The sequence below is a fragment of the Taklimakanibacter deserti genome, from assembly GCA_003574785.1.
In genome coordinates, this window is record QORU01000022.1 from 1 (window position 1) to 99,967 (window position 99,967).

Below are 99,967 nucleotides of genomic sequence, written 5' to 3' on the forward strand. Positions count from 1 at the left end.
TCGCGTCCACTGCGACCGGGATCGCCCGGCTTTCCAGACAGTTCCGGCGCAATGCGCTGCCATTGCGCATCGTTCAACATCAATCGAATCAAGGCCAGTTTTCAGCCTTGAATCAAATTTCCGATGATTTGGGAATCGTCCCAGCTACTATGATTGTAAACAGGCCTTAGTTCATGTCTCTTCTGGTATTTTATATTGTATAAAATATTTCGTAGACAAGAGAGGGTGTTTGCGCTATGGAGGGCAACATCATCGCCCCCTTGTCGGAGAGAATCCCATGAAACCCAGCCGCTGCTCCTGGACCGGCGTCTTCCCGGCCGTCACCACCCAGTTCAAGGATGACAGTAAGGTCACCCTCGATCTCGACGCCACGGCGCGCGTCGTCGAAGGGCTCATTTGCGACGGCGTGTCGGGCCTCATCGTCTGCGGCACGGTGGGCGAAGGCTGCTCCCTCACCCGTGAAGAAAAGCTCGCCGTCTATGAGATGGCGAAATCGGTCGCCAACAAGCGCGTGCCGGTCATTGGCGGGGTCGCTGAATATACGACGCCCTTCGCCATCGACACTGCCCGCGCCGCCGAGCGCATCGGCCTTGACGGCGTCATGGTGATGCCGGCGCTGGTCTATTCGGCAAAACCCTTCGAGACGGTGGCGCATTATCGCAGCGTCGCCCAAGCGGTGAGCCTGCCGCTCATGGTCTACAACAACCCGCCCATCTACAAGATCGACGTGACGCCGAAGATGCTGGCCGATCTCGCCGATGTCGAGAACATCGTCTGCTTCAAGGAATCTTCCGGCGACACGCGCCGCTTCATCGATCTGAAGAACATGACCGGCGACCGCTTCACGCTCTTTGCCGGTCTCGACGATGTCGTGGTCGAAAGCGTCGCGGTGGGTGCGGTGGGCTGGGTCTCGGGCCTCTCCAATGTCTTCCCGCGCGAGGGCGAGACCTTGTTCCGGCTGGCGCGCCAGGGCCGTTTCGCCGAGGCCATGGCGATCTATAGCTGGTTCATGCCGCTGCTTCATCTCGATGCCAGGCCCGACCTCGTCCAATGCATCAAATTGTGCGAGGCGATCGCCGGCCGCGGCTCCGCTCTGACCCGCCCGCCGCGCCTGGCCTTGACGGCAGGCGAGCAGGCCGAGGTCGAAACCATGATGAAGCAGGCGCTCGCCACGCGTCCGCGCCTGCCGGATGTGGGTCTCGCTGCCGCAGCCTGACATCTTGACCGGCTGCGGCCGTCTGGCGCACGCTTATCTTTCTTGTGAATGGACGATGCGTGCGCGGGCGTGACCAACAGAAAATCTCTCGGTTCCTTTGACTATGTGATCGTCGGCGCGGGATCCTCAGGCTGCGTGCTCGCGAATCGCCTGAGCGCCGACCCCAAAACCCGCGTGCTCCTGCTCGAGGCGGGCGGCTCCGACAATTACCACTGGGTCCATATTCCGGTCGGCTATCTCTATTGCATGGGCAATCCGCGCACCGACTGGGGCTATCGCACCCGGGAGGAAGCGGGGTTGAACGGCCGCGCGCTCAGCTATCCGCGCGGCAAAGTGCTGGGCGGATGCTCCTCGATCAACGGCATGATCTACATGAGGGGCCAGTCCCAGGACTATGACCACTGGCGCCAGCTCGGCAATCCGGGCTGGGGCTGGGAAGACGTCCTGCCGCTCTTCCGCAAGTCGGAGGATCACCACCGTCTCGATGGTCCCTTCCACGGCCAGGGCGGTGAATTGCGCGTCGAAAGGCAGCGTCTGTCCTGGCCGATCCTCGATGCCGTGCGCGACGCCGCCCTCGAGCTCGGCGTGCCCAAGATCGATGACTTCAATGCCGGCGACAATGAGGGCTCGTCCTATTTCGAGGTCAATCAGAAGAACGGCTTCCGCTTCAATTCGGTGCGCGCCTTCCTGCGCCCGGTGCGCCACCGGCGCAATCTCAAGGTGCTGACCCGCGCCCATGCCGAGCGCATCAGTTTTTCCGGCCGGCAGGTCACGGGGCTCGACCTCAGGCTCGATGGCATGCCGGCGCATGTCGACGTCGCGCGCGAGCTCATTCTCTCGGCCGGCGCCATCGGCACGCCGCAGCTTTTGCAGCTCTCAGGACTCGGCCCGGCCGGACTCCTCAGAGAGCTGGGGATCGAGGTTCTTCAGGACACGCCGGGTGTCGGCGACAATCTCCAGGACCATTTGCAGATCCGCACCATCTTCAAGATTTCGGGCGCGAGCACGCTGAACGAGCTTCAGGCGACCTGGCGCGGCAAGACCAGGATCGCGCTCGAATATGCGCTCCGCCGCAGAGGTCCGATGTCGATGGCGCCGAGCCAGCTCGGCATCTTCATGCGCTCCGACCCGCGCTTCTCGACCGCCAATATCGAGTTCCACGTGCAGCCGCTCTCCCTCGATCGTTTCGGCGAGCCCTTGCATGATTTTCCGGCGATCACCGTCTCGGTCTGCAATTTGCGGCCCGAATCGCGTGGACACGTGCGGATCACCTCGCCCGATCCCGCCCGGCATCCCGAGATCGCGCCCAATTATCTGGCGACCGAGAACGATCGTGAGGTGGCGGCAGAGTCGATCAAGGCGGCGCGCCGCCTGATGGCGACAAAGCGCCTTGAGGCCTATCGGCCGGTCGAGCTCAAGCCTGGCGCCGAGATCACGGCACCTCAGGACCTTGCACGCGCCGCGGGCGACATCGCGACGACGATCTTCCATCCCGTGGGCACCGCGCGCATGGGCAGCGATCCGCTGGCGGTCGTCGATCCCGAATTGCGCCTGCGCGGCATCGAGCGCTTGCGCGTCGCCGATGCCTCGATCATGCCGACGATCGTTTCCGGCAATACCCATGCCCCGGCGGTGATGATCGGCGAGAAGGCGGCCGAGTTCATCTTGCGCCAGGCACGCGGGTGAAGGCCACCGGTGGTACCTTGATTGAGGAAGAAATTATCATATAATATTATATTATGAGCTTTAGTGGAGGAAGACGATGACGGACCCGCATCGACCCGATTTCGGCCTCGCCGGCAAGACGGTGCTCGTCACCGGGGCTTCGCGCGGCATCGGCCGCGCCATCGCGCAAGGCTGCTGGCGCGCCGGCGCTGATCTGGTGCTCGCTGTCCGCGATACCGCCGATGTCGCCGATATCGTACGCGAGGCACAGGCCGATGGCCGCCGCGCGCTCGCCGTCAGGATGGACATTGGCGATCTCGCCAAGATCCGTTCTGGCGTTGCCGAGGCCCACATGGCCATGGGCCGCATCGACGTGCTCGTCAACAATGTCGGCATCGGCCCCGAAGCCCCGGCCGAGGATGTCACCGAGGCGGATTTCGATATGACCGTCAATGTCAATCTCAAGGGCACATTCTTCATGTCGCAGACGGTGGGGCGGCTGATGATCGGCCAAGGCGGCGGCGGCATCGTGAATATCAGCTCGCAGGCCGGCACCGTCGCCTTGCGGACGGAGTCGGTCTATTGCATGACCAAGGCGGCGATCGATCACCTCACCCGCTGCCTCGCCTTCGAATGGGCGGCACACAAGATCAATGTGAACAGCGTCGCGCCGACCTTCATCTGGACCGACGGCACGCGTCCCTATCTGAGCGAGGCCAGGAACCACGCCGGTGTGCTGCGCCATATACCGCTGGGCCGCATCGGCGAGCCGATCGATGTGGTGGGTGCGGTGATCTTCCTCGCTTCGCCCGCCGCATCGCTGATCACCGGCGCCAATCTCCTGATCGATGGCGGCTGGTCGCTGGGCTAGCGCTGGTCGGGTCTTGGAGGAGGGCGATATTGGCCCTGTGACTACCGCGCCCGTTTCTTGCTCTTCATATGGCTGGTGACGAAGTCGCGCGTCTCGTTGAGGAGTTTCTCCATCGCGCGCCGCGCCGCCTGCGGATCGCGGGCGCGGATGGCGGTGAGGACCTGGCCATGCTGCGGCAGGAACACGACGAAAGACTCGCTCGACGCCTGATGGCTGATATAGAGACCGACCGCGATCAGATTTCCCATCTGGTGGAGAAGGGCGTTCTTGCCCGCCGACAGGATGGCGCGATGGAATCTGAGATCGGCCTCGACCGCGGCGGTACCGGTCTCGCGGGTCTTCGACATTTCGCCGAAGGCCTCGCTCATCTCGGCGATATCGGCCTGGGTGGCGCGGCTCGCCGCGAGGGCCGCCGCTTGCGGCTCGATCATCAGGCGGATCTCGAACAGCTCACTGTAGAATTGCGCCGGCGGCATCACGCTGTAGCGCCAGCTCAGCACTTCCGGATCGAGGAGGTTCCAATGGGTCGGCGGCAGCACCCTGATCCCGGTGCGCGTCTTCGATTCGATGAGGCCGCGCGCCGCCAGCGACTTGACGGCTTCGCGGATCACCGAGCGGCTGGCGCCGAACTCGCGTCCGAGATCGGCTTCGATCGGAAAAGGGTCGTCGGGCTTGAGGTCGCCGCGGATGACGCGCGTACCGAGTTCTTCGACGACATGCGCGAAAAGATTGCGTTTCTGCGCCCGTCCCAGCGCCAGCCTTGGATGTCTAGCCATCTCGATTGCAGTTATGGATATTCCGCCGTCTTGGCAATGACGGAATAATTATATGATAATTATCCCCGAGCAAAGGGCCTGCCGCGGCAGCGCCCCGCCCGGGTCAAATTATATGCTAATATGAATTATTTCCGGGGAATCAGGACTCGAACTTCAAGATTGTGCGTATCTTCTCCCGGCCGCGGGCCAGCCGCGACATGACGGTGCCGATCGGAATGCCGAGCGCCGTGGCGGCCTCCTGATAGGAGAGCTCCTGCAGGGTCACCAGGACGACCACGTCGCGCTGCTCCTTGGGCAGGCAATTGATGGCGCGATAGACCTTGTTCAGATCGGCGACATGTTCCTGGGCTGCCTCGCGCCCTTCAGAGGTGACCGCCATCTGGCTCCTGGCAAAGGTGCTGCGCACCGTCGCCTGCCGGCAATTGCTGACATGGAGATTGTGCATGACCGTGAACAGCCACGGTCTGATATTGGCGTCGTTGTTGAAAAGATGACGGCGGCTCAGCGCGCGCGCCAGGCAGTCCTGCACCAGGTCTTCGGCGAGATGCGCGCATTTGGTGAGACGCAAGGCATATCTCTTGAGCGTTGGCAGTTCGGCGACGATGGTCTCATCGGCATAGCCGCGGGCGGCAGCGGGCATTGCCGGCGCGAAGGGCTGCCTGATCTGAGGCAGGGCATGGGCGCTATTCCAGTTGGTCTCATAGGCGATGTGCATCGCGAAAACCCTTTTCAGGACGGTTGGAGGCAGCACTGGCTCAACGCCGGCTGCCCAATGATCATGTTTTGAAGGAGTCCGGTCTCAGCGCATCGCCGCATTCACCGGAAGTTGCATCAGAGATGTATCTCGTCAGTACATTTGACCTGTCTCGAAAAGACAAGAAGCCGTCTCTCATAGTATGGGGAAGGCGCTGCGAAATTGCTTGAACTCGGCCTTGATTTTTCCTTGAGTTATTCTTGACGTAATTTGGTGAGAAAAAATCGCCCTTTTCATTCTGGGACAAGGACTTCAGCGCATGGCGATCATCATGGCAGCGCTCCCCATGGCGATGGCGCCGCAGCGATTGGCGAAATGCAACGTGCCGATCGTCCGGATGCGATGGCGCGCGGTTTCGGCCAGGATGATGCAGAGAATGTCGATCGCGGCCAGCGTGACGATGAGCGTCACGGTAAGCGCCGACCAGTCGCCGAAAGAAACCTGGCGCAGGTCCACCACAGCCGGCAGCAGCGCCAGATAAAAAACGATGATCTTCGGATTGGTGAAGGTGACGGCGAGCCCGGCAAGGAAGAGTTTTGGACGCGAAGTCGCCGCGAACAGGTTGCTCTCTCCGTCCGCTTTTGCACCGGACCACATTCCATAGGCAAGGAAGATGAGGACCAGGACGCCCGTCCATTTGACGGCGATGAAGGCCCAGCCGAATTGCTGCAGGAAGAGGGAAAGGCCGAGGACGGCGATGGTCAGCCACAGGGCCTCGCCGATCCACAGAGCCAGCGTGAAGGGCAGGACGCTCCAGCCGCCATGGGTGATGACGCGCGCCACCAGCGCCACGGCCGTCGGCCCGGGGCTCAAGGCAAGCGCCAGGATCGCGCCGGCGAATAATCCGAGAGCAGAGAATGTCATGATGCAGTTCCGTTGCGATTGTGCGACTGGCTCAAGTCACTTACGGCGCATCGGCGGCGCTATTCCCGAAAGCTCTCAGGGCCTGGAAGCCGGGATTGTCAGGAGACATTTTTCGATTTGCAGAATCGTCTCGCTATGGCACAGAACCGGAAAACGAAGGGCTTGCGGAATAACAACGGCTCACCGGCCGTCATCTATGCCTATGGAGAGCGATCGGATGACCATGCAGAGAATATTCAAATGCCTTGCCGTCAGCCTTGTTTTTCTGTCCGCCGCCGCCTCTTTCGCCGGCGGCGAGGAGCCGCGCCCGTCGCTGCTCTTCTCCTATGAGGTCCTGAATTTCGACGTCCACAAGATCGATCCGGCGAAGCTCTCTTATGAAAAGCGCGCGGTGCTCACTGAGGCTGCGCTGAAGGACGAGCTTCCCGAGATCGTCGCGGCGCTCAAATTGCCGGCCGACAAGATCGCGACGCTGATGATGCCGGGCGGATACAAGCTCGAGACCAATGCCTCGCTCCAGTCCTCCTTCGAGATCGATGACAAGACGGCGGATGTCTTTGCCGCGGCCCTCGGCTACACCTTCCGGCAATGGAGCGTGCTGGTGACCGACTTCGCACCGCTTGGCCCGGGCGACACCGCCTATGGCGTCATCACTTTCGACCATGCTCTTTCCGGTCCCGAGGCGGACGCCTTCTTCAAGCACGCAGCCGCGATCAACCCCGCCTTGGGCAGCGGCTTCACCGCCTTCGATGAGGAGATGTTCTTCCTCAATGTGACCGATGCTCAGGGCAAGCCCCATAGCGGTGTCGATGACAAGACCTTCCTCGCCGATCTGAGCCGAGCGGCGCAAAGCTACACGGGCAGCAAGGTCCAGATGACCGGGACCGGCCGGGCCGATGCCCGCTTCATCGAGAATGACTGGCAGTCGTCACCTGAGGGAGAGGATTATGCCAAGCGGCTCGGCGAGGCGCTCGCCCAGAAGCTCAAGGGGCTCAGAGCCGGCTATGACGCCAAGCTCAAGGAAGGCGTGGCTAAAAACTAGGCAGGATAGGGCCGAGTTGCGCCGGGACGAGGCCTGATTTCGCTCCAGGCTCACGAAGACTTCACTATTCGAGACGGTTTGGGAAGGGTAGCCCATGCTTGACGCCCGGTTTGAATGCGGCCGGGTTTTGGACTATCAGGGCCTTAGAGCAAAGCCCGTCAAGTTGAAGACTTTGGCGATAAGGATTTGCTCCAGGATATTGATTTGGCGCGAATCCTTTTCGGCGAAGTGATTTCACTTCGCCGGGATGCGCGCTAAGGGCCGGCTTATTCTGGGGGTTGGAGTGATCTATCGGTTTGGTGACTACCAGATAGATACGGACTTGTTTGAGCTCAAGCGCGGCGCCGACGTGATCAAAGTCGAGCCGCAGGTATTCGACCTTCTCGTTTATTTGATCTCGCATCGCAATCGCGTGGTGAGCCAGAGCGAACTTCTGGATTCGATCTGGTCCGGCAAGATTGTCTCGCTCTCGACTGTCGCCAGCCGCATCAACGCGGCCCGCTCGGCGATCGGCGACAGCGGCGCCGCGCAAAAGCTGATCCGCACCATCCAGCGCAAGGGCTTCCGCTTCGTCGGCGATGTCAGCGAGGCGGGCGCCGCATCGGCGAAGCCGCAGTCCGCCGATATGGAGGCTGCCACCGGGCAGCAGATCCGCTTCTGCACCACGGTCGATCAGGTGCGCATCGCCTATGCGCTCGCGGGCGAGGGCCGGCCGATATTGAAGGCGGGAAACTGGCTCAATCATCTCGAATATGACTGGAAGAGTCCGGTCTGGAGCCATCTCCTGAAATGGATGGCATCGGAGCATCAGCTCATCCGCTATGATGCCCGCGGCAATGGACTGTCCGACTGGAGCGTCACCGACATCTCTTTCGACGCCTATTTGCGGGATCTCGAAAGCGTCGCCGATGCATCGGGCGTCGAGCGCTTCGCCCTGTTCGGCATATCGCAAGGAGTGGCCGTGTGCATCGCCTATGCCGCCAAATATCCCGAGCGAGTCAGCCATCTCGTCCTCTATGGCGGCTTCGCCCGCGGCCGGCGCATTCGCGGCACCCTTGACGACATCGAGCAGGCGGAGGCGTTGATCACCCTGATGCGCACCGGCTGGGGCCAGGAGAATCCAGCCTTCCGTCAGGTCTTCACTTCCATGTTCCTGCCCGGCGGCACGCCTGAGCAAATGCAATGGTTCAACGACCTGCAGAAGACGACGACATCGCCCAACAATGCGGTCAGGATGCGCTTCGTCTCCGACACGCTCGATGTCAGCAGTCTCTTGGCTGAGGTGAAGGCGCCGACCTTGGTCCTCCACTGCAAGGACGATGCGGTGCAGCCCTTCTCGGAAGGCATGTTCATTGCCGCCGGCATTCCCGGCGCACGCTTCGTGGCGCTGGAAGGCCGCAATCATCTCATTCTCGAGACCGATCCCGGCTGGCCGAAATTCCGCGACGAAGTCGGTCGCTTCCTGAGCCAAGGCTGAATCTTCCGCTCAAGACAAGCGTGCGCCGACGCGACGGGCCTCCTGCGCGATGAGGTCGAGCACTTCGGCGACGCGATCGGCATGAGTGCGGAAATGCAGGATGCACAGCCGGATCATGAATTTTCCGTCGATCACAGTGCTCGAGAGCAGGGCGCGGCCGTGGCCGTTGATGCAATCGAGGAGCTCACGCGTAGCACCCTCTGCCTCGCGGATCGAATCGGACGAATCGCCCTTCGGGCGGATGCGGAATGCCATGGTGCTGAGCTCGGGACGCCAGGGCACATCCAATAGCGGATCGGCGCTGAGACGCTTGTGCGCATGGGCCGCGAGATCGAGCTTCTCGTCGAGCTGCTGGCTGAAGGCCGCGACGCCATGGAAATGAAGCGGCAGCCAGGCGCGCAAGCCCCGCATCTCGCGCGTGAGCTCAGGTCCGAGCTCGGCGAAGTTCGGCAGATATTCGCCGTCGAATGTCTGGGCGCTGCGCATGTCGTGCAAATAGTCGCCCTCGACCTCATTGGCGGCGGCGAGGCGGCTCGGATCGCGCATGACGAGGGCGCCCGTTCCCATGGGCAGGAACAGGCCCTTGTGCGGATCGAGCGTGATGGAGTGGGCGCGCTCCATCCCTCGCAAGCGCTGGCGTCCTCTTTCGGTCAAGCGGAACATGCCGCCATAAGCGGCATCGACATGGAGCCAGAGATCCTCGGCCGCGGCGATGGCCGCAAGCTCGGGCAAAGGATCGACGGCGCCGGTATTGGTCGTGCCCGCGGTAGCGATGACGAGGAACGGCGTCAAGCCGCGCTGTCGATCTTCGGCGATCGCCTGGGAAAGGGCGTGAAGGTCGATGGCGAGATCAGGCCCATGCGCCACGATCCTGACCGCGCTGGCCGGAAAGCCGGCGAGCCTTGCGGCCTTGGCCACTGAATGATGCGTCTGCGCGCTCATATAGAGCACGCCGTCCTGGAAGCGCTCGCCGAGCCTGTCATGGCGCGCGGCAATGATGGCGGAGAAATTGGCCATCGAGCCGCCGGTCAGCAGCACGCCGCCGGCACCTGGCGGAAGCCCGCAAATGCCGGCCAGCCAGCGCAGAACACTGTCCTCGAGCGCCGTCAGAGCGGGCGATATCAGCGCCATGCCGACAAAGCGGTTGGTCACGCGCGCATAGAAATCGGCGAGCGCCGAGACATAGAGGCCGCCCGGCGGCACATAGGCCATGAAGCCGGGAGATCCGGGTTCAATGGCATGCGTGATGGCCTTGTCCACCTTGTCGAGCAAGGAAGTGAGATCGCCCGGTTGCTCCGGCGGCGGGGCCAGCATCGCCGTGATGAAGCCTTGAGGTGCGGCTTCGACCGGCAGGACCGGGCGATCGGCAATGCCTTCGATGAAGGCCAGCGCGCGATCGAGGAATTCTTGTCCAAGGCGGACCATGTCCGCGCGCTTCGGCTCGAGCGGATAGAAGGAATTGGACTCGTGGATCATACGGATGCGGTGTCCGTCTTGGAACAGAAACAGGGCCACCTTGATGACAGAGCCATCGCCCGAGGTCTTCGCGAGGATCTGGATTTTTCGTCCAGTTTACCTTCATTTCATGCCGGATTGTGGCAGGAGAAGCGGTGATCGGCCGCGGCGCGTTGTTCGGGGGCCTGATCGATGCAAACGGGAAGCCTGAACGCGCAGCGCGGATGGAATTCGCAGCCGGAAGGGCGCTTGATGAGGCTTGGCGTCTCGCCCTCGGCTTCGATGATCTGCGCCGCCGCATCGGGGTCAGGCTTGAGATTGGCGGAAAGCAATGCTCTCGTATAGCGATGCCGCGGGGATTTGAAGATCGCCGCCGTTCGCCCCTCCTCGACGATGCGGCCCAGATACATGACCGCCATGCGCGTCGCGACATGGCGAACGACATTGAGATTGTGGGTGATCATCAGGAAGGCCGTGCCGTATCGCGCCTGCAGGTCATGCATGAGATTGAGGATCTCGCCCTGGATCGAGACATCGAGACCGGCCGTCGGCTCATCGGCGATCACCAGCTTGGGGCGCAGAGCCAGCGCTCGTGCCACGCTGACGCGCCGCGCCTGGCCGCCCGACAATTGATGCGGATAACGCTCGACGAAATGCTGGGGCAGGCCGACATCGGCAAGCAAGCGAGCGATCTTTTCCTCGAGCTCGGCGGTTTCGCCGTGGACCTTGAACGGCTCGGCCAGGATCGAGCGCACTTTGAGCCGGGGGCTCAGCGAGCCCACCGGGTCCTGGAAGATCATGGCGATGTCGCGCCGCACCTGGCGCAGGCGGGATTCGCTCAGCTTCGAGATGGTCTGACCCGCAAAGGTGATCCGGCCACTATGAAGGGGCACGAGCCCGATGATCGAGCGCGCCAGCGTGGTCTTGCCCGAGCCTGATTCACCCACAAGGGCATAAGTCTTCTGGGGTTCGAGCGCGAAGGACACGCCTGACACAGCCTCGATGAAGCCCGGCTCGCCGGAAAGCTGTGCCGCGATCCGGTTCCCGATGGGAAAGCGGATGCTGACGTCGCTTACTTCGAGAAGCGGGCTCATGGATTGACGAGCTCGCGCGCCTTGTAGCAGGCGGCGTCATGGCCGGGACGCACCGTCTCGACCGGCGGCCTTACACGGCAGCGCGCGAAACGGTCAGGGCAGCGCGCCTCGAAGATGCAGCCTTGCGGGAGCCGGACGAGATCCGGCAATTCGCCGCCGATGGTCGGAAGCCTGGGCAGGGGCTCGAGGACGCGGCCCGGATCGCATTCGAGGAGCTTGCGCGTATAGGGGTGGCGCGGGTCGTGGAAGATGTCGCGCACCGGGCCTTGCTCGACCACCTCGCCCGCATACATGATGGCGACGCGTTCGCACAATTCGGCGACGGCTCCCAGGTGATGCGAGATGAACAGCACCGAGCAGCCGATATCGCGCTGCAGCTCCCGGATGAGGCGGATGACCTGGACCTCGAGCGTCGCATCGAGCGCCGTCGTCGGCTCATCGGCGATGAGCAGATCGGGCTCGGTCAGGAGCGCCATGGCGATGCAGATGCGCTGGCGCATGCCGCCCGAGAACTGATGCGGATACTGGTCGAGGCGGCTTCTCGCATCCGGCACGCGCACCTTCTCGAGGAACTCGATGGCGCGCCGCCGCTTCTGCGCCGTATTGCCGGCCCGCCGGTACTGGATGGCGGTCATTTGCGTGCCGATGCTGAGCACGGGATTGAGCGCCGTCATCGGATCCTGGAAGATGGTGGTGATGCGTTCGCCGCGCAGCTGCTGGAGCCGGCCTTGCGGCATGCCGACGATCTCCTCGTCGGCGAAACGGATTTGGCCGGTAGGCTTCTCGGCATTGGCGGGAAGGAGCCCGATGATCGAATTGATGAGCGTCGATTTCCCGCAGCCCGATTCGCCGATGATCCCGACGATCTCACCCTTGCCGACCCCGAGCGAGACATTGCGCAGCGCCCTGAGCGGGCCGCGCCGCGTGCGGAAGGCGACAGAAAGCCCGGAAATATCGAGAAGCTTGCCGCTCATGCTCATCCGTCCTGGCGCAGGCGCGGATCGAGATGATCGCGCAAGGTTTCGCCGAGAAAGGTGAAGCCCAGGGTTGCGATGATGATGGGGAGGCCCCCGGCGATGGCGGGCCAGGAGCTTTCCCGGATGAAGGCATAGCCGTCATTGAGGATCGAGCCCCAAGAGGGTGTCGGCGGCCTGACGCCCAGCCCCAAGAAGCTCATGCCGGCTTCGATGGTGATGACCACGGGGATATCCATGGCGACGATGATGACGAGCGGGCCCACGAGATTGGGCATGATATGGGCGGCGAGGATACGCCAGGACCGGGCGCCGAGACTCTTGGCGGAGAGCACGAATTCCGTCGCCTTGAGCGCCATGGTCTGCGCCCGGACCACACGCGCATAGCTCGGCAGGTTGGCGATCACCACGACGAGCACGACGGCGGAGAGGCTGGGCCCGGTCAGCGTCACCAGCGCCAGTGCGAGCATCACGGTCGGGAACGACCGCAGCGAATCGAAGACCAGCAGCAGGAGCGAATCGAGCCAGCGCGGGCCGTAGCCGGCGATCATGCCGAGCACGAGCCCGCCGATGAAGGAGATGCCGGTGGCGATGAAGGCGACGCCGAGCGCGATACGGGCGCCATGGAGGACGCGGGTGAAGAGGTCGCGGCCGAGATGATCGGTGCCGAGGAGATGGGCGAGGCTCGGATCGAGGAAGCGATCGCGCATCGCGAGCTTGACCGGGCTGTAGCCGGTGAAATCGGCGAAGAGCGCGCCGAGCACGACGAGCGCCACGAGGAAGATGCCGAGCGCGCCCATGGGCTCGCGGATGATGCGCATGAAGGTGCTGTCGCGCCAGCGCGCGCCGGCATGGCCGCTGTCGCTGTCAAAGAGCTGATCTGACACGCGGGTCGAGTCCTGCGGCAACGAGATCGGCGATAAGGGTCGAAAGCACATAGAAGCCGGTGGTGATCATGACGGCGCCCATCACCACCGGGTAGTTGCGGGTAGCGATCGAATCGAAGATCAGCTTGCCGACGCCAGGCCTCGCGAAGACGATCTCGGCGAAGACGGCGCTCGAGATCATGTTGCCGACGCCCATGCCGAGGATGACGACGGTCGGGATGATGGCGATCTTGAGCGCATATTGATAGGTGATCGTCCGCTCGGTAAGGCCGAAGGCGCGGGCCATGCGGATGTGGTTTTCGGAAAGCACTTCGAGCATCGAGGCGCGCACCATGCGGGCGAGATAGCCGACCCAGCCCAGCCCGACCGCGAGCGAAGGCAGGACGAGGTGATAGAGCTGGTCGAGGGGCGCGCCTCGATCGCCCGCCCCTATGGTCGGGAACCAGCCGAGCTTCACCGAGAACAGCAGCAGGCTGTAGACGGCGACGACGAAGGCCGGCAGCGCGATCGAGCTCACCGACAGCACGCCGACGATGCGGTCGGCAAGCGAGCCCCTGGAGACGGCGGCGAAGCAGCCGAGCGGTATGCCGAGCAAGGCCGACCAGCCGATGCTGGCGGCGATGAGGGCGAGCGTATAGGGGAGCTGCTCGAGGACGGTGATCAGAACCGAACGGTTGGTGAGCACATCGGTGCCGAGGTCGCCGGTAAGCACGCGGCCGAAGAAGCGCAGTATCTGGACAATGGCCGGCTGATCGAGACCCATTTGCTGGCGGAAGACCTCGCGCATGGCGGGCGAGGCGAGCGGCCCCAGGAGCACCGCTGCCGGGTCGCCCGGAATGAACTGGATCATGCTGATGAGCAGGATCAGCGAGATGGCGGTGATGACGACGGCAAGTCCAGTGCGCTTCAGGGCGTAAGAGAGCATTCGCTATCCTCGCCCTATACCCTCTCCCCCCACGGGGGAGAGGGAGGGGCCCAATGCGGAGCATTGGGAGGGTGAGGCGGAACTGACAGCGATGCATTTCTGCATTTAGGCAAGTCTCTCTGTCGTTTCCCCCTCACCCTAGCCCTCTCCCCCGCAGGGGGAGAGGGGATTATCGTCACGCACTCGCCTTGAAGGAGTGGAAGATCGGATTGCCATTGGGCATGAGCGAAGGTGCGATCTTCTCGCTGTAGCCGACACCGACCGCGCCATGGGTCAGGAACACATAGGCGCCGCCTTCCTCCATAAGATCCTGCATGCGGATATACATCTCGGCCCGCTTCTTCTCATCGAGCTCGATCTTGGCCTTCTTGTTGAGCTCGCCGAATTCCGGGCTGTTCCAGCGCTCCCAGTTCCACACGCCGATCTGCTCCGGCGTGAACCAGTCGGTGGCGAAGGAGGGATCCGGCTGCATCGAGAAGCGGCTGATGATCAGCTGCAGCTTCTTCCAGGAATCGCCCGATTTCTGGTCGCCGAGGCTCCAGAAGGTACCTGAATCATGCTGCTGGATCGTCGCCGTGATGCCGAGCTCGGCGAGATTGGCCTGCACAGCCTGGGCGGCGCTGACAAATTCGGTGGTGTTCAATACCGAGAGCGTGCATTCGAATTCGCCCACGCCCGCTTTCTTGAGAAGCTCGCGCGCCGCATCGGGATTGTAGCTGTAGAGGGTCTTCTCGCGATGGCCGATGAGGCCAGGTGCTATGATGCCGGTTGCCGGTTCCGCCGCCCCGAAATAGGCGGCCTCGAGCACGCTCGGCACATCCACCGCCTGCTGGATGGCGCGCCTGACCTCGAGCTTGTCGAAGGGCGGCGACTCGACATTCATGCCGAGCCACACATAGGCGAGCGAAGGCTTGACCACGAGCTTGCCGCCTTTGGGCGGCGTCTGGCGGTAGCGCGGGATAGAGCTCTCGGCGATCCAGGTATAATCGAGATCGCCCGCTTCGAGCCCGAGCTCGGCGGTCTTTTCGTCCTCGATCGGAATGACATGGATCTCGTCGAAATAGGGCGCCTCGCCCTTCCAGTCGGGATTGCGCGCCAGAACGACCTTCTGCTTGGGCTGCCATTCTTTCAAGAGGTAGCGCCCGCATTGCGCGGGCGGCTTGGTGTCGAAACGCCCGCCCGCCGCCTCGACCGCCTTGCGCGAGACGATGTTTCCCGAGCCGAAGACGAGACCGACATACCATAGAGGCGGGAAGGGCGCCTTGAGCACGATGGTGCCGGATTTCTCGTCCTTCACCTCGACATGGTCGAGCGCTTCCCAATCGCCCTTGTAAGGCGAATCGATCTTGGGATCGATCATGCGCTCGAAGGAAAATTTGACGTCATCCGCCGTGACCGGCCCATGGCCGTCGCTCCAGGTGAGGCCGTCCACGAGCGTGAATTCGATATGGGTCGGATCGACCTGCTCGAGACGTGAGGCGGCATCCTTCTTCCACTGCCAGGTGTCGCCCGGCGTCATGCTGGCGAGACCGATGAAAATGTTGCGCATGATATCGTCTTCCGGCGCCGCCTTGCGGAAGGCAGGGTCCAGACTCTGGATATCGGAATAGGACCTGACGCGCAGGATCTTGCCGTCCGCCGACAAGGCGGCCTTCTGATAGAAGGCCGGTGAAAGACCCGCCGCTGCCATGGCGGCGAGAATCTGGCGTCGGTTGAGACTGTGCCCACTCATGAACCGCTCCCTGTTTGCTTATGCAAAGGGACAGCATGCGCCAATTGCGGCGAGCTTGGCAACCCGGTCTATAGGTGGTCGCGCGGGATGCGATAGGACCATTCGCGCGAGAAGGGGACTTCATCGCCTTCGCGGGCGATGAGCTTGCCGCTGAGCACGAGCTCTGTGCGTGTGACGCTCATCGCCGTCTGGGCCTCGATCGCGATGTGGAACCCGTCGCGGGCATATTCCTTGCGCCATTTCGTTTCGGCCGTCGCCGACAGCGGGTCTTCCGGATGGATGCGGTAGCGGCGCTCGGCCCTGACGCCATAGGTCCAGTTGAAGGCGTCGACCTGGGTGAGCCCGTCATCCTGCAGGCGATACATCTCGACATCGCCGGACTTGAGATCGCGGGTGATGGTGAAGGCGCTGGCGCCCTGGCGCAGAGATGTCTTGCGCAAGGCCGGCGCATTCTCGGCCGGCTCGAAAGGCCTGAGCGTCGCATCCTCGGGACGCGGCGCCCGCGCCGGCAGATCGAGATGGCTGGCGCCGGTCGCGACGGAGAGCGTCACCGGCTCGGGCGATGGCCAGACGATCGGCCAATAGGACGTTGAGAGGGCGAGGCGCAAGCGGTTGCCGGCGCCGATGCGCTGGCCGCAGTCATTCATGCGGAGCCCGACGCGATAGCGCTTGCCGGGCGCCAAGGCCTTGAGATCGACATGCCCGTCGCGATGGGTGAGGTTGAGAAGGCCGTAAGTGAGCCTGGTGGCCGAGCCATCGGGCAGGACTTCCGACAGCGTGGCGGCAATGAAGGCATTGGGCCGGTCGGCGGCGATGTCGAGATGGAGCACCGGTGCGCCCAGGAGATCGAGAGGCTCATCGAAAGGGGCGCTGTCGAAGACGAGCGAGCCGCCCGCTTCCTCGCGCTGGTCGCCCGGCTCATCGGCCTCGAGTCCATAGGGACACCATTTGCCGGCGGCGAGGCCGATCGTCTGCGGCGATGAGATGGACAGAGCCGTCTCCGTCTTGCCGGGCGCTTCGGCAAGGACGTGATCGCCCAGCGAAAGCCGGAGCGGCCGGGCGCCCTCGATCGGCCAGCTTTCCTCAGCGACCCAGCGCCCGGGCCGCTCCTTGTAATGGGTGCGGGGCGGCACCGGCTCCTGGATCCAGGCCCTGACTGCGGGCTCCTCCATGATGCCGGTCTCCACGCCTTTCAGCCACGTGTCCCACCAGCGCAAGCTCTCCTGCAGGAAGCCGATACGCGGGCCGGGCTCGGCAAAATTGGGATATTTATGCGCCCAGGGGCCGATCAGCGCCTTCTTCGGGCAGCGGAGATGCTCCATCATGCGGAAGATCGCGTTGCTGTAGCCATCCATCCAGCCGCCGACGAGATAGATCGGGCATTCGATCGCGCCATAGTCTTCCGAGATAGAGCCATGCTTGTAGAAGTCGTCGCGGCGTTGCCGGCGATGCCATTCCTCGAGCCAGAAGCCCGACTCCTTGAGGCGGCCGAGCCATAGCTCGCGCCATTTGTCGCCGACGAGCTCGGGGTCGGGCGGCGTCGCATTGATGCTGAACATCGTCGAGCCCCAGGTAAATTTGTCGACGAGAAGGCAGCCGCCCATGAAATGGATGTCGTCGGCATAGCGGTCGTCGGTCGAGCACAGCGAGATGACCGCCTTGAGCTCGGGCGGCCGTCGTGCCGCGATCTGCAAGCCGTTGAAGCCGCCCCAGGAGATGCCGATCATGCCGACGGCGCCGGTCGACCAGGATTGCGCCGCGATCCACTTCAGCACCTCGAGCGCGTCATCCTGCTCCTGCTTGAGATATTCGCCCTTGAGCACGCCTTCCGAATCGCCTGCGCCCCGCATGTCGACGCGGATCGCGGCATAGCCGTGGCCGGCGAAATAGGGATGGTTGAGCGCATCGCGCTCGGTCGTGCCGTCGCGCTTGCGATAGGGCAGATATTCGAGAATGGCGGGCACCGGTTTCTGTTCGGCGTCCTTCGGCAGCCAGATCATCGCCGAGAGCTTCACGCCGTCGATGAGCGGGATCTCGGCATGCTCGATGAGGCGGATGGCGCGGGGAAAATCGGTTCTGGTCTTCATCGCTCGACAATGGCCTCCGCCTCGATCTCGACGGCATAATCGCCGATCAGGCCAGAGGCCTCGAGGAGCGTATTGGCGGGCCTGATGTCGCCGAAGACCCTTCCATGGGCCTTCGACACTTCTTCCCAGTCATTGCGGTCGCGCAAATAGACGCGGGTGCGCACGACGTCCTCCATCTCGGCCCCCAGCGCCTCGATGCTGGCGCGGACCTTGTCGAGAATATAAACGGTCTGGCTCGCGGGGCTACCTGGTGCGATCACTTCACCAGCGCCATGGGTGGCGGTCGTGCCCGACACCAGGATGCGCTCGCCGATGCGCACCGCGCGGCTGTAGCCGGCGAGCGGTTCCCAGATGCTGCCCGTATCGATGCGCCGACGCGCCGGCCGTGCCGGCATGGGTTGCGCCTGATAGACTTTCGGGAAGGCCTTGAGGTGATGGCTGAGGTCGCCGGAGGCGGTGAGGAAAGGCGGCTTTCGGTATTCGTCGCCGCAATCGCCGGGAAGGGGCGTGCTCTGCGCCAGCGCATCCTCGAGGAGGCGATGATCTTGCTGGTCGAGGGCGAAACCGAAGACTTTCAGATTGTCGGCCCGGTGCTCGCGCTCACCAAGCCGCGCCCCGATGATGACGCCGGCGACAGCTTTCTGCTCGAGCACCCACCGCGTCGCGACATTGCCGATCGAGACTCCGTGCCTTTGGGCGACCTTCGCGGCTACGGTGAGGATCGCCTGCAGCACGTCCCAGCCGCCGACCTGATCGACGAAGCGCAGATATTTCATCGTGCTCCAGTCGGCGACGTCGCGGGGCCGCGCCTTGCCCAGCCATTTCTCGGTGAGAAGCCCGCCGGCGAGCGTGCCATAGGCGAGAAGCCTGACGCCGTATTTCACGCAGAAGGCGCTCATGTCGCCTGCGGCGCGCCGGTCGAGCAGCGAGAAGCATACCTGGTTGGTGACGAGCGGGATGCCGTGATCATGGAGCAGGCGCGCATGGCCGGTGTCGAAATTTGTCGTTCCCAGATGGCCGATCAGGCCCTCTTCCTTGAGAAGCGCCAGCTCCTTCATCGCATCGACATAGCCCGGATGCTGGAACATCCACCAATGGAACTGCAACAGATCGATCTTCGCGACGCGCAGGCGCTCGCGCGCCCGATCCACTGCGGCGCGCACGACGTCGCGCGTCATGGGTCCGGGCGTCGGACACCATTTAGTGGCAAGCACCGGCTTCGCCGATTTCACCTCGCCTGAGCGGTGGAGATCATGGAAATGGCCGGCGATGATTTCCGCACTGCCATAGTGATCCGCCATGTCGAAGGTGTCGAAACCCGCTTCGGCATAAGCCTTCATCTCGCGCGCCAGGGGTGCCGGATCGAGCGTGCGTCCATCCTTTTCCATGTCGGCGATCTGCCACAGGCCGGAAAGGAGGCGGCTGATCTCGAGATCGGGAGCGAGCTTGATGCGGTCGGGACGGAGGGTCATATCAATGAATTACCCCCACCCGGCGCTTCGCGCCACCCCAGGCGCGCCGTTATCTTGTTTTCCGTCCAATCAAGGAAACTAGAGCGTCGCGAGCGACGGCTGAAGCCTTCCGCAACTCGCCGCCAGATCGAGGAAGGTGAAGCGGTCGCGGATCTCCCGGCAGCGCAGGAGGGCTTCTTCATAGAAGGGGCGGGGAAGGTGCACCTCTTGCGGCGTGACCGGCGCACCGGCCGCAATGAGCACCTGGCTCAGACGATCGGGCGAGAGCGAAATGGCCGCGATGCGGTCCGCCATTTTTTGCCAGGAGCAGGCGATGCGGTCGTTCACCATCTCGATCCTTTCGCGTTCCAGGCGCTTTCGCGCATAATCGCTCCAGCAGGATTGTCCGAGCGTGACGCCGTAGCGGGCGATGAAATCCGCTTGTGTTTCCGTGTCCGGCTTGAGGATCGGGCGGGCCTCCAGCATCCGCTGCTGCAGGCGCGCCATGGACAGCGTCGTCACGCCGATCTGCTCGCCATGATAGACGAGCGGGCGCGCGGGGTTTCCGAGCATGTCGATATAATGGCTGATCAGATGCTCGCCCTGGCTTGCGGGCGCGCTCGTGCCGTAAATCGCGGTGCCGAAGCCCGAGAGCACAAGGGTGCGGACGAGCCGCTCCATCGCCGCGATATCGCCGGCCATGAGCGCCGCCGATTGATCGAAGAGCGGCGCTTCGTCATCCTTGAGCAGCGCATAGGGAAGCTGCCGGTAAGGCTGGTCGAAAAGGAGATGCGCCAGGAGCCAGTCGGCTTGCGCCGTCGCGCGGCACAGGCTGTCGCCGAGCCCCGATCGGATCAGGCGGCTGGGTGCTGAAGCCAGGATGGCGAGATCGAAGAAGGCGCCGCAGGGCGCCTGGGCGGGAAGGGACTTCTTATGCCCGTGCTCGGTGATCGCGGCATTGACCGACGTGTAGCCGTTCATCGAGGGCGCGGTCGCGAAGACCGCATAGGGTTTTCCGTCGAGCGCGCTGACGAATTTGCACAGATCGTTGATGGTTCCCGAGCCGACCGCGATCAAGGCGCCCGCCATCCTTGTCGCCTTGCGGATCGCCGCGACCGTCTTCTCATCGGCATGGGGTACTTCCGGAAGCACGATGCTCTGGACATGAAAGGCGCCGAAGAGCGCTCGCTCGATCCTCTTGCCGAGGACTTCATAAGTGGTCTTGTCGCTCACAATGGCGATATGGGGATCGAAGCCGAGGCTTCCGACGAGATCGCGCTCCATCCCCTCGAGCGTCGGCGCGATGACGAGCGAACGCGTCGCGACGCCTTGCCGGCCGAGTCCGTCCGGATCTTCATAGGTGCCGTCGAGAAGCTGAGCGATCTTATCGGTTGTCGACATGGGCGTGGGAGGGTTGTGGGACGAGCGATTTGATGGCCGCGAAGAGCTGCCGGTAGCGCTGATAGGATCGATCGAGTGTGGCAGCCGCGCCGGCATCCGGCGTGAGGCAGCGGACGGGGGCTGCCAGATGGGACGCCGCATCTTTGATATTGGCGAAGGTCCCCGCCGCGACACCGGCGAGCATCGCGGCACCGATGATCGAGCTGTCGGAATGCTGCGGCAGAAACACCGGCAGACCTGAGATATCGGCGCGCAGCTGCGCCGAAAGCCTGCTGCGCGAGCCTCCTGCCAGGAACCTGATCGAAGATGGCCGAGCGCCCAGCGTTTTGAGACGCGTGAGGACGTCGCGCATGGCGAAGCCGCAGCCTTCGAGAAGCGATCGGGCGAGATGCGAGGTGCCATGTGCCGGCGTCAGGCCGTAGAAGCAGCCGCGCGCTCCGGCGATCCATTCGGGCGCCATGGCGCCGGTGAGGGCGGGAAGGAAGACCACGCCGTCGGAACCGGAAGGCGCCATCGCGGCGATCGCGTCGAACGCGTCGTAGCTCTCGATGCCGAGCAGGTCTTTGAGCCAGGTGACGGCGCCGCCGGCGAGCCAGCCGGGGTTCTCCACGAAATAGCCGCCGGCCGGATAGGCATGGGTTTCGACCAGGCATTGGGCGTCGATGACAGGCTCGGCGAACAATGCGCCCACCACTTCGCCGGTGCCGAAGGCAACCGAGACCTCTCCGGCTTCGACAAGGCCCGCGCCAAGCGGTGTCGAGAAATCATCGCCTGTCCCGACCGCGACCGGGATGCCGGCAGGCAAGCCGGTGAGAGCAGCACCCTGGGCGTTGAGCTTGCCGGCGCAGTCGCCGGACTGGGCGAGCGACGGCAGCTCGGCGCTCGTCACACCGAAGGCCGAAAGCAATGCCGCATCGTAGTCATGGGCGCGGAGATCATAGAGCATGCTGGTCGAGGCCAGGGCATGATCGATGACTGCAATGCCGGTCAGGCGCTCGACGATATAGGAAACGGGCTGGTGATAGCGTGCCGTCGAGTTCATATTTCCTTGTCGCTTCAGCCAGCGGATCTTGGCGGCGAGATGGCTCGCATCGGCGACGATGCCGGTGACGGCGTGAAGGCGATCCTTGTCGATGTCGGCGAGTTCCGCCTGGGCGCGGCGGTCCATCCAGGTGAGGCACGGGCCGTGGGGCTCGCCTTGGCGGTCGACCGCGATGCAGCCGTCAAGCTGGCCGCAGACGGCAAGGCCGGTGACGTGGCGTGCCGTCGCTCCAGCCGCGGCAAGCGCATCCGTGATGGCGGGTCGCAAGGCTCTTTCCCACAGGAGCGGATCCTGCTCGGCCCGGTCAGGTCCGGGGAAAAGGGGGTGATAGCAGCGGCTCGCGGCGCCCTGCACGGCAAGTCTGAAATCGGTCACCGCGACCTTGAGGCTCTGCGTCCCGATATCGACACCGACCAGCATGCCGCTTTGGGCCTAGCAACAGCTCGGCGCGCGCTTCTCGCTCACCTGGCCATAGCTTTTGAACTTCTGCATGACGCGTTCGATCTCGTCATCGGGGAGGATATGCGGAACGCCCACTTGCAAGGCGCGCCAATATTGCGCGGCGAGGGTTTCGATCTCGACCGCGAGCCATGCCGCCTTCTTGAGAGTGGGTCCGACGCAGACCATGCCGTGATTGGCGAGGAGGCAGGCACGTCGGTTTTCGAGCGCACCGACGATATAGTCGGCGAGCTCCTGCGTGCCCCAGGTGACATAGGGAACGCAAGGCACGCTCGGCCCGCCGGCGGCGGCGATCATGTAATGGACGGCGGGAATCTCGCGGCGCAGGATGGAGAGCGACGTGCAGAACATGGAGTGAAGGTGGATGACGGCGCCCACCTCCGGCTTCTTCGCCATGATGTCGCGATGAAAGCGCCACTCGGTCGAGGGCTTGCGCGGTCCTTGATGCGAGGCATCGACCTTCATGAGGACGATGTCTTTGGGCTTCATCTCGTGATAGGGAACGCCTGAGGGTGTGATCAGGAAGCCGCCATCGACGCGCGCGCTGATGTTTCCCGATGTCCCCTGATTGATGCCCTTGTCATTCATGTAAATGCAGGTCGCGATCATCTCGCGGCGCAGGGCTTCGTCTTGCATGGTGATCTCCCGGTTATTGATTGGCGGCGATCAGCACTTCGACCGCCAGCGGCGAAAGCGCTTCCGCCATCTCCGCATCGGGTTCGCGATCGGTCACCAGGTAATGCGCCCGCTCCAGGCTCTGCACCTGGACCGGCGCATAGCGGCCGAATTTTTGATGGTCGGCGACGACGATGACGGTCTGCGCCGATTGCAGCATGAGATTGTGCAGTTCGGCCTCTTCGCGGCTGAAATCCATGAGCGTGCCGCGCGGCGATATGGCGCCCGCGCCGATGACGGCGAAATCGGCGAAATAATTAGCCAGCATCTGCGTCGAGTCACGGCCGAGGCAGACCTGGTTCTGCGCCTGGATCTCGCCGCCGATAAGATGGACCCGGTTGTTGTTGCGACCGCTGAGCTTGAGGGCGCTGGCGACGCAATTGGTGAAGACGGTGAGACGCTGACGCTGCACCAGTTGATCGGAGACGCTCTGCACCGTGCTGCCTCCGGCGAGCAGGATCGAAGCGCCGTCCGGGATCATGCTTGCCGCGAGATGTCCGATGGCCTGCTTGCCGTCGACATTGGTGGTCTGGCGCACCGCGATGTCGGGTTCCTGCGATTCAAGGGAGACGGCGCCGCCATGCGTCTTGCGCAGCTTGCGCTGCTCGGCGAGGGTGAGAAGATCGCGTCTGATGGTCTCGCGCGAGACATTGAGCCGGCGCTGGATTTCGGTGATCGAGATCGACCGGTGGGTCTTCACCAGCGATAGAATGTGGTTCTGACGCTCCTCCGCAAGCACACTGTTCTCCCATTGCATTGAAAAATTTGACGAATTTTCTGTATGTGCAAAGATGTGGCATTTATAGCATTTTCTTGTATTATCTAGCAATAATGTTGTAATTTGTGCAGACAAAAATAATCACACGCATCAGGAGGGAACGGAAATGTCGACAATGAAGGAGATGTATCGCCGAAAGCTATCGCGGCGCGGCGCGTTGAAAGCAGGTAGCGCGGCCGCCTTGGGCGCCTTGATCCTGGGCCGTCCGGGCCCGTTCATTGGCAATGCCAAGGCTGCGACGCCGACGCTCAGGCTGCTGATGTGGCAGCCTTACGCGATCAAGGAGACGATCGCCGCCTTCGAAGACAAGTTCAAAGCGAAATTCGCGCCGACCTTCTTCGACGGCAATTCGGAAGCCTTCAACAAGCTGAAAGTCGGCGGCACCAAGGATTTCGACATGGTGATGGCCGACGGCTTCTGGCCGCGCCTCTATTTCCGCCAAGGCCTGACCAAGGCGCTCGACTATGGCAAGATCGCCAATATGAGCGGGGTCTTCCCTGATTTCCTGCCCGACAAATTCGTCCTCCTGGCCGATGCCGAGGGCAAGAACAAAGTGGCGGCGCCCAATTGCTGGGGCGGCTATGGCATCACCATCAACAGCTCTGAGATCGCGAAGGAAGACGTGGGCTCGATCGAGCTGCTCCTCAACAGCAAATATGCCGGGCGGTTCTCCACCAACTCTCGCTTCGAGGAGAATATCGCGCTCATGGGCATATTGGCCGCGACGAAGCTCGGCACCAAGGATGGTCCGCGCCCGGACGGCAAGCCGTTCAATCCCTATCAGCTCACTGATGACGAGCTGGCCGAGACCAAGCGTCTGCTGATCGAGCAGAAGAAGCTGCTTTTGACCCGTTATCAGGATTATGACGCGCTGGAGCGCCTCATGCGCGCCAAGTCCGTCTGGGCCGCGCCGGAATTTGCCGAAAGCTATCGCAAGCTGACCGTTCTGCGTCGCGAGGGCAAGGTCGATTTCGATGTCGAGCATGTGCTGAAGCCCAAGGAAGGCGGGCTCGGCTGGGTCGATACCTGGATGGTGAGCGCCGAGGCCGATAGCGAGCGCACCGAGCTCGCCCATGCCTGGATCAATCTCTTCCTCGAGAAGGAGAACTACGTCCGCGTGGTGCGCTCGACCGGCTATGGCGGCGTGGTCGACGTGCGCTCGCTCATGTCGGAAGACGAGATCGCGCTATATTTCCAGAACCGCAGCGCCGAGGCGAGCCAGCTGCACATGTTCGACCAGCCGTCCTCGCCGGAGAAATGGGAACGCATCTGGTCGGATGTTGAAGCGTCCTGAGGCATCAGCGCCGGTCCGCGAGGGTTCGGCGCCCCGGCATGGAGAAGCGATGACGCGTGTGAATGGGCAAACGGCATCGCTGTCGCTTCAGTCCGTCGCTAGGCATTTCGGTCCCGTGAGGGCGGTCGACGGCATCGACCTCGATATCGGCCAGAGCGAGTTTTTCTCGCTTCTGGGGCCGAGCGGATCCGGCAAGACAACGCTGCTCAGGATCATTGCCGGATTGGAACGGCCGACATGGGGGCGGGTGCTGGTGAACGGCCGCGATGTGACGCCGATGCCGCCTTATCGCCGGCGCATCGGCATGGTGTTCCAGAATTTCCTTCTCTTCCCGCATAAGACGGTGGCGGAGAACATCGTCTTTCCCTTGCGCATGCAGGGGATCGAACGGGCCTCGCGCGACGAGAGGTTGCAATGGGCGGTCAAGCTCCTGCGTCTGGAGGGGCTTGCCGCGCGATATCCCCATGAACTGTCGGGCGGCCAGCAGCAGCGCGTGTCCTTGGCGCGCGGCCTGATCGCGAGGCCCGCTCTTCTCCTGCTCGATGAGCCTTTGGCCAATCTCGACCGCGAATTGCGCGCCGAGATGGAAGTCGAGATCCGCCGTTATCAGAAGGAGCTCGATATTCCCTTCGTCTATGTCACCCACAATCAGGAAGAGGCGCTCACCATGAGCGACCGGATCGCCGTCATGCGCAACGGCGTGATCGAGCAGGTGGGCCCGCGTGATGACGTCTATCGCAAGCCCGCGACCGCTTTCGTCGCGGCCTTCGTCGGCCAGTCGAACCAGATCGCCGGCACGGCCGAGACTGTCGCGGGCGAGACGCTTGCCTTGACCTGGCAAAGCGAGACGCTCCACCTGCCGCATCGGGGCGGCATTTCCACAGGCGATAAGGTTCGCTTTTTCATCAAATATGAGGACATCGAGGTCGCGGCGGCGCGTTCCCGTTCCCGCAAAGGCGACGATGGCAAGGATAATGCCGTCGCCGGCCGGTTGCGCGACGTCATCTTCAAGGGTCAGACGGCGAACTACATCGTCAGCATGAAAGATGGCAGCGAGGTCATCGCCAGCGCCTCGTCGCGCGATCGGAAGGTGAAGATCGGCGAAGCCGTCGTCATCCGCTGGCCGGCGACGGCCGGCATGTGCTTCAAGCCATGATGCGCCGCCTGCCGCCATGGCTGCTGCTTGCCGGCCCCGGCATGCTGTTCATTCTGGTGATGCTCCTCCTTCCGCTTCTTGCCGTCTTCGTCTTCAGCTTCTGGCGCACGGAAAGCTACGAGCTCTATGCCGATTGGAATTTGGACAATTACCGCGTGCTGTTCGGAGAGCCCGCTTATCGCACCTTCCTGCTGCGCTCCGTCGTGGGCGCTCTTCTGGCCTCGCTGATCTGCCTCGTCTTCGCCTGGCCGGTCGCCTATTTCATCGCCCGCCATGGCGGACGCTATCGCCTGCTCCTGGTCCTTCTCATCGCCGCCCCGTTCTTCACCGGCCTCATTCTGAGGATCGGCGCGCTGCAAGGCATTCTGGGACCGGGCGGTCTCATCAACATGGCGCTCGGCATGATGGGCTCGGCCCCGATTGCAGCCTTGATGTACACCCAGACCGCCGCGATGATCGGGCATGTCTATCTCTTCGTGCCCTTCATGGTGACGGCCATCTATCTCTCGCTGGTCAACTTCAATTTCGATCTGCTCGAGACGGCTAAGATCAACGGCGCCGGCCCGCTGCGCGCCTTCATCGAGGTGACATGGCCGCTCAACTGGATGGGCACCTCGATCGGCCTGGTGCTCGTCTTCATTCCCTGCCTGGCCTCGGCCGTGACGCCGCGCTTCCTCGGCGGTCCCAATGCCACGTCATTCGGCATGAGCCTCGGCCAGCAATTCGGCGAGACCGGAACCTGGGCGCTCGGCTCCGCGATGGGCGTGGTGCTGTTCGGGGTCTCCCTTCTCGTCATTGCGGTGATGGGGCTTTCGGTCAATGCCAAGCGCAGCGGTTACACTGGCAGGGGGAACGCGTGACGTCGGTCGGCGACAGAGCCCAGGGATTGCGCCGCCTCATCATGAGCATGCTTCTTCTCATGCTTTACATCTTTCTCTATGCCCCGATCCTCTATGTCGTCTATGCGTCCTTCTCCCAGGATATCGTCTGGCCCTTTCCGCCCACCTTCACAACCGATGCTTATGCGGAGTTGTTCGGGAATTCACTCTATTCAGATGCGCTGAGCAACAGCCTGCTGATCGGTGTCGGCAGCGGCCTCGTGTCGACCGTGCTGGCGACGTTGGGCGTCATCGGCGTGTTGCGCTTTCCTTCGCGCTGGCGCGTCCTGGTGCTGATCGCCTTCCTGGCGCCGCTCTTCGTGGCCGAGTTGCTGATCGGCATTTCCTCGCTCGCCTTCAATGCCCGCATTCTGGGCCTGCCCGGCAATCTCGTCTCGGCCATCCTGGCGAATGCAGTGGAAGGCACGGCCTTCGCCTTCCTCATCGTGCTGGCCCAGCTCGTGCGCTACGATTGGCAGATGGATGATGCCGCCATGGTGTTCGGCGCAAGCCCGGCGTGCTGTTTCTGGGAAGTCACCTTGCCGACGATCTGGCCGAGTCTTCTCGGCGCATTCCTCATCAGCTTCATCCTGGCCTTCAACAATCTCGAGATCTCGTTCTACAATCTGGGCGCCATTCCCACCCTTCCTTCTGTCGCCTGGGGTTCGCTGCGCTTTGGCTTGGGCCCGGAACTCTTCGCGCTGGCGGCGCTGACCAACGGGCTCGTCTTCACGGTATTCGCCGTCATGTATGTCCTGATGCGCACCGGCATCGTCAAATTCGGCTATCGCGGCGGCTGACACAGCGGACTTGCTGGCGCTCCCGGTACTCTGTATGGGGATCGAAAGACTTGGCGAGGGGTAATGTTTTCAAAAAGAGCTGTCATTTTCTGCCTGGCAATCTTCCTGAGCCTGCCGGGCGTCGCCCGCGCCGAAGTTGCCCTTGAGGTCAAGGCGGCGATCGCCGGATATTCAGCCCTGTATGGCCTGCCGGAGGAGCTCGTCCATCGCATCGTCAAGCGCGAAAGCAAGTACAATCCCAAGGCCTATCATCGTGGCCATTGGGGGCTCATGCAGATCAGATACGACACCGCGCGCAGCATGGGCTATCGCGGTCCCGCCAAGGGCCTTCTCGATGTCGATGCCAATCTGAAATACGGTGTGAAATACCTGGCCGGTGCCTATCTCGTCGCCGGCGGCAATGCCGAAAGGGCCGCGCGCTACTACCGCAGCGGCTATTATTATGTCGCCAAGCGCAAAGGCCTTCTCGAAGAGGCGGGGTTGAAGCGCAAGCGCTGAGCGACGATCAGGCCGGACCTCGAAAGATCCGGCCCGATCGGGTCAGCGATGCTGGTCGGGAAGCATCAAGGCGCGATCGCTGTCGAAGCTCGCCCGGTAATAGGGCGGCAGATTGAGATCGGCGAGATCGTGACTGCTCAAATTCAGGCTTTCGAGCCGGGGAACCCGGGCACGGCCGGCATTGCCGCGGCCCAGGGAGAACAGCCGGAAAAGACGGGTTGTCAGTGTCATGGCGGGCCTCATTTCTTCCTGTAAGAGCCATCGAATTGATATTGAATATGAGCCCTGTTTTTCATGGTTTCCAACGCGAAATCTGGTATGAGTCATCAAACAGTTTGATGGCTCCCCATGACTGAAGCTCCTCCCTTGCAGGCCGTTAAGGTCTTTGACGCGGTCGCCCGCCACCTGAATTTCACCAAGGCGGCAGACGAGCTCAACATGACCCAGTCGGCGGTCAGCTATCAGGTCAAGCTCTTGGAAGGATTCATCGGCGCGCCCTTGTTCGTGCGCCAGGCGCGCGGTGTCGCTCTGAGCGAGCATGGCGAGAGCGTGGCGCCGCTGGTGCGCCGGGCGCTCAATGATCTGACCCAGGCTTTCCAGTCGGCCAAGGCCGAGACCGCCGATCTCCTGGTGATCTCGACCATGCAGACTTTCGCCTCGAACTGGCTCGCCCCGCGCATCGGTAATTTTCAGATGGCCAATCCCGATATTGCGGTCCGCCTCGACGTCTCCAACCATCTCGTCGATTTCGAGCGCGATCGTGTCGATGCCGCCATCAGATCGGGCAAGGGAGGATGGCCCGGCCTCAAGGATCATTTGCTGGGCGGTGGAAATTTCACCATCGTCTGCAGCCCGGCCTATTATGAGCGCATCGGCAGTCCGAAAACACCAGCCGATCTCAGCGACTGTATTTTCATCGGCCCGCGCGATGAATGGTGGCCGATCTGGTTCGCCGCCGCAGGGTTGAAGCCACCCGCCGCCTTGAGCCGGCCCGGTGTCGATGTCGAGACCCAGCAAATGGCAGCGGTGCTCGCCTTGGCCGGACACGGCTTGGCATTGGTGCATCCAAGTTTCGTCGCCGAGGAGATCAAGACGGGAAAGCTCCTCCAGCCTTTCGCGCTGATGGCCTCGACCGGCTTCAATTATTATCTGGTCTATCCTGAAACCAACCGTCTGCCGCGCAAGACGCAATTATTCAGGGACTGGATCCTGGCCGAGGCCGGGCAGACGATTCTCACTCGTTGACGCGGCGCAGCGCGCCATTGGCGGGCTGACTGTCGGGCGAAGGGGCGCCGCGATGCTCGACTGAAGGAAGGTTCTCCAGTCTCGTCCAGGCGAGGAGCCTTTCCGCGACCGCCTGCTTGAGCTTCGGATCGTAATTCATGAGATTGAAGCTCTCGGCGAACCACAGGCCGTCATTGGCCATGCGGATGATCGAGGCGAAGACCGGATCGAGGCCGTCGGCTTGAATGGCGGCCTGATGCCGCTGGCCCTGCTGGCGCACCGGCTCCACGCGTTCCGGGAAATTGGTGAGCGCTGCGGTGATGGCGCCATTGACCTTGTCGAAGGTCTTGCCGGTGATCGCCTCGCCATGGAAGGTCGCCGTCACATAGGCGCGGATCTTGCGGCCGAGCGGCTCCTTGTCCTCGTGGATGGCATCCGCCCAGGCAGTGTCGAAGCGCGCCACGAAGCGCTCGATCATGGCCGAGGTCAGGGCCTCCTTGCAGTCGAAATGATAGAGGGTGGTGCCCTTGCTCACCCCGGCTTCGGCGGCCAGCGCGTCGAAAGTCAGGGCATTCACGCCATCCCGATCGACGATGATCTCAGCCGCATCGAGAATGAGATCGCGGGTATTCCGCTTGGTCTTGCCTTTCCCCATGGTTCTACTATACCGTCTGGTCAGTACAAATCAAGAGTCTTCGTCCAGGCGGAGTATTCATGGCCTACAAGTCCTCGCCACGCCCCAGTTTTTCAGCCGCGACGCATATTCCCTATGCGGGCGTCACGCGCTTTCTGTGGGGCGACGAGACGGCGGGCTTCGTCGATGACTGGATCTATGCCTCGACCGACAAGATCCATCAGCTCGTCTTCGGCCTTCCGCCTTTTGGCGCCTTCCGCCATTCCCCGGACCGGCCCACGGTGTTCGGCGCCGATGAGGTTCTCTATGTGCTGGAAGGCACTTTGGGCTCCGCCAACCCTGAGACGGGCGAGGTCCATGTCGCGCAAGCGGGCGAAGCGATCTTCTTCCGCAAGAATACCTGGCATCACGGCTTCAGCCTGTCGCTTGAGCCTTTGCGCGTGCTCGAATTTTTTGCGCCGCCGCCCTCGACCGGAACATCGGGGCCTTATGCCCGCACCCGGCCTTATGTCGAGACATCGAAATATCGGCAGAGCGATTTCATCGGGCGCTGGCCGATGGCGAGCGCCGAGCAGCGCCAATCGGCGACGATGCGGGTGATGCGCGATGCCGATCTCCTATGGGAACTGGACGGCAAGGATCAGGGCGTTCTCACCGGCCTCTATGCATCGACCGAGCATCTGACCGTTGGCCGCTGCACGGTTGTGCCGGGGCGGGCATCGTCGCTGCACAGCCATTCGGGTGACGAGGGTCTCTATCTTCTCTCCGGCACGCTCAATGTCCTCGTTCCTGAGCAGGACGGGCAGACCTGGTTCGAGATCCATCCGAAGGACGGCTTCTTCCTGCCCGCCGGGACGAAGCATCAGTATTGGAACATGGGCAAGGATCCGGCAGTCTTCGTCTTCGGTGTCGCGCCGCATTATGGAGCGCCGGCATGAAAAACGCGCACCAGGCGATCGGGATCGACATTGGCGGCAGCAAGACGGCCATCGGTCTCATCGATCTCGACAGGGGCAACGTCCTTCGCGAGGAAGTCTTCGACACGCCGGCGCTTGGCGAAACCGGCGAAGCCTATGTCGCCAGGATGAAAGACGGCGTGGCGCGGCTGCGGGCGGGCACCGATGTGGTGAAGATCGGCATTGGCGTCTGCGAGCTCGTCGACAATTCGGGGCGGATCGTCAGCGCACATCGCGTGAAGGTCAATGAGGCGCAATTATACGCAGCCTTCAGCGACTTCCCGGCCTTGGTGATCGAATCCGACGTCCATGCGGCCGCTCTCGCCGAAGCGCGCTTTGGCGCCGGCCAGGACTTGGCGCAATGGGTCTATGTGAATGCCGGCACCGGCATATCGAGTGTGCTGATGCGCGGCGACGATTGCTATAGCGGCGCCCATGGCTGGGCCATTTGCCTCGGCATGAGCCCGATCGATCTCGCCAATGGTGCAGCGGGAAGCGAGCCGCATGTGATCGAGGATCGCGCCGGAGGTGCCGGTCTCGTGCGCGAGGCGCGCGAGGCGGGGCTCGCGCTCGATAGCGCCGCCGAATTGCTGGCTGCCGCGCAGGAGGGCGACCCCCAAGCGATCGGCGTTCTCGAACGCGGCGGCCATGTCCTCGGCAATGCCATTGCGCTCCTCGTCAACATGCTCGATCCGCAAAGGGTGGTCGTGGGCGGCGGCCTTGCCAGCCTCGATGGTCCTTATTGGCGTGCCCTCGGCGAGGCCGCGCGCCTCAGCATCTGGCATCGCCCGGCCAAGGACGTGCAGATCCTCAAGGCGCGCCTCAAGAGCAAGGCCGGCGTGATCGGTGCCGCCCTCGCCAATGGCCGGTGATCGGTCTACAAGCCTCGTCATAGTCAATTCGAAAACGGAATGAGATGATGAAGGCGCGCGCGCAGTGGCTCGAGGGCAGGACTTTCGTAGGTGAATCGGGCAGCGGCCATGCCGTTGTTATGGATGGCGCGCCCGAGGCGGGCGGCCGCAATCTCGGCATCAGGCCCATGGAAATGCTGCTGGTCGGGCTCGCCGGCTGCACCGCCTTCGATGTCGTGCATATTCTCGAGAAGGGCCGTGAGGCGGTGACCGCCTGCGACGTCGAGGCGACGGCGGAACGCGCCCCGACCGAGCCCAAGATCTTCACCGCCATCCATCTCACCTACAAGGTGAAGGGCCGCAATCTCAAGGAAGCCGCGGTGAAGCGCGCCATCGACCTCTCCGCTGAGAAATACTGCTCGGCCTCGATCATGCTGGCCAAGACGGCGAAGATCACCCATTCCTGGACGGTGGAAGAGGAGGGGTGAGACCCCTCCTCTTTTCGTCCGTGCTTACTTCTTGTCGGTGTCCTCGAAGAAGAACCGGCCCAGCGGATTCTGGTGGAAGTCGGTCACGTTCTTCCGGCAGCCATTGATGAACGGGCTGTAGTAGAGATCGATCCAGTTCACGTCTTCCTTGGCCATGGCCTGAAGCTCGGTATACATCTCCTTGCGCTTCTCGGTGTCGGCCTCGACCCGCGCCTTTTCCACCAGCTCCTTCACCTTGTCGTTCTTGTAGCGGGTCATGTAGTTCAGATTGGAATCATGCCCGAGGACGAAAGTGGTCTTCTGGTCGGGATCGAGGATGTCGTTGGTCCAGTAATTGGTCGCGAGCTCGTAATTGCCGTCGACCAGGGTCTGCCAGATCTGGCTCGCATCCATTTTCTGGATGGTGACGGTGACGCCGGCCTTGGCGAGCTGCTGCTGTAGCAGGATCGCGATCTGCTCGTCGACGACGTCGCCGGCTTGCGCCAGATAGCTGAGGGCGAGACCCTCGGCGCCCGCATCCTTCAGGAGCTGCTTGGCCTTTTCGGGGTCGTAGGGACGCGCGAGATTCTTGTCGTTATGATAGAGGGCGCCCGCCGGGATATAGGAATTGGCGACCTGGCCCAGTCCGAAGGTCACGGTATCGACGATCGCCTTCTTGTCGATGGCGAGATCGAGCGCCTCGCGCACTTCCTTTTTGCCCAAGGCGCCTTTCTCATGGTTGATCAGGAGCGCGTCCTCGCGTGTCGAGGGCGCGACCAGAATGTTGAGATTGGGATCCTTCTTCAGCTCGGCCTCTTTCGAGAATGGAACGAAGATCGAGCAGTCGATCTCGCCCGCCTGGAGCTTCAGCATCCGCGTATTGTCGTCGACCAGCGAGATCCATTCCACCCCGTCGAGCTTGACCTTGTCGGCCTCCCAGTAGTTCGGGTTCTTTTTGAGGATGACGCGATCGCCGCGCCGCCATTCCGCCAGGCTGAAGGCGCCTGACGCCATGGGCTTCTCGGCATAGCCCTCATCGCCCGCCGCCTCCACCGCCTTTTGCGACAGGATCGAGACGCTGGGCATGGCGAGCAGCGACAGGAAGGCGGCGATCGGCTGATCGAGAGTCACGACCAGCGTCTTGTCGTCCTTCGCCTCGGCAGTCTTGATCATCTTGAAGGAATCCTTCAGTACCGAGGCGGGATTGTCGCGCAGCCGCACGATGGAGAACACCGCATCCTGGGCGGTGATGGGCGAGCCGTCCTCGAACTTGGCGTCGCGCAGCTTGAAGGTGTAGGTGAGGCCGTCCTTCGAGGCTTCCCAGCTCTCGGCGAGGCCCGGCTCGAGCTTGCTGCCGGTCTTGTCGACCCGCACCAGCACGTCATACATGCTCGAGATCACCCAGAAGTCGACATTGAGCGCTGTCCGGGTGGGATCGAAATTCGTCGAATCCTCGCGCCGCCCGACGGTCAGCGTGCCGGAAGCCTCGGCGAGGCTTGTCGCGGCGATTGCGCCGGCGAGGACGAGGGCTGAGGCGGTGATCAGTTTTCGTGGCTTCGGCATTTGATCGTCTCCCTTGGTTACTGCGTGGCTTCGTCATAAAGCAGGCAAGCGGCGCGCCGCCCCTCGATGCGCCGGAAGGATGGCGCGCCGCCCGATCGGCATTTGTCCATCACGTTCGGACAGCGCGGATGAAAGGCGCAGCCCACAGGCAGGTTGAGCGGGCTCGGCGGCTCGCCGGTGAGAAGGGCTGCGGCGACAGGCCGGTCGGGATCGATGTCGGGCACCGAGCGTATCAAGGCTTGCGCATAAGGATGTTTTGGGCTGGTGAAGATTTGATGCGTCGGCCCTTCCTCGACGATGCGCCCGAGATACATGACGGCGACCCGGTCACACAGATTGCGGACCACGGCCAGGTCATGGGTGATGAAGATCATCGCCAGGTCGAATCTGCGGCGCAGGTCGATGAGCAGATTGATGATCTGCGCCTGGATCGAGACGTCGAGCGCGGAGAGGCACTCATCGGCGACGATGAGCTTGGGTTCGACCGCAAGCGCGCGGGCGATGCCGGCTCGCTGGCACTGGCCGCCCGAAAGCGTCGCCGGCTTGCGCGCGGCATGTTCCGCGGAGAGGCCGACGAGCGTCAGGAGCTCCTCGACCCGTGCCTTCACGTCCTGGCGTGTGGTCTTGCCGTGGACGAGGAGGACTTCGGCTATGGCCGCCCCGATCGTCATGCGCGGGTTGAAGGCATTGTGCGGATCCTGGAAGATCATCGCGGTCTCGCGCCGCAGTGCGAGCAGGCTGCGCGGCTGGTCCGGGTCGACCGGACGGCCGGCGAAGGCCACGGTGCCGCCGCTCCTATGGGTGAGGCCCAGGATCGAGCGGGCGAGTGTCGTCTTGCCGCAACCGGATTCGCCGACGAGCCCCAGGGTTTGGCCGGGCTCAAGGGAAAGCGTTACGTCCGCGACGGCGGAAACGGATTTTCTCCCGTTCAGGAATCCGCCCGCCGAATACTCGACGCTCAGGCGATCGACGGTGAGGAGCGATGCCGTCATCTACGCCGCCTTCCCGCTCAGAACCGCGTGACACGCCACGATATGGCGGCGGTCGATCGTCACGGCCTCGGGGACGTCGTGGCTGCAGCGCGCCATGGCCTTCTCACAACGGGGATGAAAGCGGCAGCCCGAGGGATAGGACGTGACCGAGGGCGGTTGCCCCGGGATATTGGCGAAACTGCCGCCATTGCCGATGCCGGCGGAAGGCTGGCAGGCGATGAGCTTCCGCGTATAGGGATGGCGCGGCGCCTTCAGCACCTCCCGCTTCGGGCCGCTTTCGCACAAGCGCCCGGCATACATCACCGCCACCCGGTCGCAGGTCTGCGCCACGACGGCGAGATCGTGGGTGATCAGGATCGCGCCAAGGCCGCGCCGGTCGCGCAAATCGAGCAGCAGACGCAGGATCTGCGCCTGGATAGTGACGTCGAGCGCCGTCGTCGGCTCGTCGGCGATCAGGAGATCGGGGTCGCAGGCGAGCGCCAGCGCGATCATGGCGCGCTGGCGCATGCCGCCGGAAAACTCGAAGGGATAGTTGTCGACGCGATTCTGTGGGTCAGGAATGCCGACCTGGCGCAGAAGTTCGACCGCGAGGGAGCGTGCTTCTGGGGCCGTGATCTGCTTGTGGACCTTAAGCGTCTCGCCGATCTGCTTGCCGATGCTCATGATCGGATCGAGATGGCTCGAGGGGTTCTGGAAGATCATGCCGATGCGCCGGCCGCGGATCTTGCGCAGCTCGGCTTCTTGCGCCTTGGCGATGTCGGTGCCGTCGAGGCGGATTTCGCCGCCGGTGATCTTGAGGTTGCTGGTCGGAAAGAGCCGCATCAGCGCCCGGCAGGTCACGGTTTTGCCCGAGCCCGATTCGCCGACCATGCCCAAGATCTCGCCGCGCTCCACCGTGAAGCTGACCGCATCGACGATCGGCTGAGCGATGCCGTGCCGGATGGAGGCGATGCTCAAGTCGCGGACCTCGAGAAGCGGCGCGCTCATTCGCGCACCCCCAGCAACTCGCCGAGACCGTCGGCCGCCATGCTGAAGCCGAAAGCGAGGATGACGAGCGCACAGCCGGGGAAGGTGGTGATCCACCAGGCGGTGGTGATGAAGGCCTGTCCTTCCGCGATCATGATGCCCCATTCGGCGGTCGGCGGCTGGACGCCGAGGCCGAGATAGCTCACCGCCGCACCGCTCAGGATGACGAGCACGATGTCCGACATCGAGAACACGATCGAGGCGACGAGCGCATTGGGCAGGATGTGGCGCAGCATGATGCGGGCATGCGAGAAGCCGAGGCTCTTGGCGGCGGTGACGAAGTCGCTGTGCTTGAGGACGAGCACTTGCGCGCGCACCAGGCGCGCATAGGACACCCAGCCGACAAGGGCGATGGCGATATAGAAGCTGAGGAGGCCGGGTCCTAGATAAGCGATGATCGCCAGCATCAGGACCAGGAAGGGGAAAGCGAGGACGATATCGACGATGCGCATGAAGATCGCATCGGTGAGCCCGCCGAGATAGCCCGATGTCAGGCCGATCGCGGTGCCGATGATGAAGGGGAACAGGACGCCGAAGAAACCGATCTGCAGATCGACGCGGATCGCCCAGATGACGCGCGAAAAGACGTCGCGGCCAAAATTGTCGGTGCCGAAGAGATGAGCGAGACTCGGCGGCTGGAGCGCATTGGGGGTGTCCTGCGCGATCGGATCGAAAGGCGCCACCCAAGGTGCTGCGAGCGCCAGCAAAAGGGCCGCCGCGATGATGGCCATGCCGAGCACCAGAGGCATCGGCAGGTCCATGCGCCGGTTGGCGGTGGTCCAGGCGAGGCTCATAGGCGCACTCTCGGATCGGCGGCGACGGTCAGGAGATCGGCGATGAAGTTGACCGCAACGCTCGCCACCGCGAAGGCCATGGCGACGCCCTGCACGACCATGAAATCGCGCGTGAAAATCCCGCGCACCAGGAGCTGGCCGAGGCCCGGCAGCGAGAACACCGATTCGACCACCACAGTGCCGCCGATCAGCCAGCCGATATTGACGGCGAGCAGGTTGATGGTGGGGACGAGCGAGTTCGGCAGGACGTGGCGAAAGAAGATTACGCTTTCGGGCAGGCTTCGCGCCCGCGCCGCCAGCGCGTGATCGGACGACATTTCCGCCAGGATGCTGGCGCGAAGATTGCGCGTCAGCACGGCCGAAAGGGCGAGAGCGACCGTGACGCAAGGCAGCACCATGTGATGCAGCCGGTCGAGGGCGTCTTCGCCATAGCCTGAGACGGGAAACCAGCCGAGCTTCACGCTGAACACGATGATCAGCATGATGCCGAGCCAGAAAGCGGGAAAGCCCAGGCCCGCCGTCGAGACGAGCCTGATCACATGATCGAAGAGCTTGCCGCGCCTGCCGGCGGCGAAGCTCGCCAGCGGAACGGCGATGAGCACCGCGAGGACGACGCTGCCCAGAACCAGGAACAAGGTCGGCGCCAGGCGCTCGGTGATGAGCTGCAGGACGTCGACCCGGTAGAGGATCGATTTGCCCATCTCGCCCTTGAACAGGTTCTTGATGAAATAGAAATATTGCAGCCACAGCGGCTCATCGAGGCCGAACTGGGCGCGGATGCGGGCGATGGCCTCGGGCGTGGACTTCGTGCCGAGAAGCACGCGCGCCGGATCGCCCGGGATCGAGCGCACCAGCAGGAAGGTGATGATGCTGATGCCGACGAGCACTGGCACCAGCTGCAGCGGCCTTGTGAAGACGAAGCGGAAGCGGTCCATGGCCTCAGCCTCCGGGCATCATCGCCGGGAATCGCAGGGGAAGACACATCGCGCGGACATGTCCTGACAAGTCTTGCCCGTCACTTCGAAATATACCTCCCCACCCGACCGTCGCAAAGAAAGCCGCAACGGTCACTTTTTTCTGACTTATTGCATTGTAATATCTTCTACTTTAATACAATAGCATCACTCCGGGCTCGATCAAGCTTCATGAAGTCAAGGGACGATTGATGGGAACCGGTCCCGTTGCTCCGACGGAAGGCACTGCCCCGGCTCTCTCGACCGCGCCTTCGGAGGCGATCGAAGCGCGGAATTCGCTTTATGTGACGTCGATCGAGAAGGGCATTCGGGTCATGAATGCTTTCATGGGCGAACGCTCGCTGGGCCTTGCCGATGTGGCGCGCAAGACCGGCCTCGATATGAGCGCGGTGCAGCGTTTCGTCTTCACCTGGCAGGCGCTCGGCTATTTGCGCAAGGACGAGCGCACGCGGCGTTATCATTGCTCGCCGAAGATGCTCGACTGGGCGCTGCTCTATCAATATTCCGATCCGCTCATCGTGATCGCCGCACCTGCCCTCCTGGCGATGGTCGAGGAGACGGGGCAGGCGGCAAATCTGGGAAGGCTCATCGACGCGGAGGTGATCTATGTCTCGCGCATCCCGAGCCGCCGCGCCCGCCTGGTCGGACCGGTGATCGGCGACCGCGCGCCCGCCTTCTGCACCGCCTCCGGGCGCGCCATCATGTCGAGGCTCGATCCGGCCGAGGTCGAGGAGATTCTCGACGCGGCGCCGCGCCGGCAGTTGACGCGTCACACCATTGTCGATCGCGACGAGATCCTGGAGCGTGTCGCGCAAGCGCGCAGCGACGGCTTCACCATCGCCGTGGAAGAATGCCTGCTGGGCGAGATCACCGTCGCCGCTCCCATCACCAGCACGCTGGGCAGACCGGTCGCCTCGGTCAATCTGTCGATGCGGACCGGCAATTTCACCGCCGAGCGCGTGCGTGAGGAAATGGCGCCGGTGATCGTCAATACCGCCTCGGTGATTTCCGAAGCCTATGCCCGCTCCGGTCAGTTCTAGCTCCGCAAAGCGAGCCCGGTCTCAGGATCGAAGAAATGCGCGCGATCCATGTCGACGCCCATGGTGAGCGGTGCGCCGCGCTCGGGAAGGAAACGCGGATCGATGCGCGCCGTGATGCGGTTGGATTGCTCGCCCTTGAGGTCGAAGAAGACATAGGCATCGGCGCCGGTCATTTCGGTCATCAGGACCTCGCTGCTGAGGCCCCCCGGTGACGGATTGGGATAGAGGAAAGCCTCCGGCCTGACGCCCAGTATGAGCTCGCGGTCGATCGATTTTGCAAGATAACGGCGCACCGCAGCCTGCGCCGCGGTGAGGGGCAGGACCATGTCGGTGCCGGCGATGACGCAGCCGAGCGCCCCATCCTGGCGCACCGGCCGCGCTTTGAAAAAATTCATCGCCGGCGAGCCGATGAAGCCGGCGACGAACAGATTGACCGGATTCTCATAAAGCTCGCGCGGCGCGGCGCATTGCTGGAGATTGCTTTCGCTTTCCTCGGTGACCGGCTTGAGCACCGCGACGCGATCGCCCATGGTCATCGCCTCGACCTGGTCATGGGTGACATAGAGCGTCGTGACGCCGAGGCTGGCATTGAGCAGCTTCAATTCGGCGCGCATCTGCACGCGCAATTTGGCATCGAGATTGGACAAAGGCTCGTCCATCAGGAAGCATTGCGGATCGCGCACGATGGCCCGGCCCATGGCGACGCGCTGGCGCTGACCGCCCGACAGCGATCCCGGCCTCTTGCGCAAATAGGGCGTGAGATCGAGGGTGCGCGCCGCCTGCTCCACTTTCTGCCTGATGATGTCCTTGGGCACTTTCCTCTGCCCGAGGCCGAAGGCCATGTTCTCGAACACATCCATATGCGGATAGAGCGCGTAGTTCTGGAACACCATGGCGATGTCGCGGTCGCCGGGCCCGAGATCGGTCACATCCTTGCCGCCAATGGCGATGCGTCCCTGAGTCAGCGTCTCGAGGCCGGCGGCGCTGCGCAGGAGCGTGGACTTGCCGCAGCCCGAAGGACCGACAAGCACCAGGAATTCGCCGTCCTTGACCTCGAGATCGACGCGCGACAAAGCGAGCGTCCCGTCGCTGAAGCGCTTGCCGACCGAGGAGAAGCTCAAGGACGCCATCAGCGCGCTCGCTTCGGCAGCTTGACGCTCTGACCGGTCTTTGCCGCCTCTTCGATGGCGGTGAGCACGCGGGTGACCTGAAGCCCGTCCTCGGCATCGGCGAGGACCGGCGCATCGAGCGTCACCGCATCGACGAAGCGCGCGATCGCTTCCATGACGAAGCCGCCGATGCGCCCGCCGGCGGCCGGCGTCACGCCCAGCATGTCGCCGGCACGCAGGCCCGCGCCGGCATATTTCTTGAAGGTGCCGTTCTGCGCCGTGCTGATCTCGACCGAGCCCTTCTCGCCGACAATCTCCATCTTGAAATCGAAGACGAGCGGCAGATCGCGCGGCAGCACCCAGCTGTTCTCGAGCGAAGCGACCGCGCCATTGTCGAATTCGAGAAGAGCCATGTGCACATCCGCCGTGTCGACGCCTTGTCCGGCAAGAAAGCCATGGCGTTTCATGGCCTGGACGCGCACGACTTCGGCATCGAGCGTGAAGCGCAAGGCATCGACGGCGTGGCTGCCGATGAACCACAGGGCGGAAGATTTCGCCGCCCAGCTCAGCATGTCGAAAGGCACGAACAGCGTGTTGGAGAGTCTCGCCGAGGCATGGAGCGGCAGGCCGATCTCGCCGGCGCCGATCGCTTCCTTCATGGCATGGACGGCCGGATTGACCCGGTTGTGGAAGTCGATCATGACCTTGACCTTGCTCCTGGCGGCAAGGGCGGCGATCTTTTCCGCTTCCTCGAGCGTGGTGGCGAGCGGCTTCTCGCTCAAGACATGCTTGCCGGCCGCGAGTGCTGCCATGACGATGTCGGCATGGGCAAAATCGGGCGTCGCCACGGTCACCGCCTCGATTTCTGGATCGGCGATGAGCTCGCGGTAATCCGTATAGGCCTTGGGCGCGCCGAACTGCTCCTGCATCGCCTGTGCCCGTTTCGGATCGAGGTCGCAGACCGCGGCGAGCTCGGCTTGCGGTAGGGCATTGAGCGTCTTGCAATGGAAGGAGCCCCACAATCCGGCACCCACGACGCCGAACTGGGTTTTCGATTTCGATGATTTCGCGGATGTGGTCATGTCAGCCCTTTACTGAACCAAAAGTGAGCCCGCGCACGACATAGCGGTCGAGCGCCAGGAAGATGAGCATGGGTGGGATCATGGCGGCGACCGCGGCCGCGGCGATGAAACCCCAGGTGACGCCGGCGGTGCCGAAATAGCGCAAGGTGCCGACCGGCAAGGTCGCCGTCGCGCGATTGCTCAGGACCAGCGGGAAAGCGGCATTGTTCCAGGAGAAGACGAAGGCGAACATCGAGGTGACGATGAGGCCGGGCAGGATCAGGGGCAGGACGATGCGCCACAGGATGGTGGCGGTCGAGGCGCCATCGACCCGCGCCGCTTCCTCGATCTCGACCGGCACCTCGTCGATGAAGCTGCGCAAGAGCCAGATCGAGAACGGGATGGTCAGCGTCTGCAGGATGAGGATCATCGAGAAATAGCTGCCCTTGAGACCGGCAGCGCTGGCGAGGATCGAATAGGGGATGAGGAAGGCGACGGGTGGCGCCATCAGGAGGCCCAGATACCACATCATCAGATGCTTGCGCCCCTTGACCCGGAAGCGCGACAAAGCATAGGCGGCGGGCAGCGAGAAGGGCAGGTTGAGCAGGACGGCGCCCGCGGCGACCACCAGGCTGTTGAAGAGCTGCGGCAGGTTGTTGCCGGGATCGCCGAAAGTGTAGTTGATCGAGTCCCAGCTCGGCGTGAAGGCGAGGACCGGTGGCATGGCGAAGAACGTGTCGGCCGGGCGGATGGCGAGCAGCACGAACCAGAGGATCGGCCCGATGAAGATCACCAGCAGCAGCAGCATGAAGGCGTAGAGGGCCGCTTTCCTCATTGCTCAGTCCCACTCCTTGAAGGCGAAGAAGACCAGGAGTGCTATGATCGCATTGACGACGATCACCATGAGCCAGGTCATGGCGCTGGCAAGCCCGATATTGAAGTCGACGAGACCGTATTGATAGAGGCTGTAGCCCAGCGTCCGGGTCGAGGCGCCAGGCCCGCCCTTGGTCAGCACCAGGACGAGATCGAAGGTGTTGAAGAGCTGCATGAAGCGCAGCATGATCACGATCATCGCCGTCTTCTTGATGAGCGGGATCTTGATCTTCATCAGCATGGCGATGGGCGAGGCCTTGTCGATGCGCGCTGCCTCGATGATGTCGGGCGGGATCGACAGCAGTCCGGCATAGAGGACGATGGCGAAGAACGGCGTCCATTGCCAGATATCGGCGAAGAGGACGGCCCACAGCGCGGTGGTGCCGGAGCCGAGCAGCCCTTCGGCCGGCAGCGGGATCCCCAAGGAGGTGAGAAGCCACGGGATGAGGCCGCCGCCCGGGTCATACATGTAGCGGAACAGGAAGCCGACCACGATCGGCGCGATGGTCGTCGGCATGATGAGCAGCGCCCGCGTCACATTCATCCCCGGGAGCCGGTTCACCAGGAACAAGGCGATGGCGAGACCGAGGATGAACTCGATCGCCGTGCCGACGATGGTGATGAGGAGCGTGTTGTAGAGGGCGCCGAGGAAGAACGATCCGGACAGCGCCATTTCATAGTTGCCCCAGCCGATGAAGCCCATCGGTGTCGGGCTCATCTGCAGGTTCCAGAAATAGAAGCTGCTCTTCAGCGCGAAGACGAGCGGAAAGGCGATCAGCGCCACCAGCAGGATGATCGACGGGCTGATGAGCAGCCAGGGGACGAAGGCGGGCAGGCGTCGGGTTCTGTGCGGCAATGCGCTGAGCGATGGCATGGCGCTTCTCGAAATGAGAAGGGCGCGCGGACCGGGGGGATCGCGCGCCCTTCGCTCCCTTAAGCGAGCGAGGCCATCAGGGCCTTGGTCGCGTCGAGCGTGTCGTCATAGGATTCCTGCTGATAGGGAATGAGGAAATTGCCCTTGAGGATCGTCTGGAAGAACAGCGAGGTTTCCTTGAGCGCCTGCTCCGGCGTCAGCTCGCCGGACAGCACCTTGTTGAGGTTGAGTCCGTAGATGCCTTCGAGCGTCGTGTAGACCGGGCAGGGCGGACGCACGATCTTGCCGTTGCCTTCCTCGAGATCGGCGAGCTGGCCCGGCAGATGCGGATAGATCTTGATGAGATCGGGGTCCTTGTAGAGCGAGGGCCTGGCGAAATCGGAGAACTGGTAGCCGAACTTGTTGAAGAGGGCCATGTCCTTCTGGGTCTTGGCCGATGTCGCCCATTTGATGAACTGCCAGGCGGCGTCGCGGTTCAAGCTGTTGCCGGCGATGCCGAGGCTGTGCCCGCCGATGCTGACCACTTGCTTCTTGCCGGGCGCCGTCGGCAATCGCGCGATGCCGATCTTCTCGGCGATGACGGAATCCTTGCCCGTCATATAGCCGTCCTTCTTGCACAGATAGGCGTAAGGGGTCCACCAGTAGAAGATGCCGATATCGCCCTTGGCGAAGCGCATGCCGGCATCGAACCAATTGTAGCCGACCGCTTCAGGCGGCGAGTTCTTGTAGAGGGCGAGGAACGTCTTGAGCGCTTCTGCGGTTTCCGGCGTGTCGATGGTCGGCTCGAAATCCCATTTGCCGGTCGGAAAGCTCTTGAACCAATGGGTGCCCATGCTGGCGGCAAGCTGGGTGAACATATGGACGACCGGGGCGGGCTGCTGGCCCGAGACGACGGTACCTGCCATCTTGGCGCCCGAGAATTCCTTGCCGTTCAGTTTCTCGACGATGCCGAGATAGTCGGCCCAGCTCCAGCTGCCGTCGGTCGGAATCTTGACGCCGGCATTCTCGACATAGTCCTTGTAATAGAGAACGGTCTGGCCATAGGTGGCGACCGGCAGCGTGCCGACCTGGCCGCGCCAGGTGTTCATCGAATAGAGCGCTTGCGGCACATAGTCGTTGATGGCGCTGTCCTTGTCCGCCTTGATGAATTCATTGAGCGGCAGGATCCACTTGCTCTCGAGATATTGGCCGAGCCACATCTGGTCGACCGAGATGACATCGGCATCGGGCTCGTTGCTGATGAAGGAGGAGGTGAGGCGCGCCTGCAGCGCTTCGAGCGAAATGGCCTCGATCTGCAATTTGATGCCGCTCGCCTGCTGGAACTGATCGGCGAGCCCCTCGATGGCGTAATAGAAGGGATCACCGGCAAGCAGTACGCGCAGCGTCTTGTCTTGCGCCGAAGCGCGTCTTGGCTTGAGGCTGAGCGCGGTGGTGCCGGCAAGAGCGGCACCGCTTTTGAGCACGCTGCGGCGCGAGATTTTGGGTGTCGTGGCCATGTCATTTCCTCCGTTGTTGTGACGCGATGTCCGGTTCTCTCTTTTTTGCGTAAATAGTTTGTTTGATGCTCACACAAACTTATTGTATCGTCAAGCTATAGGGTGGCCGCCATGGGAGTGGGTGTTCGGGCTTCATGGTGCTAGGCCTCGCCAGGACCCAGTGCGATTCGTCCCAACGCAAGGGCTGGGCGAATCCATCGAAGGAGCAGGATCGACGGCAATGATGTCCGACGGAAGATCCTCGTCGGGGAGCGAAAGAGGCCGACCGGCAGCGGTCAACGAATTGCTGGATGAGTCCGTCAGGCCCCGGAGCCGGGCGCAGGGCCTGATCTCCTCCTCCGCGATCGGCCTCGCCAATCGCGGCCGCGTCCTCCAGGTGTTGTTCGATCTGGGCCCCACCAGCCGAGCCGAGCTGGCTCGCCATGTCGGCGTCAACCGCGCCACCATCACCGGCATCATCCAGCCCCTGATCGACCAAGGCCTTCTTGTCGATGGCGATCCCCTGCCGTCGAAAGGAAGCGGCGGCAAACCGGCCAAGCCCATGTGGTTCGCCAAGGACGCAGCGCCCATCTGCGCGGTGCTGCTGATGCATGACAGTGTGCAGTGCGGCCTGGTTTCCCTCGACGGCACGATCACGGCGGAAGTGAAAGTCGACTTCCCGCCGGATGCCGACATGGTCGAAGCGCTGTCGCGACCGATCTTCAACTCGATCAGCCGGACCTTGTTGCGCGCCCATCGCCCGCCGCTGGGCATCGGCGTGGCGGCGGGCGGCATGATCGACACCGACAGGGGATCGATCGTTGCGGTGAATCTCGCTCCCCTGCTCGCCGGTTTCCCGCTCGGCGCGGAGTTGACGCGCCGTTTCGGCCTGACCACACGCGTCGATCACCATCCGCGCGCCCTGCTGGTTGGCGACCGCTGGTTCGGCATCGGTCGCGGCAAGCGCAATTTCGCCGTCATCTATACGGGCGAGGTGCTGGGCGGGGCCATCTTCCTCGACGGTCATCTCTATCGCGGGCACGCCGGCGCCGGTGGTGAGCTCGGTCACACTTTCGTAGCTGTGGACGGCACGATCTGCCGCTGCGGCCGCCGCGGCTGCTGGGAGACCATCGCCACGCTGGGCTGGCTCCGCCGCGAGGCGGCAAAGGCCGGCCTTCCGGGAGCGCCCGCGTTGGAATCGCGCGGTCTCGTCGCGCTTGCCGAGAGTGGCGTCGAGGGAGCCGCGGAACTCCTTGATCTCTATGCTCGCAACGTCGCGATCGGTATCGCTAATCTGCAACAGACGATGGCGCCGAACTTCATCGTCCTGCATGGCGATGTGGTCGGAGGCGGTTCTCGTCTGCTCGATGCCATAGCTCAGCATGTCCGCGACCTCGTGCCCTGGCGCCCTGGGGGCGATATCGAACTCGTCATGGGAGACCTGGAGGACCGTGCCGCGCTGCGGGGTGCCGCCGGCCTCGTTCTCTCAGAGTTGCTCCACTTCACCTTGTGAGGCTTATGCTGGAGCAAATCCTTATCGCCAAAGTCTGCAACTTTGGCGGGATTTGCTCTAAGCCTCACGAGGGTCAGCCCATATAGACGCCGCCCGTGACATTGATGCCCTGTCCGGTCATGAAGCGCGCGGCATCGGAACACAGGAAGACGGCGAGGCCGGCAATGTCTTCCGGCTCTTCCAGCCGCCCGAGCGGCGTCTGTGCGACATATTCCTTGATCACCTGATCGGGTGTCAGGCCGCGCAGTTTCGCTTCCCAGGCGACCTCGCGCTCCTGCATCGAGGTTCTGACGAAGCCGGGACAGACCGCATTCACGCGGATGCCTTGCGCCGCGACCTCGCGCGCCAGCGCCTGCGTCCAGCCGAGCACGGCGAATTTGCTGGCCGAATAATGTGCGAGCAAGGGTGCGCCGACCTTGGCCGCGAGCGATGCCGTGTTGACGATCACGCCTTTCTTCTTCTCGCGCAGAAAATAGCGGACCGCGGCCTGGTTGGTGAGAAACACGCCCTTGATGTTGACGGCGAAGTTGAAATCCCATTCCTCATCGGTGAGGTCGATGGCGCGGTTCATCGTCGACACGCCGGCATTGGCGATCAATAGATCGTAGCCGCCGAGCGTCCCTTCGATCTGGGCGAAGGTCCTCTCGACATCGGCGCGCTTGCTGACATCGAGCGCGAAGGATTGGGCGTCCTTGCCGAGACTGGAGGCCGCCTGCCTGGCCGCTTCGCCATTGAGATCGGCGATAATGATCCTGACGCCATGAGCGGCAAGCGCGGTAGCGATGGCCTTGCCGATGCCGGTGGCGCCGCCCGTCACGATGGCAGTCTTGCCTTTGAGATCCGTCGCCAGAAGCGTACTCATGAGCCTTCGTTCAGTATTGTGCGAAAACACACATATCGCAACATACAGAAACAGTAAATCACTTTTATTCTGTGAGATTATGTTTGATAAAACGTGGTTCTGTGCTATCTCGTGGACAAGTCGTGTGAATTTGTCCAATTTTGTTCCGTAAGGACCCCATCATATGGCTCTGCCGACGGACACGCTAAACCCTGTTTCTGCCCCGGCACTTCGTGCCGATGGCACACGCCGTCTTCCTCTCGAATTGCGCCAGGCTCACCTATTGGAGCAACTGCGCAAGACCGGCTTCGTGTCAGTCGCCGAAGCCGCATCGGCGCTCGCGGTCTCGGAAATGACCATTCGCCGCGATCTCATCGATCTCGAGGCCGAGGGCCGCTTGGTGCGCACCCATGGCGGAGCCATCGCGCCGGAAAGCTCGAGCCCGCAGGCCTTCGACGACGAGGAGCCGGCCTTCGAGCAGCGTTTGCGGCAGAACAACCCGGCTAAGGAAGCGATCGCGACCGCCGCGGCGAGCCTCGTCAGCCCGCGCCAGACCGTGGCGCTCGATGTCGGCTCGAGCACCTTCGTCCTGGCCTCGCGGCTCATCGCCTTTCCGACCATCAAGGTCTTCACCAACTCCTTGCGCATTGCCACCCTTCTCGGGCGCGAGCGGCGCGATGTCTATTTGCCGGGCGGCGAGGTGCGCGGCAACGAGATGTCGATGTGCGGTCCGACCGCCATCGCCCAGTTCGAGCAATTGTGGTTCGACATCGCCTTCATCGGCGCGGCCGGTCTCACCGAAACCGGCTTCTTCGACTATTCGCTCGAGGACAGCGAGCTGAAGCGCGTCTATTTGCGCCGCTCGAGCCGCAAGGTGCTGCTCTGCGATGCGGCCAAGTTCAATCATCTGTCGCTGGTCCAGGTGGCATCGCTTGAGGCGATCGACATGCTGGTCACCAATGCCGCACCTTCGGGTGCGCTCGCGGAGGCTCTCGCCGCCGCCAATGTCGAGATCCGCATCGCCAAGTCCGCAAGCCTCGCTTCATGAACAGACCAGAGAAAACAGCAGGAGACTGACAGAGATGCCGTTCGATTTCTTCGCCAAGAAGAAGCCCGTCATTGCCATGGCGCATATCGGAGCCTTGCCGGGCACGCCGCTCTATGACGCGGCAGGCGGTGTCGACAAGCTCATCGCCTCCGTCATCAAGGATGTCGAGAAGCTCCAGGATGGCGGCGTCGATGCCATCATGTTCGGCAATGAGAACGACCGCCCCTATGTCTTCAAGGCGCCGCTCGAAGGTATCGCCGCCATGACGGCGGTGGTCCAGGCGCTGAAGCCCAGGCTCAAGGTGCCGTTCGGCGTGAACTATCTCTGGGATCCGAAGGCCAGCGTCGCCATCGGGGCGGTGACCGGCGCCAAGTTCGTGCGCGAGATCTTCACCGGCGTCTTCGCCTCCGACATGGGCATCTGGGAGCCGGATTGCGCCGGCGCAGCCCGCTTGCGCCGCAATCTCGGCTGTGCCGACATGAAGCTCCTGTTCAACATCAATGCCGAATTCGCCCATTCGCTCGACGGGCGACCGATCGAATTGCGCGCCAAGAGCGCGGTCTTCTCCTCGCTCGCCGATGCGATCCTGGTCTCAGGCCCCCTGACCGGCGAGCCCGCCGCGCAGTCCGACCTGCGCAAGGTGAAGGAGACGGTCAAGGACGTGCCGGTCTTCGCCAATACCGGCGTCAATATCGACAATGTCGCCGATGTGCTGTCGGTCGCCGACGGCATCGTCATCGGCACGCATTTCAAGGTCGACGGCAACACCTGGAACGCCGTCGACGGCAGCCGCGTCAAGCGCTTCATGGACAAGGTCGCCACTTTGCGCTGACGCACATCACATGACCTACGTCATCGGCCTCGATATCGGAACCACGTCGACGATCGGCATACTGATCGGCCTGCCGGACCGTATCCTGCATATCGCCACGCGTCCGGTGACGCTGACCGCGCGCCATCCGGGCTGGGCCGAGGAAGATCCCGAGCAATGGTGGTCGAATGCCGCGAGCATCGTGCGCGAGCTGATCGAGGCCGGCGGCATCAAACCGAGCGATATCGGAGCGATCGGTGTCACCGGCATGCTGCCGGCCGTCGTGCTGCTCGATGACAAGGGCCGCTTGCTTAGGCCCAGCATCCAGCAGAGCGATGCGCGCTGCGCCGCGGAAGTCGCCGAATTGCGCAACGCCGTCGACGAAGCTGCCTTCACCGGCAAGACCGGCAATGGCCTCAATCAGCAGCTCGTCACCGCCAAGCTTTTGTGGATCAGGAAGCACGAGCCCGAGATCTTCGCCAAGATTGCGACCGTCTTCGGCTCCTATGACTACATCAACTGGCGGCTGACGGCTAAGCGCGCGGTCGAGCAGAACTGGGCGCTGGAAGCGGGCTTCGTCAATCTTGCCAATCATCGCATCGATGATGATCTGGTCAGCCTGGCGGGAATCCCGCGAACTGCCGTCCCGCGCAAGACCCTCTCGCATGAGCTCCTGGGTCATGTCACGGAAGAAGCGGCGAAGGACCTCGGTCTGCCCGCCGGCATTCCGGTCGTCGCGGGCGCTGCCGATCATATCGCCTCCGCTCTCGCCGCCGGCCTGACGCGGCCCGGCGATGTGCTGCTCAAATTCGGCGGCTCCGTCGATGTGCTGATCGCCACCGACCGTGTCGCGCCCGATCCCCGCATGTATCTCGATTATCATCTGGTGCCCGGCCTCTATGTGCCCAATGGCTGCATGGCGACCGGCGGGTCGGGCCTCAACTGGTTCGTCAATAATTTCGCCGAAGGCGAGCGGCCGAAGGCGGACGCCAAGGGCCTGTCGCTGCACCAATGGCTCGATCATCTGGCGAGCGCCGTTCCGGCGGGCGCGCAAGGTGTCCGCATCCTGCCCTATTTCCTCGGCGAGAAGACGCCGATCCATGATGCTGATGTGCGTGGCGCGATACTGGGTCTCAGCCTGGCGCATGGGCCGGCGCATCTGTGGCGCGCCCTCCTCGAAGCTTACGCCTATGCGATCGCCCATCACATCGAGGTGCTGAACGACATGGGCCATCGCACGGAAACCTATTTCGCCTCCGACGGTGGTTCGAAGAGCACAGTCTGGATGCAGATCGTCGCCGATGTGCTGCAGAAGCCGGTGCAGCGCCTCGCCGGCCATCCGGGCTCATGCCTGGGAGCCGCCTGGACGGCGGCGATGGGCATTGGCGCCGCCAGCGACTGGTCGGCGGTCGACCGTTTCGTCAGCCTGGCGGACCGGCTCGAGCCCAATCCCGCCAATGCCCCGATCTACAAGCAAGGCTATGTCGCCTTCCGTGAGCTCTATCCAATAGTAAAGGGAATATCATGACGATCCGCGCAGTGGCCTGGGATGTCGACGGCACGCTGGTCGATAGCGAGCCTTTGCATCATGAGGCGCTGATCGCCGCCTGCCGCAATTGGAATGTCGATGTCTCCGATATCTCTGACGATGTGTTCCGCGGCGTGCATATGGGCGATGTGTGGCGTGCCCTGGCGCCACGCATGCCGGCCGCCGCCAAGGAGCGCGACTGGATCAAGGCCAATGACGACTTCTATGTCGAGCATCGCCGCTTGCTGAAGCCCATGCCGAAGGCGATCGAGACCGTCACCGCGCTGGCCGCGGCGGGTGTGCGGCAGATCTGCGTCTCCAATGCCGGCCGTATCCTTCTCGATGCCAATATCGACGCGCTGGGCCTCGGCTCGATCATGGATTTCACCTTGAGCCTCGACGATGTGGAGAACGGCAAGCCCCATCCTGAGCCTTATGCGTTGGGCTGCGCGCGCCTCGGCTTGGAGCCTCGGCAAATGGCCGCTGTCGAGGACAGCGAGACCGGGCGCCGCGCGGCGCGTGCCGCGGGCCTCCTGGTCATCGCCTATGATCATTTGGGCGGGCCCATCACCCATGCCGACCATGTGATCCGCGATCTGTCGAAACTGCCCGCCTTGCTTGTGGCGCATCGGCCTGCGACCATGCGGGCTGAAGCGAGTGGAGCGTGACATGTACAAGATCGATGCGGAGCGCGACCGGCAATATATAGAAGAGTTTCGCAAGCAACCGATCGGCGCCCATAGCCCGGGCCTGCAGCGCCTCCTCAACATCATGCGCCACGACCCGACCGGCTATCAGGTCGTGCTCATCTGCCGCAAGCCTTTCGCCGAATGGGTGCTCGGCACCATGCCGCCCAACCGTCTCGATGGACCGATCGCCATCGAAGACAGCCCCGTCTTCTTGAGCCGCGAGGAGGCTGAGTGGGAAGTCTTCCGCCGCCGCTGGCGCCAGCATACGGGCGAAGACATCAACCAGCCGTTCCGCGACTAAGAAACGAGAAGTCCATGCTCAAGATCGTCGGCTATCCGGACCGTTACAGTGTGACGCCAGGGGAGAAGATCGCCTTCAAGATATCGCTCGAAGAGGGCACGCATTTCGATGCCAGGCTGGTGCGCGTCGTCCATGGCGACTGCAATCCGGAAGGCCCCGGGCTCAAATTCCACCACGTCACATCGAACGCCGATGGTCGCCATCAGGGAAAGCCGCAGCGCATCGATGCGGGATCCTATGTCTCGATAGAGGATTTTCCCGCGCTGGCCTCGGGTCCTTTCACCTTCTTTGCGATCGTCTGGCCGACACTTCCGAAGCGCGGCAGCCAGACGCTGCTGGCGCAATGGGATGCGAAGGCCGAAAGTGGCTTCCGCATCGAGATGGTCGACGGCGGCGAGCTCGCGGTCAGCTTCGGCGATGGATCGGGCCGTCTGGCCGAGCTCAAGAGCTGCAAAGCGATGCTGGTGCGCCAGTGGTATCAGATCGCCGTGTCGATCGACCCCGCAACCCGCATGGTGACGCTCGATCAGCGGCCGTTGCAGCCCTATGCCGGGATCGACGATCGCGCCCATGCCTCGGGTAAGCTCGCTTTGGCGCCCAAACCCGTCGATGCGCCTCTGCTGATGGCGGGATGCCCCGAGGCCCAGGGCACCATCGGCCGCCATTTCGACGGCAAGATCGACGGTCCGCTGATCCTCTCCGGCATCCACACCGCCGACCGGCATGACGATTTCCTGCGCGGCATTATCGATCCGGCACTGCTTGCGCATGTCATGGCCAGATGGGACTTGTCGCAAGAGATCCGTTCGACCAAGGTGATCGATGTCGGCCCGTCGCGCCATCACGGCCGGGTCGTGCATTTGCCGGCGCGCGGCATGAAGGGCTGGAACTGGACCGGCGAGGAGCATAGCTGGGTGCGCAAGCCTGAGCAGTACGGCGCCATCCATTTCCATCACGACGACATCTATGACGCAGGCTGGGAGACTTCGGTCGACGTCACGATCCCTGCCGATCTCAAGAGCGGCGCCTATGCGCTCCATGTGAAATGCGGCGAAAATGACCGCGAGGCGACACGCGAGAATTACATCGCTTTCTTCGTCCGTCCGCCGCGCGACCGCAAGCAGCGCCAGGACCGCCCGAAGGTCCTGGTGCTCGCCTCGACCGCTTCCTATCTGGCCTATGCCAATCATGGCGAGCACATCACGGCGCGCGGTGCCGAGCGGCAGATGGGCCGTCTGCTGCAATTCGGCCATACCGACCTCTATATGTACGACCATCCCGAGCTCGGCGGCTCGCTCTATGACGCCCATGCCGACGGCTCGGGCGTATGCTATTCGTCGCGGCTTCGTCCCAATCTCAATTTCTCGCCGCAATATCACTCCTGGCTCGGCGGTCATGGCTCGGCCCTCTATCAATACAATGCCGACACCCATCTCTATGACTGGCTCGAGCATCAAGGCGTCGATTACGATCTCATCACCGATGAAGATCTGCACGATGACGGCTATGAGCTCATACGCGACTATCGCGTCGTCGTGACCGGCACCCATCCCGAATATCACTCGACCCCGATGTGGGATGCGATGAAGACGTGGATCGATCGCGGCGGCCGGCTCATGTATATGGGCGGCAATGGCTGGTATTGGCGCATCGCCTTCCATGACGAATTGCCGGGCGTCATCGAGGTCAGGCGCGCCGAGGACGGCATCCGCACCTGGGCGGCTGATCCCGGCGAATATTATCATTCCTTCACCGGCGAATATGGCGGCCTGTGGCGGCGCATCGGGCGGGCACCCAATGTCATTTGCGGCGTCGGCTTCATCGCCCAGGGCTTCGATGTCTCCTCCTATTACCGCCGCGCGCCCGATGCCGACAATCCGCGCGTCCGTTTCATCTTCAAGGACGTGCCCGACGAGATCATCGGCGATTTCGGACTGATCGGCGGCGGCGCGTCCGGCATCGAGCTCGATTGCCTCACCACCAATCTGGGCTCCCCGCCCAATATGCTGAGGCTCGCGTCATCGGAGAACCACAATTCCATGATGATGCTCGTCAATGAGGAATTCACCGTCGTGCCGCCCAATCTGGGCGGCGACCAGAATGAAAGGGTCAGGGCTGATCTCGCTTTCGGCGAGACGCCGTCGGGCGGCGCTCTGTTCGCGACTTCGTCGATCGCCTGGTGCGGGTCGCTCTCTCACAACAACTATGACAACAATGTCTCGCGCATCACCTGGAACGTCTTGCAGCGCTTTAGCGATCCTAAGCCCTTCTAGAGCGCAGAACGGCGGCGCTCATGCTTGAGCGCGCCAGGGCCGAGCTCGTCCGACAGCTCAGCAGTTTGGGAGTGGCGTCGGGTGACGTGCTCTTGGTGCACACCTCCTTCCGGGCTGTCGGTCCGATCGCCGGTGGCCCCTTGACCTTGATCGCAGCGCTCCGCGAGGTGCTGGGAGCGGGCGGGACCTTGGTCATGCCCTCCTGGTCCGGCAATGACGATGAGCCTTTCGATCCCACGACATCGCCGGCCTCGTCCGATCTCGGCATCACCGCCGACATGTTCTGGCGATTGCCGGGCGTCAGTCGCGGCGATCATCTCCAGGCCTTTGCCGCTGTCGGTCCCTTGGCAGAAGCCATCCTCGCCGATCCCTTGCCGCTGCCACCCCATATTCCCGAAAGCCCGGTCGGGCGCGTGCATGAACAGGACGGCAAGGTGCTGCTGCTCGGCGTCGGACATGACGCCAATACGACCTTGCATCTGGCCGAGCTCATGGCCGGTGTGCCCTATCGTTCGCCCGGCTATTGCACAATCCTCAAGGATGGCCAGCCAATGCGCATCGACTATGGCGAGAACAATCATTGCTGCGTCCGCTTCGCGCTCGCCGACGACTGGTTGCGCGGTGATGGCCTGCAGAGCGAAGGCCATGTCGGCCATGCACAAGCGCGCCTCATGCGCTCACGCGATCTGGTGCGCCTGGCACTCGCCCATCTGACGCGCGATGCCTTGCTGTTCCTCCACCAGCCGGCAGAGGCTTGTGAGGAATGCGACGAGGCGCGCTCGAGCATCACCCGGGCCGGTTGAGCAGAGCGAAAGGCCGGCCCGATTCCTTCGCGGTCGCGACCGGCATGTCGACGCCATAGACATCGAGGATCGCGGCGCGGTCGAGGATGTCGCACGCGGCGCCCTCGCGGAAGATGCGGCCCTCGGCCATCATCACCAGCCGGTCGGCATAGAGAGCGGCGAGATTGATGTCATGCAGGATCATCAGCGCGCCACCACCGCCCTCGACATGACGGCGCACCGCTTCCAGCGTCTGCAGCTGGTGGCGGATGTCGAGATTGGAGACGGGCTCGTCGAGCAAAAGGAAGGCCGATCCGTCGGGCTTGCCGGCCCAGGCCTGGCACAGGATACGGGCGAGTTGCACGCGCTGCTGCTCGCCGCCCGAGAGCTCCTGATAGAGGCGGCCTTCGAAGCCTGAAAGGCCGACGGCGTTGAGCGCTCTCAGCAAGATCTTTGTCCCGCCGCGCGCGGCTTCGAGACCGAGGCGCACGACTTCGAGCACCGTGAAGGGAAAATTGAGGCTCATCGATTGCGACAGCACGGCGCGCGCGCAAGCGAGCTCGCGGGGAGCTATGGCGGAAAGCGGCTTGCCGTCGAAAGTGACGCGGCCCTCATCGGGGACGAGATCGCCGGTCAGCGTCTTGAGCAAGGTCGATTTGCCGGCGCCGTTGGGACCTAAGATGATGACGAGCTCGCCGCGCGCCAGCGTCAGCGTGACGTCGCTGAGGACCGGCCGCTTGCCGAGACGGAGCGAGACACGTTCGGCGGCAAACATCAGAGATCGACCAGATTGCGGTTGCGCAGCAGGATCCACAGGAAGAACGGCGCGCCGAGGAGGGCGGTGACGATGCCGATCGGCAATTCGGCCGGCGCCACGATGGTGCGGCTCACCATGTCGGCGCAGGTGAGCAGCACCGCGCCGAACAGGACCGATGCCGGCAAGAGATAGCGGTGGTCCGGCCCGATGGCGAGGCGCAAGAGATGCGGCACGACGATGCCGATGAAGCCGATCGAGCCCGAAACCGCGACCGCCGTGCCGGTGAGGAGCGCCACGGCGATGATGGCGATGCGCTTCAGGAGTTGCACCGGGATGCCGAGATAGCGGGCTTCCGCCTCGCCCAGCGCCAGCGCGTTGAAGCCGCCGGCGAAGCCGCCCGCCAGCATCAGGCCCAGGGCGATGAAGGGAAGGACGGCGATGATCTTCTGCCAGCTGGCGCCGCCGAGGCTGCCGAGGCTCCAGAAGGTGAGCTCGCGCAGTTGCTGGTCGTTGCTCATGAAGATGAGGATGCCGCTCGCCGCCATCATCAGGGCAGCGATGGCGATGCCGCCCAAGAGCATGGTCGCGACCGATGTGCGCCCGCGCCGCGTGGCGATGAGATAGAGGGTGATGGTGGCGATGAGGCCGCCGAGGAAGGCGCCGATGGGCAGTACGTAAATGATCGCGGCGGCGCCGAGCAGGGCTTCGCCCAATACGATGGCGGCGATGGCGGCGAAGGTAGCGCCCGCCGAGACGCCGATGAGGCCCGGATCGGCAAGCGGATTTCGGAACAGGCCCTGCATCAGGGCGCCCGAGAAGGCGAGCGCCCCGCCGACGAGAATGGCGAGCACGGTGCGCGGCAGCCGGACGCTCCATACGATGGCGAGATCGCGCAGGTCGACGGTCTCAGGCGCGAAGATGGCATCGAGCACGGTCGCGACCGTGAGCGGCACCGGCCCGGTCATGACGGAGACGAGGCTGGTGACGACGAGCAGCAGCGCGAACATGATGAGCGCCAGCCTGGCGCGGGCACTGCGGTCGCCTTCCATCGGCATGGACGGCGCCGCCTCCGTCGAGAGCGTCGTCACAATGCCAGACCGGGATGCAGCGCCTTGGCAAGGGCTCGCGCCGCATGCGGTGTGCGGGGTCCGAAGCCCAGGAGATAGGATCCTTCCATGCGGATGAGGGCCTTGCTCTTCGCCGCCGGTACCTTGGCGAAGGGCTCCATGGCGAAGAGGTCGTCCGCGCCGATGTCGCCCTCGCGATGCATCATCACAACGGCTTCCGGCGCGGCCGCGAGGATGGCCTCGGCGCTCGCCTGTTTGTAGCCGTCGAAACCCTGGACGGCATTGATGCCGCCCGCGAGCGTGATGATCTCCTCGGCCGATGATTTGTGGCCGGCGGCGATGATGCGTCCGCCAACGAGGCTCAGGACGAACAACGCGCGCGGTCGCGCCACGCCATTCAGGGATTTGGCGAGGGATGCGAGCTCAGCCGCGATGGACTGGGTGAGCAGGGCGCCCTTGTCCTTGACATCGAGGATGTCGGCGATGAGCGCGATCTTGCTGGCGATGGCCTCGGCGCCCGGCCGGTAGTCGACCAGCGCCAGCGGGATGCCGCTCTGCTTCAAGGCGGCGATCACTTCCGGCGGACCGGAGCCGGCGCTCGCCAGGATGAGATCGGGCGAGGTCGAGAGCACGCCTTCGGTCGACAGCGCCCGCATATAGCCGACCTTCGGCAGGGCCATCACCTCATTCGGATAGGCGCTCGTGGTGTCGGTGGCGATGACGCGCCGGCCGTCGCCGAGCGCGAAGACGATCTCGGTGACATCGCCGCCGATCGTGAGGATACGGTCGAGCTTGCCGATCGTGACGTGATCGCCCGATGCGTCCTTGATGGCGCGGGCGCGAAGAGCGGAAGGTGCCGTCATCGCCAGGACGGCGCCGGCGCCGGCCGTCAGCAGCCGGCGGCGGGAAAGCTTGAGCATGGCCTTGACCTCACTTGTTGAGGAGGAGTCCGCCCGAGCGGGTGATCCTGAGACGATAGAGCTCGCCTTGATGCTCGATGCGGATCTCGGTCTTGTCGCGGAACAGGTCGCGCGAGGAATAGACGGCTTCGCCTTGGGCTTCCGCGTCATAGGCCGCACCCGTCTTCTGCGGGGCCGGTTCGTTATGGGGGGTAGGATTGATCATGAGACACCACTCCGCAGGGGTTGCGGAACGTGGCGATCAGCTAGTTCCGAGGCTCGTTGCTGTTCGAGAGAATAGTTGACTAATTAAGTCGGATATTGCTATTCGTCAAGCATCATCTGGAGTTAGCTGGCTTTTCCTGGAGAAGGAAATGCGTTATCCCGGATGTGCCAGCACGCAAGCAAGCCCGTCCCCAATGCCCGAGGACGGCGAGCCAGCCAGCCAGAGCGATGACCCACCCCTTATTGCTCACCCATAAGGCTCGAGGAAGAATCGATGACATTCATTGCCATGAACCGCTTCAAGGTGCCGAAGGACTCCGGCGCCGAATTCGAACAAGTGTGGCTCAAGCGCGACAGCCATCTGAACGACATGCAGGGCTTCGTCGAGTTCCATTTGCTGCGCGGGCCGGAGCAGGAGGACCACATTCTTTATTCTTCGCATACGGTGTGGCGCACAAAGGCCGATTTCGAGGCCTGGACGAAATCCGACGCCTTCCGCCAGGCGCATGCGCGCGCCGGCGACAATTCCAACAAGAAACTGTTCCTGGGCCATCCGCAATTCGAAGGCTTCGAGGCGGTCCAGACCTTGACCGCGACGCCGCGCGGAGCCGCGGCATGACGGTTGCGCCGAAGGAGAAGCCGCCGTCGGTCGAGGAGGTGCTCGCCGCAAAATCCGACGGCGTGCTCGAAATGATCGCCGCGCAATGCCGCGTGCCGCTCGCCCGCGTCTTCGATGAGTTGCCCGAGGGCGCGGCGAAGCGCGTGCCGGGCAGCCGCTTCGAGGAACTGTGGCAGGACCTCACCCAATGGGGCGATGTGCTGTTCATCGTGCATACGCGCGACATCGTGCTCGAATGCAAAGGGCCCTTGCCTCCGGGCGCCAGCGCGCAAGGCTATTTCAACATCCACGGGGACAGCCCGATCGGCGGCCATATCAAGGCCGATCGCTGTGCCGCGATCTATTTCATCGACCGCCTGTTCCACGGACGGCGTTCCTGCTCGCTCCAGTTCATCAATGGCGAAGGCGAGGCGATGTTCAAGGTCTTCGTGCCGCGCGACGACAAGCGCGAGCTGATCGCCGGTCAGCTCGGCAAGTTCGAGGAGTTGCGGGCGAAGATGGTGGGCTAGGCACGAGGTCCGCACCCCCCAATTCGTCATGGCCGGGCTTGACCCGGCCATCCAGCCCTGCCACGAGCTCAAAAGCTCAAATACAAATCCTCCCATTCAGGGTTCATCTTTTCGATCAGATCGAGTTTCCATTTGCGCGGCCAACGCTTGAGCGACGTTTCGCGCTGAATTGCATCTGCGACAGAAGGATAGGTCTCGTACCAGACCAGCATCTTGAGACCGTATTTGCGAGTGAAGATGCTACCGCGCCCTTCCTTGTGTTCATAAACACGTCCAGAAAGATTGCTCGTCACGCCGATATAGATCGTGCCGTTGCGTTTGTTCGCCATGATATAGACGAAGCCTTCCTTCATGGACCGATCGTCGGCAAAACTGGATGGCCGGGTCAAGCCCGGCCATGACGAGTTAGGGAAGCACGCTCGCCTGGAGTCCCACGCTACTATTTCCCAAATCCCACGGTCTGGCCCGCGATTGCAAGCGAAAACTTAGCCGACCTTTCCGCCGAGCTCGTCCTCGATGTGGATGCGGATGATCTCATCGAAGGTCTTTTCCGCCTGGAAGCCGAGCGCCGTGGCGCGCCTGGCGTCGAAATTCTGCGGCCAGCCGGAGACGATCTTGACGATCGTGGGATCGGGCTCGCGGCGGATGAGCTTGACCGCCTTTTCGCCCGCCACCCGGCGAAGAGCTTCGATCTGCTCGCCGACCGTTGCCGAAAGTCCAGGCAAGGTGACATTGCGCCGGTTGCCGAGGGCAGAAAGATCCATCGTCATCGCATGCAAGAGGAAGGAGACGGCGGCGCGGGGCGAGGCGTGCCAGTGGCGCACGCTCTCATCGACGGGGAGCACCGCCTCCTGGCCCGACAGCGGCTCGCGCAGGATATTGGAGAAGAAGCCCGAGGCCGCCTTGTTGGGCTTGCCGGGCCTGACGCAGATGGTCGGCAAACGGATGCCGATGCCGTCGAAGAAGCCGCGGCGCGAATAGTCGGAGAGCAGGAGCTCGCCGATCGCCTTCTGCGTGCCATAGGAGGTGAGTGGTGTCGTGAAGAACTCGTCGCCGATCTTGTCGGGGAAGGGTGCCCCGAAGACGGCGATCGACGAAGTAAAGACGAGGCGCGGCACATAGGGCGATTTCAGCCCCTCTTGCCTTATGGCCTCGAACAGGGCGCGCGTCGCGTCGAGATTGATGCGGTAGCCGCGGTCGAAATCGGCCTCCGCCTCGCCCGAGACGATGGCCGCGAGATGCACGATCATGTCGGGCCGCGCGGCGATCAGCCTCTCGGCGACGCCGGGACTGGCGAGATCGGCCGCCTGCGTAACGACCTTGCCGCCGAAGCCTTGCGGCTTGTCGGGGGCCACGACGTCGACGAGACTCAATTGATCGATTGTCCTCGAGCCGATGCGTCCGTCGCGAACCAATCTTTCGGTGAGCTTGCGGCCGACCATGCCGGCAGCGCCAATGATGAGGATATGCATGAGACTTTCTCTAGGTGAGTATTAGGGAATCCATTGGGCCACAGACTGTGTCTTTGCTCAAGTCAATATGTGGCGGTGAAGCCGCCATCGACGACGAGCACCGTGCCGGTCACATAGAGGCTGTCGTCGCTGGCGAGGAAGAGGATGGGCCCGGCGACATCTTGAGGCTTCCCGGCGCGCCTGAGCGGCATGCGGCCATATTTGAAATAGATGTCCTGGAACCAGTCGGTCTGGTGCTCATGCGGCGTGCCCAGCTTCTGCTCGGCCATGCGGGTGTCGATATAGCCCGGCGCCACCGCATTGGCCCTGATGCCGAAGGGCCCGAAATCCACCGCCATGCAGCGGGTCAGATTGACGAGGCCGCCTTTCGCCGTTGCATAGGCCATGGCATGCGGCTGGCCGCGAATACCCTGTACCGAAGCGATATTGACGATGCTGCCGGAAGGGCTTTGCTTCAGATAGGGCAGCGCCGCCTTGGCGACATGGAGGGCCGAGTCGAGATTGATGGAAAGCACATGGCGCCAGTGCGCATCGCTCAATTGCTCGATCGGCGTGTCGTCCGAGATCGCGGCATTATTGATGAGGATATCGATGCGGCCCCAGGCGGCAACGGCCTTGTCCACCATCGCCGCAACGCTCTGAGGGTCGGCCACGTCGCAGACCGCAGCCTGGACGATGAGTCCCTGCGCCTCGAGCCCGGCCGCGGCCTCGGCGAGGACATCCGCATCGATGTCGGACATGAGAACCTTGGCCCCTTCCTCGGCCAGGCGTTTCGCCGCCGCGAGGCCGATGCCGCGCGCGGCGCCGGTGACGAGCGCGACGCGGCCGCTCAACCGTTTCGACATGGGTCTTCTCCGTTATTCCGGACGGATACGGAAATCCTTGCCTTCCGGCAAGGTCTGGCCGCCGTCGACGATGATCGTCGTGCCGGTGATGTAGGAGGCCTCGTCGGAGCTGAGGAACAGCACCGCATTGGCGATGTCGGCCGGCGTTCCGAGCCGCCCCAGCGGGATCGAGTCTTCCATGCCCTTGATGAAAGCTTGCGAGCGGTGCTCGGTGATGGCTTCGGTGAGGACATTGCCGGGCTCGACGCCGTTGACGGTGATGCCGTAGCTCGCGAATTCGAGCGCCGCCGCCTTGATGAAGCCGTTGATGCCGGCCTTGCTCGCCGAATAATGGCCGTGGCCGGGGCTCGTCACGCGGGGGCCGGTGATCGACGAGGTGAAGACCATGCGGCCGTAGTTCTTCTGCTTCATCACGGCAAGTGCTGAACGGGCGGCGAGGAAAGTGCCCCTGAGATTGACCGCCATCACCCTGTCCCATTCCTCAAGGTCGATGTCTTCGATCAGCGTCCAGGGATAGATGCCGGCATTCTGCACCAATATGTCGAGACCGCCGAACTGCTCCACCGTATGAGCGACGGCGGCGTCGACATCCCGGGCATGCGCGATATTCGTTTCGATGAAGCTGGCGCCGAGGCGCTGTGCCGTCGCCTGGCCTGCCGCGAGCTCCGTATCGGCGAGGACGACCTGCGCTCCTTCCGCGATGAAGCGCGCGACGATGCCGGCGCCGATGCCGCGCGCCGCGCCGATGACCAGCGCGCTTTTCTTCTCGAGACGCTTCGTCATGCGAGCTTCTGCCGGATCTGCAGTTTCACCGTATCGAGGAGGACGGCGGCGAGCACCATGCCGCCGAGGATCATCTGGGTGTAATGCGCGGGCAGGCCCATGAGATTGATGGCGGTATGGATGGAATAGATCAGGAGCACGCCGGCATAGACGCCGGGCAATTGGCCGATGCCGCCCTTGAGGCTGACGCCGCCGATCACCACGGCGGCGAAGGCGTTGAACAGCATGCCGACGCCGAGATTGGCGGTGGCGCCCGAGGTGCGGATGGCGAGCAGCCAGCCGGCAAGGCCCGAAATGGCGCCAGCCAGAACGAAGCTGATGGCGACCAGCCGATCGACGCGGATGCCGGCGCGGAAGGTCGCCACCGAGTTGCCGCCGATCATGGTGACATGGCGCCCGAATGGCGTCTTGCGCATGATGAAGGTGAATACGGCGAAGCACAGGATCGCGATCCAGGCGATGAGCGGGATATAGAGGAATGTCTGGATGGCCATGAAGCGGATCTCGGGGGCGAGATCCTGGGCAGAGCGGCCACCCGAGATCGCCACCACCAGGCCGCGCACCCAGATATAGGCGGCGAGCGTCACGATGAAGGCGTTCATCCTGAGCTTGACGACGAGCCAGGCATTGGTGGCGCCGATGACGGCGCCGACGATGATGGCGATGGCGAGCGACAGAGGCAGAACGAGCCATGCGGGCGTCGTCGTAAGCCCAACTCCGATGCCGTGCGAGGCGAAGAGGATGCCGGTGACCATAGCGGAAAGCGCCGTCGTCGATTCGATCGACAGATCCATATTGCCGGCGATGACGACGATGGCGAGGCCGATGGCCATGACGCCGACGAAGGTCGACTGCTCGACGATATTGGCGAAGATGCCGATCTGGAAGAAATTCGGAATGGCGATCGAAAACACCACCAGCACGATGGCGAGCATGAACCAGACCAGATTGTCGAGCACGAATTCGATGAATGCTCTCTGCTGGGAACCGATCATCATTTACTCCGTAAGCGTCATTTCCCTTTCAGGATTTCCCCTCTCCCGTCCGAAGGATGGGAGAGGGTGCCCGAAGGGCGGGTCAGGGCTCTTTGCCTCAGCAAGGGATACTCGTTGAGGACAGGGCAGATTTCGCGAAAGAGCCCTCATCCGGCCTTCGGCCACCTTCTCCCACGCGTGCCGCGCGGGAGAAGGGGAAAATCCTGTTGCGGCTCGCTCGTTTCTATTCGACCGGCTTCACCGGATCGGCGGGCGCCTTGAGATTGCCCCAGAAGCGCGCCTCATCGACATTGTCCTTGGTGATGGCGGCACCCGGGATCTTGAGATTGGGACCCCAGCTCTCGATGGTGAGCACCGAATCGAGGCCCAGCACATTGTAGGTGCCGGCTTTCAGTTCCTGCTTGTTCGCCACCTTGTCGGCGAACATCGCGATCGCCGCGGCCTGGGCATAGAGCGGCTGCTCGACCTCGACATTCTCCCAGCCTTTACGGATGAGATCGAGGCCGACCGGCGCGCCGTTGGACGAGACGAGCATGATGTCGCCCGGCTTCTTGCCCTTGGCCTCCATCGAGGCGACGGCGGCGACGGCGAGATGTGCCGCATGGACGAAGATGAGATCGATATCAGGATTGGCGACCAGCTGGTCGGCGACGATGGAGCCCGCATTGGAGGCCTCCCACTGCATCGCCGGCAGCGAGATGATCTGGACGCCCGAGAACTCCTTCATCTTGTCCTCGAAGCCCTTCTGGATGTCGAGCGTGTAGGGATCGGCCGGATCGCCCAGCACTTGCAGGATCTTGCCCTTCACATCACCCTTCTTCTCCTTCAGCAGGCGCTGGATCTCGCCCGCCGCGACCTGGCCGATCTCGACCGTGCCGGCGACGGAGGTGAAGTCGGACGGCGTCGAGGTGATCTGCCGGTCGAAGATCATCACCGGGATGCCGGCGGCGCGCGCCTTCTCGATCGAGGGCTTCAACGCGTTGAAGTCGACGGCGGCGAGCACGATGGCCGCGGGCTTCAGGTTGATGACGTCGTTCATCTGGCTCTGCTGCAGGTCGGTCTTGTTGTCGGCATTGAGGGTTTGAGCCTCATAGCCGACGTCCTTCAGGAACTTCTCGATAGCCTTGACCGATTCGGTCTGGAACTCGTCGAGCAGTGTCGGGACCATGTAATAGATCTTGCCTTTCGCTTGGGCGAAAGCAGGCGATGTGAACGCGATGGCAGCGACGGCCAAAGCGCCGAGTAAGGCACTCAACAGACGTTTCATGGGACTTCCTCCTTGGTTTTGTTCATCATGTTCGAACCGGAGAACTACCCTCGCCCCCAACGGGGGAGAGGGAGGGGCCCATTGCGGAGCAATGGGAGGGTGACGGGGAACGGACGGCGAATGCCATTCTGCGCCTGGCAGATACGTCGCCGCTGGTTCCCCCTCACCCTAGCCCTCTCCCCCGCAGGGGGAGAGGGGATTTCCGAAAGCAGCACGGTCATCTCGCGGCCCTCGCCTCTTTGCCGCGGCCGATCATGGCCTCTCCGGTGATCATGCTGATGACTTCATCCGTTGTCGTTTGATCGCGCGCCACATCGCCCGCGACCTTGCCCTGGCGGATCACCACCATGCGGTCGGCGACCTGGAAGGCCTGCGCCATGATATGGGTGATGATCACGACGCCGATGCCTTGCTCCGCAACAAGCTTGATCATGTGGAGGCCGCGCCGCGTCTGCTCGACGCCCAAGGCGGCGAAGGGCTCGTCGAGCAGCACCAGCTTGCCGCCCCAATGGACGAAGCGGTTGAGCTCGATCGCCTGGCGCTGGCCGCCCGAGAGATGCTCGACATTGGTCCGAAGCGATGGGATGCGCGTGCCGGCATTGGCGAGGGCCTTGGCGACCGCGTCATGCATTTCCTTTTCCTGGATAACCGGGATGCCGAAATATTTCTTCACGATCTCGCGGCCCATGAAGAAATTGGCGACGACATCGACATTGGTGCACAGCGACAGGTCCTGATAGACGGTCTCGATGCCGGCCGCCTTGGCTTCGGCGGGCGATGAGAATTTGCGCTCCTCGCCATCGAAGATCATGCGCCCCGACGTCGCCTCGAGACCGCCGGCGATGATCTTGACCAGCGTCGACTTGCCGGCGCCGTTGTCACCGAGGAGCGCCACCACTTCGCCGCGGCCGATATCGAAACTGACACCGCGCAGAGCTTCAATGGCGCCGAAATTGCGAGTGATGTTGTCGAGTCTGAGGAGCGGGGTGGTCTCGGTCACGCGGCTTTCTCGTCCTTGGGCTTGTGCATGAGGGGGTCGGTGTCGTCAGCGCTCGAGGCACCGATGCGCGGCGCCAGCACATTGGAGAAAGCGAGCGCCGCGGCACCGCGCAAGAGGGCGGCCTTGCCGGTGATCGACAAGGTGAGGCGCGGCAGAGTGCGGTCGCGCCGCGCGGCGACGGAGGGCAGCAAGGGCTCGGCGGCGCGCACCAGCTTCTTCATGACGCTCTCGGGCGCGAGGCCGCCGAAGATGATGGTTTCCGGATCGAATATGTTCTCGATGGCGAGGATCGCGATGCGCAACAGCGGGGCCGCTTCCGCGATCCAGCCGTCCTCGCCGACGATCTTCGAACGCCGGTCGAAGGCCTCGACCGAGAGATAGCGTTCGAGGCAGCCATGGTTGCCGCAAGAGGGACAGTATTCGCCATTCGGGATGAAGGGCACATGGCCGATCTCGCCGGAATTGCCGCGCGCCCCCTTCAGCACCTGGCCTTCATGGACGAGGCGGCCGGCGGTGCCGACGCCGAGATAGAGATAGTAGAATTCGTGCAGGTTGCGCCCGGCGCCATAGAGGCGCTCGCTCAACGCCGCCGAGGCGTTGTCGGCGCCGATATAGGCGGGAAGACCGGTCGCGGCATGGAGCCGTTCGGCGATCGGCACGTCCTTCCAGCCTTGCAGGGTCGTCGGCCCGACGAAGCTCATGGCCTCGACGTCGAAAGGTCCGGGCATGGCCATGCCGAGGCCGAGCATGCGGCCCTTGGGGCGCAGGCGGCGCAGTTCCGTCGTGGCCGCGGCGATCTCGGCGAAGGCGACTTGCGGTTCGGGATTGGTGATCTCGCGGCTCTTGAGGTCGATGATCTCGCCCGCGAGATTGACCAGCGCCACATCGATGCCGATGGGCGAGACGCTGGCGCCGATGGCGAAGCCGCCTTCCGGATTGAGGGACAAGGCTGTTGCAGGATAGCCACGGCCCTTGGGTTCCTCGCGGGCACCTAAGATGAAGTCCTGCAACTCGAGCTCGCGGATGATGGTCGAGACGGTCTGAACGGTGAGGCCGACGCGGCGCGCGATCTCGGCCCGGGCGATGGGCCCATGCACCCGGATCGTCTCCAGCACGATCCTGCGATTGTAAGGCCGCCCCGATTCCTGATTGGTGCCTCTGAGCGCCATGAACCAGCTTTCCCTTCCCCGTCCTCTGACGCTACACCCACGGGAAAGAATAAGTCAAATGGATTTCAAAAAACCTCTGGTTTCAGGGATTTTCAGGGATTATCAGGGAATTTTCGCAAAACCGAGCCGGCCTCAGCAATATCAAAAGCTTAGCGACCGGCGAACGCACGGAGCAGGGAATTTCCGCCTGCTTCCACACTGTTTGCATCGAGCCCACCCTTCCGTTTTTCTGGCATCATCCCGCTTGACTATGAGAACATATATAGAACAAAATGAATGTATCGGAAAGTGAAAAAGGAGGTGATCCGATGGCGCAGGACCCGGCTTCTCAAGACTATCCCGCTGAGGTGGGCTATCGCCGTCCCCCGAAGGAGACGCAATATCGCAAGGGCCATTCCGGCAATCCCAAGGGAAAGCCCAAGGGCACAAGGAGCAGGCCGCGGCCTCATGCCGAACGCCTGGCGTCTCTCATGCTCGAAGAGGCCTACAGACCAGTGACGATCCATGAGGACGGCCGCGAGATCACATTGCCCATGGCCCAGGCGGTCTTCAGGTCGCTGGCCGCCGCGGCATCGAGGGGCGAAGCGAGGGCGCAGGCGATGTTCCTCAAGCTGGTGAGCGCGACGGAGGAGGGCAAAGCCGCAGCCGAGGAGATGCTTGAAGACATAGAGGCCGAAAAAAAGACAATTGAGATTGTGATTGTCGATCCGGCCGATGGCAGCAGGACTTCCCATCGACCTGGCAGCGGTCGTGAACCGCAGACGGGCAAAGGCTAGTAGGTGGCGGCGCCCTCATGACCGTCTCGGGACGCTCAGCCACTCGCCGCGTTGCGAGATCGCGCCGGAGGCCGCAGCGTGGCGCGGGATAACTCGGTCTGGAAAATCGTCGACAGCTTCGGGACAGCCTTGAGGTTCTATCCCTGGGCGAGCCTTATCCGGCGTTCAACTCCGGCAGCATCCTGATCTATGAGTCGCTGCCCGGCGCCCGGTTGTCGACGATCATCGTTCTCTAGGAGATTTTCGCCGACCCAGTCTTTTCAGTCGAAGTCAGGCTGCAGCGGAGGCGGGCGGCTCGAGGCCGAGCTGCTTCAATAGTCCGATCGCCTTCTCGACCCGATCCTCGCGTGCCCTGACGCTCTTGCGCCTCTTCAGCTCGGAGCGCCAATCCGTGCGCATTTCAAATCGCCACAGCCAATCGATGGTGGCGGCAAGCTCGAGGACGGTGACGCTCGTCTCGACGAAGGTGCGCATCAGCTCGCGAGCTCGCTCTGCCGGCAGCTTGCCCAAGGCGTCCGGATTGGTCACCCCCTTCGCTTCAAAGATACTGTAGGAAGCGCCGTCGCTCTGGCGGCGGCCGTAGCTCTCGGTCAGGAGGTCGAACGCCTTGGCGTCGGCGACGGCATTGTCGAGATCACGCGAATAGGGACCGTAATGGTAATATTCGTAGTCGAAGCCGCTATCGAGGCCGAGGAGATCCAGCAGATAGACGGATTTCTGCAGACGCACGCGGCTGGTGAGCTTCTCGCCAGCGGCGGCGACGACAGCGGCGACAATGTCCTCACGTTCGATGGTCATGGCTTTCTCTGTGGAGTTCGCGCGGCATCGCGGTCTGATTCGACTTCGAAATAGTAACGCGTATAGGTCTTCTTGTCTTTCAGTGTTTCGACAAGGGGTGACAGGAGTGTAATCTCTTTGGGCTCCTCGGCATCGAAGATATGCAGTTTCTTGTGCGTGCGCTCGTCGTCACCGCCAATCTGGGTATAGATGCTGATCGTGGCTTCCTCATCTCTCAGTACCGTCTCGGCCTTGATCTGATCGGCGAAAGTCCTTTCGATTCGCCGTGCGTGCTTCTTCTGCGTGCCCTCGTCTTGCCCGAAATATCCGAGGTCGAGCGTCTTGTAGAGCCGTCTTTCCTGCAGGCGGCGGGCAAGGTCGGCGATCACAGCGTCCTTGGCCCGCCGCATTTCATCCAGGGATCCCATGATCGCCATGTCATCTAAAAGCAGGTAATAGGTCAACGCGGCCCTTTCCTTCTCCGCCCGCGCAGCCGCGTCCTTTTCTAAATCTGGTCGATAGCCGAAGAACGCGACAAGCGGGTGCGTCAAAGGCAAGCCGGCCATATCGCTGGCTGTTTCCGGCCTCTCGCAATGCCGCGCCACCGACCGCAGAAGCTTTGCAATCATATGTTCGACGCAGCGAGTGGTCTTGTGGAGATAAACCTGTTCGTTAAGGGTGTAGCGGGCGAGAAGGAACTGCTCGGCGGCAGCGCGTGCCTTGCCATCCAAACAGAAGGTCGGCACCAGTTGCTCGTCCTCCTCGGGGTCCGGCGCTTCGATCGGAACCTTTCCAACCCGAACATGCTCCATCAACCAGTCGAAATCGATCGCTCCTGCTCCTGTGCCGGTCATGAGCCTGTCGCGCCGCAGGTAGTCCAGCCGGTCGGCATCGAATGAGCTGGAGACGACAGCGTGGTAGATGTCCCGCGGGTCACCGGCCTCCAGAAGACTCGCGACCTCTTCGCAAAAGTCTCCTCGTTTCCAGAATCTTTCCAGCAAAGGCCCGATGCTCCCGTTGGGATTTCGGATGATCTCGGCAGTCCACAGTTCATGACGCTTCTTCACGCCGCGGGACTTCTGGACGCCCTCGAAAGTGTGACTGAGCGGACCGTGCCCCAAATCGTGGATCAGGGCGGCGATGACGGCGACTTCCGCGCGCCTGTCGTCCGCTTTTTCTCCGATGCGCGCCATCTCGCGCTCGATGATGCCGATGAGTTTCCGCGCGGTGTGAAAGACGCCGATCGAATGGGCGAAACGCGTATGGGTGGCGCCGGGGAAGACGAACTCGGACACACCCAGCTGCCGGATGCGGCGAAGCCGCTGGAATTCCGGCGTGTTGACGAGGCTCCACGCAAGCTGATCGAGATCGTCGCCGCCTTCGAACACGATGAGCCCATGGACCGGGTCGCGGACGCGTTGGGTGCGGCGTCCTTCCGGCGTGCCCATTGCGGGTTTCCGCGTTTCATTCGATCCCATCTTTCTCGATTATTCTCCGCAGGTCGCTCCTTTGATGGAACAAATATAGAACAGGCAGTGGTTTTTGACAACAAAAGATCAAAGCCGGGGCCGGGTGCGCGCAACGCACTATCCACAGTTTGAAATCGTGATTGTCGATCCTGTCATGGCTCGGTAGCGAGCCCGGCGGTGACAGTTGTCCGCGAGATTGCGCAGTGTCGAATCCACCCATCGCTTTTGTGGGGTCAGGGGGCAGGGATAAGCGCGCCTTCCGCGAATAGGACATCTGTACGAAATTCATCGCGCCGGCTATCAAGGAAACGGGGTGGGACGGGATGCTCGAGATTCGCGAGAAAATCTCTTTCACTAAGGACCGAGTCATCGTGCGCGGCAAGCTGGTCAGTCGCGGTAGGGCGAAGCGCGCCGACCACATCCTCTCGTGTAAGCCTCACATTCCCACTGCTCTGGTCGAAGCGAAGGAAAACAGCTGCGCCGTTGGCGATCAGGCCAGTGGACAAGAGATTGTTACTAGAGCGATTTTGTCGAACTGGTCGAAGCACTCGAGCGGGAGACACATAAGCCGTCTCGCATTGCTAACCGGGATGAAATGAGCCATGGGCATTAACCTCGTCGTCGCTGTCACGGATGGGAGCTGGTTCGACATGCTGCGCCGGCAGCCGAACCTTGATGAGGTGAACTTCTGGGCACCGTCACCGACGAATTTCCAGGCGCTTCAACCAGGTGAGCTATTTCTGTTCAAGCTGCACGCGCCACGCAACTTCATCGTCGGCGGCGGGTATCTTTGCTTATGCGAACAGGCTTCCCTGCTCACTCGCCTGGGAATCTTTCAGGGAAGCGAATGGCGCGCGGTCCTTGCCCGAGATGCGCGCTCGCATCGCGCACTATCGCGACGCCGATCCGAGTGATCGCAGCGACTTCGCGATTGGCTGCCGCATCCTGACGCAACCTTTCTTTTTCGAGGAGCATAGCTGGGTCCCCGTCCCGGCGAGCTGGTCACGGAACATTGTCAGCTTCAAAACCTACAGCACGGACACTGAGGAGGGGCTCGCGCTTTGGGAGGCGGTGAATGATCGCCGGATTCCTCACGACTTCCCAGGGGCGGCCGAGGCGTCGGCCCGGTTCGGCGAACCCCATCTGATCCGACCGCGGCTCGGGCAGGGCGCATTCAGAGTGTTGGTGACGGATATCTACGATCGGCGCTGCGCCGTCACGCAGGAACGTACACTGCCGGCGCTTGAGGCTGCACATATCCGGCCTTATGGCGACGGCGGCGCTCATGAAGCGCAGAACGGCCTTCTGCTGCGGCGCGACATCCATAGCCTGTTCGACGCCGGTTATGTGACTGTGACGCCTGGCCACCGATTTGAGGTTAGCCGCCGCATCAAGGAAGAGTTCGAGAATGGCAGGCACCATTATGCTCTGCATGGACAGCTCGTGCGGACGCCGGATGATCCCGGACGAAAGCCCGATCCAGAGGCCTTGCGCTGGCACAACGAATATCGTTTCCGGGGATGAATAGATCATGCCGAGTAAGTTCGCCCCGACGCCACGCAAAGGAACATCGATCAGGCATGGCATGTCATGCTTGGAGTTTGGTTGATTCGCGTCAAATTCTACGTATTATACGGACATAAAGCTGTGAAATCGCCATGGCCCAAACAACCGCCCTCGAATTTCAGCGCAAATTCGGCGAATTCCAACACAAGGCGCAGCGCGAGCCTGTCGAGATCACTCGCCATGGCCGGCGTGAATTCGTGCTGATGTCGGCCGAACACTATGACTGGTTGAAGGCCGCGGCGGAGCGCACGCACCGGACCGAAGCCGCTGCCGAGATCGTGATCGCCGCAGTGGAAAAGGCCGAGATGGATCCTGAGCACGACGCCCTCGATGATCTCCTCAAGTGAGACAGCGACGTGGCGAACCTAAGCCTGGGCTCGTCGTGCGATATGACTATCTCTGGTATCGAGAAGCGGTCGCAGGTCGGGAGCAACGCAAGACCGCCCGGCCTGTCCTTTGACAGGCACAAAAGGGCCTCCTCCCCAGGCTATGCGCCCGATGGGGATCGACCGCATCGTCAGCGGATAAAAAATGGATGAGAAAGGGGCTTACCTAACGGTAAAATTTAGTGCAGTCTCGCGCATCCGCTTTTGAGGGGCGGGTATCCCACAGGAGCGGTAGGGCCCGCCCGCCTGATTTCGCCGTCCTGGCGGCGGGCCCGCCTTTCTCCATCGGATTGTCGTCGCCCGCGGCGTCTCAACCGGTCTTGCGCCAGAGGGCGCGGTTCTCATCGACGAAGGCCGAGAAGCCGCGCGGCGTGTGTCCGCTGACGCGCTCGACATCGGGAGAGATGACGGCGGCACGGCCTTGCTCGATGCAGCCATAGATGCGCCGGTAATAGTCGATCGCCTTCTGGGCCGTGCCCTTTTCGGCGAGCGCTTTCAGATAGTCCTCGAGCCGCGGGTCCTTGTGGCGCATGGCATGGCCCGCCGCCTGTCCTATCGCTTGCGTGGCTTCGGCGAAGGTCAGGGCCTCGGTGCCCGTCAACGTATAATGCTTGCCGGCGTGGCCCGGCGAAAGCAGTGCCGCCGCGGCGACCTCGGCGATGTCGCGCGTGTCGACGAAGCTCACCTTCTGGCCGCCGGCGGGCAGCGTGATCTCGCCGGAATCGCGCAAGCCCTCCAGGAAGAATCCCGGCTCGGCAAAATTCTGCATGAACCAGTTCGGCCTGAGAATCGTCCAGGCCGTCGGCAGGGCTTCGATGAGGCGCTCGACCTTGCGCTCATCCGTCGCTTCGTCGCGACGGCCGGCATCGATCTCCGACAGGAGCACGACCCGTTCGATAGGTTTTGCCATTCTCAGGAATTGGGCGACGGTGCGCGCCGGGTCGGCGGTCTTCGGTTTCACGAGATAGATCGCCGTCACGCCGGCCACGGCCTCGGGCCAGGTGCCGGGATCGTCCCAATCGAAACGAAGAGGGGTGATGCCGGCGGCGTCTAGGCCGGCGACATTCCGTCCAGCGCCGCGGATGGTGATGCCCTTTTGCTGGCCGAGGATCTTCGCGACTTGACGACCGGTCTTGCCGCGCATGCCGGTGATCAGGACGGTGGTCATCCGCATCCTCCAGGATTTATTACCCTAAGGAATGCTTAGCACATCGCGCGCCGCCCGGTCTCTTCCCTCATCCCTGCCATATGGAGCCGGTTCGCGAATGCACATAGAAGACGTAGGTGCGGCCGTTCCTGAAAGCGAAGAACGAATAGACCGTGGAGATGCAGCTCTTCACCTTGACGGTCTTGAACCCCATTTCGCGCACCTTGTGCCGCGCCGTGTTGCAACTGATCTTGTAGTCGTTCTTGATGCGGTATTTGACCTTCGCTTCAGCGCCCGTGTCCGGTACGGCCAAGACGAAGAGCGAGGCAATGGCGGCGAGCGCGGCGAGTTTCTTCATGGTCGTCAACTCCAGCATGAGGATGCCTGTGCTTGTTTACGCCCAAGGCATGATTTCGCATTCAGCCTCAGGCGTACTTCACGAAAGTTTCATCCTCCTACGCCAAGGCTTCGGAGGACAGGCACATTAATCCTGCGAAGCACCTCCTACGCCAAGGCTTCGAAGGATAGGGCAATCAGTCCTGCGAAGCATCGTGCGAAGCAGGATAGGCGACGCCGCCCGCTTTGCCCGCTCCTCAAGTACTAAACATAGAACTAAACATTCTAGTTCAGCATCTTACCGTATTGCAGCGAAAATGCTTCGCATATGCACTGCTACCCGCTTGCTTTGTTTAGTAATGTGCGTAGTAATAAACAAAATTACTAAACAACGGGATTCGGCTCCGGCCTTGATGGCTTGGGCCGGAAGCGCATCACGGCAGCCATCTGGGCCGCCGGATGCGGGAAACGCAACGGGAGGAGACCTCATGAAGACTGTGCTGAAGACGTGCGCGGCGGCGGGGCTCGCCGCTTTCATCGCCGCTGCCGGGCAATCCAGGGCTGAAGCGGCGGAACTCACTCTGTGCTGGGCCGCCTGGGATCCGGCGAACGCGCTGGTCGAGCTGTCGAAGGATTTCGAGAAGCAGTCGGGCATCACGATGAAATATGAATTCGTGCCCTGGCCGAATTTCGCCGACCGCATGCTCAATGAATTGAATTCCGGCGGCAAGCTGTGCGACCTCCTCATCGGCGACTCGCAATGGATCGGCGGCGCCGCCGAGAACGGCAATTACGTGAAGCTGAATGATTTCTTCGACAAGGAAGGGATCAAGATGGCGGACTTTGCGCCCGCCACCGTCTATGCCTATTCGACCTGGCCCAAGGGCTCGCCCAATTACTGGGCGCTGCCGGCGATGGGCGATGCCAATGGCTGGTTCTATCGCAAGGACTGGTTCGCCAAGCCTGAGCTCCAGGCCGAGTTCAAGTCGAAAACGGGTCGCGATCTGGCACCGCCCAAGACCTGGGACGAGCTCAAGGAGGTGGCCGAGTTCTTCCAGGGCCGCGAGATCGACGGCAAGAAGGTCTATGGCGCGGCGATCTTCACCGAGCGCGCGTCAGAAGGCATCACCATGGGCGCCACTTCCGCGCTCTATTCCTTCGGCTTCAAATATGAGACCGATCCCGGCTCCTATCGCATGGAAGGGGCGGTCAATTCCGACGACGCGGTCAAGGGCCTCGAATTCTACAAGGCGCTCTACAAGTGCTGCACGCCGCCCGGCTACACCGACAGCTACATGGGCGAGGGCCTCGATGCCTTCAAATCGGGCCAGGTCGCCATGATGATGAACTGGTTCGCCTTCATGCCCGGCATGTACAAGGACGAGAAGGTGGGCGGCGACCATGTCGGCTTCTTCGTCAACCCGGCGCAGAAGGTGGCGGCCTCGACCTTGGGCGGACAGGGCATTTCGGTCGTCTCCAACACCGACAACATGGAGGGCGCGCTCGCCTATATCAAATGGTTCGCGCAGCCCGACGTGCAAAAGAAATGGTGGTCGCTCGGCGGCTATTCCTGCCTCAACGCGGTGCTGAACGATCCCTCATTCAAGGACTCGCAGCCTTTCGCCGCGCAGTTCCTGGATGCGATGGGCGGCGTCCAGGACTTCTGGCAGGAGCCGGCCTATGCCTCGCTGCTGCAGGCGATGCAGAAGCGCCTGCATGACTATGTCGTCGCCGATCAGGGCACGGCCAAGGAAGCCTTGGACAAGCTCATCGTCGATTGGACCGAGGTCTTCAAGGAAGAAGGCAAGATCAATAACTGACGTCATCCCCTCTCCCCCATCGGGGGAGAGGGTTAGGGTGAGGGGGAACCGGCGGAGAGAATTCGCCTAGACGCCACAAGCATCACCGCCCGTTCCCCCTCACCCTCCCATCGCTTCGCGATGGGTCCCTCCCTCTCCCCCGCAGGGGGAGAGGGTAAGACAGCGGAACTTGACATCACCCGGCACACCCGCCTCCATGTGAGGCGGGTGCCTCCAAGAGCACCCAGAAATGAGCATGGCCACCACCGAGGAAGGAGCCCGAGGGACGATCGCCGGGGAGGCGGCGCGCCGGACGTCGCCCGCTGTGGCGCGGCGCATCCGCGGCCTTTCCGACAAGGCGATCGCCTGGGCTTTCATCGCGCCGACCATCGTCCTCCTGCTCGCCATCAACATCTTTCCCTTGATCTGGACGATCTATCTCTCTTTCACCAACTACCAGGCGAACCGTCCCAACCGGCCGATCACTCATGTCGGCACCAAATGGTATCAGGACATATTGAGCTCGCCCGATGTCTGGGCGGCGATGCAGGCGACGGCGCATTTCGTCTTCTGGACGATCCTGCTGCAGACGCTTTTGGGCTTCGGCCTTGCCTATCTGCTCGACCGCAAGTTCCGCGGCCATGCCTTCTGGACGACCATCATCCTCATTCCGATGATGCTGTCGCCGGCCGTCGTCGGCAATTTCTGGAAGTTCCTCTATCAGCCGCAGATCGGCCTCTTCAACACGATCGTCTCCTTCTTCACCGGCATCCCGCCATCGTCCTTCGAGATGCTGGGCTCGGTGACGCTCTCGCCCTGGTCGATCATCATCGTCGATACCTGGATGTGGACGCCCTATGTGATGCTGATCTGCCTTGCGGGCCTGCGCTCCATTCCGGACTACATCTATGAGGCGGCCGAGGTCGACCGCGCCTCGCCGCTCAGGCAGTTCTGGTCGATCACTTTGCCCATGGCGCTCCCCTTCATCATGCTGGCGGTGCTGTTCCGCGGCATCGAGAATTTCAAGATGTTCGACATGGTCAATCTCCTGACCGGCGGAGGACCGGGCTCCACCACCGAGGTCGCCTCGATCACCTTGAAGCGCGAGGCCTTCGAGAAATGGCGCACCGGCTATTCCTCGGCTTTCGCCATCATCCTGTTCGTCGCCGTCTTCGGCCTCGCCAATATCTATGTGAAGGCGCTCAACCGGGTGAAGCAGAGATGAGCCAGGCCTTGACCACAGCGCATTCGGTCGTGGCGCCGACGCCGCTCTCGCGCCGCATCGCCGCCGCCATCGTCATCCTCTATGCGATGGTCTCGATGATCCCGCTCGCCTGGATCCTGATGACGGGCTTCAAGACGCCGCCCGATTCGATCGCCTATCCGCCGAAGCTGGTTTTCCAGCCCTCGCTCGAAGGCTATTGCAACCTGTTCACCACCCGCACCCGCCAGACCGCCGAATACATAGAGTCCCTGGGGCCGCCGCAGTCGACCTGCGATGAGATCACCCGCAAGCGCGACATGGTGATCGCGGGTCCGTCCAATTATGTGCCGCGCTTCTGGAACTCGCTCGTCATCGCCTTCGGCTCGACCTTCTGCGCGGTGTCGCTCGGCGTGCTTGCGGCCTATGCCTTCTCGCGCTTCCCTATACCGCTCGCCGACGATCTCCTGTTCTTCATTTTGTCGACGCGGATGATGCCGCCCATTGCCGTCGCCATTCCGATCTATCTCATGTATCGCAAGCTCGGCCTCTCCGACACGGCGCTCGGCATGATCCTGCTCTATACCGCGGTCAATGTGTCGCTCGCCGTCTGGCTGCTCAAGGGCTTCATCGACGAGATCCCCAAGGAATATGAGGAGGCGGCGATGATCGACGGCTATACCAGGCTGCACGCCTTCTTCAAGGTGGTGCTGCCGCAGGCCGCGACCGGCATCGCCGCGACAGCCATCTTTTGCCTGATCTTCGCCTGGAACGAATATGCTTTCGCGGTGCTCTTGACCTCGGGCGAAGCGCAGACGGCACCGCCTTTCATCCCGACCATCATCGGCGAGGGCGGCATGGACTGGCCCGCGGTCGGCGCCGGCACCACCTTGTTCCTGATCCCGCTTCTCGTCTTCACCGTGCTGTTGCGCAAGCATCTCCTGCGCGGCATCACCTTCGGCGCGGTGCGCAAATGAACGACCTTGTGAACCGTTTCCTCAGGTTTCGCCGCGGCCCGTGGGAGAATCTCGCGACCATCGTCATCGCGGCGGGCGTGCTCATGCTGCTGCAGCCGCTGTCGCTGACGCTCTACAGCTATTCCTTTGCGATCATGCTTCTGGGCACGCTCATGTTCGTCATCGTGTCGAAGTTTCCGGAATGAGCCGATTATGGTGATCTCAGGAAGAACCATCTCTCTCTACATCCCTCACGCTGAGGTGCCCGGCGCAGCCGGGCCTCGAAGCGTCCATCAGGATAGAGCGAGTCCGTTGCAACACACCCTTCGAGGGCCGCTTCGCGGCCACCTCAGGGTGAGGGTGGTGGGCGTGGAGTAAACATGGCGGAAATCCGTGTCGAGAAACTGGAAAAGGCCTTCGGCGACTTCGTCGCGGTGCGGGGCGTGAATTTCACCATTCCGGACGGCGCCTTCTTCTGCCTGCTCGGTCCTTCGGGCTGCGGCAAGACGACGACCTTGCGCATGATCGCCGGCCTCGAGCTGCCGAGCTCGGGCCGGATCTTCCTCGGCGGCGAGGATGTCGCCTTCAAGCGGGCGTCGGAGCGCGACATCGCCTTCGTGTTCCAGCTCTTCGCGCTCTATCCGCATATGAATGTGAGACGCAATATCGGCTTTCCCTTGCTGTGCCAGGGTGTGCCGTCATCGGAGATCAAAACGCGCGTCGAAGAGACGGCGAAGCTCTTGCGCATCGATCATCTGCTCGACAAATCCGTCTCGGGCCTTGCCGGCGGCGACCGCCAGCGCGTCGCCCTCGGCCGCGCCATTGTCCGCCGGCCGCTGGCCTTCCTGATGGACGAGCCTTTGGGCACGCTCGACACCGAATTCCGCGATCTCATGTGCGAGGAACTGCGGCATCTCCATGATCGCATCAAGGCGACGACGGTCTATGTGACGCATGACCAGCTCGAGGCCATGTCGATGGCCGATCTGATCGCCATCATGAACAATGGCGTGGTCGAGCAATTGGGGACGCCGCAGGAGATCTACGACCGTCCGGCCACCTTGTTCGTCGCCGATTTCGTGGGCTCGCCGGCGATGAATCTGATCCCCGTCGCCGACCGGTTGTCCAAGGGCGCAGAGGCGCTCACTCTGTCCGGCGCTCGCATCGCCATCCCTGAGATGCGCGAGGATGCACCGGGTGAGGCCCTGGTGCTGGGCGCGCGCCCCGAGCATATCCGCTTCGATGATGCATCAGGGTATCGCGGCGAGATCTTCGGCACGGAATATCTGGGCACCATGCAGATCGTGACGGTGAAGACCGTTGGGGCCTCCGTCAAGGTGAAGGTGCCGGCGAGCATCAATGTCACCGCGGGCGAGCAGGTGGGCCTCGCTTTCCTGGGCGACCGTTTATCGCTCTTCGACAAGGGAACGGGCCGCGCCCTGCGCTCGGCGCTCCATGACGGAGCCCACCATGGCTGACATCTCCTTGCGCAAAGTCAGCAAGCGCTTCAAGGCGGTCACCGCCGTCGACGGGCTGTCGCTCGATATTGCCGATGGCGAGTTCACCGTGCTCCTGGGGCCTACGGGGGCGGGCAAGACGACCACCTTACGCATCGTCGCCGGGCTCGAGCGGCCGGATGAAGGCGAAGTGTGGATCGATGGCCGCAATGCGCAAGGCCTCGAGCCCGCGGCCCGCGATGTGACTTTCGTCTTCCAGCAATATTCGCTCTACCCGCATCTCTCCGTGTTCGACAATCTGGCCTTTCCCTTGCGCAGCCCGGCGCGGCGCGTGGCCGAGGCCGAGATCAAAGAGCGGGTCGAGGAAATCGCCGGCCTTCTGCGCATCGGCCACAAGCTCAAGAACAAGTCGACGCAGCTTTCGGGCGGCGAGATGCAGCGCGTCGCCATCGGCCGCGCTCTGGTGCGCCGTCCCTCGGCCTATCTGATGGACGAGCCGCTGTCCTCGCTCGATGCCAAATTGCGCGGCGATCTCCGGCTCGAGCTCAAGCGCATCCAGCAGGATCTCGGCGCCACCATCCTCTATGTGACGCATGACCAGATCGAGGCCATGACCATGGCCAACCGCATCGGCGTGATCGACAAGGGAAGGCTCATCCAGGTCGGCACGCCCCGCCAGATCTATGAGGATCCCGCATCCGTCTATGTCGCCCAGCGTTTCGGCCAGCCGCAGATCAATCTCCTGCCGGCCGGGCTCCTGCCCAACGGCTTCCTGCCGCACGGCGCGGTGACCGTCGGCGCCCGCACCGAGCATCTCGACTTGCGGATCGACCGCGACGGCCCCGCACGGGTCGAATGGGTGGAGCATCTGGGCGACCAGAACCATCTGCATCTGCGTCTCGGGGACCATCAGATCACCACCTTGACGCCGCCCGATACGCCGTTCAAATCCGGCGACAGGATCGCGGTCGGATTGATGAAGCCGCTTTATTTCGATGGCGAGGGCCTGCGCGTGAGGATTGCCTGAATGACGATTGCTCTGGGCCGATTGCTGGACGAGGTGGCGGGCCGCATCATCGCCCATGCGGAGGAACTGACCGCGCTCGATTCGGCGATTGGCGATGCCGATCACGGCCTCAATATGAAGCGCGGCTTCGAGGCCGTGCTGGCGGACAAGGCGAACATCCTGGCGAAACCCCTGCCGGAAGCGCTCAAGGCCATCGGCATGACGCTGGTCATGAAGGTGGGCGGCGCGTCGGGTCCGCTCTATGGAACCTTGTTCATGGCGCTCGGCAAGGAATTGCCGGCCGAGCCGTCGCTCGCCGATGCGGCCCGCGCCCTCAGCACCGCGGTCGAGGCGGTCAAGGCGCGCGGCAAGGCCGATTTCGACAACAAGACCATGCTCGATGTCCTGGGGCCGGTCGCGAAACATCTGGGCAATGGGTCGGCGAGCTTTGACAGTGTGCGGCAACTCGCGCATGACAGGGCGCAAGCGACGATCCCGATGAAGGCGATCAAAGGACGGGCGTCGTTCCTGGGCGAACGCTCCATCGGTCACATGGATCCGGGCGCGCGCTCGAGCGCATTGATGATTACCGCGATATGCGACGGGCTGGAGGCTAAAGGATGAAGGACAAGGTTGGCATCGTCATCGTCTCGCATTCGCCCGATGTGGCGAAAGGCACGGCCGACATGGTGCGCCAGATGGTGGGCGAGGACGTGCGCTTAAGCTTTTGCGGCGGCAATCCCGACGGCGGGCTCGGCACCGATGTGGCGAAGATCCTGAAGGCGATCGACGAGGCCTGGTCGGACAAGGGCGTCGCCATACTGGTCGATCTGGGCGGGGCGGAGACCAACAGCGAGATGGCGGTCGAGATGCTGAGCGAGGAGCGGCAAGGCAAGGTCGTCATCTGCAATGCGCCCATTGTCGAAGGCGCGGTGATGGCGGCGACCGAGGCCTGGGGCGGCGCCTCGCTCGAAGATGTGCGGCGCACCGCCGAGGAGCTGTCGCCACAATGACGGACTGGACGTCTTCTTCCGTGATCATCCGGCATGATGTCGGCCTGCATGCGAGGCCCTCGGTGAAGCTCACCAAGCTCGCCAAGGGCTTTGCGTCGACGATCGAGATCGCCAACGCGCCCGACGGGCCCTGGATCGATGCCAAGAGCATCGTCAAGGTGATGGCAATGAAGGCGAAGCAGGATTCGACTCTTTATATGCGCGCCCATGGCGGCGATGCCGCGGCGGCGGTTGCGGCCGTGAAAAGCCTGGTCGAGCATGATTTCGACGAGGACAAGGTCGATGCGGCAAGCGGTTGAGCTGAAGGGCAGGCCCGCCTCCGACGGCATTTTCGCAGGACCGGTCTTCTTTCTGGAGGACGCGGCGGCGAAGCGCCGCGAGGCGGGCGATGCCGAGGCCGAGACGGAAGCCTTCGACGCGGCGGTGGCGGCAGCCATTGCCGGGCTGACCGTGCTGGTCGTAACGGCGGAAGGCGATGGCGCCGATATGCTGAGCTTCCAGATCGCGCTTTTGGACGACGACGCCTTGCTTCAGCCCGCGCGCGCGCTGATCGCGCAAGGAAGGCCGGCGGACGAAGCCTGGCGCAAGACCGTCGATGCCGAGATCTTGGGCTATGAGATGTCGGACGATGATTATTTCCGCGCCCGCGCCGCCGATCTGAAAGACATGCGCGACCGCGTGCTGCGCCATCTCGCCGGTAATGCCGCGCATCTGGCGCAAGCGGGCGCGATCCTGATCGGCGACGACGTGCCGCCGTCGCTCTTCCTCGAGGCGGACTGGTCGAAGGGTGGCGCCATCGCTTTGCGCCAGGGAAGCCCTTCGAGCCATGTCGCCATATTGGCGCGGGCCCGCGGCGTGCCGATGGTCGTGGGCCTCGGCGACATTCGCCCCAATGATCATGCCGAAGCGGTGGTCGATGGCAGCACGGGCCTCCTGGTGCTGAGCCCCGACGGGCCGGCGAAGCAGTTCTGGCTGGAGAAGGCGCAGGGGCTGGCCGAGCGCCGCGAGCAGGAGCAGCGTTTCCTCGACCGTCCGGCGCAGCTCAAATCGGATGAGCGGATCGAGCTCCTGATCAATGTCGCGGAGCCGCAAGAGCTCGACGTCCTCGATCCCTCTCATTGCGACGGCATCGGCCTGATGCGCTCGGAATTCCTGTTTCGCGACGGCAAACCGCTTCCCGACGAGGAGACGCAATATCGCGCCTATCGCCGCCTTCTCGAATGGGCGGGCGAGAAGCCGGTCACCATTCGCACCCTCGATATTGGCGGCGACAAGCCGATCGCGGGCCTTACCCCGGAAGGCGAGCGCAATCCTTTTCTCGGCTTGCGCGGCATACGCCTGACGCTCGCCAGGCGCGATGTGTTCAAGACGCAATTGCGCGCCCTGGCGCGGGCCGCCGTGCACGGCAAGCTCAAGGTCATGGTGCCGATGATCACGGTCAATGCCGAGCTTCAGGCAACGGCGCAGCTTCTCGATGAGGTCGTGGCGGAGCTGGCGCAAGCAGGGATCCCGGCTCTGCGCCCGCCGCTCGGCATCATGGTCGAAGTGCCGGCCGTGGCGCTGGCGCCGGAGCTTTTTAGCGAGGCGGCGTTCTTCTCGATCGGCTCCAACGATCTCGTTCAATATGTCATGGCGGCGGCGCGCGACGAGACCTCGGTTGCGTCGCTGAGCGATCCGGCGCATCCGGCGGTCCTGCGGCTCATCGCCCATGTCGCGCGCTATGGCGCCGAGCACGGTATTCCGGTGAGCCTGTGCGGCGACATGGCGAGCGACCCGCGCTTCGTGCCGGCCCTGATCGCCCAAGGCCTGAAAACACTTTCCGTCTCGCCCGCCACCATTGGCCGGGTCAAGGCGGCGCTGGCGGAAATCTGACCATGGCGGAGCCGCAACCCCAGGCCGGAGGCGCGGTCGCCGCCTATAAGAAGATTCTCAGCGATGTGATCGACCGCAGGCCTTCCGGCACGCGCCAGAGGCTCGCCGCGGCGCTCGGCAAGAACCGCAGCTTCGTCTCGCAGATCACCAATCCCACCTATGCCGTGCCGATCCCGGTGGCGCATCTCGATATCATTTTCGAGGTCTGTCACTTCTCGCTGGAGGAGCGGCGGAATTTCATCTCCGCCTATCTCCTGGCGCATCCCAACCGGCCGGCGCCCATTCATGCCGCCCACAAGGTCAAGGCCCATACCGTCTATTTGCCGGATTTGGGCGATGACGACAGGAATGCCAGGCTTCACACGCTGATCAGCGATTTCGTGCGCCAGGTGGCGAAGCTTCTCGAAGAGGAACCGCATAAGGGAAAACGCCGATGAAGAAGCTGATCAATGACGTGGGCAACGTGCTCGCGGAAAGCCTCGATGGTTTTGCCGCGGCCCATGCCGATATCGTCACCCTCGGGAACGAACGCAAATTCGTCCGGCGCCAGCGGCTCAAATCCGGCAAGGTGGCGCTGATCTCGGGCGGCGGTTCCGGGCACGAGCCCTTGCATGCGGGCTTTGTCGGCCATGGCATGCTCGATGCTGCGTGTCCGGGCCAGGTCTTCACCTCGCCGACACCCGACCAGATGATCGGAGCGGCGGAAGCGGTCGACCAGGGCGCGGGCGTCCTCTTCATCGTCAAGAACTATGAAGGCGACGTCATGAATTTCGACATGGCGAAGGAGATGGCGGGCCGGTCCATCGCGACGGTCGTCACCGATGACGATGTCGCGGTCGAGAACTCGCTTTATACCACGGGCCGGCGCGGCGTCGCCGGCACGCTGGTGGTGGAGAAGGTGGTGGGCGCGGCGGCGGAAAAGGGCGCCGACCTCGATACGCTCAAGGCGCTGGGCGACAAGGTCAACCAGCGCACCCGCTCGATGGGCGTCGCGCTGACGAGCTGCACCGTGCCCGCCGCCGGCAAGCCGACTTTTTCAATCGGCGAGGACGAGATGGAAATGGGCGTCGGCATCCATGGCGAGCCGGGACGGCGGCGGGTGAAACTGCAATCGGCCGATCACATCGCGAGCGAGATGATCGGCGCCATCGTCGGCGATCTTGCCGCAGCGAAGACGGACCGTGTTCTGCTTTTTGTCAACGGCTTCGGCGGCACGCCTTTGATGGAACTCTATTTGATGTATCACGCCGCCGCGGCCGAGCTCGAGAAGCAGGGCGTGAAGATCGCCCGCTCGCTGGTCGGCTCCTATGTGACCTCGCTCGACATGGCCGGCTGCTCGCTCACCGTGACGGCGCTCGATGATGAAATTGCGCAATATTGGGATGCGCCGGTGCATACGGCGGCATTGCGCTGGGGAGTGTAGGATCTCCTCACACAACCTCATCCTTCGAGAAGCAGAAGAAGATCCTGGATCCCATCCTCGTCGAGCGGCCCGAGAAGCTTGTGCGCGATGCGGGCCGCAGCGCGGTTGCCGGCACGGCCGGCCTGGAGAGCGAGAAGTGCAACGACCAGAAGCGGAGGCGACATGCCCCGTGTCGCCGCGGCTTCCTGGATGTCGTCCCTTCGCGCCAGCGCCAGCACGGCATTGCGGACGGCGTCGGGAAGGCCGGAAAGATCGTCCGCCATGAGCCGGCCTGGATCCGATGCCCAATCGATGCCCCGTGCGCGATGCGCCGGTTTCGGCGGGTCTGGCGTGGCGAAGCGCGTCACGGCATCCTTGAGTCCGGTGAACAGTCCGCGCCCGGCCGGCGATGAAGCGGATGCCGGCCGCTCCGCCGGCGGCAAAGCGGACCGGGGCCGGATCTGCGGCGAAGCGGGCATGGGAGGAGGAGCGGCAGCACAAGAATAGACCGTGACCGGACTCGGCAAGGCGACGGGACGCTGGCCGGGCAGCGCTTCTTGCGTGGTACCGTCCTCATCGACCAGCACGAGACTGGTGAGATGCGACACGATGCCTTCGCGTTCGGCGAGATCCGTTGCCTCGGTCTCCGGCAAGGCCGGCAAGAGGAAGCTCGCTGCCACCGCCGCGACAGCGCGCCCTTGCAGGGTGCGCTCCGCAACGGGCGATGAGGCTTCACGGCCGATCGTCACCATCATGCCGGAACGCTGGAACGCCGTCGCGAGCGAGCCGCCGCCGTGCCGCAGAGGGCCGAGCGCCGCGCCGAGCAGATCGCCGATATCAGCGCCGCCGCCGACGAAGATATCGCCGCCGGTGAGAGCGGCGAGATAGCCGACATTGGCTTCGAGACTGTCCTCGCCGACCAGGACGACGCTGATCTTGCGCCCCATCCGCGCGAGCCCCTGCACGTCGAGCGCATGGCTCTTGCCATCGGTGATCAGCAGGATGCCATGGGCGGCCGATTCCCTGATCGCCCGCTCCAGTGCATAGCCGATCTCCGTTCCGCCCGCAGGCGCCGCAAGGTGGCTCACGAGCTGGCCAAGCTTGCCCGAGCCGATGCGGTTGGCATTGTCGCTGAACTGCCAGAGATCGATCCTGTCCTCGGCCGACAGCCTGTCGGCCAGAAGACGGAGCGCCGCAATGACATGATCATGCTTGGTCAGGGTTCCGCCGTGAGCCCCGGCACTGGCCTTTTCCTGCATCGAGCCCGAATGATCGACCAGGATGGCGATGTCGAGGGGAGCGGTGCGGTCGGGCGCTGCCTCGAGCGTGAGGGACACGGCACGGCCATCGGCGCCTATTCCCGTGAGGGTCCCCGAGCGCCAGCCTTCGACGATGAGATCGATCGGGCGATTGAGAACGAGCTTCGCCTTGCCATCTTCGAGCAATCCGCCGGCGAGGCTGACGCACGCATCGGGGGCGTGAACGTCGAGCGTTCCGGAGAGGGGCTTGCCGCCGGTCTTCAGATCATCCGATTCGGCGAGCGGCGAACGCCCATAGACATCGCCGACCGTGACCGGAATGCGCAAATGACCTTTCGGTCCGATGACGGTCAGGGTTGTCACCCAACAGGTTTTGACCTCGATCGTTTCGCCGGCGGGAACATTGGCGACCGAAAGCATATGGATGCCGCGCAGGACTTCTTCATGGAGGACCGCCGACTTGCCGCGATCGATCGCGTCTTCATAGGTCGCGCGAGCGCGGTTGCGGCCTTGCGCCTTGGCGTGGAGCACGCGATCGCCGATCGTGACCGCGAGATCGAAGAGCGTGGCGTGGACCGGCATGGGAAAAGTGAGCGTGGCTTCGATCGGAATTGCTTCGACATTGCGAAAGACGCGCCTGGTCGAAACGATGGCGAGGCCGCCTTCGATGGTGACGGAAAAGTCGGTGCTGATCAGCGGCACCGGGTGTGGCGCACCGCGCCGCTCGAGAAATATCTGCAGCGGATCATGCAGAGGCATCGGGCTTGCGATCGGCATCAGGGCTCTCCTTGAGAATTTCGTTGAGAAGCGATCGGACGGCGGAGACGATCGGATCGGGATCAGTCCCGCTGTTGAGCAGTCCAGGCGCGATGATGAGGGTGACATCGGCCGTGACCGGGAAGGGGATTCCCTCCTTGGCTTCAAGCATCAGTTTGATCGCCGCCGGCGGGAAGCCGAGGTCGCGCAAGCGGTTGTATCGGTGGATGGCTGCGAGGTGCGTCTCTCCATAAGTGGCATTGGCCCGCCCGCCCTCGGGTGGCGGCATGAAGCCCTCCGAAATCAGGTAGCGGACCTGGCGTTCGGTGATGCGGGCGGCGGCAATGAGTTCACGAATATTCACGGCATCTCCTTTTGACAAAAAATATGTCGAAAGGAGACCGTTCTCAAGACTTTTTTTGACAAAAGCTTTGTCGAAAGGATAAGACCTTATAAAAGCTGGAGAATCTAACCTTTCCGCACGAGCTTCGGATTGGCTTCGGCGAAGCTGCGGAATTCCTGGTCGACGCGCTCGAGATGCTTGCGCATCGCCGCTTCCGCTTTCTCGATTTTCTTCGAGCCGATGGCGGCCGCGATGTCGCGATGCTCCTCGAGCGTGCCCGCCATGCGCCCCCTCACCGGCAGCATCAAGAGGCGCACGCGGTCGAGATGAGCGCGCACCTCGTCGAGCACCGTGTTGAACTTCCACAGGCCGCTCGCCTCGATGATGAGGCGGTGGAATTCGACATCGAGCTCATAGAAGCGATTCAGATCGGAGACCCCACGCGCGGCCTCCTGATAAGCGAGATTGCGCGCGAGCTGCTGGGTGAGGTCGGGCGGCGGCGACTTCGTCGCCTCGCATACCGCTTCGACTTCGAGGGCGCGCCGGAGCGACATGAACTGCACGATCTCGTCGAACATGATCGGTGCCACGAAGGAGCCGCGCTGCGGCTCGATGACGACGAGCTTCTCATAGCCGAGCCGGCTGATCGCCGCTGTCACCGGCGACAGCGAGGCGTTGAAGCGGCGGCGGATATCGTTCTTGTCGATGGGAGCGCCCGGCGGAAGCCGGCCGTCGACGATCGCGGCCTTGAGCTCGACATAGATGCGCTCGGTCACCGAGGCCGTCGCTTGCTCACGCGCGTCGAGCTTCGGCGCGAGCCTCCGTCGCGGTCTTGTCGCGGTACCGTCCACCTGGCCCTCCATCCCCGCGGTTCCTATGCCATGCCGGCATCTTGACAGGCAAACCGCTGCTTGGGATACATCATGTATAACTAGAATATTAGTCAGATAAGATGGGAGGCACAAGTGGCGGCACCGGCGCGTCATGACCAGGCGGGCGTGGAAATGCCCGACGCTGTCCTGCGCGTCCGCCGCATCGGCAAGAGCTTTGGCCCGGCCCGCGTCCTCCAGGATGTGTCGCTCGACCTGAAAGCCGGCGAGATCCTGGCCGTGGTCGGCGAGAACGGCGCCGGCAAATCCACCCTGATGAAGATCCTGGCCGGCATACATGATGACTATGACGGCGCGATCGAGTTGTCGGGCGCAGCCGTCCGCTTCGCGGGCGTGCGCGACGCCGAGCGCCGCGGCATCGCCATCATCCATCAGGAGCTCAATCTCGTCCCGGGCCTCTCCGTCGCCGAGAACATCTATCTCGGCCGCGAGCCGATGCGCTTCGGCGTCATCGTCGACCGCACGTCATTGTTCAAGGCGGCGCAAAAGCTGCTCGCCGAGCTCGGCATCCGCATCGATCCCTTAAGCCGCGTCGGCCGCTTGCGCATCGGCGAGCAGCAACTCGTCGAGATCGCCAAGGCGATATCGGTCGGCGCCCGCATCCTCATCATGGACGAGCCGACCTCGGCACTCTCGCCGGGCGAGACCGAGACGCTCTTCGCCATCGTCCGCCGGCTCGCCTCCGAAGGCGTCGCCGTCATTTATATATCGCACCGCATGGACGAGATCATGGCGCTCGCCGACCAGGTCATGGTGCTGCGCGACGGCCGCCACGTGCTGACCGCACCTATCGGCGATCTCTCCCGCGAACGCATCATCGCCGCCATGGTCGGCCGCGAAGTTACCTCGACACGGCAAGCTCACCAGGCGAAAGCGGGAACGCCGGCCTTGTCGGTGACCGATCTCGGCCTCGACGTCATGACGAGGCGAGGCAGGAAGCGCGTCATCGACGGCGTGTCCTTCAGCGTGGCGCCGGGCGAGATCTTCGGCATTGGCGGCCTTCTGGGCTCGGGCCGCACCGAGATCCTCGAGACCATCTTCGGGGCGAGCGAAGGACAGAGCCACGGCGCCATCGCGATCGCCGGACAGCCGGTCGAGATATCCTCGCCCCACAAGGCGCGCGAGCTCGGCCTCGCTTTCGTGCCCGAGGACCGGAAGCTCAAGGGCCTCGTCCTCGCCGACACGATTTCCGACAATATCGCTCTGCCGTCCTTCGCGCGATTGTCGCGCTTCGGCGTGAGGCGTTTGGCGCGCGAGGAAAGTGCCGCGACCCGCCAGATCCGCAATCTCGCCATTGCCTGCCGGAGCCACGCCCAGGCGAGCAGCACTCTGTCGGGCGGCAATCAGCAGAAGATCGTGCTCGGCAAATGGCTCGAGACGGCGCCCCGCATATTGCTGCTCGACGAGCCGACGCGCGGCATCGATGTCGGCGCCAAGCAGGAGATCCACGATCTCATCATCGCGCTCGCGCAGGAGGGCCTTGCCGTCGTGGTGGTGAGCTCGGAACTGCCGGAGCTGCTCCATCTCTCCGACCGCATCCTGGTGATGAGCGAGGGCCGGCCGCAAGGCATTGTCGGCCGCGAGGCGGCGAGCGAGGAGGCGATCATGCATCTGGCCGCGCGCGGCCACCGCGACGCCACGACCGCTCTTCCCGAAGGTGAGCCGGTATGAACATTTGGCGCACACTGTCGGCGACCAAGCTCTATTGGGGCCTCGTGCTCCTCTTTGCCATCGGCGTGCTCTTTTCACCCGAGACCTCGAGTGGCAAGAACATCTTTCTCTCTTACGGCAATCTCACCGACGTCCTGCGCCAGGTCTCGATCATCGGCCTCGCCGCCGTCGGCATGACCACGGTCATATTGATCGCCGGCATCGATCTCTCGGTCGGCTCCTTGATGGCCTTCGCCTCGGTGGTCACCGGCATGCTCTTGACCCAGCAGGGCTGGACGCCCGCCGCCACCATGGGCGTGCCGGCGCTCGCCATCGTCGCCTTCATGATCTTCGCCGGCGTGGCGCGCTTCATCTTCACCAATCTCGCGCGCGAGGGCGACGCGGTCGGCCATCATGAGACGGTGACGCTCGATCCGCTGCGCAAGCTGTGGATCCCGCTGGCGGCCGGCACCATCGCCGCGATCCTCGCCGTCCTCTATGCCGTGAGCCAGGTCGGGACGAAATTCGGCGTCATCGGCGTGCTGCTGGTGGTGCCGGCGCTCGGCCTCCTGCTCGGCGCGCTCAACGGCGTCATCATCGTGCGCGGCCGCCTGCAGCCCTTCATCGTGACGCTCGCCATGATGGTGGCAGCACTCGGCATCGCCCGCCTCACCGCCGGCCAGAACAGCGCCGTGCTCCCGGTCTATCCGGGCTCCAATGCGACGGCCGATTTCAACAATTTGCGCTCCATGCTGTGGGGCGTCATGCCGGTGCCGGGCCTGTTCTTCATCGCCGCCGCGATCCTCTATGCCGCCCTCCTGCGCTTCACCGCCTTCGGCCGCTATGTCTATGCGATCGGCGGCAATGAGGAGGCGACGCGGCTGTCGGGCGTCAAGGTCGACCGGGTGAAGATCTCGGTCTATGCCTTTTCCGGCATGCTGGCGTCGATCGCGGGTGTGCTCTATGTGGCGCAATACCGCCAGGGCAAGCCCGACGCCGGCGCAGGGCTGGAGCTCGACGCCATCGCCGCGGTGGTGATCGGCGGCACGAGCCTCATGGGCGGGCGCGGCAGCATCGCCGGCACCATCGTCGGCGTCCTCATCTTCGGGCTGCTGTCCAACATCCTGCAGCTCCACAACATCAATTCCAACCTGCAGCTGGTGCTCAAGGGCCTCATCATCGTGGTGACCGTGCTGGTGCAGGAACGCAATCTCGACGGGCTTTTCGGCCACTGGCGCCCCAGGGTGCCGGACCGCAAGGCGGATGCGGGGTCGGCTGCGGTGCAGCCGGGCAACAAGAAATCGTCATGAAGGAGGTACGACCCATGAAACGCCCAATGAAACGCCGTGACTTTATCAGAGTATCCGTCCTGGCGGCCGGTGCGCCCTTGGCCATCTATCTGCCGCAGGGCTTCTCACCTGTTCGCGCGCAAGCCAAATGGAAGGTCGGCTTCTCGCAGGTCACCACCATCGAGCCCTGGCGCGTCCAGTTCAACAAGGACATCGAGGCGGAAGCGAAGAAGCATCCCGAGGTCGAGCTCATCATCACCGATGGTGAGGACAAGACCGAGAAGCAGGTCGCCGATGTCGAGAACCTCATTCGCCAGGAGATCAACGCGCTTCTGATCTCGCCCAAGGAGTCGGCCGGCCTCACCGGCGTCGTCGAGCAGGCGATCGACGCCAAGATCCCGGTCATCGTGCTCGACCGCAATGTCGAGACCGACCGCTATGCGCAGTTCATCGGCGGCGACAATGTCGTGATCGGCAGGGCCGCCGGCGAGCATGCGGTGAAGCTTCTCGGCGGGCCGGGGGCGGCCAAGGGCAAGGTGGTCGAGATCTGGGGCGGGCTCGGCACCCAGCCGGCGCATGACCGCCACAATGGCTTCCATGAATTCACCGACAAGGAGGCCGGCATCGAGAACCTGCTCGACCAGCAATCGGCGGATTGGAAGCAGGCCGCGGCCTATGACATCATGGCGACGGCCCTGCGCAACCACGAGAAGATCGATCTCGTCTATGGCCACAATGATCCGATGGCCTATGGCGCCTATCTCGCCGCCAAGGATGCGGGGCGCGAGAAGGACATCAAGTTCCTAGGGATCGACGCTTTGCCGAACGAGGGCGTGACCTGGGTCCATAATGGCGAGCTCTCGGCCACCTTCCTCTATCCCACACCTGGTGCCGAAGGCCTGCGCCAGGCGATCAAGCTCCTCAATGGCGAGAAGATCGAGAAGAAGATCATCCTCGCGACCATGACGGTGACCAAGGAGAACGCCGACCAGATCATGAAGGATAATGGGTTGTTGTGATATCACCCTCGCCCCGCTTTAGCGGGGAGAGGGAAGGGGCCCGGCGCAAAGCGCCGGGAAGGGTGAGGGGCTTGGTGCAAGCTTTGCTAAAGGCCCCTCACCCTCCCATTGCTACGTAATGGGTCCCTCCCTCTCCCCGCTTCGCGGGGCGAGGGCAATTTTCTCCACCACCTGCTCGATCGCGCCGAAGATGGAATGGCCTTTGCGGTCGAGCATCTCGATGCGCACCCGGTCGCCGAAGCGCAGGAAAGGTGTGGCGGGCTTGCCTCCCCGGATGCTCTCGATCATGCGCAATTCGGCGATGCAGGAATAGCCACGGCCGCCCTCGCTCACCGGCCGGCCGGGACCGCCGTCACCATCCTTGTTCGACACGGTGCCCGAGCCGATGATCGAGCCCGCGGCGAGCGGGCGCGTCGTGGCGGCGTGGGCGATGAGCCGGCCGAAATCGAAGGTCATGTCCTCTCCGGCATCGGCGCGGCCGAAGGGCTTGCCGTTGAGATCGACACAAAGCGGCAGGCGCAATTTGCCGCCGCTCCAGGCATCGCCTAGCTCGTCCGGCGTCACCGCGACCGGCGAGAAGGCGGAAGACGGTTTTGACTGGAAGAAGCCGAAACCTTTCGCCAGCTCGGCCGGGATCAGACCGCGCAAAGAGACGTCGTTCACCAGCATCACCAGGCGGATCTTGCTCAAGGCGTCCGGCGCCGCGATGCCGGCGGGGACATCGCCCGTCACCACCGCGACCTCGGCCTCCATGTCGATGCCCCAGGCTTCATCCGCCATCCGGATCGGATCGCGGGGCCTCAGGAATGAATCCGATCCGCCCTGGTACATCAAGGGATCGCTCCAGAAGCTTTCAGGCATCTCGGCGCCGCGGGCTTTGCGCACCAGCTCGACATGGTTCACATAGGCCGAGCCGTCGGCCCATTGATAGGCGCGAGGCAAAGGCGACTCGCATTCATGCTCATGGAAGCGGAAGGACGGCACCGATCCATGCTCGAGCCCAACCGCCAGATCGGCGAGCTTGGGTGCCAGGCGGTCCCAGTCGTCGAGCGCCTTCTGCAGGGTCAGAGCGATGTTGAATGCTTCCGTGGCGCGCGTCAGGTCGCGCGAAACGACGACGAGCTTGCCGTCGCGCGCGCCGTTACGGATGGTCGCGAGCTTCATGGCGTGCCGGTGAACTTCTTGCCGAGGCCCGACCAGCAGTCGATATAGTCGGTCTGCAGCGTTTCGACGCTCGCCGCATAGGCGGTGAGATGCTGCGGATAGCGCGTCTCGAACATGAAGGCGAGCGTGTTGGTGAGCTTGACGGGCTTGAGCTCGACGGTGCTCGCTTTCTCGAAGGCGGTCGCATCCGGCCCATGCGGCAGCATGCAATTATGCAGGCTGATGCCGCCCGGCACGAAACCGTCGGGCTTGGCGTCATATTGCCCGTAAATCAGGCCCATGAATTCCGACATGATGTTCATGTGATACCAGGGCGGCCGGAAGGAATGTTCGGCGACCGACCAGCGCTCGGGAAAGATGACGAAATCGACATTGGCGGTGCCTTCTTCGCCCGAAGGGGCCGTCATCACGGTGAAGATCGAGGGATCCGGATGGTCGAACAGGATCGCGCCCACCGGCGAGAAGGTGCGCAGGTCATATTTGAAAGGCGCGTAATTGCCATGCCAGGCGACGACATCGAGCGGCGAATGATCGATCTTCGTCTCGTAGAACTTGCCGCACCATTTGACGGTGAGGGTCGAGGGCGTCTCCTTGTCCTCGAAAGCCGCATTGGGCGTCTTGAAGTCGCGCGGATTGGCGAGGCAATTGGCGCCGATCGGGCCGCGGTCGGGCAAAGTGAACTTGGCGCCGTAATTCTCGCAAAGATAGCCGCGGGCCGGGCCGTCGAGCAACTCGGCCTTGAACTTCATGCCGCGCGGGATGACGCAGATCTCGCCCGGCTGAACTTCAATCTTGCCGAGCTCGGTGAAGAACCGCAATCCGCCCGATTGCGGCACGATGAGCATCTCGCCATCGGCATTGTAGAAATAGTCGTCCGTCATCGACTGGTTGACGAGATAGACGGAGGCCGCCATGCCGGTCTGGGTGTTGACATCGCCCGCCGTCGTCATGGTGCGAATGCCGGAAATAAAGGTCGTGCCCTCATTCGGCATGGGCGGCGGTCCCCAGCGCAACTGCCCGATCGGGAGATCGTGGTCGTCGAGACAGGGCGCCGTCTTCCAGAAGGGGACGCTCGCCTTGCTGAAGTGCCCGCTATGCCGGACCGACGGGCGCATGCGATAGAGCCAGGAGCGCTCATTGATGCCGCGGGGTGCGGTAAAGGGCGAGCCCGACAATTGCTCGGCATAGAGCCCATAGGCCGGGCGCTGCGGCGAGTTCTGGCCATGCGGCAGGGCGCCGGGCAGTGCTTCGGTCTCGAAATCATTGCCGAAGCCCGGCATGTAGCCGGCAAGGATCGCGCTTTTCATGATCGCGCCTCCATTAGTTTCATGTGAGACTATCTAGATAGTTGCAAATGAAACCAAATATGTCAAGATGGCGCCATGGCGTCCTTCCAGCTCACCCAGTTCCTCCCCTTCCGGCTGAACCGCCTCGCGGCAGAAATCTCCGAAGAGCTGTCAGTCCTTTATGCCGAGCGGTTCCAGATCGACATCCCGCAATGGCGCGTGCTCGCCACTCTGTCCGCGGGCAATGGCTGGACGGCCAAGGCCATCGTCGCCTCGACCCGCACGCATAAATCGACGATCAGCCGGGCGGTCGAGGCGCTGGAGCAGCGTGGCCTGATCGAGGCGGTGCAGTCGGCGCAGGACAAGCGCGAATATCGCCTGCGCCTCACCGCAGAGGGCCGCAGGCTTTTTCGCGAGCTGGCGCCGCTGGTGCTCGCTTACGAGGAGGAGCTGATGGAGAGGCTGGGTGACAAGGAGGCGCGGCGCCTCGAAAGGGCGATCGCGGCGCTCGAGGTGGCGCTCGGCCTTGCCGCGGAGGAACGCGATGAAGCTCTATAGCTATTTCCGCTCGACCGCCGCCTACCGGGTGCGCATCGCCTTGGCGCTCAAGGGCATCGACGTCGAGCAGATCGCCATCCATCTGGTGAAGGAGGGCGGCCAGCAGCTCAAGCCCCCCTATCTCGTCAAGAATCCGCAAGGCCTCGTGCCGGCGCTCGAGCTCGATGACGGCACGGTCCTCACCCAGTCGCTGGCCATCATCGATTATCTGGAGGCGATCGCGCCCGAGCCGCGGCTCGTGCCGCAGGACCCGGTCAGGGCCGCGCAGATCCGCGCCGTGGCGCTGACCATCGCCTGCGACATCCATCCGCTCAACAATCTCAGGGTGCTCAATTATCTCAAAGGTCCGCTGGGCCGCCCGCAGGACGAGGTCGACCAATGGTACCGGCACTGGATCCTGAAAGGCGGTCTCGAAGCGGTCGAGGCGCTGATCGAGGGCGGGCACTTCTGCTTCGGCGATCGACCGTCCCTGGCGGATATCTGCCTCATCCCGCAGGTCTTCAATGCGCGCCGCTACAAGATCGACATCTCGCATCTGAAGAAGATCGAGGCCGTCGACCGGTACTGCAAGGAATTGCCCGCCTTCAAGGCGGCGCATCCCGCGCAGCAGCCGGACGCGGAGTAATACCTTTACCGCATGCGAAGTAATACCTTTAAGCGATGGGCAGACGCTTGCGGGTGGATTAGCTTGGGGCAGTTTTTGTTTGCGCATGATCTTTTCGGAAAACCGGCGTCCACTTTTCCGGATCATGCGCTGGAGAAGACACGATGGACCTTACAAGTCTTGTCCAGCATTATGGACTCGTTCTCGTTTTTGCGAGCGCCTTCATCGAGCAGCTGGGCCTGCCCATTCCCTCCTATCCCGTGCTTCTGGTTGCGGGCGCCTTGAGCTATGTCGGCGGCGAGTCGCTGGTCCTGATCGTCGCCATAGGGACGCTGGGCGTGGTGATGGGCGATCTCCTGGTTTACGCGGCCGGCGCCCGGTTTGGCCGCCGCGCTCTGTCCGTCGTCTGCAAGCTGAGCCTGGCGCGGGACGACTGCGTGCGGCGGACGGAGGACAGATTCGCCCGTTTCGGACCCTGGGCCCTGCTCTTCGTGAAGTTTCTTCCCGGATTTGCCCTGGTGCTGATCCTTCTCTCAGGTTTTACGCGGCTCGCCATTCCGCTCTTCCTGCTTCTCGACGGGATCGGCGCCCTCGCCTATGTCGCACTTCCCGTCATATTGGGCGCCATCTTCCATGACGCCATCGATTCCGCCCTTACGGCGGTCACGCGCTGGGGAGAATTGGGCACGGCGCTGGTCGTCGCCGTTTTGCTCCTCTACATGATCTATCGCCTGGTGGATCGGCAGCTCTTCATCCGGCAGCTCAGAATGGCGCGCATTTCCGCAAGCGAGCTCGCAAGCCTCATTGATGGCGGCCAGAGCCCGATCATTTTCGATGTCCGCTCTGCCGAGGCGCGCCAGAGGGAGGGCATCATCCCCGGCTCGATCAGCGCGCGCGCCGACCAGATCTCGCTCGTGGCTTCGCGTTACGCGCGGGATGTGGAGATCATCGTCTATTGCTCATGTCCCAATGAGGCCTCGGCCGCCGTCGCGGCACGGCATCTGAAGCGCGCAGGCTTCAAGCATATCCGGCCGCTGTTGGGCGGGATCGAGGCCTGGGCCGGCGCAGGGCGGCCGATCGAGCTCGCCGCTTTGCCCTGAAGCTCGCCTGCATTTTAAGAAGATTGTCCGGACTGAGAGGCGAAGAATGCCGGCTCTCGTGTCGCGCCGCGAACCGTGCTAGTCTGCCTTCGTCCTTCTCTGCCTTGATCGGTGACGTGATGGCGAGGGCGAATGGCATCGGGTCCGGCGTCGGTGCTGCGGTCATGATGGGGCCGCTGATCGGCGCATTTGCTCTGACGCTGGCCTTGCTCGTCTCGGACGCCCATGCCCAGCTTCCGACCGATCCTACGACCCCGCCCGTCGTCCATACTTACACCGCGCGCACGACCAAGAGTGCGACAAAAACGGTGACGGCGGGCGCGATCAGATGGGAGTGCAAGGGCAATGAGTGCAGGAATACCGGTCCCTGGCCCTCGCTTGGCATGGAGGCCTGCCGCTCGCTCGCCCGCCTCGTCGGGACGATCGAGGCCTTCGGCCGTCCCGGCGCGCAATATACGCCGGCCCAGGTGAGGGAGTGCAATCAGCCGACGATAACGCTCAGCACACCGGGCGTGGTTGTCGTCATTCCGCGCTCTTGCACGTCCGATGACGATTGCGATGACGGAATATTCTGCAATGGCACCGAGCAATGCGGCAGAGATCGTAGATGCCTGCGCGCCATTCCGGTCGATTGCGACGACCGTACCGCATGCACGATCGACCAGTGCTCGGAAGAGGCGAGAGAGTGCCGGCATCTGGCTCCCGACCTCGATGGTGATGCTCACGCCGACCAGTCCTGTCTCCTGAGCGACGGATCGGTGGCCGGCGATGATTGCGACGACACGAACTCGGATAGGTATCCAGGCGCCGCGGAAATCTGCAACGCCGTCGATGAGGACTGCAACCCGGCGACGATCGGCAACAAGGACAGCGACTATGACGGCTTCATCGACGCCAACTGTTCCAATGGAGAATTGAGGGGCGAGGACTGCGACGATGGCCGGCGCCGCATCAACCCGAACGCTCAAGAGCTATGCAACGGGATCGACGACGACTGCTCCGGCACGCCCGATGACAATGACGCGCCCAAGGTCACGACCTGGCCGGACAATGACAGGGACGGCTATGGCAATCCGGCGGGGCCGATCGAGAATATTTGTCTGATCGGAAGTGTTCTCATCGGCCGCTCGTTGAACGATTATGATTGCAATGACACGGACCGCGCGCGTCATCCTGGCAGCAGGTGCCCGTGAAGCGCTAGCTAAAGCACGAGCAACTGATCGTCGCGCAGGATCTCGAGCGCGATCTCGGAGCGCACCCGGTCGACGGTCTGGTGCATCAGCAGCACGCCATTGACGAGATCGCGCAAGGCATCGAGATCGGCGACGCATACTTTCAGCAGATAATCGAAATCGCCGGTCACCGCATGGGCTTCGAGGATGCCGGGCGTCAGGCGCACGAGGTCGCGGAAGCGCCGGGCATTGCCGTCGGAATGACCTTTCAGCTTCACATGGACGAAGGCGGTGACGGCGAAGCCCAAAGCCTTGGCGTCGAGATCGGCGCGGTAGCGGCGGATGACGCCGGTCTGCTCCAGCGCCTGGCGCCGCCGCACCGCTTGCGACTCCGAAAGCCCCACCTCCTCGGCGAACTGGGTGCGGCTGGCGGCGCTGTTCTTCTGCAGGGAGTCCAGGATTTTTCGGTCAAATTCATCCATGTGACGCTCGTTTCCGTGCAAATAATAGGCAAGGAAGACCCATTATGCCTGAAAACGGCGGGGTTGGCGACCTATTATAAGGGCAACGCATCCGCAACCCGAGGATCAGCCATGGGCCCTTATCCGCACGACGCCCCTCCGCCCGAGATCAGCCAGGAGAATCCGGCCGGCACCGATGGTTTCGAATTCGTCGAATTCGCTCATCCCGAGCCGCAGAAGCTGCATGACCTGTTCACGAAATTCGGCTTCGCCCCTGTCGCCCGGCACAAGACCAAGCACATCACCGTCTACCGCCAGGGCGACATCAACTACATCCTCAATGCCGAGCCCAACTCCTTCGGCATGAATTTCGTCGCGAAGCATGGACCTTGCGCGCCGTCGATGGCTTGGCGCGTCGTCGATGCCGATCATGCCTTCCGCCATGCCGTGGCGCTGGGGGCGGAGCCCTATGAAGGCCAAGACAAGACGATCGATGCGCCCGCCATCAAGGGCATCGGCGGCAGCCTCCTCTATTTCATCGACCGCTATGGCGAGAAGGGCTCGCCCTATGATGGCGAGTTCCTGTGGCTCGGCGACAAGAACCCCAAGCCCGAAGGGATCGGCTTCTATTATCTCGACCATCTGACCCACAATGTCTTCCGCGGCAACATGGACAAGTGGTTCGGCTTCTATGCCAAGCTGTTCAACTTCCGCCAGATCCGCTTCTTCGACATCGAGGGCAAATATACCGGCCTGTTCTCGCGCGCGCTCAATTCGCCCTGCGGCAAGATCCGCATCCCGATCAACGAGAGCGCCGACGACAAGAGCCAGATCGAAGAGTATCTGCGCAAATACAAGGGCGAGGGCATCCAGCATATCGCCATCGCCACCGAGGACATCTATGCCGCGACCGATGCCTTGGCCGACAATGGCGTGAGATTCATGCCGCCGCCGCCCGACACTTATTATGCGAAGTGCCGGGATCGCGTGAAGGGCCATCAGGAGCCGATCGACAAGCTCATGAAGCATGGCGTCCTCATCGACGGCGAGGGCGTCGTCGATGGCGGCGAGACCAAGGTGCTGCTGCAGATATTCTCGAAGACCGTGATCGGTCCGATCTTCTTCGAATTCATCCAGCGGAAGGGCGATGACGGTTTCGGCGAGGGCAATTTCCGCGCTCTGTTCGAGAGCATCGAGGAGGACCAGGTGCGCCGCGGCGTGCTGGGTCCGTCCAAGGCGGCGTAGCCAGTAAGCTTGCAAAATCAGCTACTAAGTCCTATGGTAGTTAATATCACTACTATTGGACTTAACCAATGGAAGAAGCCGTTTCAGCTGCTGACGCCAACCGAAAGTTCTCTCTGATCCTTCGTCGTGTTCGGGAAGGACGAAGCTATGTCGTGACCAGTCACGGACAGCCTGTGGCGCGCATTGTTCCCGTCGGCAAAAACAAGGGAGTAGCAAAGAGCGCGCGGGAAGCGTTGTTGTCTCATCTCGAACGTCAGCCTCTTGTCAACGCCGGAAGCTGGACGCGCGACGAGCTCTACGAGGATGAGGGGTGAAGGTTGCCCTCGACACCAACATTCTCGTTTACGCAGAGCACGTCAACGACACGGAGAAGCGCAATTCTGCATTAGATCTGGTGCGCCGGCTTCCGCAGGAGGCAGTCGTCCTCCCCGTCCAGGTACTCGGCGAATTATTCAACGTTCTGGTACGAAAGGGGATAAGATCGCGCGCCGATGCTCGCACCGCCCTTCTTCGCTGGCGTGACACATTTGCGCTTGTCGAGACCTCGCCCGAGATCATGCTGACGGCAGCCGATCTGGCGACAGATCATCAAATGAGCATCTGGGACGCCATCGTTATGTCCGCTGCTTCACAGTCAGGTTGCCGGCTGCTTCTGTCGGAAGACCTGCATGACGGGTTCACCTGGGCCGGTGTGACGGTTGCCAACCCTTTTGCCGCGCCGCGTCACGCATTATTGGAGGCTCTGCTGAGCGAGCAACGATGAATAGGGCTGCCCGGCTGACTCAGGAGAAATGATCTCTGATCACAAAGGCGGCAGTCGCCGCTGCAGCGGCTGCGATTTGACGATCACGGTATTGGTCTCGGCCTTGTCGCCGATGCGGTCGACGATCTCGTCGAGCTCATCGATCGAGCGCACATGGAGCCTGGCGATGAGACAGTCATCGCCCGTCACCTTGTCGCATTCCGAGAATTGCGGAATCTCGCCGACCATCTGCTGCACCCGCAGGAAATGGCCGGGCCGGGGACGGATGCGCACGATCGCCTGCAGCGTATAGCCGAAGGCTTGTGGCTCCACCTCGATGGTGAAGGCGCGGATCACGCCGCGCTCCTCGAGCCGCTTCAGGCGTTCCGAGGCGCTGGGCGAGGACAGGTTCACCTGCGCCGCCAATTCCTTGAGAGAAATGCGGGCGTTTCCGGCAAGGATGCCGACGATCTGGCGGTCCACTTCATCAAGCATGAAACTACCCCATTTGGCCTTCATAAATTAGGATAATGCCATATCCAACCTTAGAATATCTATATAATTCCGCTTAGGAGGCGAATATAAATCCATCCAAAATGGGCACCGCTGACACCTTCTGACGGTGAAAGGTGCTAGAGCCTGCTTTTCAGGAGCTGATCTTGCAGAACGATGGAAACAGCGTGGTAGCCGGAGCCGGCGCCTCGCAGACAGGTCTTGCCGCGATCATGGCGGTCGCCGCCATGATCACCGTGCAGGTCGGCGCGGCCGTGGCCCATCCGACGATGGCCGCCTATGGCCCCTTTGCCACCACCTGGGGAAGGCTCGCCTGGGCGGCGATCATCCTGTGCCTGGTGGTGCGCCCCGATATCCGCCGCTATCGACGCGAGGATCTCCTGCTCGCTTTGGCAATGGGCGCTACCATCGCGGTGATGACGCTCGCTTTCTTCGTCGCGATCATGCGCGTGCCGCTCGGCCTCGTCGTCGCCATCGAGTTCTTGGGTCCGCTCGGCGTCGCGGCCCTTGGCTTTGCGAGGAGCTGGCGTCTCGTCTGGTTGCTGCTCGCCATTGCCGGCGTGCTTCTCCTGTCGCTGAATTGGGAGGGCTGGACCATCGATGTCCTGGGCTTCGGCTTCGCGCTCCTCGCCGGCGTGGGCTGGGGCATCTACATCCTCTTGAACAAGCGGATCGGCAAGGTCTTCAAGAAGCTGGACGGTCTCGCGATTTCACTCGCCGCCGCCGCGCTGATCGCCACCCCTTTCGGCCTCTACGATACCGGCTTCACGCTGCCGATGGGCCTTGCCGCTGAAACGGTCGGTCTCGCCATCCTGACGCCGCTTTTGCCTTATGTGCTCGAGATGATGGCCTTGCGCCGCCTGTCATCGGCGAGCTTCGGCATACTGATGAGCGCCGAGCCCGGCGTCGGCGCGCTCGCCGGCTTCCTGATCCTGCACGAGCCGCTCAGCCTGCAGCAGATCGCCGGCATCGCCTTTGTCATCGCCGCCGGCGCGGGCGCGGTGATGAGCGCGCGGGAGTAGGATACCCTCTTGTATCTGGAAGCTGTCGTCGAATCCTGTTCAAGGATCGACGTAGCGAGGGGCCTGGCGGCCGCCAGGCCCCTCGCTCGGCGATGTCGCCCGTCCACCCTCCGGCTACAACCGTCGGGGAGCTTGGGATCTTCGCTGTTCTCACGCACAACCGAACAGTCGCTG

Annotated in this window: 101 protein-coding genes and 2 pseudogenes; 53 read left to right on the forward strand and 50 right to left on the reverse strand. The window is 63.0% G+C overall.

The window, feature by feature from the left end; translation table 11 throughout:
• The first annotated feature begins 277 nt into the window (after nucleotides 1-277).
• From DS839_RS32555 to DS839_RS32565, 3 genes are all read left to right on the forward strand, one after another.
• Nucleotides 278-1,216, forward strand: a complete 939-nt coding sequence (locus DS839_RS32555; protein WP_119274721.1) for a dihydrodipicolinate synthase family protein — start codon at nucleotides 278-280, stop codon at nucleotides 1,214-1,216.
• 48 nt (nucleotides 1,217-1,264) lie between these two features.
• A complete protein-coding gene (locus DS839_RS32560; protein ID WP_119274722.1) occupies nucleotides 1,265-2,902 on the forward strand; it encodes a GMC family oxidoreductase in 1,638 nt (545 codons plus the stop codon).
• Between the two features lie 76 nt (nucleotides 2,903-2,978).
• Complete coding sequence (locus DS839_RS32565; protein ID WP_119274723.1) at nucleotides 2,979-3,752, forward strand: SDR family NAD(P)-dependent oxidoreductase; 774 nt, start codon at nucleotides 2,979-2,981, stop codon at nucleotides 3,750-3,752.
• 41 nt (nucleotides 3,753-3,793) lie between these two features.
• Here DS839_RS32565 and DS839_RS32570 read toward each other — a convergent pair whose 3' ends face one another.
• The 3 genes from DS839_RS32570 to DS839_RS32580 form a co-directional block, all read right to left on the reverse strand.
• Nucleotides 3,794-4,528 (reverse strand): FadR/GntR family transcriptional regulator, encoded by a 735-nt coding sequence (locus DS839_RS32570; protein ID WP_119274724.1) that lies wholly within the window; start codon nucleotides 4,526-4,528, stop codon nucleotides 3,794-3,796.
• 139 nt (nucleotides 4,529-4,667) lie between these two features.
• The gene (locus DS839_RS32575) at nucleotides 4,668-5,243 is read right to left on the reverse strand and encodes a sigma-70 family RNA polymerase sigma factor (RefSeq protein WP_119274725.1); all 576 of its coding nucleotides are present in this window, start codon (nucleotides 5,241-5,243) and stop codon (nucleotides 4,668-4,670) included.
• A 291-nt stretch (nucleotides 5,244-5,534) separates the two neighbouring features.
• Nucleotides 5,535-6,146: a LysE family translocator gene (locus tag DS839_RS32580; protein ID WP_119274726.1), complete on the reverse strand. Its 612-nt coding sequence runs from the start codon at nucleotides 6,144-6,146 to the stop codon at nucleotides 5,535-5,537.
• A 217-nt stretch (nucleotides 6,147-6,363) separates the two neighbouring features.
• Between DS839_RS32580 and DS839_RS32585 the strand changes: the two genes are divergently transcribed.
• Nucleotides 6,364-7,188, forward strand: coding sequence for a hypothetical protein (locus tag DS839_RS32585; RefSeq protein WP_119274727.1), 825 nt, complete (start codon nucleotides 6,364-6,366; stop codon nucleotides 7,186-7,188).
• Nucleotides 7,189-7,510: 322 nt separating this feature from the next.
• Nucleotides 7,511-8,665, forward strand: a complete 1,155-nt coding sequence (locus DS839_RS32590) for an alpha/beta hydrolase (protein ID WP_368912053.1) — start codon at nucleotides 7,511-7,513, stop codon at nucleotides 8,663-8,665.
• Between the two features lie 9 nt (nucleotides 8,666-8,674).
• Here DS839_RS32590 and DS839_RS32595 read toward each other — a convergent pair whose 3' ends face one another.
• From DS839_RS32595 to DS839_RS32650, 12 genes are all read right to left on the reverse strand, one after another.
• Complete coding sequence (locus DS839_RS32595; RefSeq protein ID WP_119274729.1) at nucleotides 8,675-10,141, reverse strand: pyridoxal phosphate-dependent decarboxylase family protein; 1,467 nt, start codon at nucleotides 10,139-10,141, stop codon at nucleotides 8,675-8,677.
• Nucleotides 10,142-10,248: 107 nt separating this feature from the next.
• On the reverse strand, nucleotides 10,249-11,214 hold the full coding sequence (locus DS839_RS32600) for an oligopeptide/dipeptide ABC transporter ATP-binding protein (RefSeq protein ID WP_119274730.1): 966 nt from the start codon (nucleotides 11,212-11,214) through the stop codon (nucleotides 10,249-10,251).
• Nucleotides 11,211-12,188 carry an ABC transporter ATP-binding protein gene (locus DS839_RS32605; protein ID WP_119274731.1) on the reverse strand — a complete coding sequence of 326 codons (978 nt, stop codon included), beginning with the start codon at nucleotides 12,186-12,188 and terminating at the stop codon, nucleotides 11,211-11,213. The genes DS839_RS32600 and DS839_RS32605 overlap by 4 nt, the downstream gene beginning before the upstream one ends.
• A gap of 2 nt (nucleotides 12,189-12,190) precedes the next feature.
• Nucleotides 12,191-13,075: an ABC transporter permease gene (locus tag DS839_RS32610; RefSeq protein WP_368912054.1), complete on the reverse strand. Its 885-nt coding sequence runs from the start codon at nucleotides 13,073-13,075 to the stop codon at nucleotides 12,191-12,193.
• On the reverse strand, nucleotides 13,056-14,000 hold the full coding sequence (locus DS839_RS32615; RefSeq protein ID WP_119274732.1) for an ABC transporter permease: 945 nt from the start codon (nucleotides 13,998-14,000) through the stop codon (nucleotides 13,056-13,058). Before DS839_RS32615 ends, DS839_RS32610 begins: the two co-directional genes overlap by 20 nt.
• Before the next feature lie 175 nt (nucleotides 14,001-14,175).
• Complete coding sequence (locus tag DS839_RS32620) at nucleotides 14,176-15,732, reverse strand: ABC transporter substrate-binding protein (protein WP_119274733.1); 1,557 nt, start codon at nucleotides 15,730-15,732, stop codon at nucleotides 14,176-14,178.
• 68 nt (nucleotides 15,733-15,800) lie between these two features.
• On the reverse strand, nucleotides 15,801-17,819 hold the full coding sequence (locus DS839_RS32625) for a CocE/NonD family hydrolase (RefSeq protein ID WP_119274734.1): 2,019 nt from the start codon (nucleotides 17,817-17,819) through the stop codon (nucleotides 15,801-15,803).
• Nucleotides 17,816-19,291, reverse strand: coding sequence for an aldo/keto reductase (locus DS839_RS32630; protein ID WP_119274735.1), 1,476 nt, complete (start codon nucleotides 19,289-19,291; stop codon nucleotides 17,816-17,818). The genes DS839_RS32625 and DS839_RS32630 overlap by 4 nt, the downstream gene beginning before the upstream one ends.
• A gap of 78 nt (nucleotides 19,292-19,369) precedes the next feature.
• The gene (locus DS839_RS32635; protein ID WP_162918957.1) at nucleotides 19,370-20,671 is read right to left on the reverse strand and encodes a sn-glycerol-1-phosphate dehydrogenase; all 1,302 of its coding nucleotides are present in this window, start codon (nucleotides 20,669-20,671) and stop codon (nucleotides 19,370-19,372) included.
• Nucleotides 20,655-22,133, reverse strand: coding sequence for a xylulokinase (locus DS839_RS32640; protein ID WP_119274737.1), 1,479 nt, complete (start codon nucleotides 22,131-22,133; stop codon nucleotides 20,655-20,657). Before DS839_RS32640 ends, DS839_RS32635 begins: the two co-directional genes overlap by 17 nt.
• 12 nt (nucleotides 22,134-22,145) lie before the next feature.
• The gene (locus tag DS839_RS32645) at nucleotides 22,146-22,808 is read right to left on the reverse strand and encodes a class II aldolase/adducin family protein (RefSeq protein ID WP_368912055.1); all 663 of its coding nucleotides are present in this window, start codon (nucleotides 22,806-22,808) and stop codon (nucleotides 22,146-22,148) included.
• Between the two features lie 13 nt (nucleotides 22,809-22,821).
• Complete coding sequence (locus tag DS839_RS32650; protein ID WP_162918958.1) at nucleotides 22,822-23,586, reverse strand: DeoR/GlpR family DNA-binding transcription regulator; 765 nt, start codon at nucleotides 23,584-23,586, stop codon at nucleotides 22,822-22,824.
• Nucleotides 23,587-23,731: 145 nt separating this feature from the next.
• Here DS839_RS32650 and DS839_RS32655 point away from each other — a divergent pair, with 145 nt between their 5' ends.
• From DS839_RS32655 to DS839_RS32675, 5 genes are all read left to right on the forward strand, one after another.
• Nucleotides 23,732-24,919 carry an ABC transporter substrate-binding protein gene (locus DS839_RS32655; protein WP_119274739.1) on the forward strand — a complete coding sequence of 396 codons (1,188 nt, stop codon included), beginning with the start codon at nucleotides 23,732-23,734 and terminating at the stop codon, nucleotides 24,917-24,919.
• A gap of 49 nt (nucleotides 24,920-24,968) precedes the next feature.
• Nucleotides 24,969-26,075, forward strand: a complete 1,107-nt coding sequence (locus DS839_RS32660; RefSeq protein ID WP_162918959.1) for an ABC transporter ATP-binding protein — start codon at nucleotides 24,969-24,971, stop codon at nucleotides 26,073-26,075.
• A complete protein-coding gene (locus DS839_RS32665; RefSeq protein WP_368912056.1) occupies nucleotides 26,072-26,935 on the forward strand; it encodes an ABC transporter permease in 864 nt (287 codons plus the stop codon). Before DS839_RS32660 ends, DS839_RS32665 begins: the two co-directional genes overlap by 4 nt.
• Nucleotides 26,932-27,753 carry an ABC transporter permease gene (locus tag DS839_RS32670; RefSeq protein WP_368912057.1) on the forward strand — a complete coding sequence of 274 codons (822 nt, stop codon included), beginning with the start codon at nucleotides 26,932-26,934 and terminating at the stop codon, nucleotides 27,751-27,753. Before DS839_RS32665 ends, DS839_RS32670 begins: the two co-directional genes overlap by 4 nt.
• A 63-nt stretch (nucleotides 27,754-27,816) precedes the next feature.
• Nucleotides 27,817-28,251 (forward strand): transglycosylase SLT domain-containing protein, encoded by a 435-nt coding sequence (locus tag DS839_RS32675; RefSeq protein WP_119274741.1) that lies wholly within the window; start codon nucleotides 27,817-27,819, stop codon nucleotides 28,249-28,251.
• A gap of 42 nt (nucleotides 28,252-28,293) precedes the next feature.
• On the opposite strand, the gene DS839_RS32680 is transcribed toward DS839_RS32675, so the two are convergent.
• A complete protein-coding gene (locus DS839_RS32680; protein ID WP_162918960.1) occupies nucleotides 28,294-28,482 on the reverse strand; it encodes a hypothetical protein in 189 nt (62 codons plus the stop codon).
• A 117-nt stretch (nucleotides 28,483-28,599) separates the two neighbouring features.
• On the opposite strand from DS839_RS32680, the gene DS839_RS32685 reads away from it, so the two are divergent.
• Nucleotides 28,600-29,496 carry a LysR substrate-binding domain-containing protein gene (locus DS839_RS32685; RefSeq protein WP_119274743.1) on the forward strand — a complete coding sequence of 299 codons (897 nt, stop codon included), beginning with the start codon at nucleotides 28,600-28,602 and terminating at the stop codon, nucleotides 29,494-29,496.
• Here the strand turns inward: DS839_RS32685 and DS839_RS32690 are convergent.
• The gene (locus DS839_RS32690; protein WP_119274744.1) at nucleotides 29,486-30,130 is read right to left on the reverse strand and encodes a TetR/AcrR family transcriptional regulator; all 645 of its coding nucleotides are present in this window, start codon (nucleotides 30,128-30,130) and stop codon (nucleotides 29,486-29,488) included. The genes DS839_RS32685 and DS839_RS32690 overlap by 11 nt on opposite strands.
• Before the next feature lie 59 nt (nucleotides 30,131-30,189).
• Between DS839_RS32690 and DS839_RS32695 the strand changes: the two genes are divergently transcribed.
• Genes DS839_RS32695 through DS839_RS32705 form a run of 3 tightly spaced genes read left to right on the forward strand, consistent with a single transcriptional unit; the run spans nucleotide 30,190 to nucleotide 32,404 of the window.
• Entirely contained in the window at nucleotides 30,190-31,047 is an 858-nt protein-coding gene (locus DS839_RS32695; RefSeq protein WP_119274745.1) for a cupin domain-containing protein, read from the forward strand.
• Entirely contained in the window at nucleotides 31,044-31,937 is an 894-nt protein-coding gene (locus tag DS839_RS32700; RefSeq protein WP_119274746.1) for an ROK family protein, read from the forward strand. Before DS839_RS32695 ends, DS839_RS32700 begins: the two co-directional genes overlap by 4 nt.
• 47 nt (nucleotides 31,938-31,984) lie before the next feature.
• A complete protein-coding gene (locus DS839_RS32705) occupies nucleotides 31,985-32,404 on the forward strand; it encodes an OsmC family protein (RefSeq protein WP_119274814.1) in 420 nt (139 codons plus the stop codon).
• Between the two features lie 24 nt (nucleotides 32,405-32,428).
• Here the strand turns inward: DS839_RS32705 and DS839_RS32710 are convergent, their stop codons facing one another.
• From DS839_RS32710 to DS839_RS32730, 4 genes and pseudogenes are all read right to left on the reverse strand, one after another.
• Nucleotides 32,429-33,946, reverse strand: coding sequence for an ABC transporter substrate-binding protein (locus tag DS839_RS32710; RefSeq protein ID WP_119274747.1), 1,518 nt, complete (start codon nucleotides 33,944-33,946; stop codon nucleotides 32,429-32,431).
• A 17-nt stretch (nucleotides 33,947-33,963) separates the two neighbouring features.
• Nucleotides 33,964-35,925: pseudogene (locus tag DS839_RS37220) on the reverse strand (dipeptide ABC transporter ATP-binding protein).
• Complete coding sequence (locus DS839_RS32725; RefSeq protein ID WP_368912062.1) at nucleotides 35,922-36,725, reverse strand: ABC transporter permease; 804 nt, start codon at nucleotides 36,723-36,725, stop codon at nucleotides 35,922-35,924. The pseudogene DS839_RS37220 and the gene DS839_RS32725 overlap by 4 nt, the downstream one beginning before the upstream one ends.
• A gap of 29 nt (nucleotides 36,726-36,754) precedes the next feature.
• Nucleotides 36,755-37,693, reverse strand: a complete 939-nt coding sequence (locus DS839_RS32730) for an ABC transporter permease (protein WP_119274751.1) — start codon at nucleotides 37,691-37,693, stop codon at nucleotides 36,755-36,757.
• 230 nt (nucleotides 37,694-37,923) lie between these two features.
• On the opposite strand from DS839_RS32730, the gene DS839_RS32735 reads away from it, so the two are divergent.
• On the forward strand, nucleotides 37,924-38,772 hold the full coding sequence (locus DS839_RS32735; protein ID WP_119274752.1) for an IclR family transcriptional regulator: 849 nt from the start codon (nucleotides 37,924-37,926) through the stop codon (nucleotides 38,770-38,772).
• On the opposite strand, the gene DS839_RS32740 is transcribed toward DS839_RS32735, so the two are convergent.
• From DS839_RS32740 to DS839_RS32760, 5 genes are read right to left on the reverse strand one after another with little or no spacing between them, the layout of a single operon-like run.
• Entirely contained in the window at nucleotides 38,769-39,902 is a 1,134-nt protein-coding gene (locus tag DS839_RS32740; protein ID WP_119274753.1) for an ABC transporter ATP-binding protein, read from the reverse strand. The genes DS839_RS32735 and DS839_RS32740 overlap by 4 nt on opposite strands.
• Nucleotides 39,902-40,963: a Gfo/Idh/MocA family protein gene (locus DS839_RS32745; protein WP_119274754.1), complete on the reverse strand. Its 1,062-nt coding sequence runs from the start codon at nucleotides 40,961-40,963 to the stop codon at nucleotides 39,902-39,904. Before DS839_RS32745 ends, DS839_RS32740 begins: the two co-directional genes overlap by 1 nt.
• A 1-nt stretch (nucleotide 40,964) precedes the next feature.
• Entirely contained in the window at nucleotides 40,965-41,777 is an 813-nt protein-coding gene (locus DS839_RS32750; RefSeq protein WP_119274755.1) for a carbohydrate ABC transporter permease, read from the reverse strand.
• A 3-nt stretch (nucleotides 41,778-41,780) separates the two neighbouring features.
• Entirely contained in the window at nucleotides 41,781-42,689 is a 909-nt protein-coding gene (locus DS839_RS32755; protein ID WP_119274756.1) for a carbohydrate ABC transporter permease, read from the reverse strand.
• A 59-nt stretch (nucleotides 42,690-42,748) separates the two neighbouring features.
• The gene (locus tag DS839_RS32760; RefSeq protein WP_119274757.1) at nucleotides 42,749-44,185 is read right to left on the reverse strand and encodes a substrate-binding domain-containing protein; all 1,437 of its coding nucleotides are present in this window, start codon (nucleotides 44,183-44,185) and stop codon (nucleotides 42,749-42,751) included.
• 220 nt (nucleotides 44,186-44,405) lie between these two features.
• On the opposite strand from DS839_RS32760, the gene DS839_RS32765 reads away from it, so the two are divergent.
• Complete coding sequence (locus DS839_RS32765) at nucleotides 44,406-45,677, forward strand: ROK family transcriptional regulator (RefSeq protein WP_368912058.1); 1,272 nt, start codon at nucleotides 44,406-44,408, stop codon at nucleotides 45,675-45,677.
• Between the two features lie 73 nt (nucleotides 45,678-45,750).
• On the opposite strand, the gene DS839_RS32770 is transcribed toward DS839_RS32765, so the two are convergent.
• Nucleotides 45,751-46,539 (reverse strand): SDR family NAD(P)-dependent oxidoreductase, encoded by a 789-nt coding sequence (locus DS839_RS32770; RefSeq protein WP_119274758.1) that lies wholly within the window; start codon nucleotides 46,537-46,539, stop codon nucleotides 45,751-45,753.
• Nucleotides 46,540-46,702: 163 nt separating this feature from the next.
• Here DS839_RS32770 and DS839_RS32775 point away from each other — a divergent pair, with 163 nt between their 5' ends.
• The 7 genes from DS839_RS32775 to aac(3)-IV are packed head-to-tail and all read left to right on the forward strand — an operon-like array spanning nucleotide 46,703 to nucleotide 53,971.
• Nucleotides 46,703-47,566, forward strand: a complete 864-nt coding sequence (locus DS839_RS32775) for a DeoR/GlpR family DNA-binding transcription regulator (RefSeq protein WP_119274759.1) — start codon at nucleotides 46,703-46,705, stop codon at nucleotides 47,564-47,566.
• Nucleotides 47,567-47,600: 34 nt separating this feature from the next.
• Nucleotides 47,601-48,398 carry a BtpA/SgcQ family protein gene (locus tag DS839_RS32780; protein WP_119274760.1) on the forward strand — a complete coding sequence of 266 codons (798 nt, stop codon included), beginning with the start codon at nucleotides 47,601-47,603 and terminating at the stop codon, nucleotides 48,396-48,398.
• Between the two features lie 10 nt (nucleotides 48,399-48,408).
• The gene (locus DS839_RS32785) at nucleotides 48,409-49,905 is read left to right on the forward strand and encodes an FGGY-family carbohydrate kinase (RefSeq protein WP_119274761.1); all 1,497 of its coding nucleotides are present in this window, start codon (nucleotides 48,409-48,411) and stop codon (nucleotides 49,903-49,905) included.
• Nucleotides 49,902-50,573 (forward strand): HAD family hydrolase, encoded by a 672-nt coding sequence (locus tag DS839_RS32790; protein ID WP_119274762.1) that lies wholly within the window; start codon nucleotides 49,902-49,904, stop codon nucleotides 50,571-50,573. The genes DS839_RS32785 and DS839_RS32790 overlap by 4 nt, the downstream gene beginning before the upstream one ends.
• 1 nt (nucleotide 50,574) lies before the next feature.
• Entirely contained in the window at nucleotides 50,575-50,895 is a 321-nt protein-coding gene (locus DS839_RS32795; protein WP_119274763.1) for a N,N-dimethylformamidase alpha subunit family protein, read from the forward strand.
• Nucleotides 50,896-50,909: 14 nt separating this feature from the next.
• A complete protein-coding gene (locus DS839_RS32800; protein WP_119274764.1) occupies nucleotides 50,910-53,168 on the forward strand; it encodes a N,N-dimethylformamidase beta subunit family domain-containing protein in 2,259 nt (752 codons plus the stop codon).
• Between the two features lie 20 nt (nucleotides 53,169-53,188).
• Nucleotides 53,189-53,971, forward strand: a complete 783-nt coding sequence (gene aac(3)-IV, locus DS839_RS32805) for an AAC(3)-IV family aminoglycoside N-acetyltransferase (RefSeq protein ID WP_119274765.1) — start codon at nucleotides 53,189-53,191, stop codon at nucleotides 53,969-53,971.
• On the opposite strand, the gene DS839_RS32810 is transcribed toward aac(3)-IV, so the two are convergent.
• The 4 genes from DS839_RS32810 to hemP are packed head-to-tail and all read right to left on the reverse strand — an operon-like array spanning nucleotide 53,955 to nucleotide 56,899.
• The gene (locus DS839_RS32810; RefSeq protein ID WP_119274766.1) at nucleotides 53,955-54,725 is read right to left on the reverse strand and encodes a heme ABC transporter ATP-binding protein; all 771 of its coding nucleotides are present in this window, start codon (nucleotides 54,723-54,725) and stop codon (nucleotides 53,955-53,957) included. The genes aac(3)-IV and DS839_RS32810 overlap by 17 nt on opposite strands.
• The gene (locus tag DS839_RS32815) at nucleotides 54,725-55,762 is read right to left on the reverse strand and encodes a FecCD family ABC transporter permease (protein WP_119274816.1); all 1,038 of its coding nucleotides are present in this window, start codon (nucleotides 55,760-55,762) and stop codon (nucleotides 54,725-54,727) included. Before DS839_RS32815 ends, DS839_RS32810 begins: the two co-directional genes overlap by 1 nt.
• A gap of 29 nt (nucleotides 55,763-55,791) precedes the next feature.
• Nucleotides 55,792-56,694 (reverse strand): heme/hemin ABC transporter substrate-binding protein, encoded by a 903-nt coding sequence (locus DS839_RS32820; RefSeq protein WP_119274767.1) that lies wholly within the window; start codon nucleotides 56,692-56,694, stop codon nucleotides 55,792-55,794.
• Between the two features lie 10 nt (nucleotides 56,695-56,704).
• Nucleotides 56,705-56,899, reverse strand: coding sequence for a hemin uptake protein HemP (hemP, locus tag DS839_RS32825; RefSeq protein WP_119274768.1), 195 nt, complete (start codon nucleotides 56,897-56,899; stop codon nucleotides 56,705-56,707).
• Between the two features lie 273 nt (nucleotides 56,900-57,172).
• Here hemP and hmuQ point away from each other — a divergent pair, with 273 nt between their 5' ends.
• Both hmuQ and hutX read left to right on the forward strand, forming a co-directional pair.
• Complete coding sequence (gene hmuQ / locus DS839_RS32830) at nucleotides 57,173-57,517, forward strand: heme-degrading protein HmuQ (RefSeq protein WP_119274769.1); 345 nt, start codon at nucleotides 57,173-57,175, stop codon at nucleotides 57,515-57,517.
• Nucleotides 57,514-58,026: a heme utilization cystosolic carrier protein HutX gene (gene hutX / locus DS839_RS32835; protein WP_119274770.1), complete on the forward strand. Its 513-nt coding sequence runs from the start codon at nucleotides 57,514-57,516 to the stop codon at nucleotides 58,024-58,026. Before hmuQ ends, hutX begins: the two co-directional genes overlap by 4 nt.
• 68 nt (nucleotides 58,027-58,094) lie before the next feature.
• On the opposite strand, the gene DS839_RS32840 is transcribed toward hutX, so the two are convergent.
• The 8 genes from DS839_RS32840 to DS839_RS32875 all read right to left on the reverse strand — a co-directional run bounded on the left by DS839_RS32840 (nucleotide 58,095) and on the right by DS839_RS32875 (nucleotide 65,557).
• On the reverse strand, nucleotides 58,095-58,379 hold the full coding sequence (locus DS839_RS32840; protein WP_119274771.1) for a GIY-YIG nuclease family protein: 285 nt from the start codon (nucleotides 58,377-58,379) through the stop codon (nucleotides 58,095-58,097).
• 132 nt (nucleotides 58,380-58,511) lie between these two features.
• Nucleotides 58,512-59,498, reverse strand: a complete 987-nt coding sequence (gene denD / locus DS839_RS32845; RefSeq protein ID WP_119274772.1) for a D-erythronate dehydrogenase — start codon at nucleotides 59,496-59,498, stop codon at nucleotides 58,512-58,514.
• Between the two features lie 62 nt (nucleotides 59,499-59,560).
• Nucleotides 59,561-60,343: an SDR family NAD(P)-dependent oxidoreductase gene (locus DS839_RS32850; protein WP_119274773.1), complete on the reverse strand. Its 783-nt coding sequence runs from the start codon at nucleotides 60,341-60,343 to the stop codon at nucleotides 59,561-59,563.
• 12 nt (nucleotides 60,344-60,355) lie between these two features.
• Complete coding sequence (locus DS839_RS32855; RefSeq protein WP_119274774.1) at nucleotides 60,356-61,126, reverse strand: SDR family oxidoreductase; 771 nt, start codon at nucleotides 61,124-61,126, stop codon at nucleotides 60,356-60,358.
• On the reverse strand, nucleotides 61,123-62,121 hold the full coding sequence (locus DS839_RS32860; protein ID WP_119274817.1) for an ABC transporter permease: 999 nt from the start codon (nucleotides 62,119-62,121) through the stop codon (nucleotides 61,123-61,125). The genes DS839_RS32855 and DS839_RS32860 overlap by 4 nt, the downstream gene beginning before the upstream one ends.
• A gap of 223 nt (nucleotides 62,122-62,344) precedes the next feature.
• On the reverse strand, nucleotides 62,345-63,388 hold the full coding sequence (locus tag DS839_RS32865; protein ID WP_119274775.1) for a sugar ABC transporter substrate-binding protein: 1,044 nt from the start codon (nucleotides 63,386-63,388) through the stop codon (nucleotides 62,345-62,347).
• Nucleotides 63,389-63,605: 217 nt separating this feature from the next.
• Complete coding sequence (locus tag DS839_RS32870) at nucleotides 63,606-64,388, reverse strand: ATP-binding cassette domain-containing protein (protein ID WP_119274776.1); 783 nt, start codon at nucleotides 64,386-64,388, stop codon at nucleotides 63,606-63,608.
• Nucleotides 64,385-65,557, reverse strand: a complete 1,173-nt coding sequence (locus DS839_RS32875) for an ROK family transcriptional regulator (RefSeq protein WP_119274777.1) — start codon at nucleotides 65,555-65,557, stop codon at nucleotides 64,385-64,387. Before DS839_RS32875 ends, DS839_RS32870 begins: the two co-directional genes overlap by 4 nt.
• A gap of 308 nt (nucleotides 65,558-65,865) precedes the next feature.
• On the opposite strand from DS839_RS32875, the gene DS839_RS32880 reads away from it, so the two are divergent.
• Entirely contained in the window at nucleotides 65,866-66,333 is a 468-nt protein-coding gene (locus tag DS839_RS32880) for a DUF5681 domain-containing protein (protein WP_119274778.1), read from the forward strand.
• A gap of 270 nt (nucleotides 66,334-66,603) precedes the next feature.
• Here DS839_RS32880 and DS839_RS32885 read toward each other — a convergent pair whose 3' ends face one another.
• Together DS839_RS32885 and DS839_RS32890 are read right to left on the reverse strand one after the other, a co-directional pair.
• Nucleotides 66,604-67,131, reverse strand: a complete 528-nt coding sequence (locus DS839_RS32885) for a hypothetical protein (protein WP_119274779.1) — start codon at nucleotides 67,129-67,131, stop codon at nucleotides 66,604-66,606.
• Nucleotides 67,128-68,558 carry an HD domain-containing protein gene (locus DS839_RS32890; RefSeq protein WP_162918961.1) on the reverse strand — a complete coding sequence of 477 codons (1,431 nt, stop codon included), beginning with the start codon at nucleotides 68,556-68,558 and terminating at the stop codon, nucleotides 67,128-67,130. The genes DS839_RS32885 and DS839_RS32890 overlap by 4 nt, the downstream gene beginning before the upstream one ends.
• Before the next feature lie 293 nt (nucleotides 68,559-68,851).
• On the opposite strand from DS839_RS32890, the pseudogene DS839_RS37095 reads away from it, so the two are divergent.
• The 4 genes and pseudogenes from DS839_RS37095 to DS839_RS32905 all read left to right on the forward strand — a co-directional run.
• Nucleotides 68,852-69,070, forward strand: a pseudogene (locus tag DS839_RS37095) (hypothetical protein); the annotation flags it as partial.
• A gap of 111 nt (nucleotides 69,071-69,181) precedes the next feature.
• On the forward strand, nucleotides 69,182-69,493 hold the full coding sequence (locus DS839_RS37100) for a hypothetical protein (protein ID WP_368912059.1): 312 nt from the start codon (nucleotides 69,182-69,184) through the stop codon (nucleotides 69,491-69,493).
• Entirely contained in the window at nucleotides 69,450-70,103 is a 654-nt protein-coding gene (locus tag DS839_RS32900; RefSeq protein ID WP_368912063.1) for an HNH endonuclease, read from the forward strand. The genes DS839_RS37100 and DS839_RS32900 overlap by 44 nt, the downstream gene beginning before the upstream one ends.
• A gap of 134 nt (nucleotides 70,104-70,237) precedes the next feature.
• Complete coding sequence (locus DS839_RS32905; protein WP_119274782.1) at nucleotides 70,238-70,492, forward strand: type II toxin-antitoxin system prevent-host-death family antitoxin; 255 nt, start codon at nucleotides 70,238-70,240, stop codon at nucleotides 70,490-70,492.
• 349 nt (nucleotides 70,493-70,841) lie between these two features.
• On the opposite strand, the gene DS839_RS32910 is transcribed toward DS839_RS32905, so the two are convergent.
• Together DS839_RS32910 and DS839_RS32915 are read right to left on the reverse strand one after the other, a co-directional pair.
• Nucleotides 70,842-71,699 (reverse strand): NmrA family NAD(P)-binding protein, encoded by an 858-nt coding sequence (locus DS839_RS32910; protein ID WP_162918962.1) that lies wholly within the window; start codon nucleotides 71,697-71,699, stop codon nucleotides 70,842-70,844.
• Between the two features lie 67 nt (nucleotides 71,700-71,766).
• On the reverse strand, nucleotides 71,767-72,036 hold the full coding sequence (locus DS839_RS32915; RefSeq protein WP_162918963.1) for a hypothetical protein: 270 nt from the start codon (nucleotides 72,034-72,036) through the stop codon (nucleotides 71,767-71,769).
• A gap of 466 nt (nucleotides 72,037-72,502) precedes the next feature.
• Between DS839_RS32915 and DS839_RS32920 the strand changes: the two genes are divergently transcribed.
• From DS839_RS32920 to dhaK, 12 genes are all read left to right on the forward strand, one after another.
• Entirely contained in the window at nucleotides 72,503-73,834 is a 1,332-nt protein-coding gene (locus DS839_RS32920; RefSeq protein WP_119274785.1) for an ABC transporter substrate-binding protein, read from the forward strand.
• A 229-nt stretch (nucleotides 73,835-74,063) separates the two neighbouring features.
• Complete coding sequence (locus DS839_RS32925; protein WP_368912060.1) at nucleotides 74,064-75,038, forward strand: carbohydrate ABC transporter permease; 975 nt, start codon at nucleotides 74,064-74,066, stop codon at nucleotides 75,036-75,038.
• On the forward strand, nucleotides 75,035-75,991 hold the full coding sequence (locus DS839_RS32930) for a carbohydrate ABC transporter permease (RefSeq protein WP_119274786.1): 957 nt from the start codon (nucleotides 75,035-75,037) through the stop codon (nucleotides 75,989-75,991). Before DS839_RS32925 ends, DS839_RS32930 begins: the two co-directional genes overlap by 4 nt.
• Entirely contained in the window at nucleotides 75,988-76,176 is a 189-nt protein-coding gene (locus DS839_RS32935) for a hypothetical protein (protein ID WP_119274787.1), read from the forward strand. The genes DS839_RS32930 and DS839_RS32935 overlap by 4 nt, the downstream gene beginning before the upstream one ends.
• Before the next feature lie 174 nt (nucleotides 76,177-76,350).
• Nucleotides 76,351-77,448 carry an ABC transporter ATP-binding protein gene (locus DS839_RS32940; protein WP_119274788.1) on the forward strand — a complete coding sequence of 366 codons (1,098 nt, stop codon included), beginning with the start codon at nucleotides 76,351-76,353 and terminating at the stop codon, nucleotides 77,446-77,448.
• Nucleotides 77,441-78,454, forward strand: coding sequence for an ABC transporter ATP-binding protein (locus DS839_RS32945; protein WP_119274789.1), 1,014 nt, complete (start codon nucleotides 77,441-77,443; stop codon nucleotides 78,452-78,454). Before DS839_RS32940 ends, DS839_RS32945 begins: the two co-directional genes overlap by 8 nt.
• Nucleotides 78,455-79,057 (forward strand): dihydroxyacetone kinase subunit DhaL, encoded by a 603-nt coding sequence (gene dhaL, locus DS839_RS32950; RefSeq protein WP_119274790.1) that lies wholly within the window; start codon nucleotides 78,455-78,457, stop codon nucleotides 79,055-79,057.
• Nucleotides 79,054-79,446, forward strand: a complete 393-nt coding sequence (dhaM, locus tag DS839_RS32955) for a dihydroxyacetone kinase phosphoryl donor subunit DhaM (protein WP_119274791.1) — start codon at nucleotides 79,054-79,056, stop codon at nucleotides 79,444-79,446. Before dhaL ends, dhaM begins: the two co-directional genes overlap by 4 nt.
• Nucleotides 79,443-79,745, forward strand: coding sequence for an HPr family phosphocarrier protein (locus DS839_RS32960; RefSeq protein ID WP_119274792.1), 303 nt, complete (start codon nucleotides 79,443-79,445; stop codon nucleotides 79,743-79,745). The genes dhaM and DS839_RS32960 overlap by 4 nt, the downstream gene beginning before the upstream one ends.
• Complete coding sequence (ptsP, locus tag DS839_RS32965) at nucleotides 79,729-81,318, forward strand: phosphoenolpyruvate--protein phosphotransferase (protein ID WP_119274793.1); 1,590 nt, start codon at nucleotides 79,729-79,731, stop codon at nucleotides 81,316-81,318. The genes DS839_RS32960 and ptsP overlap by 17 nt, the downstream gene beginning before the upstream one ends.
• A gap of 2 nt (nucleotides 81,319-81,320) precedes the next feature.
• Nucleotides 81,321-81,755 carry a hypothetical protein gene (locus DS839_RS32970; RefSeq protein ID WP_119274794.1) on the forward strand — a complete coding sequence of 145 codons (435 nt, stop codon included), beginning with the start codon at nucleotides 81,321-81,323 and terminating at the stop codon, nucleotides 81,753-81,755.
• Nucleotides 81,752-82,741, forward strand: coding sequence for a dihydroxyacetone kinase subunit DhaK (dhaK, locus tag DS839_RS32975; RefSeq protein ID WP_119274795.1), 990 nt, complete (start codon nucleotides 81,752-81,754; stop codon nucleotides 82,739-82,741). Before DS839_RS32970 ends, dhaK begins: the two co-directional genes overlap by 4 nt.
• Nucleotides 82,742-82,758: 17 nt before the next feature.
• On the opposite strand, the gene DS839_RS32980 is transcribed toward dhaK, so the two are convergent.
• The 3 genes from DS839_RS32980 to DS839_RS32990 form a co-directional block, all read right to left on the reverse strand.
• Entirely contained in the window at nucleotides 82,759-84,756 is a 1,998-nt protein-coding gene (locus tag DS839_RS32980; protein WP_162918964.1) for a VIT domain-containing protein, read from the reverse strand.
• The gene (locus DS839_RS32985; RefSeq protein ID WP_162918965.1) at nucleotides 84,725-85,099 is read right to left on the reverse strand and encodes a helix-turn-helix domain-containing protein; all 375 of its coding nucleotides are present in this window, start codon (nucleotides 85,097-85,099) and stop codon (nucleotides 84,725-84,727) included. The genes DS839_RS32980 and DS839_RS32985 overlap by 32 nt, the downstream gene beginning before the upstream one ends.
• A gap of 104 nt (nucleotides 85,100-85,203) precedes the next feature.
• Entirely contained in the window at nucleotides 85,204-85,929 is a 726-nt protein-coding gene (locus DS839_RS32990; RefSeq protein ID WP_162918966.1) for a GntR family transcriptional regulator, read from the reverse strand.
• Nucleotides 85,930-86,082: 153 nt separating this feature from the next.
• On the opposite strand from DS839_RS32990, the gene DS839_RS32995 reads away from it, so the two are divergent.
• From DS839_RS32995 to DS839_RS33005, 3 genes are read left to right on the forward strand one after another with little or no spacing between them, the layout of a single operon-like run.
• Nucleotides 86,083-87,639, forward strand: a complete 1,557-nt coding sequence (locus DS839_RS32995) for a sugar ABC transporter ATP-binding protein (RefSeq protein WP_119274820.1) — start codon at nucleotides 86,083-86,085, stop codon at nucleotides 87,637-87,639.
• On the forward strand, nucleotides 87,636-88,928 hold the full coding sequence (locus tag DS839_RS33000) for an ABC transporter permease (protein WP_119274798.1): 1,293 nt from the start codon (nucleotides 87,636-87,638) through the stop codon (nucleotides 88,926-88,928). The genes DS839_RS32995 and DS839_RS33000 overlap by 4 nt, the downstream gene beginning before the upstream one ends.
• Nucleotides 88,929-88,954: 26 nt before the next feature.
• Nucleotides 88,955-89,926 (forward strand): substrate-binding domain-containing protein, encoded by a 972-nt coding sequence (locus DS839_RS33005; protein WP_119274799.1) that lies wholly within the window; start codon nucleotides 88,955-88,957, stop codon nucleotides 89,924-89,926.
• Nucleotides 89,927-90,037: 111 nt separating this feature from the next.
• On the opposite strand, the gene DS839_RS33010 is transcribed toward DS839_RS33005, so the two are convergent.
• Nucleotides 90,038-91,090, reverse strand: coding sequence for a fumarylacetoacetate hydrolase family protein (locus tag DS839_RS33010; RefSeq protein ID WP_119274800.1), 1,053 nt, complete (start codon nucleotides 91,088-91,090; stop codon nucleotides 90,038-90,040).
• The gene (gene hmgA / locus DS839_RS33015; RefSeq protein WP_119274801.1) at nucleotides 91,087-92,397 is read right to left on the reverse strand and encodes a homogentisate 1,2-dioxygenase; all 1,311 of its coding nucleotides are present in this window, start codon (nucleotides 92,395-92,397) and stop codon (nucleotides 91,087-91,089) included. Before hmgA ends, DS839_RS33010 begins: the two co-directional genes overlap by 4 nt.
• Before the next feature lie 75 nt (nucleotides 92,398-92,472).
• Here hmgA and DS839_RS33020 point away from each other — a divergent pair, with 75 nt between their 5' ends.
• From DS839_RS33020 to DS839_RS33035, 4 genes are all read left to right on the forward strand, one after another.
• Nucleotides 92,473-92,934: a MarR family winged helix-turn-helix transcriptional regulator gene (locus DS839_RS33020; RefSeq protein ID WP_119274802.1), complete on the forward strand. Its 462-nt coding sequence runs from the start codon at nucleotides 92,473-92,475 to the stop codon at nucleotides 92,932-92,934.
• Nucleotides 92,921-93,559: a maleylacetoacetate isomerase gene (gene maiA / locus DS839_RS33025; RefSeq protein ID WP_119274803.1), complete on the forward strand. Its 639-nt coding sequence runs from the start codon at nucleotides 92,921-92,923 to the stop codon at nucleotides 93,557-93,559. Before DS839_RS33020 ends, maiA begins: the two co-directional genes overlap by 14 nt.
• Nucleotides 93,560-93,702: 143 nt before the next feature.
• Entirely contained in the window at nucleotides 93,703-94,638 is a 936-nt protein-coding gene (locus DS839_RS33030; protein WP_119274804.1) for a rhodanese-like domain-containing protein, read from the forward strand.
• Nucleotides 94,639-94,757: 119 nt separating this feature from the next.
• Entirely contained in the window at nucleotides 94,758-95,831 is a 1,074-nt protein-coding gene (locus DS839_RS33035; RefSeq protein ID WP_119274805.1) for a putative metal-binding motif-containing protein, read from the forward strand.
• Nucleotides 95,832-95,839: 8 nt separating this feature from the next.
• On the opposite strand, the gene DS839_RS33040 is transcribed toward DS839_RS33035, so the two are convergent.
• Nucleotides 95,840-96,292: an Lrp/AsnC family transcriptional regulator gene (locus DS839_RS33040; RefSeq protein WP_119274806.1), complete on the reverse strand. Its 453-nt coding sequence runs from the start codon at nucleotides 96,290-96,292 to the stop codon at nucleotides 95,840-95,842.
• Between the two features lie 111 nt (nucleotides 96,293-96,403).
• Here DS839_RS33040 and hppD point away from each other — a divergent pair, with 111 nt between their 5' ends.
• The 3 genes from hppD to DS839_RS33055 all read left to right on the forward strand — a co-directional run bounded on the left by hppD (nucleotide 96,404) and on the right by DS839_RS33055 (nucleotide 98,279).
• Nucleotides 96,404-97,516 carry a 4-hydroxyphenylpyruvate dioxygenase gene (gene hppD / locus DS839_RS33045; protein WP_119274807.1) on the forward strand — a complete coding sequence of 371 codons (1,113 nt, stop codon included), beginning with the start codon at nucleotides 96,404-96,406 and terminating at the stop codon, nucleotides 97,514-97,516.
• A gap of 68 nt (nucleotides 97,517-97,584) precedes the next feature.
• Entirely contained in the window at nucleotides 97,585-97,830 is a 246-nt protein-coding gene (locus DS839_RS33050; protein ID WP_119274808.1) for a type II toxin-antitoxin system Phd/YefM family antitoxin, read from the forward strand.
• Nucleotides 97,827-98,279 carry a PIN domain-containing protein gene (locus DS839_RS33055; protein ID WP_119274809.1) on the forward strand — a complete coding sequence of 151 codons (453 nt, stop codon included), beginning with the start codon at nucleotides 97,827-97,829 and terminating at the stop codon, nucleotides 98,277-98,279. The genes DS839_RS33050 and DS839_RS33055 overlap by 4 nt, the downstream gene beginning before the upstream one ends.
• 39 nt (nucleotides 98,280-98,318) lie before the next feature.
• Here the strand turns inward: DS839_RS33055 and DS839_RS33060 are convergent, their stop codons facing one another.
• Complete coding sequence (locus DS839_RS33060) at nucleotides 98,319-98,753, reverse strand: Lrp/AsnC family transcriptional regulator (protein ID WP_119274821.1); 435 nt, start codon at nucleotides 98,751-98,753, stop codon at nucleotides 98,319-98,321.
• Nucleotides 98,754-98,917: 164 nt separating this feature from the next.
• Here DS839_RS33060 and DS839_RS33065 point away from each other — a divergent pair, with 164 nt between their 5' ends.
• Nucleotides 98,918-99,793 carry an EamA family transporter gene (locus tag DS839_RS33065; RefSeq protein WP_368912061.1) on the forward strand — a complete coding sequence of 292 codons (876 nt, stop codon included), beginning with the start codon at nucleotides 98,918-98,920 and terminating at the stop codon, nucleotides 99,791-99,793.
• The last annotated feature ends 174 nt before the right edge of the window (nucleotides 99,794-99,967 follow it).

Excerpts from the sequence above, each read along its gene's own strand:
- DS839_RS32555 (WP_119274721.1), top strand. The coding sequence starts at position 278 with ATGAAACCCAGCCGCTGCTCCTGGACCGGCGTCTTCCCGGCCGTCACC.
- DS839_RS32560 (WP_119274722.1), top strand. The coding sequence starts at position 1,265 with ATGGACGATGCGTGCGCGGGCGTGACCAACAGAAAATCTCTCGGTTCC.
- DS839_RS32565 (WP_119274723.1), top strand. The coding sequence starts at position 2,979 with ATGACGGACCCGCATCGACCCGATTTCGGCCTCGCCGGCAAGACGGTG.
- DS839_RS32570 (WP_119274724.1), bottom strand. The coding sequence starts at position 4,528 with ATGGCTAGACATCCAAGGCTGGCGCTGGGACGGGCGCAGAAACGCAAT.
- DS839_RS32575 (WP_119274725.1), bottom strand. The coding sequence starts at position 5,243 with ATGCACATCGCCTATGAGACCAACTGGAATAGCGCCCATGCCCTGCCT.
- DS839_RS32580 (WP_119274726.1), bottom strand. The coding sequence starts at position 6,146 with ATGACATTCTCTGCTCTCGGATTATTCGCCGGCGCGATCCTGGCGCTT.
- DS839_RS32585 (WP_119274727.1), top strand. The coding sequence starts at position 6,364 with ATGACCATGCAGAGAATATTCAAATGCCTTGCCGTCAGCCTTGTTTTT.
- DS839_RS32595 (WP_119274729.1), bottom strand. The coding sequence starts at position 10,141 with ATGATCCACGAGTCCAATTCCTTCTATCCGCTCGAGCCGAAGCGCGCG.
- DS839_RS32600 (WP_119274730.1), bottom strand. The coding sequence starts at position 11,214 with ATGAGCCCGCTTCTCGAAGTAAGCGACGTCAGCATCCGCTTTCCCATC.
- DS839_RS32605 (WP_119274731.1), bottom strand. The coding sequence starts at position 12,188 with ATGAGCGGCAAGCTTCTCGATATTTCCGGGCTTTCTGTCGCCTTCCGC.
- DS839_RS32615 (WP_119274732.1), bottom strand. The coding sequence starts at position 14,000 with ATGCTCTCTTACGCCCTGAAGCGCACTGGACTTGCCGTCGTCATCACC.
- DS839_RS32620 (WP_119274733.1), bottom strand. The coding sequence starts at position 15,732 with ATGAGTGGGCACAGTCTCAACCGACGCCAGATTCTCGCCGCCATGGCA.
- DS839_RS32625 (WP_119274734.1), bottom strand. The coding sequence starts at position 17,819 with ATGAAGACCAGAACCGATTTTCCCCGCGCCATCCGCCTCATCGAGCAT.
- DS839_RS32630 (WP_119274735.1), bottom strand. The coding sequence starts at position 19,291 with ATGACCCTCCGTCCCGACCGCATCAAGCTCGCTCCCGATCTCGAGATC.
- DS839_RS32635 (WP_162918957.1), bottom strand. The coding sequence starts at position 20,671 with ATGTCGACAACCGATAAGATCGCTCAGCTTCTCGACGGCACCTATGAA.
- DS839_RS32640 (WP_119274737.1), bottom strand. The coding sequence starts at position 22,133 with ATGCTGGTCGGTGTCGATATCGGGACGCAGAGCCTCAAGGTCGCGGTG.
- DS839_RS32645 (WP_368912055.1), bottom strand. The coding sequence starts at position 22,808 with ATGCAAGACGAAGCCCTGCGCCGCGAGATGATCGCGACCTGCATTTAC.
- DS839_RS32655 (WP_119274739.1), top strand. The coding sequence starts at position 23,732 with ATGTCGACAATGAAGGAGATGTATCGCCGAAAGCTATCGCGGCGCGGC.
- DS839_RS32660 (WP_162918959.1), top strand. The coding sequence starts at position 24,969 with ATGACGCGTGTGAATGGGCAAACGGCATCGCTGTCGCTTCAGTCCGTC.
- DS839_RS32665 (WP_368912056.1), top strand. The coding sequence starts at position 26,072 with ATGATGCGCCGCCTGCCGCCATGGCTGCTGCTTGCCGGCCCCGGCATG.
- DS839_RS32675 (WP_119274741.1), top strand. The coding sequence starts at position 27,817 with ATGTTTTCAAAAAGAGCTGTCATTTTCTGCCTGGCAATCTTCCTGAGC.
- DS839_RS32680 (WP_162918960.1), bottom strand. The coding sequence starts at position 28,482 with ATGACACTGACAACCCGTCTTTTCCGGCTGTTCTCCCTGGGCCGCGGC.
- DS839_RS32685 (WP_119274743.1), top strand. The coding sequence starts at position 28,600 with ATGACTGAAGCTCCTCCCTTGCAGGCCGTTAAGGTCTTTGACGCGGTC.
- DS839_RS32690 (WP_119274744.1), bottom strand. The coding sequence starts at position 30,130 with ATGGGGAAAGGCAAGACCAAGCGGAATACCCGCGATCTCATTCTCGAT.
- DS839_RS32695 (WP_119274745.1), top strand. The coding sequence starts at position 30,190 with ATGGCCTACAAGTCCTCGCCACGCCCCAGTTTTTCAGCCGCGACGCAT.
- DS839_RS32700 (WP_119274746.1), top strand. The coding sequence starts at position 31,044 with ATGAAAAACGCGCACCAGGCGATCGGGATCGACATTGGCGGCAGCAAG.
- DS839_RS32705 (WP_119274814.1), top strand. The coding sequence starts at position 31,985 with ATGAAGGCGCGCGCGCAGTGGCTCGAGGGCAGGACTTTCGTAGGTGAA.
- DS839_RS32710 (WP_119274747.1), bottom strand. The coding sequence starts at position 33,946 with ATGCCGAAGCCACGAAAACTGATCACCGCCTCAGCCCTCGTCCTCGCC.
- DS839_RS32725 (WP_368912062.1), bottom strand. The coding sequence starts at position 36,725 with ATGGACCTGCCGATGCCTCTGGTGCTCGGCATGGCCATCATCGCGGCG.
- DS839_RS32730 (WP_119274751.1), bottom strand. The coding sequence starts at position 37,693 with ATGGACCGCTTCCGCTTCGTCTTCACAAGGCCGCTGCAGCTGGTGCCA.
- DS839_RS32735 (WP_119274752.1), top strand. The coding sequence starts at position 37,924 with ATGGGAACCGGTCCCGTTGCTCCGACGGAAGGCACTGCCCCGGCTCTC.
- DS839_RS32740 (WP_119274753.1), bottom strand. The coding sequence starts at position 39,902 with ATGGCGTCCTTGAGCTTCTCCTCGGTCGGCAAGCGCTTCAGCGACGGG.
- DS839_RS32745 (WP_119274754.1), bottom strand. The coding sequence starts at position 40,963 with ATGACCACATCCGCGAAATCATCGAAATCGAAAACCCAGTTCGGCGTC.
- DS839_RS32750 (WP_119274755.1), bottom strand. The coding sequence starts at position 41,777 with ATGAGGAAAGCGGCCCTCTACGCCTTCATGCTGCTGCTGCTGGTGATC.
- DS839_RS32755 (WP_119274756.1), bottom strand. The coding sequence starts at position 42,689 with ATGCCATCGCTCAGCGCATTGCCGCACAGAACCCGACGCCTGCCCGCC.
- DS839_RS32760 (WP_119274757.1), bottom strand. The coding sequence starts at position 44,185 with ATGGCCACGACACCCAAAATCTCGCGCCGCAGCGTGCTCAAAAGCGGT.
- DS839_RS32765 (WP_368912058.1), top strand. The coding sequence starts at position 44,406 with ATGATGTCCGACGGAAGATCCTCGTCGGGGAGCGAAAGAGGCCGACCG.
- DS839_RS32770 (WP_119274758.1), bottom strand. The coding sequence starts at position 46,539 with ATGAGTACGCTTCTGGCGACGGATCTCAAAGGCAAGACTGCCATCGTG.
- DS839_RS32775 (WP_119274759.1), top strand. The coding sequence starts at position 46,703 with ATGGCTCTGCCGACGGACACGCTAAACCCTGTTTCTGCCCCGGCACTT.
- DS839_RS32780 (WP_119274760.1), top strand. The coding sequence starts at position 47,601 with ATGCCGTTCGATTTCTTCGCCAAGAAGAAGCCCGTCATTGCCATGGCG.
- DS839_RS32785 (WP_119274761.1), top strand. The coding sequence starts at position 48,409 with ATGACCTACGTCATCGGCCTCGATATCGGAACCACGTCGACGATCGGC.
- DS839_RS32790 (WP_119274762.1), top strand. The coding sequence starts at position 49,902 with ATGACGATCCGCGCAGTGGCCTGGGATGTCGACGGCACGCTGGTCGAT.
- DS839_RS32795 (WP_119274763.1), top strand. The coding sequence starts at position 50,575 with ATGTACAAGATCGATGCGGAGCGCGACCGGCAATATATAGAAGAGTTT.
- DS839_RS32800 (WP_119274764.1), top strand. The coding sequence starts at position 50,910 with ATGCTCAAGATCGTCGGCTATCCGGACCGTTACAGTGTGACGCCAGGG.
- DS839_RS32810 (WP_119274766.1), bottom strand. The coding sequence starts at position 54,725 with ATGTTTGCCGCCGAACGTGTCTCGCTCCGTCTCGGCAAGCGGCCGGTC.
- DS839_RS32815 (WP_119274816.1), bottom strand. The coding sequence starts at position 55,762 with ATGCCGATGGAAGGCGACCGCAGTGCCCGCGCCAGGCTGGCGCTCATC.
- DS839_RS32820 (WP_119274767.1), bottom strand. The coding sequence starts at position 56,694 with ATGCTCAAGCTTTCCCGCCGCCGGCTGCTGACGGCCGGCGCCGGCGCC.
- hemP (WP_119274768.1), bottom strand. The coding sequence starts at position 56,899 with ATGATCAATCCTACCCCCCATAACGAACCGGCCCCGCAGAAGACGGGT.
- hmuQ (WP_119274769.1), top strand. The coding sequence starts at position 57,173 with ATGACATTCATTGCCATGAACCGCTTCAAGGTGCCGAAGGACTCCGGC.
- hutX (WP_119274770.1), top strand. The coding sequence starts at position 57,514 with ATGACGGTTGCGCCGAAGGAGAAGCCGCCGTCGGTCGAGGAGGTGCTC.
- DS839_RS32840 (WP_119274771.1), bottom strand. The coding sequence starts at position 58,379 with ATGAAGGAAGGCTTCGTCTATATCATGGCGAACAAACGCAACGGCACG.
- denD (WP_119274772.1), bottom strand. The coding sequence starts at position 59,498 with ATGCATATCCTCATCATTGGCGCTGCCGGCATGGTCGGCCGCAAGCTC.
- DS839_RS32850 (WP_119274773.1), bottom strand. The coding sequence starts at position 60,343 with ATGTCGAAACGGTTGAGCGGCCGCGTCGCGCTCGTCACCGGCGCCGCG.
- DS839_RS32855 (WP_119274774.1), bottom strand. The coding sequence starts at position 61,126 with ATGACGAAGCGTCTCGAGAAGAAAAGCGCGCTGGTCATCGGCGCGGCG.
- DS839_RS32860 (WP_119274817.1), bottom strand. The coding sequence starts at position 62,121 with ATGATCGGTTCCCAGCAGAGAGCATTCATCGAATTCGTGCTCGACAAT.
- DS839_RS32865 (WP_119274775.1), bottom strand. The coding sequence starts at position 63,388 with ATGAAACGTCTGTTGAGTGCCTTACTCGGCGCTTTGGCCGTCGCTGCC.
- DS839_RS32875 (WP_119274777.1), bottom strand. The coding sequence starts at position 65,557 with ATGGCGCTCAGAGGCACCAATCAGGAATCGGGGCGGCCTTACAATCGC.
- DS839_RS32880 (WP_119274778.1), top strand. The coding sequence starts at position 65,866 with ATGGCGCAGGACCCGGCTTCTCAAGACTATCCCGCTGAGGTGGGCTAT.
- DS839_RS32885 (WP_119274779.1), bottom strand. The coding sequence starts at position 67,131 with ATGACCATCGAACGTGAGGACATTGTCGCCGCTGTCGTCGCCGCCGCT.
- DS839_RS32890 (WP_162918961.1), bottom strand. The coding sequence starts at position 68,558 with ATGGGCACGCCGGAAGGACGCCGCACCCAACGCGTCCGCGACCCGGTC.
- DS839_RS37100 (WP_368912059.1), top strand. The coding sequence starts at position 69,182 with ATGGGCATTAACCTCGTCGTCGCTGTCACGGATGGGAGCTGGTTCGAC.
- DS839_RS32900 (WP_368912063.1), top strand. The coding sequence starts at position 69,450 with ATGCGCGCTCGCATCGCGCACTATCGCGACGCCGATCCGAGTGATCGC.
- DS839_RS32905 (WP_119274782.1), top strand. The coding sequence starts at position 70,238 with ATGGCCCAAACAACCGCCCTCGAATTTCAGCGCAAATTCGGCGAATTC.
- DS839_RS32910 (WP_162918962.1), bottom strand. The coding sequence starts at position 71,699 with ATGACCACCGTCCTGATCACCGGCATGCGCGGCAAGACCGGTCGTCAA.
- DS839_RS32915 (WP_162918963.1), bottom strand. The coding sequence starts at position 72,036 with ATGAAGAAACTCGCCGCGCTCGCCGCCATTGCCTCGCTCTTCGTCTTG.
- DS839_RS32920 (WP_119274785.1), top strand. The coding sequence starts at position 72,503 with ATGAAGACTGTGCTGAAGACGTGCGCGGCGGCGGGGCTCGCCGCTTTC.
- DS839_RS32925 (WP_368912060.1), top strand. The coding sequence starts at position 74,064 with ATGAGCATGGCCACCACCGAGGAAGGAGCCCGAGGGACGATCGCCGGG.
- DS839_RS32930 (WP_119274786.1), top strand. The coding sequence starts at position 75,035 with ATGAGCCAGGCCTTGACCACAGCGCATTCGGTCGTGGCGCCGACGCCG.
- DS839_RS32935 (WP_119274787.1), top strand. The coding sequence starts at position 75,988 with ATGAACGACCTTGTGAACCGTTTCCTCAGGTTTCGCCGCGGCCCGTGG.
- DS839_RS32940 (WP_119274788.1), top strand. The coding sequence starts at position 76,351 with ATGGCGGAAATCCGTGTCGAGAAACTGGAAAAGGCCTTCGGCGACTTC.
- DS839_RS32945 (WP_119274789.1), top strand. The coding sequence starts at position 77,441 with ATGGCTGACATCTCCTTGCGCAAAGTCAGCAAGCGCTTCAAGGCGGTC.
- dhaL (WP_119274790.1), top strand. The coding sequence starts at position 78,455 with ATGACGATTGCTCTGGGCCGATTGCTGGACGAGGTGGCGGGCCGCATC.
- dhaM (WP_119274791.1), top strand. The coding sequence starts at position 79,054 with ATGAAGGACAAGGTTGGCATCGTCATCGTCTCGCATTCGCCCGATGTG.
- DS839_RS32960 (WP_119274792.1), top strand. The coding sequence starts at position 79,443 with ATGACGGACTGGACGTCTTCTTCCGTGATCATCCGGCATGATGTCGGC.
- ptsP (WP_119274793.1), top strand. The coding sequence starts at position 79,729 with ATGCGGCAAGCGGTTGAGCTGAAGGGCAGGCCCGCCTCCGACGGCATT.
- DS839_RS32970 (WP_119274794.1), top strand. The coding sequence starts at position 81,321 with ATGGCGGAGCCGCAACCCCAGGCCGGAGGCGCGGTCGCCGCCTATAAG.
- dhaK (WP_119274795.1), top strand. The coding sequence starts at position 81,752 with ATGAAGAAGCTGATCAATGACGTGGGCAACGTGCTCGCGGAAAGCCTC.
- DS839_RS32980 (WP_162918964.1), bottom strand. The coding sequence starts at position 84,756 with ATGCCGATCGCAAGCCCGATGCCTCTGCATGATCCGCTGCAGATATTT.
- DS839_RS32995 (WP_119274820.1), top strand. The coding sequence starts at position 86,083 with ATGCCCGACGCTGTCCTGCGCGTCCGCCGCATCGGCAAGAGCTTTGGC.
- DS839_RS33000 (WP_119274798.1), top strand. The coding sequence starts at position 87,636 with ATGAACATTTGGCGCACACTGTCGGCGACCAAGCTCTATTGGGGCCTC.
- DS839_RS33005 (WP_119274799.1), top strand. The coding sequence starts at position 88,955 with ATGAAACGCCGTGACTTTATCAGAGTATCCGTCCTGGCGGCCGGTGCG.
- DS839_RS33010 (WP_119274800.1), bottom strand. The coding sequence starts at position 91,090 with ATGAAGCTCGCGACCATCCGTAACGGCGCGCGCGACGGCAAGCTCGTC.
- hmgA (WP_119274801.1), bottom strand. The coding sequence starts at position 92,397 with ATGAAAAGCGCGATCCTTGCCGGCTACATGCCGGGCTTCGGCAATGAT.
- DS839_RS33020 (WP_119274802.1), top strand. The coding sequence starts at position 92,473 with ATGGCGTCCTTCCAGCTCACCCAGTTCCTCCCCTTCCGGCTGAACCGC.
- maiA (WP_119274803.1), top strand. The coding sequence starts at position 92,921 with ATGAAGCTCTATAGCTATTTCCGCTCGACCGCCGCCTACCGGGTGCGC.
- DS839_RS33030 (WP_119274804.1), top strand. The coding sequence starts at position 93,703 with ATGGACCTTACAAGTCTTGTCCAGCATTATGGACTCGTTCTCGTTTTT.
- DS839_RS33035 (WP_119274805.1), top strand. The coding sequence starts at position 94,758 with ATGGCGAGGGCGAATGGCATCGGGTCCGGCGTCGGTGCTGCGGTCATG.
- DS839_RS33040 (WP_119274806.1), bottom strand. The coding sequence starts at position 96,292 with ATGGATGAATTTGACCGAAAAATCCTGGACTCCCTGCAGAAGAACAGC.
- hppD (WP_119274807.1), top strand. The coding sequence starts at position 96,404 with ATGGGCCCTTATCCGCACGACGCCCCTCCGCCCGAGATCAGCCAGGAG.
- DS839_RS33050 (WP_119274808.1), top strand. The coding sequence starts at position 97,585 with ATGGAAGAAGCCGTTTCAGCTGCTGACGCCAACCGAAAGTTCTCTCTG.
- DS839_RS33060 (WP_119274821.1), bottom strand. The coding sequence starts at position 98,753 with ATGCTTGATGAAGTGGACCGCCAGATCGTCGGCATCCTTGCCGGAAAC.